Genomic DNA, 115343 nt, shown 5'->3' on the forward strand with positions numbered 1-115343 from the left:
GCGCAGCAGCAGCCAGATGCTTTCGGTGCCAAGTACCGTATTTTTCATGCGCGGTGACCAGGTCACATGACCAATTTCGACCGAACCGTGCTCCCGTTCGATCGCCATAAAGCACACCAGTCCGACGGCACATCCTGAACGCTGTTCAATGACGGCATAGGGAACCAAAGAGGTATCAGTGGATTTCCCCTGTACCCAGCACGCTGCGGCCTCAACGCTTGTGGGGCGAGAGCTTGCGAGCCAGGTCCAGTCGCGATCGTCCGGTGCCTGCGCGTAGGCATCAAACAGATCGGCGGCATGGCTGTCGGCATCCAGAGGAACCAGTCGACAATATTGACCGACAAGCGTTTCCCGTGGCAGTACGGCAGCGCCATTCCAGTCCGGCACAACATCGCCGACGGTCTGCCCATAAATATTTATTTCCGGCACGATTCCCCCCCAGTTGCGAAGTAAAAAATAGTTATAACACCGGCCATTTTGCCTTCAAAGCATCGCCAGGGAATATCTGACAACGAACAGAAAATCAGCCGCCCTTCTATACTCTAAGGATATCGATCAACGCGGAATAGAACCCTATGCCACTTCCCGATTTTCATGTATCCGACCCTTTTACGTTAGGCATTGAACTGGAAATGCAGGTGGTCAACCCCCCGGGCTACGACCTGAGCCAGGATTCTTCCCGGCTGATTGACGCTGTAAAGCCGCTGCTTACCGCCGGAGAAGTGAAGCACGATATCACGGAAAGTATGCTGGAGATGGCGACCGGGGTTTGTCGCAATATCGATCAGGCAAATGCTGAATTGTCTACCATGCAGCAGATAATTACGCGGGTTGCTGCACAGCACCATCTCGCGATTTGTGGCGGGGGGACGCATCCATTTCAAAAATGGCAACGTCAGGAAGTCTGCGATGACGAACGCTATCGGCGCAACCTGGAAAATTTTGGCTATCTCATTCAGCAGGCGACGGTATTTGGCCAGCATGTGCATATCGGCTGCGCAAACGGCGATGATGCCATTTATCTCCTGCACGGCCTGTCTCGATTTGTTCCCCATTTTATTGCGCTCTCAGCCGCCTCACCTTATATGCAAACGTCCGACACGCGGTTTGCCTGCGCGCGACTGAATATTTTCTCCGGATTTCCCGATAATGGCCCGATGCCATGGGTGAATAGCTGGCAGGAATTCGAGGGGCTATTTCGTCGACTGGCTTACACCAGCATGATTGACAGCATTAAGGATTTACACTGGGATATCCGTCCCAGCCCACACTTTGGCACAGTAGAGGTTCGGGTCATGGACACGCCGCTGACCCTGGCACACGCGGTCAATATGGCGGGGCTTATTCAGGCTACCGCCCACTGGTTACTCACCAAACGGCCGTTCAAACACCAGCTGCATGATTATCTGCTGTATAAATTTAATCGTTTTCAAGCCTGCCGCTTTGGTATGGCGGGAATCGTAACCGACGTCAATACCGGCGATGGGCACCGCCTGTCAGATGACACGCTACGGCTATTGGACAATGTCGCCGCCTCTGCGGATAAAGTGGGGGCAGCCAGCGCGATTGAAGCCTTGCATCTGCAGGTTAAGCATAGTCATGACGAGGCGCAAAATATGCGTGATTTCGTCGCCGAAGGCGGGTCACTGAGTGGTCTGGTGAAAAAACATTGTGAGATTTGGGCCGGGCTGTAAGCGTGGGGTTTGCGTTGCCCACGGAGATCCCGGACAATAGCTTTTTAACTCAAGTTTAACAATACGATGAAACACCCGCTTGAATCACTGATGACCGCCGCCGGGATCCTGCTGCTGGCATTTTTATCCTGTCTGCTCCTGCCCGCCCCCTCACTTGGACTGGTGCTGGCGCAAAAGCTCGTGGCCACCTTTCATTTGATGGATCTCAACCAGTTTTATACTTTGCTGTTTTGCCTGTGGTTTTTACTGCTGGGGGTAATTGAGTATTTTATTTTGCGCTTCATCTGGCGGCGCTGGTTCTCGCTGGCAGATTAGGCCCGCGAGAACCCTGCGTCGTTAATGCGCCCGGCTATGGTTTTCTTTGCGATAAGCGCCTGGCGGCTGGCTGAACGTCCGGGTGAAAATACGCGTAAAGGTCTGCTGCGAATCGAATCCGTACTTTAGACAAATGTCATACACTTTCTGATCGGTATCACGCAGATCGCGCGCCGCCAGCAACAGCTTACGCTCACGGATGTAACGCCCGAGGCTTTCACCTTTATACTGCATAAAAAGACGCTGCAGGTGCCATTTGGAATAGCCCGCATGGCGTGCAATATCATCAATGCGCAATGGCTGATTTAAATTATCATCAATCCATTCAACAATCGTATCAATCACCTGAGCAGAAATCGTCATCATGCTCTCCCCTGTATTCATTGAGTCGCCTGTTGCCACCAGGCCGTAAACGGTTGGTCCGGTTCGGACAGTATTACCGGTTCACCCAACATTGGCGTCAGCAGTCGGTAATCGTGACGGCGGCTGGCAAGCACCAGTCGTTTGTAGGGATCATCCCAGGAATGTTTCGCCAGAACGAAACGACCAGCATGCCCTGGCAACACGGCTTTCGCATGCAGATCGGCCGCAGCCTGTGCCGTCTCTTCCGGCATCATGTGAATAAACTTCCAGTCATGGTCATACTGGCCGTTCTCCATAATCGCCAAATCAACCGAGCCAAACTGCTCACCGATGGCTTTAAAATGTGGTCCATAGCCGGAATCGCCACTGTAGTAAACGTTCTGCTCCGGCGTTTCAAACATGAAACTCGCCCATAGCGTTTGGTTGCGCTTAATGCCTCTCCCCGAAAAATGACGGGCTGGCAACGCATGAACGATCAGCGAATCCGTTACTCTGATGGATTGATTCCAGTCCATCTCGTCGATTATCTCGCCGCGCATCCCCCAATAACGCAGATGCGACCCTACGCCAAGCGGTGTAATCACCCGCTTAATTTTCGGCATTAACGCCTTGATCGTGGCGAGATCCAGGTGGTCATAGTGATCGTGCGAGATAATGAGCAGATCGATCTCCGGCATCGTCTGTGCGGACCACGGATAATCACCGGCAAAGGCTTTGTTCAGGAATGAAAGCGGTGCGGCATAGTTGCTAAACACGGGATCAATCAGGATACGTTGACCCACCAGCTGTAAATACCATGAAGAATGGCCCAGCCAGACAAGCGTGTCCTGCTCTGGAGATAACCCGGCGAGATCGGTCGCCACCAATGGCAATGGATGTGCCGGCCGCGCATTTTCGCGCTTAGCGACCAAAAACTCCCACCAGGCAGCCAGCATACTTTTGTTACCGGTATAGCTTGGTGTCGGCACCTGGTTATGAAACTGTCCATCACGATAGTGCGGTGATTGTTCAACCTGACTCAGCTGTGCCCCTTTCGGTGGCTGACCAAACCCGGCATTGAGTAAAAACGGTAAACTTGCAGCTGCGCCAATGAGCATAATAACAACCACACAAACTGTGAGACGCTTCATATCCTGACCTTAAACACGCCCCCTTTCCGCTGGTTTGCGTGACCGACTCTTGATTATGAGTGAGTAAGCACTCATTATAGAAATCGAAAGTTCGCCGTCAAGATGATTTTCAATCTTTGACATTCACCGTTGCGGTGCTGCAAAGGCCGTGATTCAATCATGCTTTTTACAACTTAAGGGTAAAGTGTAGTGGCTCGTCCGAAGAGTGAAGACAAAAAATTAGCATTACTGCAAGCTGCAACCACAGCATTTGCACAATCAGGCATTGCGGCATCTACCGCCGTAATTGCCCGCAATGCAGGTGTTGCGGAGGGAACGTTGTTTCGCTATTTCGCGACCAAAGATGATTTGATCAACGAGCTTTACCTCTTTTTAAAGCACGATCTCTGTCAGTCGATGATGGCCGATCTGGATCGTTCAGTGACCGATGCCAAAACCATGACTCACTATATCTGGAACAGCTACATTAACTGGGGTCTGAACCATACCTGTGGGCATCGCACTATTCGACAGCTCGCCGTCAGCGAAAAGATCAGCAAAGAAACCGAACAGCAGGCTGATGATATGTTCCCGGAGCTGCGCGATCTTTGCCATCGCTCCGTGCGACCTGAGTTTATGTCTGACGAATATCGCGCCTTCGGCGATGGCCTTTTTCTCTCTTTGGCGGAAACCACCATGGAGTTCGCAGCCCGCGACTCTGCCCGGGCCAAGGAATACATATCGATGGGATTTGAAGCGATGTGGCGCGCACTAACCCGCGAGGAAAAATAATGGACGGCCAGACACTGCATACCTGTGCGAAGCGCCTTGCGCTCGAACTGCCTTTTACCGAGCACTGCTGGCCATTCGGCCCGGAATACGACGTCTTCAAAGTTGGCGGGAAAATTTTTATGCTGGTCTCAGAGCTACGCGGACGCCCACTGGTCAATCTGAAGTCGGATCCGCAAAAATCTCTGTTAAACCAGCAGATTTACCCCAGCATTGAACCCGGCTATCACATGAATAAAAAGCACTGGATCTCCGTCTACCCCGGCGATGACATTACCGAGTCATTGCTGGAAGAGCTGGTAAACGACTCATGGCACCGTGTCGTAGACGGCCTGGCGAAGCGGGATCAAAAACGTCTGCGTCCAGACTGATTTATCGTTAACCCCAATAAGTGTTTTTGCTTTTTCCTGTCTTATCTTTTTCCTGCTAACCCTGTACCCTGCTGAAACAAAACGTACCCGCAGGGTATAAAAAACCACCAGGAGTAGTTATGGATATTGTTTCTGTCGCCTTAAAACGTTACTCCACTAAGGCATTCGATCCGACTAAAAAACTGACCACTGAGCAAGCCGAAAAATTAAAAACGCTGCTGCAATATAGCCCATCCAGCACCAACTCTCAGCCATGGCATTTTATCGTTGCCAGCACTGACGAAGGTAAAGCGCGAGTAGCCAAATCCGCAGCCGGCGGTTTTGTGTTCAACGAACGCAAAATGCTGGATGCTTCTCACGTAGTGGTGTTCTGCGCCAAAACGGCGATGGACGACGCGTGGTTGGAGCGCGTGGTGGATCAAGAAGAGAGCGATGGCCGCTTCGCCACCCCTGAAGCTAAAGCCGCTAACCACAAAGGTCGTACCTTCTTTGCTGATATGCATCGCAAAGAACTGAAAGATGACAACCACTGGATGGCAAAACAGGTGTACCTGAACGTCGGTAACTTCCTGCTGGGCGTTGCAGCAATGGGTCTGGATGCAGTGCCGATCGAAGGCTTTGATGCGGCGGTGATGGATGCAGAATTTGGTCTGAAAGAAAAAGGTTTCACCAGCGTAGTGGTGGTCCCGGTGGGTCATCACAGCGTAGAAGATTTCAACGCCGCGCTGCCGAAATCCCGTCTGCCGCTGGAAACAACGCTGACGGAAGTCTAATCCCCGCATTTGCATAAGCTCCGCACAGCGGTCATCATAGACCGCTGTTTATTAAGGAGACGTTATGCAGGAATTGATATCTCAGGTAGAAGAACTCGGCATTGAAATAAATCACACCACCTCGCTGGTGATGATTTTTGGCATTATTTTTCTCACCGCCATTATTGTTCACGTTATTTTGCACTGGGTGGTATTACGCGCATTTGAAAAACGCGCCAGTACCAGTTCCCGTCTGTGGTTGCAAATTATCACACAGAACAAATTATTCCACCGCCTGGCGTTTACGCTGCAAGGTATCATCGTCAATATACAGGCTACACTCTGGCTACAAAAAGGCAGTGAAGCGGCAGATATATTAGTGACCTGCGCACAGCTGTGGATCATGATGTACGCCCTGCTGTCCCTGTTTTCCCTGCTGGACGTTATTCTCAACCTGTCGCAAAAGCTCCCTGCCGCATCCCAATTACCCTTGAAAGGTATATTTCAGGGTATCAAACTGATTGCCGCGATTCTTGTCGGGATCCTGATGATTTCCCTGCTGATTGGCCAATCGCCGGCAATACTGATAAGCGGCCTGGGTGCGATGGCAGCCGTATTAATGCTGGTGTTTAAGGACCCGATCCTCGGTCTGGTGGCCGGAATACAGCTCTCCGCTAACGACATGCTTAAGCTTGGCGATTGGCTGGAAATGCCGAAATACGGTGCAGATGGCGCGGTTATTGATATTGGCTTAACTACCGTAAAAGTGCGTAACTGGGATAATACCATCACTACTATTCCTACCTGGTCACTGGTATCAGATTCCTTTAAAAACTGGAGTGGGATGTCCGCTTCCGGTGGTCGGAGAATTAAACGCAGCATTAGCATTGATGCCACCAGCATTCATTTTCTTGATGAGGATGAACGTCAGAGGCTGCATAAAGCGCACCTGCTGAAACCGTATTTGACCACGCGCCATCAGGAAATCGACGCGTGGAATCAGCAATTAGATGCGCCTGAATCGGTATTGAATCACCGTCGGATGACCAATATTGGTACTTTCCGCGCCTATCTGAACGAGTATTTGCGTCACCACCCGCGTATTCGCAAAGATATGACGTTAATGGTGCGCCAGCTTGCGCCAGACGATCACGGTTTACCGATCGAAATTTATGCCTTTACCAATACGGTGGTCTGGCTGGAATATGAGAGTATTCAGGCTGATATTTTCGACCATATATTTGCGGTGGTCGAAGAGTTTGGTTTACGCATTCATCAGTCGCCTACCGGAAATGATATTCGCGCGCTGTCAGGCGCGTTTCAGCGTTAATCCGTAGAATAGATAAATGACCGATCTCATCACCAGGATGAGATCGGTATAAACTTAGCGAGACTTACGACGCAGCAGTTTGAAGGTAACGAACAGGAACAGGATCCACACCGGCAGCAGGATAGCTGACAAACGCATATCATCCATCGTACACATCAGCACCAGAATCATGCCGAGGAAAGCAATACACAGGTAGTTCCCCGCCGGGTAGAGCAGCGCTTTGAACTGCGTATCACGTCCCTTGCGACGCATCGCCGCCCGGAATCGCAGATGCGCCAGACAGATCATAATCCAGTTCAGCAGCAACGTCGCCACCACCAGCGCCATCAGCAGGCTAAACGCCTTTTGCGGCAGCACATAGTTGATCAGTACCACCAGCGACGTAATAGCACCGGAGAGCATCAGCGAATTCACCGGTACGCCGCGACGGCTGACACGGGTTAAGAACTTCGGCGCGTTCCCCTGAACGGAGAGACCAAACAGCATACGACTGTTGGAGTAGACGCCGCTGTTATACACCGACAGCGAAGCCACCAGAATGACAAAGTTCAGGGCAGAAGCCACCACATTGCTGTCAAGGTTATGAAAAATCATCACGAACGGGCTGCTGTTGGACTTCACTTCCCCCCATGGGTACAGCGCCAGCAGCACCACCAGAGAACCAATGTAAAACAGCAGAATACGGTACACCACCTGGTTGACCGCCTTCGGAATACTTTTCTGCGGATCCTGCGCTTCCGCGGCGGTAATTCCGATAAGCTCCAGTCCGCCAAAGGAAAACATAATCACCGCCAGTGACAGAATTAATCCGTTCCAGCCGGTGGCAAAAAAGCCGTTGTAACGCCACAGGTTATCGATGCTTGCATGTTCCCCGCCGTTGCCGGAAAACAGCATCCATACGCCAAAACCAATCATGCCGATAATGGCCAGCACTTTGATCAGCGCAAACCAGAATTCCGTTTCACCATAGAGACGCACGTTGACCAGGTTGACGGCATTGATAATCACAAAGAATGCCGCAGCCCAAATCCAGGTTGGGACATCGGGCAACCAGTACTGCATGTAGATCCCAGCCGCAGTCAGTTCCGCCATGCCGACCAGCACAAACATCACCCAGTAGTTCCAGCCGGACAGAAATCCCGCGAACGGTCCCCAGTATTTATAAGCAAAATGGGCAAACGATCCAGAAACGGGTTCTTCCACCACCATTTCGCCCAGTTGACGCATAATCAAAAAAGCGATTATCCCGGCAACGCCGTAACCCAGTAACACCGCAGGTCCCGCCATCTGAATAGCCGGGCCAATGCCCAAAAACAGGCCGGTACCAATTGCACCGCCCAGCGCAATTAACTGAATATGGCGGTTTTGCAACCCTCGCTGAAGCGTCGGCTCATTCGTCGACGCGGCATCAGACACGCTGGTGTCAGATGCAGTTGACGCGTTTTTCACGCCCTTCCCCTGTGTCGTTTTTATTGAAGGGGCTCCTTTTAACATTTCAACCTGGTTGTCGCAAGGCGCAATAAGGACCTGCCGTGCCTGTAGCATTGCGTTTGTTCATAATTACGGTGAATTATTCTGGACGAAAAGGCATGACAGGCCACAGAATGCGCTTTACTGTTTTTCTAACATTTTCAAACGGGTGAACCAGCTGTGTTTCAGGCACTCGTTTTTGAGTCAGGCCAGGCAACGACTGTCATGAATAAGATCATTAAACGACTGGAAATCGTCAAAAGTGCTATTGAACTGGAAGATGAGGAGATTATTTTCCAGCAGGTAGAACATCTGAAAAATGAGCCCTTATCCGTCGTACCAGATACTATTGTGCAGGCGATCGAAGAACGACGCTTTAGTGATGCCTTGCGTGAAATCTCAGCCTGGCTGCAATCTCAACGGGCAGTCTCTACGTGGCAAGATCCAGCTATTGCCGCCAGTAAACTGGAACTCAAAGCGCTCGAAACACAGCTGCGTGACCTGATCGATAAACGCAACACGCGCATTCAAATCCTCGATGATTTCAACGATCTGTATCACCTTCGCCTTGGGCCGCTGATGAGCCGGATCCTCGAGTTGCGTAAACAGCTCGCCGCCAGCGCCCAGCGTAAACAGGAAGCTGAGCGAAAACGCCGGGAGAAAGACTACCAATCCTGCCAGCACTATATTTCCCAGGCCGTTGATCAACTGGCCAGGCTCAAGCAGCAGTGGATGAATCTGAATTCAGATTCGCGTGAATCGGTGGAAACACGTCAACGCATTCAGCAACAAACTGAGCTTATTACTGCCCTGCTGGCAGAGATTCGTGAACTGGAAAACGATTTTTCTCGCCAGGACGACAGCGCAACCCGCCAGGCACAGGAAGAGGCCAGCCATGAATATGATGAGTATCAGGAGCAGCAGCAGGATGCACTGCACCGTTTTAGCCGTGACCAACGACTTTCCGCTGATGAACGTAATGAGTTAAAACGCCTGTGGCGTCAGGCCAGCCGTCTTTGCCATCCGGATGTGGTGGCGGACTGTCTAAAAGAGAAAGCGCATCAGATGATGGTTCAACTGAACCAGGCGCGCCAAAATGCCGATCTTGCCGCCGTTCGGGCGCTACTGACTCAATTGCAAAGTGGCCTCGAACCGATGATGGCGAGTGACCGATTGAACGATCTGCAGCATTTACGCAGCAAAATACAGCAGCTCAGAGAACAAATTAATGCGCTGCTGAAAGAGATTACCGAACTGGAAGCTGAGAACGCCTGGCGGCTTGCCACCTCCGTGACGGATAAAGAGGCCTATTTCTCCGATCAACAACGGGCGCTTACAGAAATCCGCAATACGCTGGAACAACAGGTGCACCAGGTTGAACAGGAGCTGTTGGCGGGCTAAGCGCTATCGCTAGCGCATGAAGACAAAATGATACCTGCAAGCCAGATTTCAAAATTAGGCACAAAAAGATCAAAAAAGGATAAAATTCCAATAATTGGATTTATTGCAGAAATATAATCTGTAATTATCCTATTATTAGCCAAAAGGTGCAAATTCGGCAATATTTGCCTCTTCTCCTAACCTTCCGCTTTCTCTGTCCTGGTCAGGATTAAGAATCCTCCTACACTCAATTAATACCATGAAGAAAAATGAGTATCTTCTTGAAACTTAAGCCATTGCATATAAATACCTTTCTTTAATCCCAGGAATACCCTGTCTTTATACAAACCTCCTTCTTATTATTATCTCGATCCATAAGTGAAATCTATCAATGTTGTGCTCAGAGGTGAAATAAACGATTTATCTTAAATTTTAACAAAGTGTAATATCTACCTTAAGAATAGTTAATGCTTCAAATAAATACAGAGAATATCTGTTGAGTCTGAAATAAATAAGGATGCGTTCACGCCGAAGAACGTTATACGATTTTTAATTAATATTTCATGCGTCGTCAAAAACTCTTTTTTTAGTCTAAAAAAAAAGGCGACTGCTTGCACCAAAATTTCAAGGAGATCGTTATGTCTAAGGCTATTTTTTTGGGTGACTCAATTTACCCCTGGCTAGGCATGCGAGAAATCCTACGTGGTTTATCATTATATATTGATATCACGTATTACTCCTCTCAGACGCTTTCTGCCGTCAAAATGCTTCCTTATGAAACGGATTGCATCATTATTAATCCTGACAAATCTGATTTTTTAAAATATGCCAGGATTATCCGCAATATGGCTTTACGTCCTGCTACCAGAATTATTGTTCTGGCAGATGAAGCTACCTTTACCATTTTTCAAACCGTTTGCGGCAAGAACATGCAATTTCTCGATCAAGACACCAGCCTTGATCAGCTATTACAGACCGTCACACGTATCACGCAAAACAAAAAACAGAAAAGTATCAAAGAACTACACACAAAAATCACAGCCAACGAATTCAACGTAATGATGATGCTTGCCCGGGGATGGTCGCTGGCGCAAATCGCCGGTGCGTCACAGAAAAGTGAGAAAACCATCGGGGCATACAAAAGCAACATTGCCAGAAAACTCGGCAAAAATAATACCCGGCTCAAGTACACCATTTCCTACTATAGCCAGCCGTAACTGACTTACTTAAGGACAATTATCACGGTTATTTTTTAAAAATTTTCCTTTCGGCCCATTTTTAATTCCGCACCGCACGGAAGGAAATCCCATTTCCCAAAATTTATTACCGGGTAGCACATCCGCGTGCCAGCCATAGCCAACAACTCAACGTATTAACACATACATAACAGGAATGTAGACAAGGGTTATATATGAACAAAGTTTACAGCATTATTTGGAACGCGGCGCTCGGTATCTGGGTAGTCGTTTCTGAATTAACCAAAGGCAAGAAAAAAAGCAGTTCGCGAAAAACTGTCGCCGTACTGGCAGCTGGCGCATTAAGCGGTGCGTCAATGCTGGCTTCGGCTACTCCAATTGTCGATATCGGTGAGCACAATATTTTTATCGACTACCAGACAGGTATTTCCTCTGGAATATATGAGGATGTCCACGACTATGGTTTCTTATATGAAGATAACACCACCGGTCAGGCACTTAATATCAGTGGCGCAATCCCAACATTTAGTCCAGGCCAAAGCGGCGTTGTTGAATCAACCACTATCCGGGAGTTGCTGGAAAGTGGCAAAATCACGCTGCAGGCTACCAGCCCTGACCAAAGCGTTAAAACAATCACCACTGCTGAAGATCTGGCGGAATACCTGACTTACAACCAATCGTCAACGCCGTCACAGAGCACAGAATTTGCTATCAACGACCCGGCGTTTCCCGGCGAAACAACAACCATCAAAGTCTTTGATACTAATGCGTTAAGTGGCTTTCTTACCGAAGCGCAAATCGGCGATGCGGTATTAAACACCTATGATGCACAGAAGTCAGAAATCTATAAGCAATTTGGTATCGCGCTGGCGACCAATAGATCCATTGCTAACCTGAATATTGGCAACGACACGCTCAATGTTCGCGACCAGCTCAATACCATCGAGTTACTGGCCAAAGACTCCTCCTTACTGGAGGCTCAGGATGCGGGTAGCCAGGTAAACTGGCAATCGGATAACTACATCAAATTTAACGCAGCTCCGGTTGTGCCGCCAAAAATGTTCTCCGGTTCAAAGCAAACCTCCGTGTTTGGCGATGATGTGACGCTGATGACCTACGGCTACGATGCGGAGGGTCAGGTAGTCGAAACCGGTGAACGCACGTTTAGCATTACCAACACGCAGGAGCTGGCCGATTTCAACGACTGGCTGCTGGGCAATAGCGACGACGCGGCAGAAAACCCTGAAGGCGAAAAAGTCAGCCAAATCCAGCTGTGGCTGGATGCAAAGGAGGTGACGACCGTCACCGCCGCACAAACCAAGTACGCCGGGCTGATTGATAGTCTGATCAATTCCAGTAAACCCGCTGACGTGCTCAGTTGGGATTACGAGGTCTGGACTGACGGCGAGTCGCATACCAACAACGCCACCGCCGGTCGTGGTGAGCTGCATGCTATCTACGCCAATGGTGCGGGCACCTCCGGCACTCTGAATAAAGACGCGATTATTGCCGTTGACGGCAGTATTAATGGCGTGATGAAAGCCATTGATGGTGGGGTTATCACTAACCTGGGCGAACTGAACGCATTGCGTACTTCGACCGGGCAGAGCCTGGCGATTGGTATGCTGGCTAAAGATGCGACGGCAACCAACAGCGGGATCATCAACTCCGGGCTGTTTATTGATAAAGACGGTAACCAAAACGTCAACAGCTATGGCGCATTTGGTATGCAAGGGCAAGGCACCAGTCAAGTCACCAACGAAGGTACCATCAACCAGGCGATAACCACCGATAACTTCGGCACCGCTTCTGCGGCCGATCCCTGGAGCAAGGACGACCCCGCAGGCTCGCTGACGCTGGCCATTGGTATGCAACTGTCTGACAATGCGCAAGGGGTCAACAACGGCGATATCAACGTCGTGGACGGGAGCAAAAACGGTGCATCCTATGCTAAAGGTACCGCCTATGGCGTAGAAGTCGCCGACAATGCCACCTTTACCAACAGCGCGGATGCCACTATTTATCTTGGTCGCAACGCAAGCGCTCCCTCTAAAGATGTCACCATGGCTGGCGGTTCCAGCCTGAGCGCCGGGATCATGACCAAGAGCGCCAAAGAGGTGATTAACAACGGCCTTATCACGCTGGGAACCGGCGTACGTAATGCTGCAGGTATTCTGATTGGTAACGCGGCCGGCAATGTATTCAATACCGGAAATATCGTGCTCAATGGCGATTCCAGCGCAGGCAACATTAAGAATTACGGCATCACCGTGCGTGATAGTGGCGCTGAAAATAATCAGGAAATCCGCAATGACGGCAAGATAAACGTCAATGGCACCAACAACGTCGGGATCCACGTAAGCGCAACGCACAAAAATGCCGAAGCCACCACCAGCGATGCTGGCTCTATCATCGTGGACGGTGAAGGTAGTGTCGGGAACCGTAACTATGCCGTCTGGGCTGAGGGTGGCAAAGATGGGAAGGCGGTGGTCAACGTCTATTCCAACATCACGCTAAACAAAGCCGGGAACATCGGTGTACACGTACGTGATAACGCCGTCGCTAACGTCGACAACCTGAGTAGCCCGGCATTCAACAGCACCGATCAGATTGGCTACTACCTGTATGGTAAAGGCGCGACTGCCAATATTGGTCAGGCAGTAATGAATGACAACGGACAGGATCGCACCACCATTTTCCGTATTGCCAATGGCGCAATGCTGGCCGGTAACACCACCACGCCTGATGGTCAGGCCAGCTCTAACCTTGAACTGACCTTAAACGGCGAACAGTCCGTTGGCGTATTTGCAACGGGCGTAAACAGTAAAGTTGATACCGGCGAAGCCACGTTCACCGTGCAGGGTACCGACTCCGCCGCACTGCTGATAGAAGGCGGCGCCACAGGTAACATCAGCGATAAAACAACCATCAATTTAACCGGTGAAAGGACCGTTGCCGGGGTTGTGGATGGTCAGGCACATCAGTTGAATGGCAGTGCAGAGGGTAGCGCCGTTGCGACTACTCTCACTTCAAACGCAAAAATCACTTCAGAAGCTACCGGCAACAAGGTCATTGCCTATGTGGCAAGGAACCAGGGCAGCCTGATCCTCGATACTCAGGCGAGTATCGATCTTGCCAGCACCGACAGCATTGGGGTTAACGTGCAACAAGGCGGGAGTTTAACCAATAACGCGCCTGCTGCCTTACATGTGAGTAACGGCATCGGCGTACAAGCTTCTGGTTCGAACGCACAAATTAAAAAACTGGGTCAGATTCAAGTCGATGACGGAACCGCAGGCGTTCTGCTGACCAATGGTGCCAGTTTGAGTATTACCGGTAATGCCGGTGATGCCATCACGACCGATGGTTCGGCTGATGGTATTCGCCTCGATACAGGGGCCGGTAAGCTGGCTGCAAAAGGGGTAACGATTAGCGCGAAAGGAACTGGCGCGGGCATTCAAAACGATGCCAACAATAACGACATCACGCTCAACGACGTCACGATCAACGCCAACGATGGTCCGGGGATCCGTACCAGCGTCGCGCTGAACATGAAAGATGGGTTGAACAATATTCTCAACGTTAGTGGTAAAGGTACCGGCTTCGCCTTTGAACAGCGCAATGGTGACGCGGTGACGGGCAATCTGACCATCGGTAAAGGCTATACCATTGAGGTATTGAACAGCGAAGGCAGCGGGATTCGCGCCAATACTAACGGGCGCATCACCACCAATGCCGATATTAACGTGCATGACAGCGCAGGCGGTTCGGCAATCATCGCAAAAAACGTCAGCGCATTGACCAACAGTGGCAAGATTATCTCTGCAAGCACCACCTCCCCGGTAATCGACGCCAGCGGAGACAGCAGTAAAGCCATTACCAACACCGGAACTCTGGAGGCCATCAACGACACGGCGGTGGCCATTCAGTCCGGTACAGGCAATGACACTATTGATATCAGCGGCGGTGTCACCAGCGGCGTAATCAATACCGGTGCAAGTGCAGACACCTTCAACTGGCGCAGCGGCACCTATGCCGGCGAAGTGAATTTCGCCGGTACTGGCGGCAACAATAAAGCCAACATCGGCAATGTGACGCTGGATAAAACGCGCCACATCATTACCGCTGCGGGTACGGACAACGCCCTCACCTTTACCGATACAAAAGATGCGAAAATTGGAACGCTGGTCAGCGACAACCTGACTACCGGCACGAATATTGGCACCGGCTGGGATTCGCTAACCCTCAGCGGGTCAAACGCGGATGTCCGCATCGTTGAAAACCTGAATCTGGCAAGTAAAACTATTGCCGTAAACAATGGCGCCACGCTGCGCACCGGCGACCACGTTGAGCCAACCAGTACTGCCGCCAGTATTGGCAACTACGATGTCACAACCCAAGGCGCAGGCAGCAGGGTTATCTTCGATACCCAGGGGGATACATCAGCAGCGCAGATCTATCGCGGTATCATTAGCGGTGACGGGAAATTTGAACGCGCGGCGGGCGGCACCACGGTCTTTACCGCCAACAACAGCTACACCGGCTCTACCACTATTGATCAAACCGGCACGCTGCAGTTAGGTGACGGCGGAAATGAAGGTGAAGTAAGCGCCGTGTCTGACATCACCGATAACGGCGTGCTGGCGATTAACCGCGCTAACACCGTGCTGCTCAATGGCGTGATCTCGGGCATTGGCGCGCTGAAGCAAATTGGTGACGGCATTACCCGACTGAACGGCAACAACACCTATACCGGTGATACCACCATCACCAACGGTACGCTGCTGGTAAATGGCGATCAGAGCGCCGCGCGCGGCGCGACCACCGTCAGCGGCACCTCCACTCTGGGTGGGAATGGCATTATCGGCGGCAACGTGCTGATGAACGATGCCACGACTATCAGCGCTGGCGATGGCGGTGCGGGGACGTTATCCATTAACGGCAATCTGCAGCTTGGCAGCAAAACGACCTCTGCTTTCGAACTGGGCCAGGCTTATACGCCGGGCGGTGCGCTAAACGATCTGATTAACGTCGCAGGCGATTTGCAACTGGACGGAACTCTGGATGTTACTACTTCACAGGGCGGTAGCTTCGGACCAGGCGTATACCGTATTTATAACTACGGCGGGACATTGAATAACCAGACGCTGGATCTGGGCGTTGTGCCGGACAGTCAGGATAAGAGCAACATTTTTGTCCAGACCTCTATCGACAAACAGGTCAACCTGGTGAATGCCAACGGCGTTACCCTACACTTCTGGGACGGCGCAACCATCAATCAGAACCACGGCGCGTCCGGCATTGAAGGCGACAGCAAAATTGACGGCGGCGACGGCAAATGGATGGCGATTGGCAGCCAGGGTGATAACAACTGGACCACCGCAACGGGCGACGGTAACGCGCCGTGGGCGCAGAAATCCTTTGCGATCTTCACCACCAAAGGCGGGACCGTCACCGTGGATAACGCTGCGGGCGAAGTTCACTTCTCCGGGGCGCAGTTTGATGCCGATGGCTATGTCGTGAGAGGTGACACACTTAACGCGCATGCCACAACAGAAACAGCGACCCACGCAGGCCAGACGCCGGGGACCGGTGAACTGTTGCTACGCGTTGGTGCCGGTGGCGCAGGGCAAAACTATACCGCAACCATTGAGTCCGTCATCCGCGAAGCCAGCACCAATGACAAGCTGACGCTGGTGAAAACCGACCTGGGTCGTCTGATCCTCAGCGGTGATAACGAGTATCGCGGCGGCACGCGCATTGACGGTGGTACGTTACAAATCTCTGCCGACAGCAACCTCGGCCAGAGCGGTACCGACCTGGCTATCAATAACGGCTCCACGCTGCAGATGGGCGCGGACCTGACCAGCAATCGCACCATTACGCTTGGCGCGAATGAAAACGCGGCGGTGTTTGACCTTAATTCGCACCACTTCACGCCAACCGGTGAGATTACCGGCGACGGTAAACTGAAAGTCACCAGCAGTTCAAGCGATGCGGGCAGTACTCTGTCGCTTGAGCGCGCGAACAGCTACAAAGGCGACACCGAAATTGCCGGCACCGGCAATGCCAACAATGTGGCGGTCAACGTCAGCAAAACCGGCGCGTTCGGCAGTAATGAGAGCAGCACCGTGAGCGTCAACAACGGTGCAACCCTCAACGTCAGTGGCGCGGAGACCAGTCTGCAATCTCTGACGATAAACATCGCCGACAGCCTGTTAACGTTGGCCGATACCGTGACTGCCGCCAGCGCCAAACTGCACCTGACGGGCACAGCGAAAGCGCTGTTAACCAATAACGCCACTGCGGGCAACGCGACGGTTAGCGTAGCGAAAGACAGCACGCTGGCACTGGAAGAAAACGCCAGCGGCGGCAATGCCGATGTAACTAACAGCGGACTGATGACCTTTGCTGACCAGGCAATGGCAGAGAATACCGTCGTTAAAAACCTGGCGGGTGGTATGGTTGATGTGAGCGCAGTCAACAGCGCAACGTCTATCGGTTCATTGTCCGGCGCGGGTAATGTCGAACTGGGCAATAGAGAATTGTCGCTGGGGAATCTGCATCTGGCCGACACCATTAGCGGTATTATCAGTGGCAACGATGGCAGCCTGGTGAAAATCGGCGACGGCACGTTAACGCTGACGGGCGACAACACCTGGACCGGCACCACGGACGTTAACGAAGGCGTGCTGCTGGTCAACGGTAATCAGTCTGCAGCGACCGGTCAGGTGACGGTGAAATCCGGGGCCACGCTCGGCGGTAACGGTATTATCGGCGGCGCGGTTGATGTGCTGGACGATGGTCATATTACCGCCGGGGCCGCCATCAACAGCGTGGGCAAACTGACTACCGGTTCACTGACGCTGAGCGATAACGCCCAACTGGATTACCAGTTTGGTCAGGCTTATACCCCCGGCGGCGCGTTCAACGACCTGATCGACGTGAATGGCGATCTGACGCTCGACGGTAAACTCAACATCGAGACCTCTCCGGGCGGAAGCTTTGACGTTGGCGTTTATCGCGTCATCAACTACACCGGCACATTAACCAACAACGTGATGGATATTGCTAACGCGCCGGAAGCCGCGGACAGTTTGTACGTACAAACTTCGGTCAAAAACCAGGTTAACCTGGTCAACCATGCCGGACTGACGTTGCGCTTCTGGGACGGTACCGGCGGTGAGAATGGCGAGCTGAAAAACAACGGCGTCATCAACGGCGGCGACGGTATCTGGCAATCCAGCCAGGGTAACGACAACTGGACAACGGATGAATCGACGCCAGAAGGCGCATTGAACGCACCGTTTACCGATGCCGCATTCGCCGTCTTCCAGGGCGAAGCGGGTAACGTAACCGTCGATAACAGCCAAGGCGATGTCATCATCAGCGGCGCGCAGTTCGCTACCGATGGTTATCGCGTCGGCGGGGAGGCCATCACTACCGATACCGCCAATACGCTGATTCGCGTCGGCGATGGCACGGTAGATGGCGCCAGTTACACCGCCACCATCGACAGCGTGATCCGCGGTACCGGTGGCCTGAATAAAGGCGATCTCGGTACACTGATTCTCACCGGCGACAATACTTACAGCGGTGGCACCACCATCACCTCAGGTACGTTACAGGTGGCGGGCGATGCCAACCTCGGTGCGGCAGATACGGGAATTACCTTCAACGGTGGTACGCTGAAATATGGCGAAGCGTTTGATACCGCCCGTCAGGTAACGCTGGAATCCGGCGGCGGGACATTCGACACCAACGGACATGACGTTTCTCTACTGACGGAAGTCGAAGGTAACGGTCAACTGACCAAAACGGGCAAAGGCTCCCTCACCCTGACGCTGGATAACACCTACACCGGTGGCACCACCATCGAACAAGGCGTTTTACAGCTGGGTAACGGTGGTGATATCGGCAGCATTCAGGGGGATATCGTTGATAATGGCGTACTCAACGTTAATCGTGGCGATACCCTGGCACTGACCGGAAATATCAGTGGCAAAGGCCAGCTGCATCAGACCGGTAGCGGTGTGACGGAGCTGCAAGGTGAAAACAGCTACAGCGGCGCAACGCTGATTGCCAACGGCGTGCTGCAGGCGGGGAATACCAACACTCTGAGTGCGGCATCGCACCACTACGTTGTCGCGGACAGCACGCTGAACACGCAGGGCTATAACCAGACGGTAGCGGGACTGAGCAACGGCGGCGATGTATCGCTCATCGGTCAGCAACCTGGCACAACCTTAACCGTCAAAGGGGATTATACCGGCGAAAAAAGCACCATCAACATGGCGGCTATCCAGAACGATAGCGGCGCAGGTATTGCCGACCGTCTGATTATTGATGGCGGTAAAGCCAGCGGCAGTACGCTGCTGGATGTCGATGGTTCCGGTCTTGGCGCACCGACCATCGGTGATGGTATCGAAGTCGTCACCGCACTCAACGGTGCAACCACCACAGCGCAAACCTCGCGGGACGCCTTTCATCTTGCCGCAGAGCGTATGGCTGCGGGCGCATTTGAGTACCAACTGCATGCCGGGAATGCGCAGGGTCAGGGCGAAAACTGGTATCTGAGAAGCGAATACCGTCCAGAAACCATGCTGTATTCTGGTCTCGCCAGCGTGGTTCGTCAGGGGGACATCAGCCTGTTAGGCAACATGCACCAGCGTATGGGCGACGAGGTTAAACCGGGACTTGATGAAGACAATCGCGCCTGGGCCAGAATGATTGGCTACTCCGATAAAACCAAACTGGATGATGCGGCCGGGACGCAAACCAGCACCCATACCATGGGTATTCAGGTTGGCGTCGATATGTATGCGAACGAAAGCTGGAAAGCCGGGATGTATACCAGCATCCTGGATATCGACAGCAACGTGAAAGGCACGAAAACCGACAGCGACGGCAAAGGCGGCAATATCGACGACAACGCGTTTTACGTCGGCGGTTACGCTACCTGGTTCTCGGGTGACGGCATGTATGTTGATAACGTCCTGCAGTACGGTAACCATAAATCCCGCCTGGCGACGACCGGTAATAACGGTTCGTATACCGTCAAAGGCAACACGTTGACGGCATCGACAGAGGTGGGTAAATCGTTCCGTTTAGGCGCCAGCGCATGGAGTCTGGAACCGCAGGCTCAGTTGATCTATCAATACAGCGACTTTGATAACGGTACGCTTGATGGTGTGACCCAAACGAAAGTGAAAATGGATTCCGCGGATTCCTTTACCGCGCGTCTGGGCGTGCGTCTGGTCGCTGACTATGACACCACTCATGGCAAATTCCAGCCATACGGCAGAGTCAACGTCTGGCAGGGTCTGGGTTCAAAAGACAAAACGCACTTTAGCAATACGGTAGCTACCACCACGCTTGAGTCTTCACAACAATACTCCAGCACTGAAGTTGCAGCCGGCCTGTCATGGTCTATCGACAGAAATCTGCAGGTCTACGGTGAACTGGGTACGCAATTCAGCAACGGTGGCAGTAAGTCGCAGGTCGAAGCACCGGTCAATGCATCTATCGGCTTCAAGAAATCGTTCTAAGCTGACATAAACTCGCCAGCCCCCTGTTAAGCAGGGGGCTTTTTTTTGCCTTTCAGGGCTACGGACTGGCAGCAACGAAGTGATGATTGAAGAGGTTAAAACCTGGAGGGATTAACGATTATAGTGCGTTAAGAGTAACGGGATCTCTTCTGCTAACACCGGAGGAGAAATGAAAAATCCTTGGATTTTGTCACAACCCATCTGCATCAAACGGTCCAGTTCGGATTGGGTTTCCACCCCTTCGGCAAGAACTTCAATCCCAAAATTGTGCGCCAGTGAAATGATACCCTCCACAATCTTTGTTGAGCGGGTGTCGGGTTCAATGCCGGTGACAAATTCTTTATCGATTTTTAAGGTATCAAAAGGATACTTCAACAGGTAATTAAGATTAGCGTGCCCGGTTCCAAAATCGTCAAGAGCAAGTTTGACCCCTATCGCCTTCAGCTCCTTCATATTTTTAGCCGCGACCAGACTGTCGCACAGCGGTGACGTTTCCGTGACCTCTACCTGACATCGGTTGGCCGGCAAACCACAGGTGATAAGATTTTTTCTGACGCGTTGAGGTAACAGAGGATCGCAAAATTCAAGTGCGGAAATGTTGATTGATAATACCAGGTAATCTGGCCAGCGGGTTGCAACATCCCATGGCGTGCAGCTAACCATATCTTCAATTGAAAGGATATTGCCGCTGTCCTCCAGTAACGTAATAAAAACATCGGGAGAGATCATACCCATCTGAGGACTATTCCAACGCATTAACGCTTCAAACCCGCTAATACACTGAGTACGCAAATTAAAAATGGGCTGATAAACCATATAAAGCTGACTGGTATTCAATGCTTTTTCAAGCGCGGTTAGCACCTCACTGGAATTAAACATTCACCTTCCCCTCGACAAATCATGAAAATTTAAAACCAGTCAACATCACTCCCGAATTGTATCTACTATTAGGTGTGTTACATCAGATAAGAATAGTCAGGTTACGGTAAAAAAGACGTTCGATGAGTAAATCTGACTATTAATTTATTTAAATCAGAAGTATTAGTCAGCCCCAGCTTGGCGACGACCCGCATCTTATGAGCCTGAATAGTTTTATAGTTCAGGCTCACCAACTCAGAAATTTCTTTGGCGGTATAACCATTTACCAACAAATTCAGAATCTGCTGCTCTCTCTCAGTTAGTTTCTTCTGCGAACGATATAGTCGGGGATTCCATTTCCCGACCGTTAACGACGCCAATTGACCGAAATCACGCAGTGAAGATTTCTCGGTCAAAACTATTGTTTTCTCGACATATAATAACTCCACACATAATTTTGCCACCAAACTATCAGCAATAATTACCACGACGTTATTATAAAACTTAAATCGGTTTTTATTCAGAAAATCTACGATAGCTGAGCACGGTTGTTCATTATCAATGATATTAAAAATCATAGTTTGATGCTGGCATAATGATGACTGATGCAACATATCCTCAAACTGGAATGTTTGTATCGGTACATGTTTGCTTGTCAGGTAGGCGAACAGACCGTTGCCCACAAAATTATCACTACCACACATCAACATCCTGTTCACCACTCCTATAAGCTTTTAATCTTGTTACTCATTAAAAATTTAATAATAATCTTCTCGACTTCAGTCTCTTCACGACGGTTTTTAAAATCGAACCCACACGAAATCTGATGGCAGGAATACAATTGATTATCTTCATCAAATTCGTTGATCGCGACGACATCAATAACTTTTAAATCCAACTGCAAACTGCCAAAAGTGTCAAAATCCAGTGAAGCGCTTTTAATCACCGCATCTTTGTAAAGAAAACGGGCGTTAACTTCTTCAGCGATTAACGCACAACCACCCTGAGAGATGTTTTTAATCTTCAGCGAGTAGTTTTCTCCGTTCTTGTAACGACCAAAACAGAAAAAGTCATACCCCTTCATGAAGGAAAAACGCTGGTTTTGTCTCTGCTGGGCAAAGAAAATCAAATCCGGGATGAGGTAGGATAATCCCACTTCCGCACCTGTTAATGGGGTTTGTTCGAATCTGGCACTAAATTTTACAATCCCGCTTTCACTATGCAGGATAAAGTATTGGACCTTTTCAGGTACAATGTCTTCGTGTCCGGAGATAACAAACCGCTCGAAATCAACCTTCTCTAACTGAGTGATAACGCTACTGTTTTCACATAACACTTCCAGTTTCGTTTTCTTGTGCAGCTCTTCACGAAGGGTAGCTATGATTTCAAACTTGTTGTCCTTTGCTAATCCAAAGCTCATTCTAAAACCCTTATTTCCATATTTAAGACATGTCTTGCTATTGGTTACTCACAAAACGCGAGATCAGCATCCACCCTTGGTGCTTAATTACCATAGTGGATTCCATGTCGAACAGTTGGTTAAAAATTAAGTTTTTAGCTATCTTTAGCCATTTATTGATACGTAAAAACATTTAATCAACGTTAATTTTAGCTGAAGCCATGCTTAAAACCATGCGAACGTGTTGATTAATTATAACAAAAATGAATAACAATCAATTTTGAGATGTCATTTTGAGATAACAAATAGTAAGAATTGCACAGAAAAAAATAGAGGGAAATGAGTGAGTTTTGATGAAGGAACTATGCAGTTTGCGAACTGGCGCACTATCGAAAGAAGAAATAAAATACTTACGAAACCATATTATTAATCATCAATATAACCTCCACAGGTTATTGTGATAAAGTGAATTATTTTATTTCGCATGTAAAATAATTTCCCTTAGGGCAGAAAAAAGGCCAGCGTCCTGCTGGCCCGGTAATTACCGAATCGAACTATAGAGGCTTACTATCTTACAGAGGGTACAACGCTAAAAATTCAATACTTTTGCTTAAGAATTGATCGGGATGAATCTGCGATGATCATCACCGCTCCCGCCAACATTAATGTGTCTTTCAACACCAGACGCCCGGCTCCGGACAAGTAAGGAAAACCGTGGTGCAAATCTCCCAACGGCATCACCCATGCTTCTGGTGTAGTAATTAAAAATGATAACGTAACAATCGGCGTGGCAAATGCCAGTATGCCACCCAGTAATCCCAACCAACGACTAACAGGATTAGCCAGCACCAGCAATGCGATAAGCACTTCGACTACGCCCAGGCCATTGGAGAACGTATACGTGTTATTCGCCTTCTGCCATTCACGCTCCTGCGGTTTAAACTCACCTTCGTGGGTTAAGTGCTGCTTATATTCTGTGGGATGTTCGTAGAAAAATGACATTACCGGACTATTGGCGACAAATGGCGTAATACTGTCTGCTTCGTAAGGTACAAACTTCAACAGACCAATCCACATAAATACAAGGGCAATGCTGAGACGAATCAACGTTAATCCAATTCTATCGCCCTTGCCGAGTAAACGCAGATACTTTTCCATGCAGATGCTCCTCACTTATACAAAATTGCCGTAGCGTGAGTACTGCTGTCTATACGCATTGAAGTAATTTTCCACGAAGTGGCATCCTTTTCCTGGGCTAGTTTTGCGATGGCATCCTCAACGACAGAAGGTGCCGCGGCAATTGCCGACACGCTGACGCGAGCGACTTCAACCGGCTGTTGTGCCAGAGCAGAAAATGTTACCGGCGCAGTGAGTAAAGCAGTCAACAATAATGAAGTTTTAAGCATGTTCATTTCTATTTCCATTAACAAGTGATTTCAGTCTCAATAGAATAAAACATCGCTGTTTATCTTATTTACTGCATAACGCCAGAAAAACTGTTCATGCGTATTACTTTATTTATGATAAAAAAAAGCCCCACACAGGTGGAGCAATCATGCAGCTACATTATTATTATTTTACGAGAGAGAAGAGATCGTTGAGTGATTCACTCATACTCGGATGCGTAAATATTTGATCGCGCAGTGTGGTGAAAGGCAAACCAGCATCCATAACGGTCTTAATAATATTAATCATCTCATGAGAATCCACGCACAGCAGGGATACGCCTAATATCTGTTTCGTTTCGCTATCTACCACCGCTTTAAGTACGCCACGCGTGTCATTCATCACCCGTGCTCGCGGGATAGCCGCGACAGGCAGAGTGACTACCTGTACCACCGCGCCGCTGGCGCGAGCTTGCTCTTCGGTCATCCCCACGCGGGAAAGCGGCGGGGTCATGAAGACAGAATACGGTATATTTTGACGATCGCCGGTGTGACGTAACCCCTCGCCTAACAAGTTATCACGTACAATACGGAAGTCATCCAGCGAGATATAAGTAAATTGTAATCCCCCCGTCACATCGCCCATGGCCCAGATATTGTCTGCCGAGGTACGCAAATATTTATTCACCACAATAGCGCCGTGTTCGTTGACATCCACACCCGCGTTTTGCAACTGTAGATTTTCAGTCGCCGGTTTGCGGCCAGATGCCACCAGCAGCGCATCCACAGTCTGAGCCCCTTCCGGCATTTGCACCTGCACCTCGCCGTCGTGGGATGAAACCGCCTGCACCCTTGCATTGAGGATAATCTCAACCCCTTTGTCGCGTAAAATGTTAGCGATAGCTTCGGCAATATCCCGATCTTCGCGCGCTAAAAACTGTGGCGCAGCTTCATAAATGGTGACCTTGCTGCCGAAGTTGGCAAACATTGAAGCGAATTCGACACCAATATACCCGCCGCCCAAAATCCCCAAACGTTCCGGACGGTGCGTCAAATTTAACAGCCCGGTGCTGTCAAACACGCCAGGTGTGGTCGTTAAACCGGCCACGTTCGGCATCGTTGCCTGCGCACCGGTATTAATAAAGATCTTCTCACCGCTTAGCTCAAGCTCGCCGGTTGGCTGCATGACCCGCACTGTATGGTTATCAATGAATTCTGCACGACCTTCAATCACATCCACGTTTTCCAGATCGGCAAGATTATGGAAGTTTTTATCACGCAGAAAGCTGACAACAGAGGCCTTGCGCTGCATCGCCGCGGCAAAGTCATGCTGAAGTTCAGCATCGTGTACCAGGGTTTTGGTTGGAATACAGCCGATATTGATACATGTTCCGCCATACATGGTGTTTGACTGTTCAATAATCGCCACTCGCCAGCCCGTTTTCGCCAGGGTAGCCGCCAGCGTTTTACCCGCTTTGCCAAATCCGATAACGATCGCCTGATACTGATTCATGCTGTCTCTCCGCCATGTCACTGTTCGTTTGTTGAACTGAATTATAGGTTTAGCGATGCAGGAACAATGTATCTATAACGCGCCAATTACTGTCAGATCGTCTAAAACACCTTTTTTTCGCTTCCACTCAACTCTGCGAGGAAATAAGATAATCACATAAAGATATTAATAAAATTATGAATAACATATTTTTCTCATCTTTATCAGCAACAACAAAAACTGCCCAGGAGTCTTTATGGATGCACTTAGCCGATTACTTACGCTTAACGACCCGCAGGGCTCGATAGATCAAAACTGCCTGCTGAGCAGGGACTGGCAACTACCTCATGCAGCGGGTGAACTGTCCGTTATTCGCTGGCATACGGTAACCCAGGGATTCGCTCAACTGGATATGCCTGACGGAACATCTTCCACGTTACGCCCTGGAACAATAGTCATTCTGCCGCAAAACTCCGCACATCGGCTGTGTCAGACAGGGGAAGAGCAAACGCATATTGTCTGTGGGAGCCTGCGATTACAGACATCTTCACGCTATTTTTTAACCGCGCTTCCGGAAGTATTATTACTGGCGCCTGAGGAGAACAGCCCCGTCAGCCATTGGTTGAAGGCCATGATTGCGCTATTGCAGGAGGAATACATCAACAACCTGCCTGGCTCCAGCATCGTTTGCAGCCAGCAATGCGCGACGCTGTTCGCATTAACTGTTCGCGAGTGGCTTGCCCAGTCGACCCCTGCGAAAAATGTGCTGAATTTACTGCTGCACCCCAGGCTGGGAGCCGTTGTATTCATGATGCTGGAGTCACCAGCTTTTGCCTGGACCGTCGAAGAACTGGCAAAACGTGCACACATGTCGCGGGCCAGCTTCGCACAGCTATTCCGTGAAGTATCAAACTCCACGCCGCTGGCGGTGTTAACCGCGCTACGCCTGCAGTTCGCCGCCCAGATGCTGTCACGTGGTACACAGCCGTTGATCGTGATTGCCGAGTCGGTGGGTTACGCCAGCGAATCGTCATTTCACAAAGTCTTTTTACGGGAATTTGGCTGCACGCCGGGCGAGTACCGCAAACGCGTGAAAGCGTTGGCGGCATAACGCAACGCCTGCTTCGGCAGTAAAACCGAGGCAGGCGAGTAATGCCAGTTAGTTAAACATTACAGGGAACATGTGATTCCGGCTCAGGGTTCCGTTCACCTTATGTGTGTCATTTCTCTGAGGCACTGATACCCGTGAACGAGCAAGGGAGGCTCACCTCTTACGGGGCCAGCGCAAGCGCTGTTCAAAATTGCTCCCGGCAATTTTGTCATTCGTCTTATGCCGTCTGCCTGTCGGGTTGGGGTCATCGCTGCAACGCTCTGACTTCCAGTTAAATCTGCGTTGCTGTTCAGATATATTCAAATAAAAATACAGGTGGTCAGGTGTGGGCTGGTCCGGCTGAAAATTGCCGACGTGTTTCCGTAAGGCCGGGAGAGCCAGCATGGATGCTGGCTCAGGGCGCGTTTTGCAGGGACGCTACCTCGCGCCCGGCCCGGTAGCCTGGAGGAATAAGCGGAGGGTATTGCGTAGCAACAATTTTCCCGCCGGGAGCCGGGATTGTTAAGGGTACGGCGATGGTACCCTTAACACGTTCACTGGCAGTATGGTTTCAGAGAAGTGAAAAACATAAGGTGAACGTAGCAATGCGACGGAGGCAACAGATTCATTACCTCCGGTTCATTAACTGATAAGTATTAAGGCAGGCGAGCACTTCATGGCATTACTTTTGGCCGCGATGCCTGTGCAGCCACATCAGCTTATAAGCGGCCGGAATAATGAACAGTGAGAGCAATGGTGCGGTGATCATGCCGCCAATCATCGGCGCGGCTATGCGGCTCATGACTTCTGAGCCAGCTCCCGTCCCCCACAAAATAGGCAGCAGACCCGCAATAATTACCGCCACGGTCATCGCTTTCGGACGCACACGAAGCACCGCACCGTGATATAACGCCTCATCCAGCTTATCTGCAGTAAAGGTTTGCGGATTCTCCAGCGCGGGTTCGGCTTCAATGGCGTGGCGCAAATACATCAGCATCACCACGCCAAACTCTGCAGCGACGCCGGCCAGGGCGATAAATCCGGTTCCGGTCGCAACCGACATATGGAACCCCATCCAGTAGAGGAACCAGATCCCCCCCACCAGCGCAAAGGGCACGCTGGTGATAATCAACAGCGCTTCGCCAAAGCGGCGGAAAGCCAGATACAGCAGGACAAAAATAATCATCAGCGTCATCGGCACCATCAATTTGAGCTTATGACTGGCACGTTCAAGCAGCTCGAACTGCCCGGAAAACGCCACGCTGGTCCCCGGCTTTAACTGTACGTTTTCAGCGATCGCTTTTTTCAGATCGTTCACTACCGAAACCATGTCACGATCGCGTGCGTCGATGTAAATCCAACTGGTGGGTCGCGCATCTTCGGTTTTCAACATCGATGGACCTGAAACCACCGTCACATCTGCAACATCAGCCAGCGTGATTTGCTGCTTCATGGGCGTCAGGATCGGCAGAGTACGCAGCGCTTGCGGATTATCGCGATAGCTCTGCGCATAGCGAAGGTTAATCGGATAACGTGCAATCCCTTCTACCGTTTCGCCGACCATTGCACCTCCGACCGCTGAGGTGACAAACAGTTGCACTGCGCCGACGGTCATGCCGTAGCGAGCCGCTTTCTCCCGATTAATATCCACATTGATATAGCGCCCCCCGACCAGGCGCTCAGCAAGCGCAGAAGAGACGCCCGGCACGGTTCTGGCCACCTCTTCAATTTGTTCTGCCGTGGCGTCGATATCAGCCAGAACGTTACCTGACACCTTTATCCCAATGGGGCTTTTGATGCCGGTAGAAAGCATGTCGATACGGTTACGAATAGGCGGAACCCACAGATTCGCCAGCCCCGGCAAACGCACGGTTTTGTCGAGTTCGGCGATAATTTTGTCCATCGTCATACCCGGACGCCACTGCTCCTGCGGCTTCAGTTGGATCGTCGTTTCAACCATTTCCAGCGGTGCGGAGTCCGTTGCCGTTTCAGCCTTACCGGTTTTACCAAACACGCGCGCCACTTCCGGCACGGTCATGATCAGCTTATCGGTTTTTTGCAGCATATCCGCCGCCTGCGCTGCCGAGATCCCCGGGAGGGTTGAAGGCATATACAGCAGATCGCCTTCGTTAATTTGTGGCAGGAATTCACCGCCGACTTTATTCAGCGGGTAGATAACCGTAAGTATTGAAAGCACCGCCACCAGAATGGTGGTCTTGGGCCAGTGCAATACCTTCAGCAATAGCGGGTGGTAAATACGGATCAGGAAACGGTTAAGCGGGTTGCTGCTTTCTGCAGGTATTTTTCCGCGGATCCAGAATCCCATCAGGATCGGAATAACCACGATGGCCAGAAACGCCGCACCTGCCATGGCATACGTTTTGGTGAACGCCAGCGGGCCGAACAGTCGCCCTTCCTGCCCCTCCAGCGTGAAGATGGGGATAAATGACAGGGTAATAATCAACAGGCTGATGAACAGTGCCGGACCAACCTCTACTGAAGCGTCGGTAATCACCTTCCAGCGCGTTGCATTATCCAGTTTTTCATCCGGATGCTGATGCCCCCATTCTTCCAGCCGCTTATGGGCGTTTTCAATCATCACGATGGCGGCATCAACCATCGCCCCGACGGCAATGGCAATGCCCCCCAGCGACATGATATTGGCGTTCAATCCCTGGAAATGCATCACGATAAACGCGATACACAGCCCCAACGGCAGGGAAATAATCGCCACTAATGCCGAACGCAGATGCCACAAGAACAGCGCGCACACCAACGCAACAACGATAAACTCTTCCAGCAGCTTGTAGCTCAGGTTATCAATGGCGCGATCGATGAGCTGGCTGCGATCGTATGTTGTAACTATTTCTACGCCTTCCGGCAGACTGCTTTTCAACGTGTCGAGTTTGGCTTTAACCGCGGAAATAACCTCACGCGCATTTTTACCGGACCGCAGAATAACCACCCCGCCCGCCACTTCGCCTTCGCCGTTCAGTTCGGCAATCCCACGGCGCATTTCCGGCCCAATCTGCACACGCGCCACATCACGCAGGTAAACAGGCACACCATCGGCCCCGGTTTTCAGGACGATATTATTGAAATCATCAAGCGTTTGTAGATATCCACTCGCGCGGACCATATATTCCGCCTCAGCCATCTCGACAGACGAGCCGCCCGCTTCCTGATTCGACGTGTCCAGCGCAGACTTCACCTCCGCCAGGCTAATACCATATTGCGTCAACTTCATGGGATCGATAACGACCTGGTACTGTTTAACCACGCCGCCTACCGAGGCCACCTCAGCCACGTTAGGAATCGTTTTTAACTCATATTTTAAAAACCAGTCCTGCAGAGAACGTAATTCTGCCAGGTCATGTTTCCCGCTGCGATCCACCAGCGCGTACTCAAAAATCCAGCCGACACCCGTGGCATCCGGTCCCATTTCCGCGCTAACGCCTGTCGGTAATTTTCCCTGCACCTGGTTGAGGTACTCGAGGACGCGCGAGCGTGCCCAGTAAGGATCGGTGCCATCCTCGAAAATGACATATACGTAGGAATCGCCAAACTGCGAGAACCCACGCACCGTCTTCGCGCCCGGTACCGACAGCATGGTGGTAGTCAGCGGATAAGTAACCTGATTCTCGACAATTTGCGGCGCCTGTCCCGGATAGCTGGTTTTGACGATCACCTGCACATCAGAGAGATCGGGCAGCGCATCAACCGGGGTATTGATGATGGTCCAGGTTCCCCAAATACTGAGAAACAGCGCCCCCATCATCACCAGAAAACGGTTTGCCACCGAACGGCGGATAATCCATTCAATCATTTATCATATCCTCAGTGTGAATGGGTCGCCTGGGCTGGCATTGCGGCTGCGTCTTGCGCACCACTGTTCTGCGCACGCATGCGGTCCAGTGCGCCGGAGATATTCGCCTCGGAATCAATCAGGAACAGACCGCTGGAGACCACTTTTTCACCTTCAGTCAGACCTGATCGAATAGCAGTAAGCCCTTGAGAATTATGGAATACTGTAACCTGTTTCGGCACAAATCGACCGTCGTTATCGACGGTGATCACCCGCTGCTCGGTGCCAGTATCTATCAATGCCTTAGAGGGAATTAGCAACATCGGTTCGCTTTGCGTTTTCAGTTGCAGGTAAGCATTCATCCCCGGTTTGAGCGCCTCGTCAGGATTATCGACCTGTAAACGGATCTGGAGCGTACGCGTGGTAGCATCAACGCTGGGTAAGATACTCCACTTGCTGATGGTGAAAGGCTTATCCGGCCAGGCGGGCACAGTGATGGTAAATTGCGAGGCGTCTTTAATCAGCCACGCGATGGATTCCGGAACCGACGCGCTGACCCAAACCGGATCCATCCCCTGAATTTTCGCAACCACATTGTCTTTGGAAATGTTCATTCCGGTACGTAAATCGAATGCGGTGATCACCCCATCAATGGGGGCTTTCAGGGTAAAGCGAGTCTGAATTTTACGTGTCGATATTAAGCGCTGGATATCCGCCTCAGGCATACCGGCCAGACGTAATCTCTCCAGAATCCCTTCCAACTGCGTCGCACTGCCGCCGGTCTCTCGCAGCAATAAATATTCGCTCTGTGCCTCAACCCAGTCAGGGATCGTCAGGTCGATAAGCGGCGCACCTTGCTTAACTTTGTCACCCACGGTTAGCGGGTATACCTTCTCGATAAAACCTGCAGAGCGAGCCTGAACAATAACGAACTGGTATTCGTTGTAGCTTACGTTAGCCGGGAAAGTTTGCGCATAGTGCAATGGCCCACGACGCACCGGTTCAGTTTTTAGCCCTAAATTCTGGGTCTGAGTGGGGTCGATGCGCACACCAGTCGCTGACACGCTCGCGGTCTCTTCATCGGCATATTTCGGGATCAAGTCCATATCCATAAACGGCGATTTACCCGGCTTATCAAAGCGCGTATTCGGATACATGGGGTCGTACCAGAACAACACTTTTCTGTCTTCTTTTTGCGAAGTCTGCCCGGTTTCAGCCGTTATTTTTGCTGATGAATAATAAGTATAAATACCGACAGAAATAACCCCACCGGCAATCATGCTGGCGAGAATAAGCGCGGTATTTTTAATCGTTAAAGACGCCATAGTGATTTCCATTGCGCGATAGTCTCACCCGCATTACGAAGAATCCGGGCAAGAATAAAAGAGACCTACGGGAACGTTATTTACTGATATGAATATCGCGTAGCACAGAGAGATTACCCTGCTGAATAAACGTAAACGCCACCTTATCGCCGGACTGAATATCGTCAGCTTTAGTGTCAGCAACCAGCGTGAAACGCATGGTCATGGCCGGCCAGTTCACTGCCGGAATAGGGTCATGTTTAATCGTGATTTTTTTACTTTCCATATCAACAGATTCAACCACCCCAGTGGCGCTAATGACCTGTTCCTGTTGAGCTGCTGGCTGCATACTCATCATCTCTCCATGTTGATGCTCATTGGCCTGAGCGTTAAACATGACCGCAGAGAAAAGGCTAAACAACACGGCTTTGGCAGTAGTATTCATTATTAATGCTCCTGAAAAATTAATATTAAGGATTACTCCACCCAACCGCCGCCTAAGGCAGCAAACAGCTTAATTTCATTAACCTGCTGGGCGTAATTAAGATCGAGCAGCGATTGCTGCGTGGCGAATAAAGAACGTTCGGCGTCCAGGACTTCGATATAACTAACCGCACCATGTTGATAAAGCGCTCTGGCGCGTTGCAGCGTGATTTGCAATGACTGCAGATAACGCTGCTGGCCGCTAATTTGATCGGCAATGCTTTGGCGCAACGCCAGCGCATCCGCCACCTCTTTAAATGCGTTCTGTATTTTTTGTTCATAATTCACCACCGATTGCTGTTGGCGAATTTCAGCGAGGTCGAGATTGGACTGATTACGTCCGGCGTTAAAAATGGGAATATCTATTTTGGGGACAAAATTCCACATGCCGCTGGCGGCATTAAATAGGCTGGAGAGATCGCTGCTGCTACTGGACACAGAACTGGTCAAGGTTATTGACGGGAAAAACGCTGCCCGTGCAGCGCCGATATTGGCATTCGCCGCCATTAATCCGTGCTCTGCTTCCAAAATATCCGGGCGCTGCAACAGTATTTGTGACGAGAGCGATGGTGGCAGCGTTACGGGTTTAATATCCCCGTGGCTGCGCATCTGGTCGTTGGGTAATTTCCCGTATGTGCCCAGCAACAGTTGCAGCGCGTTGTTCGCCTGCGCCAGTTCGCCTTTACGCTTCGCGATTTCGCTGCGTGTGCTTTCAATCACGCCCCGCGCCTGTTCCAGCGCCAATACGTTGGTGCTGCCGGTTAGCAGTTGTTTCTCCACAAAAGCGTAAGAACGCTGATAGTTTTGCAGCGTTTCCTCGGCAATTTTAAGCTGCGCATACGCCAGACGCTGATTGAAATAACTTTGCGATACATTGGAGATTAATGAGATGTGTACTGCCCGACGCGCCTCTTCGCTGGCAAAGAAGTTCTGTCGCTCGGCTTCACTCATATTCTTCAGCCGACCAAAGAAGTCCAGATCGAAACTGAGATTCAGCCCGGCCTCGAATTCTTTCTTTGTGCTGGTATCGCCTTTTAATTTACCGCTGTAAGTACTGCTGGAACCTGCCGTTATTTGCGGGTAGCGATCGGCGTCCGTGACCCCATATTGCGCTCTCGCCTCCTGAACTTTCAGCACAGCCATACGTAGATCGCGGTTGTTGACCAGCGCCTCGCCAATCAGCGCCTTTACCTGTGAGTCAACGAAGAAAGTCCGCCACCCCGTGTCCTGATATCCCATCGGTGCAGAAATCAGGGCATTCTGGCTCAAGGAGAATTGTTGCGGTACTGGCAACGCCGGGCGCTGATATTCTGGAGCCAATGAACAACCGGCGAGAATGAATATCGCGCTGAGGGTAAGAAGCTTAAATTTGCTCATAGTTCTTCTCGTCCTGACCGGACTGATGACCCTGAAATAAGTGGGAATTTATAGTGTTGTACTTTAACGAAACGACTCTGTTTAAGCGGTGACAGGAAAATGACAAAACTGTCATTTTCCCAATAACCGTTTGCTATCCGATCCCGCATCCCTAGAATTGAAAGTCCGCACACCCTGTGCGTGAAGGAGAATACGATGAAGGTTTTGATAGTCGAAGATGAGAAAAAAACCGGTGAATACCTGACGAAAGGCCTGACGGAGGCGGGTTTTGTCGTGGATTTAGCGGATAACGGCCTGAACGGGTACCATCTTGCGATGACCGGCGATTACGACCTGCTCATACTCGACATCATGCTGCCGGACGTAAACGGCTGGGATATCGTGCGGATGCTGCGTTCCGCCAACAAAGGGATGCCCATTCTTCTTCTCACCGCGCTGGGCACCATTGAACATCGGGTTAAAGGTCTGGAGCTCGGCGCGGATGATTACCTGGTTAAACCGTTCGCCTTCGCTGAGCTGCTGGCGCGGGTCAGAACGCTGCTGCGCCGGGGCGCGGCGGTGATCGTCGAAAGCCAGTTTCAGGTCGCAGATTTAATAGTTGATCTGGTGAGCAGAAAAGTCATCCGTAGCGGTACACGCATCACCCTGACCAGCAAAGAGTTTACCCTGCTTGAGTTTTTTCTGCGCCATCAGGGGGAAGTGTTACCCCGCTCGCTGATAGCCTCCCAGGTCTGGGACATGAATTTTGACAGTGATACCAATGCCATCGACGTCGCCGTGAAGCGTCTGCGCGCCAAAATTGATAACGACTTTGAGCCAAAACTGATTCAGACCGTGCGCGGTGTGGGCTATATGCTTGAGGTTCCCGATGCGCGGTAAACGATGGCGACGCCCTTTTTCGCTGGCAACACGACTGACCTTTTTTATCAGCCTGGCGACCATCGCTTCATTTTTCGCCTTTGCATGGATAATGATCCACTCTGTTAAGGTCCATTTCGCCGAACAGGACATTAATGATTTACAACAGATCAGCGCCACGCTGGAGCGAATTATTAACCAACCCAATGAGCCAGAATCACGTCGTCTGGAAACGCTAAAAAACGTGGTAGCAGGTTACTCGAACGTCATTATTTCGCTGGAAGATAGCAATCAGAAGGCTATTTTTCATTCGCCCAATGCCCCGGATCTCCGGCAATTTATCGCCAGCGCAAAGCCGGATAAAAATGCCCATGTCAGTGATGTTTTTATTATCTCTGGCCCAACGCTACAAACATCCCAACATCTTCATGGACAGAAAACGTCGTCGAACTGGCGAATGATTCGCCTGCCGGTAGGACAGCTTGCTGATGGAAAAGCGGCGTATACGCTGTATCTGGCGTTATCGATAGACTTTCATTTGCACTATATTAACGACCTGAAAAACAAACTGATTATGACGGCATCGCTAATTAGCATGATGATTGTTTTTATCGTGCTGTTCGCCGTGTACAAAGGTCATGAACCGATCCGTAACGTCAGTCGCCGCATCCAAAATATCACCTCGAAAGATCTCGATGTGCGTCTCGATCCGCAGGCTGTGCCTATTGAACTGGAACAACTGGTCAGTTCGTTTAATCACATGATCGAGCGTATCGAGGACGTATTTAAACGTCAGTCGAATTTCTCGGCGGATATTGCCCATGAGATCCGCACCCCCATCACCAATCTGGTCACACAAACGGAAATTGCGCTCAGCCAGACCCGCAGCCAAAAAGAGCTGGAAGACGTGCTGTATTCCAATCTCGAAGAATTTGGTCGTATGTCGAAAATGGTCAGTGACATGCTGTTTCTGGCGCAGGCGGACAATAATCAGCTAATCCCGGAGAAGACAGCGCTGAATCTGGCTGATGAGGTGGGGAAAGTGTTCGACTTTTTCGAAGCCTGGGCAGAAGAGCGCGAGGTCGGCTTACGTTTTGAAGGACGCGCATGCTGGGTTTCAGGCGACCCGTTAATGCTACGCCGGGCGGTGAGTAATCTGCTTTCAAACGCCCTGCGCTACACGCCAAAAGGCGAGTCGGTCACCGTGCGAGTGAAAGACGCGGATGGCCAGGTCCAGATAGTCGTGGAAAATCCCGGTCCCCCAATCCCCCCTCAGCATCTCCCACGACTCTTTGACCGATTTTACCGGGTAGACCCTTCACGCCAGCGTAAAGGTGAAGGCAGCGGTATTGGGCTGGCGATTGTGAAATCAATTGTCATCGCCCATCAAGGAAAAGTGGCTGTCACCTCCGATGCCCGCTCCACCCGCTTTATTCTGACGCTACCCAAGCACGCAGTATAATTCCTGGTGATGACGTTTCGGCGTCATCCTTATTCTCTGACACAACCGTCATAATCCTGTCACGTCACTGACTGTCCTCGCTCTTTATAATTTCTTCCGTAAACCCATACAGGAGAAATATGATGAACAAGATATCCTCTTTTTTCGCTATCGCGTTTTTTATCTCTGCTGGCGTTAATGCAGCAGAAACGTCACCCCACGCACAATCATTCTCACAAATGAATGAACATGAAAAAGCGATGGTAGTACATCAGTCGATGAATAATGGTCATTCCTATGCCCATGAGCAGCAGGCGGAAAAACACCGCGCACAGGCAAACTGTGTGCAGTAACAGATAACGCTAAAGAGCGCTGCGATCACAGCGCTCACAATAACCCTGAGCTAAAGTATGCCGTTTTAATACTGGAGTCAGATGTGGCTTTAACCCTCACGGTATTGCTTGAAAACCGGCGCGCGACTGGCGCAGATAAATCATTACGGGCAAAGCCTGGACTCAGTCTGTTGGTTCAGGATAAAACCACCACCATACTGTTTGATACCGGGCCGGACGACAGCTTCATACTTAACGCCGCGCAAATGGGGGTTGATTTATCGCAGCTTGACGCCGTGGTGCTTTCGCACGGCCATTACGATCATTGTGGCGGCGTGCCGTGGCTTGCGGATAACAGTCGTGTTATTTGCCATCCTCAAATCGCCTGTGAGCGTTACGCCTCAATAACTCTTGCGGGAACGCCGCGAAAAATAAAAAAACTCTCCCGCGATAACGACTACTCTCGACTTGTGATGGAATACACCCGCAAACCATTGGCTATTAGCGATCGATTTTTATGGTCCGGGGAAATTAGCGTTCCCACTCCGCAGGCCTATGGCGTTATTAGTGAGAAAACGCCTCAACCGGATTACATCAGCGATGAAGGCGTATTGATTTATAAATCTGAACGCGGATTAGTCATCATTACCGGCTGCGGGCATCGGGGAATTGAGAATATCGTACGCCATTGCCAAAACATCACCGGCGTTAACAAAATTTACGCCGTCATCGGCGGATTCCATTTACGCGCAGCCTCCCCCGCTAAACTATGGCGGACGCGAAAGTTTATTAAGCAACAGCAACCGGAAAAGCTGCTCGGCTGTCATTGCACCGGTTCGTGGGGACGCTTGTGGCTACCGGGATCTGACGCCCCGGCAACGGGAGATGTCATTGTGCTGGCAGAGTAACGACAGTAAACATTGCCAAAGCAGCAATAAAAAACGGGAACCTTTCGGTTCCCGTTTATCAACCACCATTACATAGTGACGATTGCGGGTTCATCAAAAACAGTGAGTTTTGGTGCTTCACCGGTGAATTTTTCTGCGTATACCAGACTGGTATTCCCCGCACAGCCATTCGCCAGCCTTGACGTCGGGATATCCGCCGTCAGCACGTTCGCGCCGCCGTTTTTGCAGATGCCGTTTTCGATATCCGGCCAGGCGCCTTCATGGATACAGATGATTCCCGGTTTGATGCCATCACTGACGTGGGCGCCAACCAGCACCTGGCCACGCGCATTCCATACGCGTACCAGATCGCCCTCAACAATGCCCCTGGCTTTCGCATCATCCGGGTGAATTGTTACCGGCTCCCGATCAGCAATCGCGTACTCTTTACGCAACGACGCGTAGTTCAACTGACTGTGCAGACGATGTGCCGGATGCGCCGTCAGTAGCTGCAGCTGATCCTTATCCGCCGTTCCTTTCCACTCATCCGGTTCAATCCATGACGCATGCGGCGGGCAGTCTTTGTACTGATAGCCTTCAATCGTTTTCGAGTAGATTTCTATCTTACCACTCGGCGTTCCGAGTGCATTCATCACCGGATCGCTGCGGAATTCTGCGTAGCGCACATATTTGTTGTTCTTTTCATTCTCACGCATTTCAATCAGTTTGTTCTGCTCCCAGAACGCATTGAACTGAGGCATGGCGACGCGCTGGGCACGGGCGGCTTTTTGCGCGACATCATAGAACTGCTTCAGCCACGCCATTTCGTCTTTGCCCTCGGTATAAACCGCTTTTCCTCCCGGCTTGAGCATCTCAGACAGATCGGCAAATACGTCAAAGTCGCTACGTGCTTCAAACTGCGGCGCGATGACCTGCTTCATCGGTACCAGATGCTGGTTACTATAGTCACCGGTCATGGTCAGATCGTTGCGCTCGAACGACGTGGTGATCGGCAGAACAATATCGGCGTGTTTGGCTGCTGCGGTCCAGTAGCACTCAGAGATGACAACCAGCTCAGGCTTCTGCCAGGCTTTGATTAAGCGGTTGGTATCTTGATGATGGGTAAAGTTAGCGCCGCCCGCCCACCAGATCATTTTGATATCCGGGAAAGTTTGCTCTTTACCGTTATGCTGATATTTGCCGCCAGGGTTTTCCAGCGCTTCAACAATTCGCGCTACCGGCAGGCTGGTCACCGCATCGGAAACCGCCCAGTCGTTGCCCGCTGATGACCCGCCTTCAATTTTGGCGGAGATGGCTGGCAATACCCCACCGGTGCGTGTTGGGTTACCGCCGTTGGAATAGTGATACGAGAACCCGAAGCCGCCGCCTTCGGTACCAATTTGCCCCAGCATCGCCGCCAGCGTTACCAGCATCCAGTGTTTTTGCTCACCATATTGCTGGCGCTGAATCCCCCAACCCGCCATGAGCATCGTTTTATTGCTGGAGAAAATTTCCGCCAGCTTCTCCAGTTGCTCAGCGGGTACGCCGCACACGCCGGAAGCCCACTCGGCGGTTTTCTCTATTTTGTCGCTCTTGCCGAGTAAATACTCTTCAAACTGCGGGTATCCGGTGGTGTATTTTTCCAGGAAGGCTTTGTCGTGGAGATTTTTCTTCACCAGTGTATGGGCGATCCCCAGCATCATCGCCACATCGGTCCCCATATGTGGCGCAATCCAGGTGGCATTATCACCAAAGAATTCGATGGTTTCAGAACGCATCGGGTCGATGGCAATGACACTTTTGCCTGATTTTTTCAGCAGATTAAAGTATTCAATCCCCTGTTCATCCGTGCTGCTCCAGGCAATCTTGAGGGTGTTTAGCGGGTTCATCCCCCACAGCACCACGACCTGACTGTGCTCTAGCACCATCGGCCAGGTGGTTTGCTGCTCATAAACTTCAACCGATCCCACAACGTAAGGCATGATCACCTGCGCGGCCCCGGTTGAATAATCTCCGGTATGACCGGCGTAGCCACCCGCCATGCTCATATAGCGTTGCAGTAAGGTTTGCGCTTTATGCAGAACCCCGCTGGAGCGCCAGCCATAAGAACCGGCAAATATTGAGGACGGGCCATAGCTGCTACGGATCCGGCTATGCTGCTCATGAATGAGCTTCAGCGCCTGCTCCCAGCTAACCCGCACGAAGGGATCGTTTCCACGTTTACCATCCGCTTTACCCGGGTTTTCCAGATAGCTTTTGCGCACCATCGGATATTTTACGCGGATATTGGTATGGACCTGATCCGGTGCGGTTTGCTGTAGCGAGTTCGGCACCGTCTTAGGCAATGCACCTTTTGAGGAAACCACTTTGCCGTCTTTTACTTCTACGTATACCGCGCCCCAACGGGCTGCCGTCAGGATCGCTCCGCCATTTTGACCTTCGGCCCAGGCTGGCATTGGGATCACCGAAGAAATCGCCATTGTTCCGGTTGCCGCGCCAGCCGTCTTGATAAAGTCACGTCTTGTGAGTTTCATGATTTCTCCTGATTTATCGCTTATTTATTCATGTCTTTAGCGTTGTACTGGAAGTAACGGCTCAGGATATCCAGTTCGTTTTCACTGATATTGGTACGAGCACCCATCCCTTTTGCCACTGAAGGCCAGGCGTTGAGCGTGAAATGATTCGCCGGAATTGGCGCATGACAGCCCGCGCAGTACACATTGTCGAGTTTGCGTGCGTAATCCCACATAGGCTCGCGGCTGGCGAGGGCCGAACCGCTCCATTCGCCCTGCAGCACGACATCTCGCCAGGCATTACCGTAATCATCTTTTTTCCAGTCGGAGAGAATCTTCAGCGACTGCTGACCTTTTTCACTCAGGCTGGCAAGAATCAAACGCTGTCCTGCCGCGTAGTAAATGACCTGTTCACTTCCCTGCATCTGGCTACCACGAATCTCAACCAGTCGCGTATTGTCCGTTGTTTTCAGAACCTGCATTTGTGTTGCCGGGTAAACGGTTCCCAGATCGCCCAGCGCGGTATTGCTTACGGCATAAAGCTCAGTTGCCGAAGCTGGAGTGGAGGCTGACTGCGCTTCAAGCCCTTTGAGCGCGCTGTCATCCATTTTGACTTCGGGTGGGAAGTGGGCGACCCCTTTGTGGCAATCAATACAGGTTTGCTTTTCTGTGATGCCCATTTTGTGCATTTTCTGGGCATCCGCACTCTGTGCGGCAAGGTCCATCGCGTCCATGCTGTGACAGCTCCGGCAGGTCGCAGAATCACTTGCCTTAAGCTGGGCCCAGACGGTTTGCGCCATCTCCAGACGGTGTTCTTCATATTTTTCCGGAGTATCGATCTTTTTGGTTATGAACTGATGGTAAACATCTTTTGAGGCCCGCAGCTTAGCCACCAGGTAGTCCAGTCCCCCTTGCGGGATATGACAATCCGCGCACTCTGCGCGAATGCCTTTCTGATTCTGGAAGTGAACCGAGCCGGTATATTCCTCATAGGGGGCCTGCATCGTATGGCAAGACAAACAGAATTCCGTGCTCGAAGTTTTGTGTAATGTCCATTGCCCAGCCAATACAATAATGCCCCCCAGAACAACGCACAGCAGCATCGTCCAGAGGATTGTTTTATTTATTTTTCTCATCTTTTATTCCCACAAGACGAATACCCTTTTATAGGTAGACAATAATTATCCAAAAGCAGCTGCTTATTGATATTCATCAACTGAAGAGAGAAATGAGAATTAGCATGCGGTTAAGTTTGAAGGGACTCGCATATTTAATGAGAACGAAATGCAAATACCAAATTTAGTTTAAAATCAGAATTTTAATCTACACTTAAGGTTTATTAATCTATTGATAATTAAAAAATCAGAATAAAAGATGGATGGCTGTGTAGCGTCGATAAAATTCTCCCCTTAACAATACTCGTTATATAATTAAATATATAATGAAGGGAAGTAAAAAACGCCCCCCTTTACTATTTAGCAATCGTGAGTGTTAAAGAAAATATTCATCTTGCGGTTTTGATCAGACATACATCGCGCCAGGATTTGCGGCACATATCTTTCATTGAAACACATTTATGCACCTAACCTTGATCTGGTCACTTATTATACAGAAACAACTTTCGCTACACTCAGGGGAGAGGTAAACAAACAGGAGGTAGTGAATATGTATCGCTCAATTCTGGTGCCCATTGATATCTCTGAAACCGATTTAACCCGCCATGTTGTTCCACAGGTCCAGGCGCATGCCAAAACCGCGAAGGTCCACTTTTTAGCCGTTATTCCTACCGTTCCGTTTTATGCCTCGCTGGGGCTGGCCTATTCAACTGAATTCCCGGATAGAAGTGGTCTGCAGGCCAAGGCAAGCGAAAAACTTGAAGAGATTGTTAAGCAGTTCAATATTCCTGCAGGCAGGAGTCAAACTCATGTCGTTTACGGCCCGCCAAAGGATCAGATCCTCAAACTGGCGGAATCAGTAGACGCCGAGCTTATTATCATCGCCTCACATAAACCCGGTTTTAGCACTTATCTGCTGGGTTCAACGGCAGCAGCCGTGGTACGCCATGCGAAATGTCCGGTGCTGGTTGTGCGGTGAGATGAGTAAAATGGGAGCGAATGTGCTAATGCCATTCAGTTCACGAAGATGAATGACCCTGGAAATAACTGAGAGTGGAACAGACGTAACGAGGTCATCGCTTCAACGCCCTGATTTCCAGTTAAATTTGTTTTGCTGTTCAGCGATTTTCAAATAAAAGCGTAGGAGGTCAGGTGTGGACTGGTCCGGCTGAAAATTGCCGACGTGTTTCCGTAAGCCCGGGATTGTTAAGGGTACGGCGATAGTACCCTTAACACGTTCACAGGCAATTTCGTTTCAGAGAAGTGAAAAACATAAGGTGAACGTAGCAATACGACGGAGGCAACAAATTCATTACCTCCGGATATGCTGCTCTCAGCTCTGATTATCCAGCCTGACCAAAGCCAGCAACAGCTGACTTAGCGCGCCGTAAAAACCAAAGGCATCATACCGACAGCATTTGGCGGTGAAGTCCGGTAACCAGCGTAACAACCCCGTCAGCGTCTCTCTGCGTAACGCATCAACACGCTGAGGGTTTAGCTCCGACTCTCCCAGAGAAAAGTGCAAATGGCTCAGCAATTCAATAAAAATAGCCACATGATCGGCTGACTCACTAAACGCATCGCTTACCTGCATGCCCGCATCGGATAACAGTTGTTTAATGACTCCGTAGTTCGGCCCGCCTTCAAGATGAGCCGACGCATAGGGTAACGCCGCGTGTTTATCCGACATCAGGAACAGGCTGCAAAAATCAGCCGCCAGTTCCAGAGTGGCGTCTTCACGCGCCTTCAGCACAGCAATTTTTTCCTCCAGTAAAAGGACCTGTGCCTCAAGCAACGGTTCAACTTTTAACACCGCGAACCAATCCGCCATTTCGCTGGACTGTAAAAGCGCCAGGCTTTCATCGTCACGCTCCCGGGAAAACAGCTGCGCCAGCCAGGCGTACACGCAGGCCATTTGTTCTGTTGTCAGGGAAGAGTGTTTCGTCATGACGTCACCTTCTCTGCCGGAACATATTCGCACTGCGCCACCATTTTGATCGGGCCGCTGAACGCCGTCACGTTATCCACTTTGCCGGTGTATTTCTCAATTTCCACCAGCGTAGTATGGGCGCTGGTCGCCTGCGCCAGCTGAGACGTGCCGATATCGATCGTTAACACGTTCGGATTGCCGTATTTACACAGCGCTCCGGTTTCCCCGCCGTTATCAGGATCGTACCACGCACCTTCATGAATACGCGCCACACCCGGCGAGTAGAGGTCGGAGACAACCGCCCCGGCCAGTACTTGTCCACGTGCGTTAAACACACGGACAATATCGCCATTGTGAATTCCTCTGACGCTGGCATCCTGCGGGTTGATAAACACCGGCTCTTTACCACTTACCGCATAATGCTTACGCAGCGCTTCAGACTCACAAAGCTGCGAGTGCAGACGGAAATCCGGGTGCACGGATTGCAAATGCAGCGGCCAACGCTGCGAACCGGGTCCACCGTGTGAGCGTTCGATTTTCTCGAACCACATCGGATGCCCCTGGCAGTCGTCATACTGCATATCGGCAATGGTTTTGGAGAAAATCTCGATTAAACCGCTCGGCGTGCCGAGCGGCTCAAGGTCGGGATCTTCGCGGAAGGCCTGATGACGTACAAACATCTGCGGATGTTCGAATTCAACGTACTCTTGCTGATTCCAGAAAACATCAAAAGCCGGAAGATGAACACCACGCCCTTTCCCCTGCTGGCTTCCTTCCTGCCAGATCCGTTTCAACCAGCCCATCTCATCCAGCCCTTCGGTGAACGCTTCTTCACGATTAAAACGGCGGCAGAGATCGCGGAAAATATCGAAATCATTACGCGCTTCAAATTGTGGCTGCACCAGCTGTTTCATGGCGATAATGCCACGGTTGGAGTGGTTGCCATACTGGTCGAGATCGTTACGCTCAAACTGGGTCGTCGCGGGCAATACGATGTCAGCGAATCGACAAGTCGAGGTCCATTGATTATCAATGGCGATAACCGTTTCCAGCTTACGCCAGCCCTCAATAATACGATTGATCTGCTGGTGACGATGGAAAGGGTTGGTCCCGGCAAAAACGCACATCTTCAACGGCGGCAACTTGACGGTTTTGCCGTTCCAGTTAATGTTTTTGCCCGGCTCCAGAATCGCATCGATAAAACGCGCGATCGGGATGGTGCTGCTATAGCCCTTATAATCGGTGCTGTCATGCACAGGAGGCACGGTGGTGGAGCCAGAAAAACCGCTCAGGATAATCCCTTTACGCCCCGGCGTTCCCGCACCGTTATAGTGCCAGCCAAAGCCAAAGCCGCCGCCGGGTAAACCGATTTGTCCGAGCATCGAGGCCAGCACCACGATCATCCACGCCCACTGTTCCCCATGCTGCATACGCTGGACGCACCAGCCGGCGATAATCTGCGTTCTTCCGCTCGCCATCTGCCGCGCCAGTTCACGGATTGTGTCGGCATCGATACCACATAGTTTTTCCGCCCACTGGGCATCTTTAGGCTGTCCGTCACTGTCACCCAGCAGATAAGGCAGAAACTGCTCAAACCCAACACAGTAGGTATCAAGGAAATGTTGGTCGTAGAGCTTCTCGGTATAGAGCGTATGTGCGAGCGCCAGCTGTAGCGGCACATCGGCCTGCGGGTTCACGGCAATGTGCTTAACCTTGTCGCGGCCCAGATAGTCATGCGTTGAGGTGACGACCGGGTCAACGCTGATGACCGAAATCTCACCACGCGCTACCTTATCCTTCAGTTGCTCGTAGTATTCATAGACATCATGATCCGGACACCACCAGTTCGCCTGCTGGTTTTTAATCAGATCGGAGCCCCACAGCACAATCGTTTTGCTGTTTTGCAGCACCAGCGGCCAGGAAGTCTGCTGCTCATATACCTCCATTGACCCTACCACGCGCGGCAGAATGACCTGAGCCGCACCGGTAGAATAGTCGCCCCCAGTGCTCACGCTGTTACCATGCAGCGCAATGGCACGTGCCAGCATCCCGGAAGCATTGTGGAACATGCCGGTAGATTGCCAGCCGCTGGCTGTTAGCAGCGCGCTTGGGCCATAGGTCTTCTGAATGCGTTCCAGCTCCTGGTAGAAGAAATCCAGCGCTTCATCCCACGAAACGCGCACAAAGCGATTATCTCCACGCTGCGTGGTATCGCTCTGATGACGTTTACGCAACCAATCAACGCGGACCATTGGATAGCGAATACGCGCGTTACCATGCACGTGATCCGGCAGTCCAGCGATCATTTTTGACGGATACTTATCGCGTTCAAACGGTTTGGCCTCAATAAACCGACCATCAACTACGGTGGCGCGGATTGCCCCCCAGTGAGATCCGGTCAGGATCCCCTCTTTTACGCCAGCGCCCTGCACCTCTGCGGCGTTGGCGCTACGCGGTGTGAGCAGAGAAGGTCCTAACATACCGGCTACAGTCAAACCGCCCAACTGCAGCAGAAAACGTCGGCGAGAAGCCTGAAAGAGATCGTTATTTTTCATTGCTTTCTCCTTTATCGCCATGCGGCTTTTCCGAGGTGTCAGAGGCATTCATCTGCAAGTATTTCAGCAAGGTACGTTCTTCACGTTTGTCCAGACTGGTAAAGCCAATCATGCCGTTCAACGTGCCAATCCAGCCGTTGGCGTCAAAATGCTCTTTCTCAGGCGCGCCGTGGCACTGATTACAGGTTCCGTTATAGAGCGAATCGGCATAAGCCCAGATAGGCTTAATGTCGTTGACCATATCGCCCTTCTGCATCCAGGCAGTGGCCTGCAGCTTGCTCCATTGCGTGTTCGTTTCTGCAACGGTGGTTTGCTCCAGCGTTTTCACGTGCTGTTGGATGTCGCCGCGAATAGAGGCCACAAAAATGCGCTTGCCCGGCAATTGCGCCAGCACGCGCTGACGTCCGTCACTCTCAGTCCAGCCCACAATTTCAATTTGCAGCCAGTCGCCGTCACGCTTTAACACTTTCACTTCCGAAGCGGGCAGCAGTGAACCTGCAGGTTCTTTATCACCCTTGGCGGCATAGATAGGTTTGATGTCCAGAGAGTAGAGCGTATCGCCGTCGTCGTTTGCATTGGCGCGTAACTGGTCAAACTGCTTGCGGAAACCGCTGCTCATATCGGGAAGCTGATGCGCAATACCTTTATGGCAGTCGATACAAGATTGATTATCCTTAGCCGCAATCTTCATCTGGCGCGCGGCTTCAGGATGCTGTTTCGCATGATCCATCGCGTCATAGTTATGACAGGAACGACAAGTTGCGGAGTTGTTCTCCTTCATTCGCGCCCATTCACGCTCCGCCAGCTCGGCGCGCTTGGCCTCGAATTTTTCAGGAGTATCAATAGAGTGGGCAACAAAGGTCTGGTAAATATCGTTACTCGCTTCCAGCTTACGTTTCACCATGCCTGGGATATCTGATGGAATGTGGCAATCATGACACTCTGCGCGCACCCCGGAGGCATTCTGAAAATGCGCTGACTGTTTATATTCTTCGTAAACCGGCTGCATGCTGTGGCAACTCACGCAAAATTCGGTTGAACTGGTTAATTTAATACCCACGTGCGGCAAGACGATCAGCGCGATACCGACCACAATCCCGATGACCACCAGCGCTAACACTGACCAACGTGCGCTCGGTCTGAGCAGCGCCCTCCATAGTTTCCGCATAATAGCCCCTGTATTTTTATGGTTTAGTTACAGAGGATCTTATTTCGCAAATATGAACGGCAACACTGGTCATGATGAATGGCTTACGGCACAATGTGAACAGATATGAACAGAAAGAGACAGCAAACAGGATGTCGCATCACATTGTCATTGTTGAGGATGAGCCCGTTACACAGGCACGGTTACAGGCCTATTTTGAACAGGAAGGTTATCAGGTCTCGGTCGCAGCCAGCGGTGCTGGCCTACGTAAAATCATGTCGCAGCACGCAGTCGATCTCATTCTGTTAGATATCAACCTCCCGGATGAAAATGGCTTAATGCTAACCCGCGCTCTGCGTGAACGCTCGACGGTGGGGATCATTCTGGTGACGGGTCGCTGTGACCAAATTGACCGTATCGTTGGCCTGGAAATGGGGGCCGATGATTATGTCACTAAGCCGTTGGAGCTACGTGAACTGGTGGTACGGGTGAAAAATTTGCTTTGGCGTATCGACCTTGCCCGCCAGGCGCAACCGGAGACCAAAGACAACTGCTATCAGTTTGCCGGATATTGTCTGAACGTTTCCCGCCATACCCTGGAACTGGGCGATGAGGCAATCAAACTCACCCGCGCCGAGTATGAAATGCTGGTCGCTTTTGTTACCAATCCAGGGGAAATTCTCAGTCGCGAACGTTTACTGCGCATGCTGTCAGCACGACGGGTAGACAATCCTGACTTACGCACCGTGGACGTACTGATCCGCCGTTTACGCCACAAGCTGCGGGCTGATTTACTGGTAACGCAGCACGGGGAAGGCTACTTTTTAGCAGCTGACGTGTACTGATACACAGGACGGAATCCGCCGGGTGACAGCGAGTGCTTAATATGCTGGCTGTCGGCATTTTTCGGGGTGAGTATCAGGATCGGTGGGCTGATATTTTCCGGCACCGGCTGCCCTTGTAACACCCTGATGGCCTGTTGAATCGCCAGTTCACCTTGCCAGACCATTTGATCGCTGGCAGCCATAATGATTCTTGCGCGTTTAAGCCCGCGATACACCTGATGCGAAAGATAAAATGAGACAACGGTTAACGGCGCGCCCTGATTGCGCCTCTCCCCCATCGCCGCTTCCGCAGCAATAGCCGTACCCGCAACCACGTCGACATCCGGGTGACGCTCCAGCATCTCCTGCAACAGGTTGCGCTGAACTTCAATATCATTGTCTCCCAACGCCACATCCACAATCTGCACCTGACTGCCAGCAATCGCCTGGCGGAATCCATCCACCATCTCACGACTGCCTCCGGCATCATCAGGCCCAGGCAATAATAAGACCTTTAACGGTTTGCCCGCGCTCCACTTAACCAGATAGCGGCCTGGCTTGTAACCCATCTGGAACCATGGAACCCCAACCCGGGCTTTTACCGCCGCGTCGTGGAGAGCATTAACCACCTCAATAACCGGCAGCGTACCAACCTGCGCCTGCAAATCCGGAAAAGTCGTTGTGCTGCTGCCCAATAAAATGGCATCCGCGCCCCATTGCTGGCACTGGGCGATTTGTGTTTTTTGTGTGTCGAACTGGCGATACCCTCCCGCCTCGAACACCTTCAGGCTTACTCCATATTTTTTTGCCGCCTCAAGCATGCCGTAATTCACGGAAAGCCAGTAGGAATCCTTCAGGCTGGGATATAACGCGCACAGTTTCCAGACTTTGCTTGCAGTAAGGTCCGTCTGCGTCGCCGAGACTGCCTGCCGGGTGTCCTGCCAGCGCAGCAGTGCGGACCCGGCCGCATGACTTAAGCCGGGAAAAAGTGTGATCAGCAGGAAAACCAATACGCGCATGATAGCCTCAACATTGATAAGGCTTTATCCTAGTTGCATTCCTCTTTCGGACTCAACCTTTTTAATCTGTGGCGACCAGACCGTGAATTTATCTCTGACCAAACGACTGTGGATAGGCTTCGCGCTGATGGCGACACTGACCCTCATGAGTACGCTGGTAGGCTGGTATAACCTGCGTTTTGTCAGTCAGGTTGAGCAGGCCAATACCCAGGCCCTGATCCCGACTATGGACATGGCGCGCCAGCTCAGCGAAGCCAGCGCCTGGGAACTGTTTTCCGCGCAGAATCTGACCACCGCAGATAATGAAAATATGTGGCTGGCGCAGGGGCGCATGTTAACCGCCCAAAGCCTGAAAATAACCGCATTATTAAAAACCCTTCGCGAACAGGGTTTTGACACCTCAGCTATTGAACAGCAGGAAAAAGAGATCGCCCAGTCGTTAAGCCATCAGGGAGAAATGGTTGGTGAACGTCTGAGACTACGCGATCAACAGCAACAGCTCAGCCAAAAACTGGTTGAGGCTACCGCCGACGTTGCCGAAATGGCGCGCGGTCAGGCCAGCAATGCCGCCACCTCGGCAGGTGCCACGCAGGCAAGCATTTATGATTTAATTGAGAGTCATCAGGGTAAAGCGGCAGAAAACGCTCTCGACAGGCTTATCGATATCGATCTGGAATATTATAACCAGATGAATGAACTGCGGCTGAGCGCGCTTCGCGTGCAGCAAATGGTGATGAATCTGGGGAATAACCAGGCGCAGAATAACCTGGCGGCGCTGGAAACTCAGTTGAATGCTGCAGTCAGAGTGCTGCACCGCCGACAAATACGCATTGAAGATCCGGTGGTACGCACTCAGGTTGCCGATGCCGTGAATACAATTGGCCGTTATGTCGAGCTGCTGGCCCTGTATCGTCAGGATAATGACATCACCACCCGCTTACAGATTTTATCGCAGAACAATATTGAGCAATTTACCCGCTTTAGCAGCGAAGTCAGTCAATTGGTGGAAACCATTGGCCAACGCAATCAGACCGGGCTGGCGCATCTCAAACAGGCCAGCCAGCGCGGGCAAACGCTGCTGCTGCTGTTAGGCGCGGTATCATTGTGCCTGTTGATTATTATTCTTTGGCGCGTGGTTTATCGCTCAGTCACGCGCCCGTTGGCGCAGCAAACCCAGGCGTTACAGCGTTTGCTTGAAGGCGATATTGATTCCCCATTTCCGGAAACCGCAGGCGTTCGCGAACTGGATACCATTGGGAGGTTGATGGATGCATTTCGTGGCAGCGTGCACGCCCTCAATAGCCATCGCGAACATCTGGCCGCTCAGGTTAAAGCTCGTACAGCCGAGCTGCGTTCTATGGTGTCGGAACACCGACACGCGCGTGCTGAAGCCGAGAAAGCCAACCAGGCAAAATCGGCGTTTCTTGCCGCGATGAGCCATGAAATACGCACCCCGCTGTATGGGATCCTCGGGACTGCGCAATTGCTCTCAGAGAATCCTGCACTGGCGCAGCACCAGGAGAATCTGCACGCAATCACCGACTCTGGCGAGTCGCTGCTGACCATACTCAACGATATCCTCGACTATTCCGCCATCGAAGCGGGCGGAAAAAATGTGGCGATCGGCGATGAACCCTTTGAGCCCAAACCGTTGCTGGAAAGTACGCTTCAGCTCATGCACGGCCGCGTTGCCGATCGCCCGGTCAAACTGGTTGCGGATTTTGCCGACGATATACCCGATTCCCTGCGCGGCGATCCGCGCCGCATCCGGCAAATCATTACTAACTTATTAAACAACGCACTACGCTTTACCGATCGAGGGCACATCATCCTGCGTAGTCGGCGTGAAGAACAGGACTGGTATATTGAGGTTGAAGATACGGGATGCGGAATTGATCCTGCTCGCCAGCACGATATTTTTCAGCCGTTTGTTCAGGTAAGCGGTAAACGTGGAGGAACCGGGCTTGGGCTCACTATCAGCGCCAGCCTCGCGCAGGCGATGCAAGGTGAATTAAGTGTCACCAGCACACCAGGAGTCGGAAGCTGCTTTCGTTTACGTCTGCCACTTCGGCCTGGTGCGATGCCGGTAGCGAAATCCGTTCCACGTTCTCTGTCGTTGCAGGGTTTGCGCTTACTGCTTATTGAGGATAATCCTCTCACGCAACGCATCAGCGCGGAAATGCTCACTCTCAATGGTGCTCAAGTCACCGCTGTCGACAATGCCGCTGCCGCGCTAACGCAACTGCAGCAAGACGCCCAGTATAATGCCGCCCTGGTTGATTTCGATCTTCCTGATATCGACGGCATCACGCTGGCGCAGCAGTTAACCCGCGAGTACCCGACGCTAAACCTGATCGGTTTTAGCGCACATGTCATTGACGAAACGCTAAGTCAAAGAACCAGCACCCTGTTTCTCGGCATCATTCAAAAACCGGTTCCCCGGGATGAACTCAGTCGGCTAATTATGCTTTATCTTCACGGGAATGCCTCTCTCCCGAAGGTATCAGTCCATAGCAACGAGCGATTAGATACCCAGCAATTAGCCGGGGATATCCAGATAATGGGGTGGCAAAAGGTGCAGGAATGGTTAGCGCTCTTTAAGCAACATACCCTTCCTTTATTGGATGACATTGACACTACGCGCGCAGCCCAAGAGTACGAGCAGATAAAACGTCTGGCACATCAGTTAAAAAGCAGTTGCGCCAGCATGGGGATGCGCTCTGCCAGTAGAATGTGTGCAGAGCTCGAGCAGCAGCCGTCAGGCGATTTTTCACTCAGAGAAGAGATACAACAAAGCCTTTATGAATTAGAACGCTGGCTGGAAAAGGAAAAGCTGTCGCGGTTCGCTGCAGCAGAACATCTGAAGTGAGGTTGAAATGGTACGCCCTGTAGGATTCGAACCTACGACCTACGGCTTAGAAGGCCGTTGCTCTATCCAACTGAGCTAAGGGCGCATTGCGAAGTGATTACTTCATGCAGATGAAACGCGTGAATTATACGGTCAGCGCCTGCTGAGTCAATGCCTTTTGATTTCGGTTGCTGACGAAGTGTACGAATGTTGATTTTTTCTGCTTGTTCAAAGGTATCCAGGAAATCACCTGGTAACAACTCAGCTCACAAAACGTCAGATTTAGGGATACATGTATTTAGAATATTTATGATTTTGCTTAACATTCCTTTATCCCTCTCCAGCGGTTCAGGAACTCTTTAATGTTAAGTATTGCCATCAAGGAAGAAAACAGTCACTTCGAACATGGACTGAAAATCATCATCTCCCACCTGGCGAATCAGTGGCATCAGGAGATTTGCTTTTTGCCTGTCGAGGATATCGATCGCGCTGAAATCGCGTTTATCTCACTGGATGAAGATTGGCTCAGCGCCGATTGCTACCAGGTTCCGGTCCACACCAGGCGCCAACACAGGGTGGTTATCTGTAGCAAAAACGATAAAGATAAGCTGATGTTCAGACCCTGCCTGTACATGTTGCCGCTAATCTATCGGGAAGATGACGTAGATGAGATAACCAAAAAACTGGTCCTCATCCTGCAAAAACGCGCGCTGCGCCACAGCGTACCTGCGACTATCTGCCATTACTGCACTACCCGCAACTTTTCTGTCGCAGAACGCCAGTTCTTAATGTTTCTCGCCAGCGGATACACCTTAGCCGAAACGGCTCACCTGCTCTCAATTAGCGATCTTCAGGCCAAAGCGACTCGACGCGGCATAATGAAAAAGCTGCATGTGAAAAACGATCAGCAATTCTTAAGATACATCCGCGCCCATCTGAATTTTCTACAAAATTAGACGGGATATCTCTGCCTAATTTTTATTGAGAAATATCTCATCCTCAATTAAGTATCGGCTCCTACTGTACCTATCCTCAGACTGCCAGAATAATCCAGAAATACTATTTCCGGAGTAACAGAAAGACACACCCGGTAATATTTTATCTAATATCAGAGAGAGGTTGAACTGGATAAAACGATCTTTTGGGCATTGAGTAAGACACCAGAAAATTTCCGGCAGATTATTCTGATGAGATACGCAATTGCCAGTCTGATGATTGTTGAAGTACTGAAACCCAACGGCACAAGGACATAACCCTTACGCTGGAAAAAATTTGGGTCAGGGATGTTTATAGTCAGCAATTTATCCAGACCTGCCGCAACAGAAATGGAATGAAAAAGGATGCACAGCGCAAAACGCCGGGATCGCTATCGCCGCATACGAAACCCTAACTGTACCTGGCAATATCCCCACTGTACCTCACAAGTATTTGACCGGCTCGAGTATCTGGCGCAAAAACTCGAACATAATTTACCGGACGACACTATATCTCAGGCGATAATCACAACAGACTACTACCTGGCCTATGCACTAAGTCGACATTTATTCTCAGGTACTCGTACGGCGATCTTCCAGAGCGTTGAGTCGGCCTTACTCAGCATCCAGGAGTCGGTAATTAGCCAGTTTGTGATTGACATAGAAAGCTTAACAACTCCTTATTTCGATATACTTGAATGTTTGCGCCAGCTAATTAAGCAGCGTAGTGACATTCAGATCTTCATAATGCTTCCCAGTCGTGATGACGATCTGACTACCTTTATTTCACTGTCCGGTCCATTCTATATCTTGTCACGCAATTTACACCTCCCTGAGATACGTATAGCCTTATTATCTCCGGTTCCAAATTATTTTCACTCAAGGTGCATTAATCAGCTCGATTGGGAGATGATTACCTTACTTTTACAAGGTAACTCATTAAAAAATATTGCATTATTACAAGCACAACCCTACCACCGTATCATCTATCGCCTGAACCAGTTGATTACGCGCCTGGGATTGCCCAACAGACAGCGCTTTTTGCATCTGATACACCGCCTCAGTGTTACCTCTCTTCATTTAATTTAACATCATAACCCTATGTGCCATAAGATTTTTTAGGAAATTACTTATTCTCGAATAAGAATAAAGATCTAATTTTTACAAATATTTAATATTTACAACTATTCCTGGTATTATATCTGGTACCACTTTCACAGTTAACCTTACTGATTCTGTGCATTTCGATATAAAAAAGCATAATTTCAGTCTTAACAAAACCTAAACAATTAGTCTATTGTATTGTTTTTACCATTTAAAAAAAATTTTCAATCTGCCATAATTCGAACCACAGATCAATAATACCAATAGCCATTAACACATCTGGAACTTTCAGAATATCCTAACTGACATTAACATCCGGGATGTCGTAAGTCTTTTCCGAAAGAACAGAGCAGGTATAATCCTCTTAGTTTCCTGATTAATTGTTAGTTTCCCGGTGTGAAATGGATTTTCCACAAATTCATTGTTCTGCAGAAGAACAACCGAATAAACAAGGATGAAATAATATTTATTCGATTCTCCTCAGAACAATTCTTGGCTATTTGACAATATTATAACGCCTGATGTTTTATCAAATTCGCAAGATACGCAAACAGTTTGAGGCATACAAAAATGAAACCAGCATCCGTTATCATTATGGACGAACACCCTATTGTCAGAATGTCGATAGAAGTACTACTCGAGAAAAACAGTAATATTCAGGTAGTATTGAAAACCGACGACAGCCGTACGGCAATAGAACATCTGCGCACGTACCCCGTCGATCTTGTCATCCTGGATATTGAACTACCTGGCTCTGATGGGTTTACATTGCTCAAAAGAATAAAATCATTGCAGGAGAAAACTCGGGTACTGTTTCTATCTTCAAAATCTGAGTCTTTTTATGCCGGGCGGGCTATCCGGGCCGGTGCAAATGGTTTTGTCAGTAAACGAAAGGATCTCAATGATATCTATAATGCGGTAAAAATGATTTTATCGGGATATTCTTTTTTTCCGTCGGATACCCTTAACTTCATTAACAATATAAATGCACAAAAAGGTGTGCTGAATGACATGCCGCTCTCTAATCGCGAGGTTACGGTTTTGCGTTATCTGGCAAACGGTCTGTCCAATAAGGAAATTGCTGAACAGTTGTTACTCAGCAATAAAACGATTAGTGCTCACAAGGCTAATATCTACTCCAAGCTCGGGTTGCACACCATCGTTGAGCTGATCGATTATGCAAAAATGCATGAGTTAATGTAATAACACTCCCGGCGAGATGTCGTTCGGGAGCGTCTTGTCAGCGCATTGATTAGTTATAGTTAATCATAAACGTGGCATCAGCCCTGGCAACACCTGGCTGAACCCCATCAGCTAAAGCGATGTAGTTAGCGAAAAAGGTTAGTGTGGCATTGCCGTTCTCATCAATACTCACTGACTCGCTGGCCTGCTCAAGAGGCAGTCGCGTACGGTCGCTGTCGTGCAGTTCAATCGCCACCTTTTGCGCCATGACCACATCATCGAGCGCCAGCAGCGTCGTGCCCGGAGCCGGAGTACCGGAAAACGTTATCGAAGCGGATCCCGGCGGGCAACCTTCAAGCTTCAGCGTAAACGCGACCGGTTGAGTGGTATCTCCGCTGGTCTGAAGCTGCTTTGTCGGCCAGGTCCCTAACTCCACCGACTTATTGCTGTCGCTGGCAATCACTGCGCAGGTAAAGTCCACCACATTACCACGCAGTTCAATATTGATTTCACCCAGCGACGAGGAGGCATGGCACAACAAACTAAATGTCAGCAGGGACACCATCGTCAGAAGCCCCCATGTGGATGGCATTGGCTTATTAGTCATAATCCACTCGCAGATAGCCACGAGCCGTAAAAGGCCCTTCGGTAGGTTTATTCCCCGTCACGCTGACCGGCCATGCCCGAATACCGACCCTGGCTGCGGCGTTATCATCCAATTGAAAGGGGATATTGCTGGACAAATTGTTAGGCGTCAGCGGGTTACCACTGCTATCGGCGACGATAAAACCTAAATCCGGGTTGTCAGATACCATCATTTTTCCGGTGGCTTTCTCAGCCTCTACACGCATGGTTAAGTAGGCCTGTGCCGCGACGTTGGTACATTTTATCGCCACCGTTTTGGTCTGCGGATTGATGCCTTCGGGCCGGTTTCCCGCTCCCGCCTTGCTGAATAGCGATGCGCCAATATCACCAAAATCAAACTCGACAATCTGCCCGGCATTCACTTCACAGTTTTGTGGAACCTCCACCTTGCCGCTGTAGCTGATGGTATACACCGGCGTACTTAGCGCATCCCCGGTACTGGTCGTGACATAAACACTGAACATCGTCTGCCGCGGAATCGGAACCATATTAATAAACGGACGGATAACTTTGAGTTTAAACACCAGCTTTGAATCCATTACGCCAAAAGGCTGCTGTTTAGGTACGTTGGGGTGAGTCCCCATACGGATATAGCTACGCGGGGGATAAAATAGTCCGGCATAGCTGTCGGTGATGCTCATGGCTCCCAGCAGGTAGTCATTGAGCTTCAGATACTGAAAACCGCCCTCGGTACTTTGCACCGGAAGTTCAGTAACATAGCTTCGGTAAGTGTAATTCACCGTCGTTCCGGCCGGACAGGTGGCATTCACGCCAATCCAGCCCGATTTTTCCGGTAACGTTACCACCTGTCCCGGCTGGTTGTTGCTGCTGTTAAAGACATTCGACAAATCGTAAAAAACATCCGTTGGCGTGCCATTCGAGTTCTGGCAGACCGTCGCCCATGATGAATGGGAAATCAACAATAAAGCGCTTCCCAGTAATAAACCCGTTTGTCTTTTCATCGTATTATTCCTGTCGTGCCGTTGGAGATTCGCACATCACGTTCGTGAGCGTCACCGCCTGTTTCAGGCTATCCTCAGGCAAGGCATAGCGCGCCACGCAGCGAGCGTTTGCGCCTTCTCCCCACTGGATCAGCAACTCGCCTTTGAGCGGCAGACCACTGAGATAAATTTGCCCGTCTTCGCCCACCATACTGGTCACACCGCTGGTGTTTTCCCGCACAATAGAGCCAAACGGCACGGGTTTACCGGCATGTCTGGCGGTAATCAGCGCCCGCACGCCGATTCGCGTATCAAACGCCGCTCGCACCAGTGCCCCTTGCGTTGGCACGACGCTGCTGACGTTATTTTCCACATCGGTATTGTTATTCATGGAATTGGTGTCTAACGCGACGCGGTTATAGCGATAGACGGTGGCATACGGCATCACCGCGTATCCACGCCAGTCGGTTTGAACGCCGGTCTGGTTTTCTATCCGCACCCCCTGTGCGCCAGGCGCTTTAATCAACACGTTGGTATCGCCCAGAGGCTGACTGAGCGTAATGCCGTCCGCATGCCCAACCACGCCGCCGGAGAGCTGCCAGTTGTAGTCATGCTGATCGCGATCGTAGTTGTATCCCACGCCCAGCGTGCCATAGGCCGCCTGCCAGTTGGCACTGGCGTTTCCACTGTAGCCATTGGTGCTGCTGTGCCCCTGATTCACGCTGTAGCTCAGGTTGCGTCCATCCAGCAACGTACCGCCGATCCCGCTCTGCCAGCTATTTTGTCCATTGCTATTACGGTTGGCATTAAAGGTGGCGTAGGTGCTATCGAAAGCGCTATCTCGCGAGTAGCGCCGTCCGCTCAGCAGGCTGAACGGTATTGACATATTGAACGCGACAATACGGTCGGTGTCGGAGATGCCAACCGATTCATTCCACGACCAGGATAGTGAATAGCTAATCCCCTGCCAGCCGCTGGCATAGCCCAGTTGATACCAGGTATTGGTGTCTGAAGTGTTCCAGTATGTCTGCTGGCTACCCGAGATATACAGCGATCCGTAATCCCCCAGATTTTGCGAAATGTTGATCTGGAAACGGCCTTTTTTGCTGTAGTTCAGGTTGTGGTAACTCTTCACATCGGGCACATCGTGGCGATTGCCTTCGCTGTCGTATTCGTACTCATAACCTTCCATACTGCGATACGCCACATCGTCGAGGGTGTAGAAACCACGCGTAGAGTAGCGATATCCCAACAACTGAAAGTTGGTGCCAAAATTGTTCAGCGATTTCGCATACAGAAAACGCAATGACTGCCCCTGATGCGTACTGTCATCCGCCAGTTGGCTGCGAGCATGGGTTAGATCGACTGAAACCGCCCCCCAGTCCCCCAGGTTTCGGCCTGTGCCTAAAACTAACGCGGTGTAGCGTGAGGCCAACTGCGTCCCACCATACGCGGTGTAGCCTTCTGGTAACCCGGCAATTAATGTTCCCTGGAAAAAGAACGGAGAAGACTGTTGGCTATTGCCGCTGCGAAAATCCCCGGCGACCACGTCATATTTGAAACGCCCTTCCCGCTGTAATAAAGGAACCGTGGAGTAAGGCACCGTATAGCGTTGTTGGCTGCCGTCCTTCTCATCCACCGTGACCTCAAGATCGCCGCTGGACGATGTCGGGTTAAGATCGGTTATCGAGAAAGCGCCGGGTGAAACATAGCTTTGATAAATCACATAGCCATTCTGGCGAATGGTCAGTTTCGCGGCGGTACGCGCAATGCCACGAACGGTTGGCGCATAGCCCTGTAAGCTGTCGGGATACATACTGTCAGAGGAGTAAAGGCGCGCACCGCGAAAACCGACGCTGTCAAAAACGTCGTTGCCGGTGTTGCTGTCGCCCATCACCAGTTCCCCCTTCAGCGGGATAATCGCGCGCTGAAGCCATGTGCCGATGTTTTTCCAGCTTTGTGAGCGGTACCCGTCGCCCTTGGAATAGCTCCAGGCACCGTTGTTTCTCAACCGCCAGGGGCCATAGTTCAGACCACTGAGCATACTCAGAAAATAGCTGTCCGTATCACTACCACGGCTGCCGGTGAAACTGTAGTTAACCAGCGCGGCCGGAATGCCTTCATCCCACTCTTCCGGTGGAATATAGCCGCGCGCGCTGTTTAACATCGAGGCCTGTGGCAGGCTGATGTTTAGTCGCAGGGTAGAAAAATCAAACGCAATCTCGCTGCCTGGAATCGCTTCAGGTAGATTGATACAGGTATCGTTAGGATCCTTACTGAGTGCCGGAAACGCGGCGATATTGACGCCAAGACGCTTCACCCAGTCGAGCCCAAAGCACGGCATCAACCCGCCAGACTTCTCGCCTGCTTTTGCCGCACTGGTGACAAAACGAATATCCTGAGTGGCAACAAACTCATCATTGCGCCAGATATCCACACGATAGACACCTTCAGGCTGGTGATTGCCTTTTTCAAAACGTGATAAATCCGCCACGGTTGCCGTATCCGCAGATAAAAAGGCCGGATTAAAATAGCTTTCCCCGTAGCTGAGAGAGGGAAAAAGCGCCGCCAGCGTGGACAACGCCACCCCCGCCAGCGGTGGCGTAACCCCCGGAAACAGGCCAGGAAAATACGTTGTCTTATTCATCGTTATCTCAACGCACACTAACCGTTTTGGCCGGGGTCACAGCGCCATAATCATTGACCGTCTGGAACGTAACGTTGCCCTGCACGCCCGTTGGTAACAGAACCTGTGCATCGCTTTTCGGTGCAACCATCACGTTATCTACCTTCGTTTTCCCCACGTTGAGATTGACCAACGTGACGTAATACGCTGACGGATTGTTAATTTTCAGGTGATTGCCGGAACGGGCAAACGTCAACATCCCCGGCGCATCTTCCGGGATTTGCGGCAAATTATTCGGACGCACGAAAAGTTTGATACGTGACAGGATCGCCAGTTGCAAAACGTTTTTGCCCTCAAGGCTGTTTTTATTGACTGACGGAATGGCTTTTACGTTCATCCAGAACAGCGACTCACGGTCTTTGGGTAGCGGAACACCTGCATAGATGATACGCAGCGTGTTTTCGCTTTTGGGTTCGCTAACAAACAGTGGAGGTGTAACCACAAACGATTTTTCTTTAACACCTGCGCTATTCTCAATCCATGAATTTACCAGGTAACGTTCTTTGGTATCGCTATTGCCAATAGACAGGGACGTTTGTTTGGCATCAGCCGGATAAATAACGCGAGTGGCGCCTAATGCAATACCGCCAGCAGCATGAACACTGGCAGCAGAAAATAAGGCCAGAAAAAGGATAAAACCTGATTTCAGATAATTAGACATAAGCTACAAATACCTTTGATGCGATTATCGTTGGGAAATAAATCAGGGATAAACCAACGTAAACCACACGTCTGAACGAAGCGTTCCCGGGGTTATATTTTCCGATACAGCCCGATAGCGAGCAGTGAAATGAAACGTCATTTCTTGCGTTATAATTGGCGCATAATGAAGCGGCAGCGCATTCGGAATAATTTGCCGTTGACGCTCATCAAATAATGCCAGACCGATCCCCGAAGCCGCAGACGCATCACCGCTTGCAAGAAAAACCTGGGGATCTTCGGCTGGCGTCACGCCTGCAAACGCAATCCCAACATGGTCATAAACATCGGCGCTGCACGACGTTAAGCGCAGTGAAAACGGAACATTGGTAGAGGCGAAGCTTCCCGTCCCGGAGAAAGCACTCGTACGATACTGCCCCATTTGCACCCGCATATTCTGACTGTCAGTGGCGACCGTACAAGCACCATTGACGAGCTGTCCACGTAAGTGGAGGCGACCACTTTCCAGTATCACCGTATGTGCAAACACAGGCATTACGCACAGCATTCCTGCCAGCGCTACGCCTTTCCCTATCATCTGCCGCATCCTTCATCATCCCCGGATATTGCCTCATCCATTGAGGCGAACGTCATCCTTGCGCAACTCAAAACGGCTTATTCGTACTTCATGATGAACGTTGCGTCGGCATTTGCCTGACCCGGCGTAGCGCTTGCGGCAGTCGCTTTATAACGTGCAGAGAAACGCAGGGTGTTGGTTCCTTCTACCAGCGCCTGAGCGGTAGAGAAGGTCGCGCCATCAGGTTTCAGCGCAGTAGAGGCGTTGTCCAGAATCTCGATACCTACACCGCCAGCGGTGGTAGTGTTATTCCCTGAAGAAACAGCCAGCAGAGCCGAGTTGGTGGCATCCGCCTGACCAGAGAAAGCCACGGCCGCCGTCGCAGCAACGGCAGGATCGCAGTCATTCAGCACGATGGAGAACGGAATTTGTGCTGTTGTATCACCCACTGCGGCAAAACTGGCAGTACGATACTGGCCTAAAGTGACAACCTGATCGGATGACTGAGTACTGACTGCACAGGCTGCATTGACCAGTTCACCTTCAAAATGCACAGTACCGCCGCTCACGCTTACCGGATCGGCTGCAACCGCAGCACCTGCGACTAACATCAGGCTGGCAATAACAGAAGAGGTCATTAATTTACGTTTCATGGATTTCCCTTGAATTACACACATCCGGCTCCAGCATCCTGCGGGATCCGTTTTCATTATCGACATTAAATGTCAGGCTAATTATCTCTGCATCCTGTAAAGATATATATCGTAAGAGAATTAGCTAACCTTTTACCCTGACTCTCCTGAGTATTTGATTTACTAATTATCCTTCGCGAATATGACTATTCGTCACAGCGATAAATTAAACATTTCAATTAATGAAAAATACCTGCAAATCCTTTTAATAGCCCTGGCTAATTCTTAATGGGATCTAAGAAAAGTCTTGGTTAATATTACCTAAATGCCGCCTTAATAGTACGTAACAGTCTGGTTTATGAAGCATTACCCATAGAAAACCCAGGGTGATGAGATGTTTCATTCACGTTAATTTTAATTAGCGTGCTCATCATTTATTCGTTAGACTTTAGTCTCTGTACTGACACCATTTCCAGCCCGTGACAGCCCTGGCGCACATAAAAACGCAAACGAAAACTGACAGCACGTCCCGCTTCTGACAAAATAGTGGCATCCCCTTCGATTTAACGTAACAGACGGAATCCTCTCTCTGATGGCAGCAAAGATTATTGACGGTAAAACGATTGCGCAGCAGGTGCGCTCTGAGGTTGCTCAAAAAGTTCAGGCGCGTTTAGCGGCTGGATTACGCGCTCCGGGCCTGGCTGTTGTGCTGGTAGGTAGCAACCCGGCTTCGCAAATTTACGTCGCGAGTAAACGCAAAGCCTGCGACGAAGTGGGGTTCGTCTCCCGCTCCTATGACCTGCCCGAAACCACCAGCGAGGCGGAGCTTCTTGAGCTGATCGATACGCTCAATGCAGATACCACCATCGACGGTATTCTGGTACAACTGCCGTTACCTGCCGGTATCGACAACGTTAAAGTGCTGGAGCGTATTGCACCGGATAAAGACGTTGACGGTTTCCACCCGTATAACGTCGGTCGTCTGTGCCAGCGTGCGCCGCGCCTGCGTCCATGTACCCCGCGCGGTATTGTGACCCTGCTTGAGCGTTACAACATCGACACCTACGGCCTGAATGCGGTCGTCATTGGCGCTTCAAACATTGTCGGTCGCCCGATGAGCATGGAACTGCTGCTGGCTGGCTGCACCACCACCGTTACCCATCGCTTCACCAAAGATCTGCGTCGCCACGTTGAGCATGCCGATCTGCTAATTGTTGCCGTCGGTAAACCGGGCTTTATTCCCGGTGAGTGGATCAAAGAAGGCGCAATTGTGATTGATGTCGGCATCAACCGTCTGGAGAATGGTAAGGTTGTTGGCGATGTGGTCTTTGAAGATGCTGCCGCACGCGCGTCATATATCACGCCTGTCCCAGGCGGCGTAGGCCCAATGACCGTCGCCACACTTATCGAAAACACGCTCCAGGCGTGTGTTGAATATCATGATGTAAAGGACGTTTAAGATGGCCACATTTTCACTGGGGAAACACCCACATGTTGAACTCTGCGATCTGCTGAAGCTGGAAGGCTGGAGTGAAAGCGGCGCCCAGGCAAAAATCGCCATTGGCGAAGGGTTGGTGAAGGTCGATGGTGTAGTAGAAACGCGTAAGCGCTGCAAAATCGTTGCCGGACAGACCGTAAGCTTTGAAGGCCAAAGCATTACCGTCGTGGCATGATCCCTGGTGCCGGATGAGGTTAACCCCCTGTCCGGCTACTTCCTCTCTCATTTTCAGATAATAACTTCATCACCACTTCACAGCGAATTGTTAGCATGTCGTTTTTCCACACGAAGCGATCATCATGCCAACAATTGTTACCCACGCAGCCGTGCCACTCTGCTTAGGGTTAGGTCTCGGACTTAAAGTCATCCCCCCGCGCTTACTGTTTACTGGCGTCGTTCTGGCTATGCTGCCAGATGCCGATGTGTTGTCATTTAAGTTCGGTGTCGCCTATGGCAATGTGTTTGGCCACCGTGGATTTACCCACTCACTGCTGTTCGCCTTCGTGGTACCGCTGCTGTGCGTAATCATTGGCCGACGATGGTTTAAAGCCGGACTGATTCGCTGCTGGTTATTCCTGACGGTTTCACTGTTGTCGCATAGCCTGCTGGATTCTGTCACCACCGGCGGTAAAGGCGTCGGCTGGCTGTGGCTGTGGTCGGATGAACGGTTCTTCGCACCGTGGCAGGTGATTAAAGTCGCCCCGTTCGCGCTATCACGCTACGCCACACCATATGGGCATCAGGTAATAATTTCGGAGCTGATGTGGGTTTGGCTGCCGGGCGTTATGATGATGGGTGTGCTGTGGTGGTACAAACGTCATTAATAGTGCCTGATGGCGCTACGCTTATCAGGCCTACCGATCATTCCATCGTAGGCCGGATAAGGCGTAAGCCGCCATCCGGCAATATAGAGCGTTACTTACGACGCCAGGTGGTGCCCTGCGGACCGTCTTCCAGCACGATGCCCATCTCGTTGAGGCGATCACGCGCGGCGTCGGCTGCCGCCCAGTCCTTCGCTTTACGGGCATCCAGACGCTGTTGGATTAACGCTTCAATTTCAGCAACTTCACCGTCATCCGCCTGCGCACCGCTTTGCAGGAAGGCTTCTGGCTCCTGTTCCAGCAGGCCCAGCACGCTGGAGAGCTTACGCAGATGCGCAGCCATACCGTTAGCCGCCGCCATATCTTCACCCTTCAGGCGGTTAACCTCACGGGCCATATCAAACAGTACGGAGTAGGCTTCCGGCGTGTTGAAGTCGTCATCCATCGCTTCAATGAAGCGCGCTTCAAGGGCTTCGCCACCGGCTGGAGCAACGGACTTGTCAGTGCCGCGCAGCGCAGTATACAGACGCTCCAGCGCAGAGCGTGCCTGTTTCAGGTTCTCTTCGCTGTAGTTCAACTGGCTGCGATAATGGCCGGACATCAGGAAGTAGCGAATGGTTTCGGCGTCGTAGTATTTCAGCACGTCGCGCACGGTAAAGAAGTTGCCCAGCGATTTGGACATTTTCTCACGGTCAACCATCACCATTCCGGAGTGCATCCAGTAATTGACGTATTCACCGTCGTGCGCACAGGTAGACTGCGCAATTTCGTTTTCATGGTGCGGGAACATCAGGTCTGAACCGCCGCCGTGAATATCAAAATGATTGCCCAACTGTTTGCAGTTCATCGCAGAACATTCAATGTGCCAGCCCGGACGGCCCGCGCCCCACGGTGACGGCCAGCTCGGCTCGCCCTCTTTGGACATTTTCCACAGCACGAAGTCCATCGGGTTGCGCTTCACGTCAACCACGTCAACGCGAGCGCCCGCCTGCAGTTGTTCCAGATCCTGGCGTGACAACTGACCGTAGTTCGGATCAGTCGGGACGTCGAACATCACGTCGCCATTATCGGCAACATAGGCGTGACCTTTGGCGATCAGCTGTTCGGTGATCTCAATAATCTCGGCGATATGGTGCGTCGCGCGCGGTTCCAGATCCGGGCGCAAAATATTCAGCGCATCGAAATCGCGATGCATTTCTGCGATCATTCTGTCGACCAGCGCCACAAAGCTTTCACCGTTTTCATTCGCGCGCTTGATGATTTTGTCATCGATATCGGTAATGTTGCGCACATACTTCAGCTTATAGCCGAGGAAGCGCAGATAGCGTGCAACGACGTCGAAAGAAACGAAGGTACGTCCGTGGCCAATATGACAGAGATCGTAAACGGTAATACCACACACGTACATGCCGACTTCCCCGGCATGAATAGGTTTGAATTCCTCTTTTTGGCGCGTCAGTGTATTAAAGATTTTTAACATCGAAGATTCCGTGTAGACGTGTGTGGATAGTAAAGTCTGTATAATACCCATAATTGAGACCGGAAGCAGCACACTTTGCGAGGTGATCGCAGCTTGCGGTTATGCTATAACACACCCCTAACTCTGACCCTTGACGGGGTCGAAGCACCAATCTATCGGAACAGGATGCAAAAATGGTTACTTTCCACACTAATCACGGCGATATCGTAATCAAAACGTTTGATGATAAAGCGCCTGAAACAGTTAAAAACTTCCTGGACTACTGCCGCGAAGGTTTTTATAACAACACCATTTTCCACCGTGTTATTAACGGTTTCATGATCCAGGGCGGCGGTTTCGAGCCGGGCATGAAGCAAAAAGCCACGAAAGAAGCGATCAAAAACGAAGCGAACAACGGTCTGAAAAATACCCGTGGTACGCTGGCAATGGCGCGTACTCAGGCTCCGCACTCCGCAACCGCACAGTTCTTTATCAACGTTGCAGACAACGACTTCCTGAACTTCTCCGGCGAAAGCATGCAGGGTTGGGGTTACTGCGTGTTCGCTGAAGTGGTTGAAGGCATGGACGTGGTTGATAAAATCAAAGGCGTTTCCACCGGTCGCAGCGGCATGCACCAGGATGTGCCAAAAGAAGACGTCATCATTGAAAACGTGACCGTCAGCGAGTAATCGTGGCGACACTGTTTATTGCAGACCTTCACCTCTGCACAGAAGAACCGGCGATCACCGCCGGTTTTCTGCGTTTTTTAGCCGGCGATGCGCGCAAGGCCGATGCGCTATACATTCTCGGCGATCTGTTTGAAGCCTGGATTGGCGATGACGATCCTAATCCGCTGCATCATGAAATGGCCGAGGCGATAAAAGCGTTGGCTGACACCGGCGTCCCCTGCTTTTTTATTCACGGCAACCGTGACTTTCTGCTCGGCAAGCGTTTTGCCCGTGAAAGCGGCATGACTCTGCTGCCCGAAGAAAAAGTGCTCGACCTGTATGGCCGCAAGGTACTGATCATGCATGGCGACACCTTGTGTACCGACGACGCGGGCTATCAGGCGTTTCGCGCCAAAGTGCATCAACCCTGGCTACAGAAGCTGTTTCTCGCCCTGCCCCTGTTCGTTCGCCAGCGCATTGCCGCAAAAATGCGCGCCGGAAGTCTTGCCGCCAACAGCAGTAAATCGCTGGAAATCATGGATGTGAATCCGCAGGCCGTGATTAACGAGATGGAAAAACATCAGGTCCAGTGGTTAATTCACGGTCATACACACCGTCCGGCTGTCCACGAACTCACGGCCAATGAACAACCCGCTTTCCGCGTGGTATTAGGCGCATGGCATACCGAAGGCTCAATGGTAAAAGTCACGTCCAGCGACGTTGAGCTAATCGCTTTTCCGTTTTAATTCTGCAGGCACCCAGTTCCTCTTTACACAAAACTATTCGAGTTGCATCGAGGCGGCAAATCTGTGAGTCCCCTGGAGCTTACAAAAGTAAGTGACTGGGGTGAGCAGATGCAGCCAACAAAGAGGCAGCTTGAAGAGTGAAGTGTAAAGCGCGCAATCGTTTTCCTTGAGATTGAATTATGCTATTCTCGGTGGCCTCAAAAGTCGAGTGTAGTGCACCACAGGAGTTTTCAGACGCATGTCTTCCCGCAATAATCCGGCGCGTGTCGCCATCGTGATGGGGTCCAAAAGCGACTGGGCTACCATGCAGTTCGCCGCCGAAATCTTCGAAATCCTGAACGTTCCGCATCATGTTGAAGTCGTCTCCGCCCACCGCACCCCAGACAAGCTATTCAGCTTCGCCGAAAATGCTGAAGAGAACGGCTATCAGGTGATAATTGCCGGTGCCGGCGGCGCTGCACATCTGCCAGGTATGATTGCGGCGAAAACGCTGGTGCCTGTTCTCGGCGTTCCGGTGCAAAGCGCGGCGTTGAGCGGCGTAGATAGCCTCTACTCCATTGTTCAAATGCCGCGCGGAATTCCCGTTGGAACGCTGGCGATCGGCAAAGCGGGTGCGGCCAATGCGGCTCTGCTGGCAGCACAGATTCTTGCTACACACGACAAAACATTACACCAGCGTCTGGACGACTGGCGCAAAGCGCAAACCGATGAGGTGCTGGAAAACCCGGACCCGCGAGGTGCGGCATGAAGCAGGTTTGCGTACTCGGTAACGGTCAGTTAGGGCGCATGCTGCGCCAGGCCGGTGAGCCTCTGGGTATTGCGGTCTGGCCCGTCGGGCTGGATGCTGAGCCTGCTGCAGTACCTTTTCAGCAAAGCGTGATCACCGCAGAGATTGAACGCTGGCCGGAAACAGCGCTCACTCGCGAACTGGCGCGCCACCCAGCGTTTGTTAACCGCGACGTTTTCCCGATTATTGCCGACCGCCTGACGCAAAAGCAGCTTTTCGACAAGCTCGACCTGGCGACTGCGCCGTGGCAACTGTTGGCGGATAAAAGCGAATGGCCTGCGGTATTCGACAAACTGGGTGAACTGGCTATCGTCAAGCGCCGCATCGGTGGCTACGACGGTCGTGGGCAGTGGCGTTTACGCGCCAGTGAAACCGAACAACTGCCAGACGACTGCTACGGCGAGTGCATCGTCGAGCGGGGAATCAACTTCTCTGGTGAAGTGTCGCTGGTGGGGGCTCGTGCGCACGACGGCAGCACCGTCTTCTATCCGCTGACCCATAACCTGCACCAGGACGGTATTCTGCGCACCAGCGTAGTCTTCCCGCAGGCTAACGCCAGACAGCAGGCGCAGGCCGAAGCGATGCTCTCTGCCATCATGCAGGAACTGGGCTATGTCGGTGTGATGGCGATGGAGTGTTTCATCACCCCGGAAGGTCTGCTGATCAACGAACTGGCTCCGCGCGTACACAACAGCGGACACTGGACGCAAAACGGCGCCAGCATCAGCCAGTTTGAGCTACACCTGCGCGCCATTACCAATCTGCCGTTACCGACGCCGGTGGTGAACAATCCTTCGGTGATGGTAAACCTGATTGGTAGCGACCTGAACTACGACTGGCTGAAGCTGCCGCTGGTACACCTGCACTGGTATGACAAAGAAGTGCGTGAAGGTCGTAAGGTGGGTCATCTGAATCTGAGCGACAGCGATACAGCACGTCTTAGCGCGACGCTGGAAGCGCTTATCCCTCTGCTGCCGCCGGAATACGCCAGCGGCATTATCTGGGCGCAGTCAAAGCTGAAATAAAAAGACACGGGGCGGGTATACACACGCCCCGTTTTTTTACAGGCGGATACAGGTTCCAGCGTTGCCCGCCAGCGTATCTTCAATGCGTGACAGCGCGCCAATCCATGCTGGTTTCCCACGGCGTTTCACATATCCACTGACAGCGGTGACCTTTGGTCCCATCGAACCATCTGCTTTTGCAAACGGTGCCAGTTCATCTGGAGAGGCCTGACGGATCGCGCGCTGTTCCGGCGTCCCCCAGTTTTCATAGACCGCATCAGCATCGGTCAGAATAACCAGACCATCTGCATCAATCTGTTCAGCCAGCAACGCCGCCGCCAGGTCCTTATCAATGACCGCTTCAGACCCCAATCCTTCGCCAGTAACGGGGACACCGCCGCCCCCGCTGCAAATCACCACATGTCCTTCCTTGAGTAAGAGCTTAATGGCGTCACTTTCAACGATCTGGCGAGGTTCTGGCGAAGCGACAACGCGCCGCAGGTATTTGCCGTCACGCTTCATATGCCAGCCGTAGGTAGCTTCCAACTGCGTTTGCTCTTCGGGCGAATAGACCGGACCAATAAATTTTTCCGGTGCCATAAACGCAGGATCGTCTTCTGAGACAACAATTCGTGTCAACACCGTGGTCACCGGCGGCATTTCCGGTTCAGCGGTCAGACTCTGGGCCAACATATAACCAATCATGCCCTGCGTCTCGGCCACCAGCACATCTAATGGATAAGGCTCGACCTCCTTCCAGGCGAGATTCTGTAACGAAAGCAAGCCTACCTGCGGCCCGTTGCCATGGACGATAGCCAAGCGATATGTGCGCGCCAGACGCGCCAGGGCGGGTACGGCGCTGGCAATATTACGGTATTGATTTTCTGCAGTCAGCGCCTCGCCGCGCTGCAATAATGCGTTGCCACCGAGAGCAACAACCAGCGTTTTCATTCCCTATCCTTCTATGATTTGTTGTCCAATCCAGAACCCCAGCAGAGTATCTGCGCCGGAGGTATGCCCAAGCGCCAGCAGCGAATCAATCGCCGCATCCAGTCTTTCCTGACGACGCAACGCATGGGTGAAGTGGAGTAAAGGTGAAGCGAAGTAACCTGCTGCCGCGTAGCGCAAGTAGCTCACGCTAACCACAGTCGTCGCCTGTTCAAGGTTGCCGGAAGCAGCAAAGAAATGTTGGCCGGAAACCTTATTCAGCGCACCGAAATACCAGGCCGCCAGCAGCATGCCGGTCAACGTATCATCATGGCTGGGCGTTAACCCGGGCCCTTTGCCTAACCACTGTCGCCAGTCTGTCGACACCCCCGCAAGCGCCGAGAAGAAGCAGTGGCGGAACTGACGTAGTTCTGAGCACAAAGGCAGGTTTGCCGCCAACATTAACGGTCCGAACAACCCCGTTTCCTCGCCGCGATTCATCCAGGCGGGTGAAAGCCGCGGAGAATGTGGCCGGGAAGTGATTCTCAACGAACAGCAGCGCTGCGGCTGGTACAGCAAAAATGGCCCCAGTTGGATCCCACCAGGGACAGTCAGAGGAGTTTCGTTTCCACGTAACACCGCACGCAGCGCATCAAAATCATGCGTACGGATCACCCATCCTGCCGGGCTAAAGCCACTCCCTTGGCGGTGCAAGGTCAACAGTGCGCCCCCTTCGGCCACGAGATTAATCGCGCGTCGCCAGACGCCAGACAATTGCCAGGACTGGCGGAAATCCGGGGACTGCTGGCTAGCCAGCAGAGGATGGATGATCATCATGCGTGCTCCTTTTAACTGATGCCCATGCTTTCAGCCAGCGCCTCCAGAGCCAGCTCAAAACATGCCAACGGCGCACGGACAGTCCCCGCGCCAATCTGGCCAATACCGGCCTCTTTATGCGCAATACCGGTATTGATCAGCGGCGTAATCCCCGTTTCGACCACGCGACGAATATCGAGTCCCAGACAAGCCCCCTGGAAATCCCAGCCAGGGATCTGCAACTGCATATTGCGCTCCAGATAGATTTCCGCCATCTCCTCGGACACAGATTTCGCCGCCTCCATTCCACCCGCACCGACAAAACGCGTGACCCCTGGTGCGGCGATCATCGCTGCTCCGCCAATGCCAAACGTTTCGGTGATGGCGCTATCACCCATATCCGGGTTAGCCTGTTCCTGCGAAAAACCAGTAAAGAACAGTCCCTGCGGGGTGTTAACAGGTGCGGTAAACCAGCGATCGCCAAGTCCACTCACCCTAATTCCGAACATGTCGCCATTACGGGTCATCGCCGTCACAATACTGCCAGAACGCACCATCGCTCCGGCGTCCATCGCTGCTTTACAGTAAGCCATAGCCAGATTGAGGAAAAACTGGTCGGTTACACTGAGGAAATCCATCACTTCAGCAATCTGCTGCTTATCATGTTGCAGACGGGCAATTTGCGGTGCCAGCGTACGCATCAGCAGGGCTGAAGAGGCAATGTTGCGCTGATGGAACTCGTCGCCCATCGTAATGCCCTGTGCCATCATGGCGGTCAGATCAATACCCTGTTCCAGAGTCCCCAATGCAGCGCTTAAGACCGGCATCAGAACATCGCGCATCCAGCGTAAGCGCTGCTGAACATCCTCGCCGTACGCACCGAAGCGCATCACCTTGCCAATGCCTTCGTTGAGATTGCAGTAAGCACGGTTCCCTTCAGTAATGTTTTCCACCACCAACATCGGCATGCTGGCAGAGGTGATCCCGCCCATTGGCCCCACGGCATTAACGTGATGGCAAGGTACAAAATTGACTTTCCCCTGCTCCAGTAATGCCAGTGCGCTCATTTCGTCATTGGCCCACCCTTCAAACAGGCATGCACCAATGCAGGCCCCTTTCATTGGACCGGTCATTTCTTGCCAACGCATTGGCGGTCCCGCATGAAGCAGTGTTTTTCCTTCATTAAGCTCCCTGATTAACGAGGACGCGGGTTGCACGTCCAGCCAGTGCGGGCGCGCACGACGAATTTGTTCGATTACTGCAGTATTGGCTTGTGCCACTGATGTAAACATTGGAACCCCTTATTGCAAACGTTCTAATAAACGAGCCAGTTTTTTGTTACCGCCAGCGACAGGCGCCCACTGGTAATGCACCACAGGCTTTTCTGCCGCCTGTAAATCCAGTGCAAAACTGCGTAACCCGGCATTAATGACCGCGACTTTTTCCAGTAACGAAGGTGCGGATTGATGAGATAAAGGTTGAGATGGCCGAATCAGCTCAGCGGCAAGCAAGGTAGCCTCAGGCAATGAACTCACCACAGCGATACCGGCATCCTCCAGCGTGGCGATTTGCAGTGAACGACACTGCGGATCGCGTTCTGTACCGGTCACCGTTGCAATCGCAAACAGCGGTTGGTCGATGTCTCGCACAGCACATGCTTTTTGCCAGGCCTCAACCAGTGATGCAGCTGGATCTGCCGTCGCCCCGTAACCAATCACGACGTCGACCAATAACACCCGCACCTGCGGCTGAGAGCCGAGGTCCGTAATAAGCTGATTACGTAACGCAGGATCGATCATCGGATGCGGTCGGCCGACGGTGTAGAAATCATCCCCGAGGTCGATAATCTGATGCCCGGCGGCATCCAACATCATGCCGTGATGATGTTGTGCATCCGCTGCAACATTAAGGTTTGCGGCCAGCAGACCTGCCGCTTCGGCAGCCAGCGTTCCTCCGGTATAGAGCCCCCGAATAAGGCCGTCCCCCGTAGCTAAAAGCGCGCTACGTCGCGCCGTGACGCGCGCCAGCAAACAGGCGAGACGAGCCGCATCATCCAGCGTCGATGCAAACCAGACGTTCTCATCGCGGGCCGCTGCGCTGGTGTAACCTAGAAACAGTGCCACAACGGGTTTACCCGTGGCTTTCATCGCCGTGACAATACGCTGGCGAACAGCTTCCGCCGGTGGTTTAGACACAAAAGCCAACACCTGACTTTTATCATCTGCACCGAGCATATCCAGCGCGGTAAGTGCGCTAATTCCTCCCACCTCAGCGCTCAGGTCGCGTCCACCCAGACCAATGGCGTGAGTGATGCCTTCCCCGGCCAGTGCTATCTGTGAACACAGCTCCTGGATCCCTGTGCCGGAGGCGCCTATGACGCCAATGTTGCCTTCCGGCATCACGTTGGCAAATGCCAGCGGCGTACCAGCAATCATGGCGGTTCCACAATCGGGTCCCATCACCAGCAGGCCTTTATCTTGCGCACGCCGCTTCAGATTGATTTCATCTTCCAGCGTGACGTTGTCGGAGAACATCATGACGTTCAGGTTGCGATCCAGCGCCTGGTTCGCCAGTTCAGCCGCGTATTCGCCCGCAACAGAAATTAACGTCATATTCGCTTCAGGCAATTTCTGACACGCGCTTTCCCAGCGCCTGACCTGCAATAGCGTTTGGCTCCCCCCGGTTGCCTGCGCCAACTGCTGCAACGACTCATCCAGTTGCTGCAAAATAGCCTGGGTAATACTTTCATCCGCCGCTTCAGTACGAATCGCCACGCAAATATCATTCGGCGTCGCCTGATTAAAATCGTCATGCCAGAATCCAGTTGTTTCCAGCAATGATTTATTCGCTGGCGTTCCCATCATGACCGATACATCGTCTACATTTTCGGACTCACTCAGCTTGCGTGAAATAATCATTAAACTGACAGAGTCCTGAAAACACCCTTTTTTAATAAAGGCGTGGATCATAACAACCCCTTAATAATTGCACCCATGGCAATTGCACGAGTAGTGTTAATGTGGAACTCAAGGTATATATCTGACATAGCAAATAGAGTGACTGATATCACATACAATTTATTAGCAAAAGAATTTTAATAACCCCCCAAGGATTACATGTTATTTTCTAATGGCATTATTTATTTAAAAAGAAAAGGCAAACCAACGCTGATTATCAAATAAATTCTAACTATATTTTTTTGCCTATCTGGATCACATATTAGATTTATTTTCCCGGTATGTTAACGGCAGTCATGCTTCACACCGTCGTTAAAAAGGAAGACAGATGAAAATCAGTCGGGAAACACTCCACCAGCTTATCGAGAATAAGCTTTGCAAGGCCGGACTAAAACGTGAGCACGCCACAACGGTTGCCGAGGTATTGGTTTATGCCGATGCCAGAGGCATTCATTCTCATGGCGCCGTACGCGTTGAATACTATGCCGAACGCATTTCAAAAGGCGGCACCAACCGCGAACCCACATTTCGTTTTGAAGATACCGGTCCCTGCACAGCGATTTTGCATGCCGATAATGCCGCAGGGCAAGTCGCAGCAAAGATGGGTATGGAGCATGCAATTGAAATTGCTAAAAAAAATGGCGTCGCTGTTGTCGGCATTAGCCGAATGGGACACAGCGGAGCCATTTCTTACTTTGTACAGCAAGCCGCCCGCGCAGGCCTGATTGGACTCTCTGTCTGCCAGTCCGATCCGATGGTCGTACCGTTCGGCGGCGCGGAAATTTACTACGGAACCAATCCGTTAGCCTTCGCAGCGCCGGGGGCTGGCGACGATATCATGACCTTCGATATGGCGACGACGGTGCAGGCCTGGGGCAAAGTTCTGGATGCCCGCTCACGCAACGAACTAATCCCGGATACCTGGGCTGTCGATAAAAATGGCGCGCCGACCACCGATCCTTTTACGGTTAATGCGTTGCTTCCCGCCGCCGGGCCGAAAGGCTATGGTCTGATGATGATGATCGATGTGTTATCCGGGATTCTGCTGGGATTACCGTTTGGTCGTCAGGTCAGTTCTATGTATGAAGATCTCCATGCTGGACGTAATTTAGGCCAACTGCATTTAGTGATTAACCCCGAGTTTTTCTCCTCCAGCCAATTATTTCGTCAGCATCTCAGTCAAACCATGCAAGAGTTGAATGCCGTTAACCCTGCGCCTGGTTTTAAACAGGTTTATTACCCCGGACAGGATCAAGATATTAATCAACGCAATGCCACCGTTCATGGCATCGACATTGTTGATGATATTTATCAATACCTGATTTCCGATGCTCTCTATATCAAGTCATACGAAACAAAGAATCCCTTTGCACAATAATTATTGAAACAGGAATTTCATATGATTAATCATTTTCGTCACGCAATAGAAGAAACCCTTCCCTGGCTCTCTTCCTTTGGCGCCGATCCATCCGGTGGGATGACGCGCCTGCTGTATTCACCAGAATGGCTTGAAACACAACAGCAATTTAAAAAACGTATGGATGCCAGCGGTCTGGAAACACGCTTTGATGAAGTGGGTAATTTATACGGTCGCCTGCGCGGGAGTGAATCTCCGGAACAGGTCATTTTAAGCGGCTCGCATATTGATACCGTCGTCAACGGCGGCAATCTTGACGGCCAGTTTGGCGCGCTGGCGGCGTGGTTAGCGATTGACTGGCTTAAAACCACCTACGGCGCACCGCTGAAAACGGTCGAAATGGTCTCGATGGCGGAAGAAGAAGGCAGCCGTTTCCCGTATGTCTTCTGGGGCAGCAAGAACATTTTCGGGCTGGCAAATCCCGATGATGTCCGCAACATTCAGGACGCCAAAGGTACACGATTTGTTGATGCAATGAACGCCTGCGGCTTTACTCTCCCCGCAGAGCCGCTTCACGCGCGCACTGACATCAAAGCTTTTGTTGAATTACACATCGAGCAAGGGTGCGTGCTTGAAAGCAATGGTCAGTCCATCGGGGTCGTCAGCGCGATTGTCGGCCAGCGTCGCTATACGGTGACGCTGAACGGCGAGTCCAACCATGCAGGTACAACGCCGCTAAGCTATCGTCGCGACACTGTTTACGCCTTCAGCCGCATCTGTAGCCAGTCGATTGAGAAAGCCAAGACACAAGGTGATCCTCTGGTACTGACCTTTGGCAAAGTCGAGCCGCAGCCAAACACCGTCAACGTGGTGCCAGGAAAAACGACCTTCACCATCGATTGCCGTCATACCGACGCCGAAGTACTGCGCGATTTTACACAGCAACTGGAAAATGACATGCGCGCTATCTGCGACGAAATGGATATCGGCATTGATATCGATTTGTGGATGGACGAAACGCCGGTTCCGATGGACAGCAAACTGGTCGCAACCCTCACCGAACTGTGTGAAAAGGAACAGCTGAACTACCGTGTAATGCACAGCGGTGCCGGCCATGATGCGCAGATTTTTGCTCCCCGTGTGCCTACCTGCATGATTTTCATGCCCAGCATTAACGGTATCAGCCACAATCCTGCTGAACGCACAAATATTAACGACCTTGCCGAAGGGGTCAAAACTCTGGCATTAATGCTTCACCAACTTGCCTGGCAGAAATAAGGAGTCAACAATGGGATATCTGAATAACGTCACGGGTTACCGCGATGATTTACTGGCTAACCGCGCAATTGTAAAACACGGTAACTTCGCCCTCTTAACCCCCGATGGACTGGTTAAAAATATCATTCCGGGTTTTGAAAACTGTGACGTCACCATCCTCTCAACGCCGAAACTGGGCGCATCGTTTGTTGATTATCTGGTGACAGTTCACCAAAGTGGTGGTAACAAGAGCGGTTTCGGCGGCGAAGGCGTTGAAACGTTCGTCTATGTTATCTCCGGTAAAATTGAGGCGAAAGCGGAAGGTAAAACATTTGCTTTATCGCAGGGGGGATATCTGTATTGCCCGCCAGGCGAGCTGCTCACTTTTAGTAATGCCCAGGCTGAAGACAGCCACCTGTTTTTATACAAACGTCGTTACACGCCTGTAGCGGGCCATTCGCCGTGGCTGGTCTCCGGTAACGCCAATCAGTTAGAACGTATCCATTACGAAGGCATGGATGACGTGATCCTGCTGGATTTTCTGCCTAAAGAATTGGGCTTCGATATGAATATGCACATATTGTCATTCGAACCGGGCGCCAGCCACGGTTATATCGAAACTCACGTCCAGGAGCACGGGGCTTATATTCTTTCAGGCCAGGGCGTTTATAACCTCGACAATCAGTGGATCCCGGTGAAAAAAGGTGACTACATCTTTATGGGCGCTTATTCACTGCAGGCCGGGTACGGCGTGGGTCGCGGTGAAGCATTCAGCTACATCTACTCCAAAGATTGCAACCGGGATGTTGAGATCTAACGTCGTACTATCCTCCTGATACTTTTTTTATTTAGCTATGTTGGGTTTTGCCACGGTATATACCGTGGCTTTTTTTATGCTTAACGCAGAGCCACCGCCTGCCCCAGTTTCATCGCACAAGCGATATTACGCGCGCAGTGATAGAGATTGGTTTCGCCGTTCGTCAACACTTCTGCTAGCGGTGCGAGACGCGGTAGAATACTGAATACCGCATCGATACCATGATCGTGAACCACCTCTACGCCTTCACCCAACACCCCGGCGATGCCGATAACGGGAACGTGATGCCGCATGGCTACCGACGCTACGCCTATTGGCGCTTTGCCACCGACCGTTTGCGAATCAATACGCCCTTCGCCGGTGATAACCAGCGCCGCGCCCTGGATTGCCTGCTCTAACTTTACAGCCTGCAACACAATCTCGATCCCAGGTTTCATGCTGGCCTGCAGGAAGATAACCGCAGCAATCCCCATTCCTCCAGCCGCTCCGCCGCCTGCCACCTGAGCAACATCCTCACCGGTCAGCGTTTGAAGCACACGGGCATAGTTGATTAATCCTTCTTCCAGCCTCTCAACCATCTCAGGCGTCGCCCCTTTCTGTGGGCCGAATACCCTTGCCGCCCCACGTGGGCCAACCAACGGATTATCAACGTCACAGGCGACGTCAATGCGACACGCTTTCAGCCGCGGATCGCAATGCTGCAGGTCGATACACGCAAGGCGAGACAAACTCCCTCCCCCTGCACTTAATGACGCACCTTGATCATCCAGAAAACGAACACCAAGCGCCTGTGCCATCCCCATTCCGCCATCAACTGTCGCACTCCCGCCGATACCAAGAATAATATGTCGAATACCGGCATCCAGCGCATGGCGAATCAGTTCACCAGTGCCGTAGCTTGAGGCCTGCAGTGGATTGCGCGCATGCGGTTCGATCAGCATCAGCCCACTCGCCGCCGCCATTTCAATAATTGCGGTTTTACCATCCCCGGTCAGGCCATAAAATCCCATAACTTTTTCTTCCATCGGCCCGCTGACTTCCACAGAGATAACTTTCCCGCCTGTCGCCGCAACCATCGCATCTACAGTTCCCTCACCGCCATCAGCAACCGGCAAACAAATATATTCTGCATCCGGGAATATAGCTGAAAATCCGGCTTTAATTGCCTGGCAGCATTGGTCAGCGCTTAAGCTCTCTTTAAATGAATCTGGCGCAATTACAATTTTCATCATCAATCCTTTTTCATCATGTTATTTAATGCGTTCCCATGGAATGAGATTTTCCATAAGCACCGCCAGTAAAATTCCCACCAACAAGCCATTACTCAGTAATGGCCGAATCGTCAGCGGAAGATCTTGTAAATAAACCGGAGGAAGCCCCATCAAAAAAATGCCGACAAATAGCGGGAGCGCCAGTCGATAAATATTGCGTGCGGTAAATGTGATTTGTTGGCTAAAAACCAGACCGGAATAGAGCAGTGGAAGATAAGAAACCAACATCACGGCACTGCTGATGGCCAGCGGAATGGCACAAAATAAGCGGGTTAGCGGCGTAACTATCGCTACGAATAAGCATAATACGCTGCCACAAATAAATGATTTTCGCGAGCTGTCGCCGGTCTGTGTTAACAAGCCAATAGAAGAGACAAAGGGCGAAAATGGAATAACAGCAAAAGGGACTGTCACCAACGTCATAAAACCGGAAATGATAAAACTGCGGCGATAACGTGAACTGCTGGAGCCTTGCTGCGCATAAAAGACATCCGTGCCACGCACTGCGCCATAGGTATTACTGACATTCACCAGGCCGGTGATAACGGCCGTCAGAATAATTCCCGGTAAAAGTTTGCCGTGGCTGCCTAACGGAAACCATTGCCAGCTTGATTCACCAGCCGGCAAGGTCATTGATGGAAAACACAATCGCCAAAGCCCCCATCCCACTATCGCCCCCACCAACAGGGCATAGCGCGAGATCCGCTGTGGTAAAAAGATGATCATCGCAAGAATGAAGCACATCACGGCAACGGCCAGGCTAAAGGGCACCAGTTGAATTTTGACGCTGGTATCCGCAATACCAAAGGGTAATCCCAACATGCCCTTAAAAAAGATGGTGGTCAGTTGCGCACCGAGCAGCAGCATAAAGAAGACCATCACCGTTGGGGTAAAAAGTCGGGCTAATCGGTGCCCTAAGCCGCTAAAGCCGATAATCATTGTCAGTACAGCAGAAATAACAATGCCAACAGACAGACTGGTAGCAATATCATTGAGTGGCGTCCCACGTGATGCTTCAGCCAGGGTAATCGTCAGAATGGTTCCCCACCATAAACCGGTGGGGCCTTCCATAATAGCTCGGCGATGGCCACAAATTACCTGCGCCAGACAGGCCAGCGACGTCGTTAAAAAAGCGTACTGTGTGAGCATTAGCAGATTGCTCACAGGAAGATGAAAAGCAGAAACCAGCGTTGGCGGGACCACGACCGTATTACAAAAAATAAAGAAAAACCACTGAAAGCCGGACAACAAACTTTCGCGATTAATAACAGGAAGCATATTCATTCCTTAAAATAGAGAATGCCCGCCAACATGACGGGCATTAATTCACATCACATTATTGTTGATGTTTAAGGATAAATTGACCTTTTGGCGAAACAGGAAAACCCTGCTCAATGTCATAAATAACATCACCACGCAGAATAGTTTTCGTAATGCGCGCGCCAATTGTACGGCCTACATACGGGCTAACTTTATGGCGATATTCCAGGTCTTCGCTCTTCAGAACGTATTTGCTGTCCGGTTGAATAAAGACGAAGTCGGCATCTTTACCCGGGGCAATACGTCCTTTCTGCTTCAGACCAAAAATATCGGCGGCATTGGTTGCCATCAATTTCGCGAACAGTGGCAACGACATACCGCGTTTTTGCACCGCTTCATCAAACATAACGTCCATGCAACTTTGCAGTCCGGCAATGCCGCCCCACGCCTGCATAATATTGCCGGCCTTCATTTCCGGCGGGCATGGAGAGTGGTCGGAAACCAGGCAGTCAATTTCACCGTTAAACAGCTTTTCCCACATACCTTGCTGATTTTGCATATCGCGGATCGGCGGAGAACATTTCGCCAGGGTACCAATCTCTTCAAACTGATCGGTATCCAGTACGAAATAATGCGGGCACGATTCGCAGGTCACATCCTGACCTTCCTGACGGGCACGGGTCACTTCTTCCACGCCTTCCGGGCTGCTTATATGACAGACGTGCAAGCGACAACCAGCAACTTTAGCCAGATACAGTACGCGACGAATCGCCTCCACTTCGGTAAAAACCGGGCGTGAGGCCACATAATCATGCGCCGTCACGCGACCTTCACGTTTTGCTTCCGCGCCAAGCTCGTCACAGATGAGCGCATTTTCGCAATGCACCAATACCGTCTGATTCATTTCCGCCAGCTTCTGCGCGCCTTTGTAGAACTGCCAGTCGTTCACGTCGCGGAAATCATTATCGATACCGCGGTCACCACAGGTGGCAACAAAGCATTTAAAGCCAACGACACCGACTTCATCCAGTTCGTGCAAACGATCGAGGTTATAAGAAACCAGACCGCCAAGCTGCGCGGCATCAATGGTCAACTTACCTTTGGCCGCATCAAATTTCAGTTCGATGGTTTCACGATCCACCGTTGCAGGCAGCTGGTTGAGGGGCATTTCGATCATCGTGGTGATACCGCCTTTTGCAGCGGCACGCGTCCCCGTCTCATACCCTTCCCAATGAGTACGACCTGGCTCAGAGATATGGGTATGTGCATCCACCATGCCTGGTGAAACCACCAGACCCGTCGCATCCATAACCTGCTTCGCCTCACCCAGATTCTCGCCAATGGCGGCGATTTTTCCAGCCTGGACGCCAATATCAATAATGCGAGCTTCATTCTCTAAAATAACAGTACCGTTCTTAATAATTAAATCAAAAGACATAACGAACTCCTTGTATGGATACAGATAATTTTTATAAATAACTCACGTTTAAATCAGCGCTTACTGATTTCATCACATCTGCCCTGTGGCTTTTTGTGCTTCGGCTGACTCAGCAACCGATCTTTTCTTCAGCAAGGCATAGGCGACAAATGCGACAATAACACCAACAAACCACGACACTCGCGATAACGGTTCGAGGAGAGGAATAAATTTCCCGCCCAGTGAAAGAATGACTGCCACTAACGTTACGGAGAAAGCTGTCAGATTAAATCCGTTTTCATAATATTGGTAATCACCGCTGGCGGTATATAATTCATCAAGATTAATTTTACCGCGCATCACGACAAAATAATGCGCTAACATAACGCCAATAACGGGACCAAGCATTCCACCAATGATATCCAGAAACAGATAAATACTGCTCTGATTTTCCATTAACTTCCACGGACAAATCAGCACACTAATAATACTGGCAATCAATACACCGTTTTTATACGTTAATTTAGTAGGTACAATGGCGGCAATCTGATAACCAGCCGGAATAATATTACCGGTAGCGTTCGTAGAGATTGTCGTCATCAATATAACCAGCACCGCAAAAAACGAAGCAAATAAGCTGTCCCAACGTTGAACGATATCCAGAACATTCCACGTATCCATTCCGTAATGAATACTGGCTCCGGCGATAATACACACGCTGGCAATGGCAAATAGCACGTATGCGACAATGAGACCCAGCGTCTGACCCAACGCTTGTTCACGAAATGAGTGGGCATTTTGCGTGAAGTCGGATGCGCTTACCGCCGGAGCGGCCCATACTGCAACGACTGCGTTAATCACTACCAGGAACAGAAATCCGCTGTTACCCGCCTTTTGCACACCACTGGGAATGTAGTCCAGAATCGGGCCAATTCCTACCAGAGATATCGCCCAGATAGCCATCCCACCAAATACAATGTAAATGCAGGGGTTGAGAATTGCAGTAAATTTATTTAATACCTTACCACCACCAAAACCAATGCCGACATTAATGAGCCAAAACATAAGAAATGTAATCAGTCCCGGCAGAGAAAGTCCAAATAAGGTAAAGTCACCACCCAAAGTTAAAAAACCAGGCCATATCTTGCCAATCAGAATAAGAAAGGCCAACGATCCGGCATAACACTGTAGACCGAACCACATAATTGCGGCAATCCCCCCTCTTAATAACCCGGGGAACAGCGATCCACGTACACCATACGAGCCACGCAAAATCATGGCAAAAGGTACACCGTATTTACTTCCGGCTGCACCGTTCATTACCATAACTAACGCAATAAATAATGCACTAATAACAATAGCCAGCATGATGCTGAATGTTGAAAGTCCAAGAATAAAGAATCCGCCAACCATAACGTAATTAGGTACGTTATGCACAGAACCCATCCATAATGTAAAATAGTTGAATGTTTTCCAATTTCGTTGCTCGGCCGTTTTTGGTAATAAATCTTCACTATAACCACGTTGTTGGTATAGATCTCTTTGATGTTCCATAAATCCCTCTTGTCACGTATCGGATAACGTTGTAATGGGTTTAGCTATGCGGAACAAAAACAATCAAGAATTAAGTTAAATAGTTTTAATTATGTTTTTATGCTGAAGCAATGACTGTCGTTGCTTTCTTTTTATATAACGTGACGGCCGCAAAAATAAACGTTCCGGTAACAACCAGACAAGCAGAGATAACAAAGCTTATTTCTTTAGATCCAGTCAAATCAGAAATAAATCCGGTTAATGTTGGCGCAATAACCGCTGAGCTCATACCAAAGAAGTTAAACAAGCTAAATGCTCTGCCCAGCGTTTTGGATGACGCTTGTTCAGAAACAAAGGAGATCAGAATCGGATCCACCGCCATTTTGCCCAGTAAACCGTACAGAGTCAGGCTGACCATCAGCATAGTGGTATTTGGCGATAGCACCGTAAATACCAGCATTGCGGCGGCCATAATTTCCAGACCAAGAATGACTTTAACTTTGCTGTTGCGAAACTTATCGGACAGATGGCTAAAGAACAATGCGCCCGGGACACCCACCACGGCGACAAGCGCCGAGGCCACCCCAATCGCGCCACCGTCAAATCCCCTTTCAGTCTGCAGATAAGACGGAAGCCAAGTCACGATCAGGTAATAGCCATAGCAGGTACAGAAGTAGAGGAAGTACACGCTACATAACAGACCCGAAAACAGCGGCGGGCTCTTTTCTTCTGACGCCGTTACCGTTTGAATTTTCTGGTTTGCAGCAGATACTTCAGTTTTTGCCTTACCACGAATAACCAGAGTGAATACGCACAGCATCACCACCAGAATGGCTGCAACCAGAAACAACACATTTTGCCAGGCCATGCTCATGCTTTTTACCAACACGCTGGAACCGATTAACCCGATCCCCATCCCAATTGCTGAGCCACTATTAATAATGGCGTTAGCCAGTGCCCGACGAGCCTGTGGGACATTTGCTGAAGAGAGTGAATACGCAGAACTAAAGAACGAGGCGCAGCCCGCACCCGCCATTAGCGAACCCGCATAAATCATCACCAGCCCAGTGGCTTTTGCAATACTCAGCGTACCAATAATAAACAGCGTAAACCCACACATCAGCATAATTTTCTGGCCAAACTTATCTACCAGAATTCCACAGGGAATTTGCATACTGCAATAGGCGAAGAAATAGAAACTGGCGATAGCACCTATTTCAGCATTGCTGACATTACCCAGCGATGCCTGGATCTCAGGATAAATAGGCGTGAGCACGGTGCGATATATCCATATTGCCACCCAGCCCAGACTCATTACGACGACAATCTTCTTCCAGTATTCAATACCGGATGTTTTCTTTTCACTCATGACATGCACCTTTCCAAAGTGTGTCTGATTAAAATGTATCGCTGCAGTAATTGCAGCGATACCAATGATCATGACAATTTATGATTTGCCATTAATTCCAACGCCTGAACCATAGCCGAGTGATCCAACTGGCTCCCTCCATTCGCGGCACAGGTATTAAATAATTCCTGACAGGTTGCCGTATTAGGCAAATTCAATGACAGTGCCTTGGCGCTTTGTAATGCAAGATTGAGATCTTTTTGATGCAATGCAATTTTGAAACCAGGATCAAATGTACGCTTGATCATCCGCTCGCCATGAACCTCTAGAATACGGGAAGAAGCAAATCCGCCCATTAATGCCTGACGCACACGAACGGGATCCGCGCCAGCTTTCGAAGCAAAGACTAATGCCTCTGAAACCGCTTCAATATTTAAGGCAACGATAATTTGGTTAGCCACCTTACATGTTTGCCCATCACCATTACCGCCGACCAGCGTGATATTTTTACCCAAAATATCAAACAGCGGTTTGACCCGTGCAAATACATCTGGCTCACCGCCAACCATAATGGATAAGGTACCTTCGCGAGCCCCAATTTCCCCGCCAGAGACGGGCGCATCGAGATAATCTCCGCCCAACTCACTAACCTGTTTCGCAAAACGTTTTGTTTCAATAGGAGAGATAGAACTCATATCGACAATGGTTTTTCCCTGCAATACGGTTTTGGCACAACCCTGTTCGCCAAAAAGCACTTCTTCTACCTGCGGCGTGTCAGGAACCATTATAAAGATGATGTCTGCGAAATCAGTTACCTGACGCGCAGTTTCAACATTAACAGCCCCCAATGACAGCAATTCGTCCGCAACCGGACCAATGGTCGTGACATGTAATTGATGTCCGGCGCGAGCCAGATTGACAGCCATTGGCGACCCCATAATACCCAGGCCAATAAATCCCAGTTTCATTTTTAACCTCTTATATCTCTGTCGGTTTTGCTGAATTCAGGCAACACGATCCCCTTCCAGCAAGGTGGAAAAAAATAGCGATGCCTGAAATCCCTTACAAATTATCGATATTGATTAATCCACGATAATCCCGCTTCGGTGGTGGTCAGTGGTTTATATTCACAACCAACCCATCCGTCATAACCTGATTTATCGATAAACTTAAAAATAAAGTCATAATTAATTTCACCAGTCCCCGGTTCTCCACGACGAGGGTTATCGGCAATTTGCAAATGACCTATTTTATTTGCCCATGTGGTCATGGTCTGGGTTAATTCCCCTTCCATACGCTGCATATGGTAAATATCGTACTGTATCTTGATATTATTGCTACCGACGCTATCGATTAAAGCCAGCGCCTGCTGAGTCCCGGTGAGATGGAATCCAGGAATATCAAAATGGTTGATCGGTTCAATCACCAATAAAATATCTTCTTTCGCTAACGTATTTGCCGCATAGCGCAGGTTTTCCACCAGCGTCTGCTGGATCTGTTCGGCAGAAAAACCCGCAGGTGTTTTACCCACCAGGCAATTGATCTTCTTATTACCGAGCCCTTTCGCATAGCGAACAGCTGACGCGACACCATCGCGAAATTCTTCTTCGCGACCCGGAATACAGGCGATGCCCCGCTCACCCGCTGCCCAGTCTCCTGCCGGGAGATTGTGCAGCGTATGCTCCAGCTTATTGGTCTGCAGTTTTTCCTTTAATACATCAATATCGTAATCGTAGGGAAACATAAACTCTACGCCACGAAACCCCGATTGTGCCGCTTTATCGAAGCGTTCAAGAAAACTGTATTCCAGAAACAACATGGAAAGATTGGCTGAGAAACGTAACATCTGTCACCCCTTCTATTCGTATTTCATAAAACAGGTTTCGGTTGGCGCATCCATCGCACCGTCTGCAATCTCTTCAAACTCGGTAACATTATCCAACTCGCTGCCCATAGAGATGTTGGTCACACGCTCAAGGATCACTTCGACCACAACCGGAACGCGGTACTGCGCCATCAGTGCCTTGGCTTGTTCAAACGCCGGAGCCAGATCTTCAGGTTTAAATACGCGGATGGCTTTACATCCTAATCCCTCTGCCACTTTGACGTGATCAACGCCATAGCCGTTTACTTCGCTGGAGTTGATGTTTTCGAACGCCAGTTGGACGCAGTAATCCATATCAAAAGCGCGCTGCGACTGACGAATCAGGCCGAGATACGCGTTGTTGACCAGTACATGTATATAAGGAATGTTGAACTGCGCGCCCACCGCCAGCTCTTCGATCAGGAACTGGAAGTCGAAATCACCGGAAATCCCAACGACATTACGCGTTGGATCGGCCACACAAACCCCTAATGCCGCGGGCAGCGTCCAGCCAAGGGGGCCTGCTTGACCGCAGTTGATCCAGTGACGGTCTTTAAATACGTGCAGCATTTGCGCGGCAGCAATTTGCGATAAGCCAATAGTCGTGACGTAACAGACATCACGGCCAAAGGCTTTATTCATCTCTTCATACACACGCTGCGGTTTAACCGGGACATTGTCGAAGTGGGTTTTACGCAGGAGCGTCCGCTTACGCTGCTGGCATTCATCAACCCAGGTATTCCGGCAAGGTAAACGGCCTGCTTTCTGCATCTCCTGAGCAACGTCAATCAACAAAGTCAGCGCGGCTTTGGCATCCGAAACGATACCTAAATCCGGACACAGGACGCGGCCGATTTGCGTCGGCTCAATATCGATGTGAATGATCTTGCGACCTTCGGTATATTTCGCGACAGAGCCGGTGTGTCGGTTAGCAAAACGGTTACCAATACCGAACACCATATCGGAGGCCAGCAGCGTGGCGTTGCCGTAACGATGTGCCGTTTGCAGCCCCACCATTCCGGCCATTAACTCATGATCGTCCGGGATGCATCCCCAGCCCATCAGCGTAGGAATTACCGGTACGTGGGTTAATTCAGCAAAGCGTTGCAGCAGTTCGCTGGCATCAGCATTAATCACCCCGCCTCCAGCCACGATGACCGGGCGCTCAGCCTGAATCAGCATCTCCAGCGCTTTCTCAATCTGTTTGCGACTGGCTGCGGGCTTGTAGACTGGCAGCGGTTCATACATGTCTGGATCGAATTCGATTTCTTCAACCTGAATATCAAAAGGCAAATCGATCAATACTGGACCAGGACGACCAGAGCGCATTAAATGGAATGCCTGCTGCAAAACCCTAGGAAGCAGCGCAGCTTCACGCACCGTTACCGCCATTTTGCTGACCGGCTTGGCAATAGATTCAATATCAACAGCCTGAAAATCTTCCTTATGCAGGCGAGCGCGAGGTGCCTGGCCAGTAATGCATAAAATAGGAATAGAATCGGCAGAAGCGGAATACAGCGCAGTGATCATGTCAGTGCCTGCCGGACCGGAAGTGCCAAGGCAGACGCCAATGTTTCCTGCCGTCGCACGCGTATAGCCTTCCGCCATATGGGAAGCGCCTTCAACGTGACGAGCCAGAATGTGACGGATGCCTCCGTGCTTACGCATTGCGGAATAGAACGGGTTAATTGCCGCCCCCGGAACTCCAAATGCGGTGGTGATGCCTTCTTTTTCCAGCACATACATTGCCGCGTCAACGGCTCTCATTTTTGCCATTTTCTTTCTACCTCTATTTATTGGAAAAATTTTCCAACTTTGAAAAAATCCAAAAAAGTCCCGCTCCTCTGAGCGGGTTGCGACTTAAGCTACGGGGGCTTTTAAACCCAGCGCCGTACTGATATCTCGTGCAGTATCCCGTACCAGCTCCCCCTGACTGATAAAACGATCTTCTGTCAGTCTGGATGCGGGCCCCGAAATAGAGATGGCAGCAACGACACTGCCTGCATCGTCATAGATAGCTGATGCGATGCAATTCAAACCAATAACATGCTCTTCGTGATCGACGATATAACCATTGTCACGCGCCAGTTCCAGATTGCGCAGCAGAGTAGGAAAATCCACCAACGTGTTCGGCGTAAACTGCTGTAACCCCTTTTTCACGACGATGTCCATTAACTCTTCTTCCATCAACGGATAAAGCAGCGCTTTTCCCGCACCGGAAGCATGTAACGGCATACGACTGCCTAAAGGTGCGCACATTCTGACCATCGATTTGCACTCCTTCTGACCAATCAACACCGCTTCGGTGCCATTGCGAATCGCGACATTAACCGTTTCGCCTGACAGCAGCATTAATCGGTGCATAAACGGTCCGGCTACCGACAGGACGTCGCGATTATGAATATACGCGGAGCCCACGTTAAATACGCCTAAACCGATGTGCCACCAGCCTAACTGGCTGTCCTGATAGACAAAATCAGCACCCTGTAAAACCTTCAACAAGCGAAAGGTCGTAGAGAGCGGCAAATCCAGACTGGCGGAAATATCGCTCACTGACGAACTGCCTCCACTTCTTTCGAGGTACTGCAAAATCGCAATGCCTCTCTCAAGCGCCTGAGCGCCTTTCTGCGCAACCGGCTCCGCCTGCCCTGGCCTGCCGCGCCGTCTTACTTCCGTCTCCACTACGTTTACTCCGGCCCAAAATATGAGCATAAACAATGAACAATATGCGCATATTAAGCAAGAAGGCCGAAAGCGTCACGCAAAACAGAGCTCATGTGTCGGGATACTTTCAACATCGCAATTATCGCTGCCGCCGCGATCGACCGTAAGAAAATCGGTTACGGTTTGCCAAGCAAACAGCGGGTGATGCCAGACATTTCGATGATAATTCACGCCCTGTTGGCCATTGGTAATAAAGGCTTTTAAGGTGGAAAGGTCAGGTTTGTCCTCACCGAGTGCGACAATCACCACAAACGCTTCGCCATTCATTGGCATAAATGCCTGGGTGCCTAATGGGTGGCGCTCCAGCTCATGCACAACAATCGGCATTGCTGCCGGTTGCGCGCGATTGATACTGATGAGGGTGCGATCCTGATTAAGGATCTCCACATTGGCCAGATCGTGATAACGCTCAACAAGCCCATCATTGATATGAAAAAAATCACGTTTATGCGTCTCGATGACATCGCCATAGGCGCTGAACGTGTGCTGATTTAACGGTAAGACCTCAAGTTTCATCATTATTTCCTTGTAACTGAATTCCGCTGAACCGCGACCAGAACACATAGCGGCTTCAATACCATGCAATCTAAAACCTTCGTGATTTAACATCAACACAAAATTGGAAAAATTTTCCAAAACTAGATTTAGACCACAATTTAAACAAGGCCATTATGCAAAAATACTTATAAATCAGAGAACAAGAAATCAGGTTTGTAGAAGAACATTAAGGGAGTAGCTGACGATGTTTGACCCGGAAACACTGCGTACCTTTATCGGCGTTGCCGAAACGGGGAGTTTCTCCAGGGCGGCGGAGCGCTTATGTAAAACCACAGCCACCATCAGCTATCGTATTAAGCTTCTGGAAGAAAATACCGGCGTCGCGCTGTTTTTTCGTACAACCCGAAGCGTGACATTAACTGCCGCAGGATCTCACCTTCTTTCACAGGCAAAAGACTGGCTCGCCTGGCTGGACAGCATGCCCAGCGAATTGCAGCAAGTGAACGACGGCGTGGAGCGCCAGGTGAATATTGTAGTTAACAACCTGCTGTACAGCCCTGAAGCCGTCGCACGCTTGTTATCCTGGCTTAACGCACGCTATCCCTTTACTCAGTTTCACTTTTCCCGGCAAATTTATATGGGCGTGTGGGATTCACTCCTGTATGAAGGGTTCTCGCTGGCCATCGGCGTTACTGGCACGGAACCGATGGCCAACACCTTTACCCTCGATCCTTTGGGTTCTGTTCAGTGGCGATTTGTTATGTCAGCGGACCATCCACTGGCAGACGCCAGCGGTCCATTGACAGAAGCCCAACTTCGTCGTTTTCCGGCGATTAACATTGAGGACAGCGCGCGGACTCTGAGCAAACGGGTCGCGTGGCGCCTTCCCGGTCAAAAAGAGATCATCGTTCCGGACATGGAAACCAAGCTTGCAGCGCATCTTGCAGGAGTCGGTATTGGATTCGTACCGCAACCGATATGCCAGCCGTTATTGGATAGCGGGCACTTGGTCAGCTGCATCATCCCCACTATGCGTCCCCCTTCCCCCTTAAGCCTTGCCTGGCATAAGTTCGGTGCGGGTAAGGCCGTTGAAGATATTGTGACACTGTTTACCCAGCGAAAACCCGAAATCGCCGGGTTTTTAGCAATTTTCAACAACGCACGCAATTGAAAATCAAGTCATCCTCTCATTTGGCGCGTAAAATGGTACGCAGGATGATTTGAGGTTTCGTTTTTTACTATGCAATACACACAAGCAATACAGGACTATCGCGCAATTCTGCTCGCCGGTACGCCTTTAATCGATGTACGCGCCCCCGTCGAATTTCAGCAGGGCGCAATGCCGGGTGCAATAAACCTTCCCTTAATGAACGATGACGAACGTGCAGCCGTGGGTACCTGTTATAAACGTCAGGGGCCTGAGGCCGCCCTCGCGCTTGGCCATCAACTGGTCTGTGGCGAGACTCGCCAGCGACGCATGAAGGCCTGGCTGGATGCCTGTCGTCAAAATCCTGCGGGCTACTTATGCTGCGCGCGCGGCGGCCAGCGGTCGCACATTGTGCAGCAGTGGCTACACGAGTCCGGCACTGACTACCCGCTAATACAAGGCGGTTATAAAGCGTTGCGTCAGGCGGTGATTCAACTGACTGAAGAACTGGTGCAAAAACCGATCGTCTTAATTGGCGGCTGTACCGGGAACGGTAAAACGCAGTTAGTGCAACAACAGCCGAACGGCATTGACCTCGAAGGTCTGGCACACCATCGTGGATCTTCTTTTGGCCGCACCGTTGAACCGCAGCTGAGCCAGGCAAGCTTTGAAAACCTGCTGGCGGTCGAGATGCTGAAAACCGACAGCCGTCAGGCGCTGCATCGCTGGGTGCTGGAAGATGAAGGCCGCATGATTGGCGCCAATCATTTGCCCGAATGCCTGCGCGAGCGCATGAGTCAGGCATCTATTGCGGTGGTCGACGATCCTTTTGAGCTACGCCTTGAGCGACTACGTGAAGAATATTTTGTGCGCATGCACCACGATTTTACCCACGCTTATGGCGATAGTCAGGGCTGGCAGGAGTACTGTGAATATTTGCATCACGGCCTGTTTGCTATCCGCCGCCGTTTGGGTTTACAGCGCTTTGCCGAACTGAACGCCCTGCTCGACGTCGCCCTGCAAGAGCAACAAGCCAACGGCAGTACCGACGCCCATATGGGATGGCTGGTACCGTTACTCAACGAATACTACGACCCAATGTATCGCTACCAGCTAGAGAAAAAAGCCGCGAAAATCGTGTTTCGCGGCTCATGGCAGGACGTAAATGACTGGCTCCAGGCGCATTAATGCCGGTCACGCTTATCCGCGCGTTTTGCCAGCCAGTCGCCCAGCACCTGTACGACCTGCACCAGAATAATCAGCGCCACCACGGTGACGATCATGACCTGGGTTTCGTAGCGGTAATAACCAAAGCGAATCGCCAGGTCGCCGACTCCACCGCCGCCAACGATACCGGCCATTGCGGAGTAACCGATCAGACTCACCAGCGTTATCGTCAGCCCACGCAGCAGTCCCGCGCTCGCCTCAGGTAACAGAACGGTGCAAATGATGCGCATCGGGCTGGCACCAAAAGCTTCCGCCGCCTCAATAATGCCTTTATCGACTTCGCGCAGCGCGCTGTCGACCAGACGGGCATAGAAGGCGATAGCCGCCACCGACAGCGGAACCGATGCCGCAATCGGCCCGATGGTATTCCCGAGCAAAAACTGGGTGAGCGGTAGCAGCAGCACCAGCAGGATCACAAACGGCACCGAGCGGATAATATTCACCAGCACGGAACTGAGCAGATACACAAAACGGTTCTGCCAGAATAAATGCCGATCGGTGACGAAAATAAGAAAACCGAGCGGCAAACCGCCAATAATAGCCAGCACCGTTGAGATGCTCAGCATCTGGAAGGTTTCATTAAACGCCAGCGTCAAATCAGGCAATAAATCATCCACGAATCACCTCCACTTGAGCAGTACGTTGACGAATATGTTCCACGGCAACTTCAACCGCAGAAGGGTTATGCGGCGCGGTCAGTTGCACCACCAGAATCCCCAGCGCACGTTCGCCGATATATTCAATTTTGCCGTGCAGAATGTTCACCGCCACGCCAAATTTAACCGCGACTTCTGATAAAACCGGCTGTTCCACCGAATCACCGATGAACAGAATTTTTAACAGCTGACCCGGCAGGTGCTGGCGCAGACGTTCAGGTAGCGTCAGGTTGAGGGTATGCGACACCAGTTGTTGAGTGAAAGCGTGCTGCGGGTGAGCAAAAACATCAAACACCTCACCAGACTCCACCACCTTGCCACCGGACATCACCGCTACGCGATCGCAAATGGATTTGATCACGTTCATCTCATGGGTGATCAGCACGATCGTGATCCCCAACTGTTGGTTGATCTGCTTGAGCAATGTCAGAATTGTTGCTGACGTTTCCAGATCCAGCGCGGAAGTAGGTTCATCACACAACAGCACATCCGGGTGATTAGCAATCGCACGGGCAATACCCACGCGCTGCTTTTGCCCGCCGCTGAGCTGAACCGGAAAACGGTTTGCTTTATCCGCCAGCCCGACCAACGCCAGAATCTCCGCAACGCGTGGAGCGATTTTGCTGCGCTCCCATCCGGCAGCCTTCAGGCTGAAAGCAACGTTTTGCGCCACGGTGCGGGTATGCATCAGGTTAAAATGTTGAAAAATCATACCGATACGCTGACGCGCTTTGCGTAAATGCCCCCCCTCGAGCGCAGAGATCTCCACGCCATTCACTTTTACGCTTCCCTGGCTCGGGCGCGTTAAGGCGTTGAGGGTGCGCAGCAGCGTACTTTTCCCCGCGCCACTGGTCCCGACAATACCGAATATTTCACCTGCGCCAATGTGCAAGCTGACGTCATCAACCGCCCGGGTTGATGTTCCACGGCCTGCGGCGAAGTCCACGCAAACCTTTTCTATCTCAATCATACCCACCTCAGAAATGCGAAAAGGGCAGTCGCCGCTGCCCCTGTTAACCCTTGTGCGCAGCGATTATTGGGCTGACGACATCCATTCCGGTTTCTGGAAGGCGCTGTAGATATTTTTCGGGTCGTCGATCACGGCGCGATACGCCGGGGATTTCACCGCCTCCACAATATCTTTCGCGAACGGTTTATCCGCATCTTCGCTGCGTACCGCGATGATATTTTTCAGATTTTCATCCAGGTGCTCTTGCTTGATGGCGCTGGCGAGATCCAGTTTTGCCGCCACGGCAAAGTTACCGTTGACCAGCGCGCCGGTCACGCCGTCCAGCGTACGCGGCAACTGCGCGGCTTCCAGCGGTTTAAACACCAGGCCTTTCGGATTGCTGGCGATATCGCGCTCGGAGGCTTTAGTCGGGTCGATGTTATCTTTGATGGTGATAAGGCCAATAGACTGCAGGAAACGCAGACCGCGAGCCAGGTTAGTGGGATCGTTGGAAAGCGTGATCACATCCCCTTTTTTCAACTCATCCAGGCTTTTGATTTTATGCGAGTAAAAGCCCATCCCGGCCGTTGGGACCACAATCAGCTTGCTCAGCTTCAGGCCTTTATCGGCGGTGAATTTGTCAAAGTAGAGCGAGTGCTGGAACAGATTGGCATCAATGCTGCCGTTGGAGAGCGCCATGTTCGGCTGCACGTAGTCGCTGAATTCGCGCACCACAACCTTATAGCCTTTCTCTTTCAACGTAGGGGCAATGGCTTGTTTTACCATATCGCCGTACGGCCCAGGTGCGACGCCAAATACGATGGTGTGTGGATCACTGTTCGCATGAGCAAATTGTAATCCGCAGGCCAGTAACAGCGCTCCGGTCGCGACGCGTAAACTCTGACGCAATCCCATAATCTCTCCATTTTAACGTTGTGGTGTCATGTCTCACGCCGTTCTTGCGGCGTTGTTCTTGTTGGCCTGTCAACAGGCTGATTGTTAACATGACACAGATCACAACCTGCTGTCCTTGAAATTATTTCATGATGTTGCGAGATATGTCGTTGAATGTACGCGGAAGGCACTTATGGTTTTTTAACAAAGGAGAGTAAAAAACCGGATAACCTTTTGGTTACCCGGTTTTGGCAGGGAAATTGACTTAGAAGTCGTAACGCAGACGGACCAGATTCATGTCGCCCAGATTATCGGTGCTGGAAGTGAAGACGTGTTCGTAATCCACACGGAAACCGTAATCCAGCTGGAAGCTGATACCCACACCGTTGTCGGTGCGCAGGTAGTTACGACCATTCACGTATTCAATACGATCGCCCATAAAGTATGGCTGCACGGATTTCAGCGCATACTGACCAACCGGGAAGGTGTAACCCGCGAAGTATTCCAGACCCCAGGCATCACCGGCAAAATAGTCGTTAACCGAGACTTTTTTGGTGGTCATGAAGTTCTGATACCAGCCGCCGCCCATGGAGAACGTCCAGTTGTCCGGTTTCCAACTCAGCGCAGTACCGACAATGTTTTGATCGTAGGTTTTGCTGGTGTTACCACGCATTTCCGCGCGAGTATAGTTCCACGCCGTACCCCAGGTCAGGTCATCAGTGATGTGGTAATCCACACCCAGCGAGCCACCACCTTTACGCTTGTAGCGCAACCCGTTGTTCGGGTTGTAGTCATCGCTGAACAGATAAGACGCGTAAAGATCGACATCACCTACCGTATTTTTATATTTCAGTGATTTACGTGTACGATAAGAACCATCATAGTCGCCATTGATACCGTTACCCGGTGCCTGGCCGATCATGTCGTAGTCCCAGATATCCGTTTTTGCCCCCACCACATCATAGTAAATGCTGTTCTGTTGACCGAAGGTCAGTGTCCCCCAGGTCGCGCTCTTCAGACCGGTGTACAGCATACGACGCGTGGTATCATTGGCACCGTTAGCATAGTGATTGTCCCAGTTGAACATCGCCGGGAAGTTAACGCCCAGCTCGTAGTAGCTCACCCAACTGATGTCATCAAACAGATAGTAGTCAGCGGCGAAGCGGAAACGCGTTCCACCGTCGAAGCCATTACGCTTGTAGCCATTCTTACCATCGTCACCGGCCATATTCTGGAACTGCGGACGAATACTCCCACCGACGGTGAAGTTAAGACGGCTCAGCGGGTTGCCCGCCTGCGGATCTTGTTTCAGGATCGTGATTTCCGCCTGGGAGGCGAAGGTCGTTAATGCCACTGCTGCGCCAATCGATACCGCCAGCGCCGTTTTTTTTATAGTCATTATTTGTACCTTGATAGATAGCCTGCCAATTATTCAGCATACAAATATTAACGTTTATTAATACACTCGTGTTGTCGGGTTTTTATTGTTCTGTGCTGTTAAATATCAATGAGTTATCAATTTGTGCTACATAAATAAAAAACGCACCGATTTAAAAAAACCGGTGCGTAATCATCACAATTATGAATTAACTGCTGAACTGACGGAACAGCGCTTTGCCTTTTAACAGACGTGAACCTAACCATCCGCCACAGAGAGAGAGCAGCAATGCCCCACAAAGCGGCAACACGACCCACAGTCGCCAGTCTGGCTCCCACGGGAAATCAAACACGCGGGTTTGCAACACCGCCAGTGCGGTTTCCGCCCCAATGGCCGCCACCAGTCCGGCAACCATCCCGAGCATCGCGAACTCGCACCACAGCGAGGTACGCAGCAGCTTCTTGCCCGCGCCCAGCGTACGCCAGACCACCAGTTCCTGATGACGCTGACGCAACCCGACCTGCACCTGCGCCAACAGGAGCAACATACCGCAGGCGGTGACCAGCACCACCATCACCTCCAGCGCGCGGCTCACCTGCTCCAGTACCTGGCTCACCTGTTTGAGGATAGCGCCAATATCCAGCAGGCTGACGGTCGGAAACTCACGGTTAAGCTGCGTCAGCATGCCGTTGCCGTTCTCCCAACGAAAACTGGTTAACCAACTTTGCGGCTGTCCGTCCAGCGCGCCGGAGGGGAAGATAAAGAAAAAGTTAGGTCGCAGACTTTCCCAGTCCACTTTGCGCAGACTGCTGACCGTGGCGCTGAAATCCTGAGTATCACCCATAAAGGTGACCCGATCGCCAAGCCTGACGTTCAGCCGTTTTGCCAACCCCTCTTCCATCGACACTCCACCCGCTTTTGGCGGCCAGCTCCCGGCAACGATCGGGTTATGATCCGGTCGGGTATCCTGCCAGGTCAGATTAAGCTCGCGGTTCAGCGCTTCATCCTGATTGCCTTCGGTCGGCTGCTCATTGATAGCGGTCAGACGCGCCCGCACTATCGGGTAGAACGACTCCGGGATCACCTGATGCTCAGCCAGGAAAGCCTTCAGCGGAGCCACCTGCTCGGTGGCAATGTTGATCAGAAAATAGTTTGGGCTTTCCGGCGGCATTTGCTGCTGCCAGCGATCGAGGAGATCGCCGCGCAGCACCAGTAACAGCGCCAGCAGCATAAAGGACAGCGAGAATGCCGATAGTTGGCTGAGCGTTGACCATGGCTGGCGCAATAGCCGGCTGACCGCCAAACGCAGTGGCAGCGATGTCAGCGTCAGACCACGCAGCAGGTTAAGCAGCATCCAGCCCAGCACGCCGCACAGCAGCGCCAGCACTACCGCCCCGGCCAGTACTGCCCACAACAGCATACTTCCGCCCATCAATCCGGCCAGCAGCGCAACTACAACTATCGTTGCTACGGGCAAATAGACCTTGAGCGGCCAGACGTTAGCCACCACGTCGCGACGCAGTACCCGCAGCGGCTGCGTCGCCAGCAGCAGGCGATAAGGGCGTAATCCCACCAGCAGAGAAATGACGGTCATCGTACCGAATGCCCACAGCCACGGCCACAGGCTGGCGGGCGGCAGTTCACCGGGCAGAACCGGCTTAAGTAAGACCACCAGCACCCGCTCAAATAACAGCCCGAACAGCCCGCCGGTCACGCCGGACAGCACCAGCACCATCAGCCACTGGCCGATAATCAGCTTGCGTAGCTGCGCTCTGCCTGCACCGAGCGTTTTTAATATCGCCACCAAGTCGTAACGGCTGCGGCAGTAATGATTCATCGCCACGGCAACGGCAGCAACCGCCAACAGTAGCGTTAACAGTGCCGACAGCAGCAGGAACTGTTGTGAACGCTCCAGTGATTTCCCCAGCGCCCCTTCATCCTGCTCCAGACCATACCAGCGCTGCTCCAGCTTTAACTGCGGCAGCAGCCATTTTTCATAAGCTTCCAGTTGCTGTGGCGTCCCACCAAATTTATAGCGCCAGGTCACACGGCTTCCCGGCTGGACCGCCGCCGTTTTTTCGACATCCGCCATGTTCATCATCAGGCGCGGCGCTATCTGGAAAGGATTAAAACCAGAATCTGGTTCCTGCACCACTTCCCCGGCGATGCGCAGGGTGGCATCGCCAACGTCGATGGAATCACCGATTTTTAAGTTGAGCAGCGCCATCAGACGCGGGGCCAGCAGCACCAAGCCTGGCTGCGGTTTCAACCCCGGCGGATTGGTTTGCAACAAGCCATACATCGGATACACATCATCCACCGCTTTGACGTTCGCCAGCTGCGGCATATCCCGGGCAAAGGTCATGGTGGCAAAGGTCAGTTGCTCACCTACTTTCAGACCACGCTGTCGCGCCTCGTCAATCCACGCTTTCGGTACGGCGCGCGAACTTTGCAGCGACCGATCGCCCGCCATAAACTCACGGCTTTGCTGGCTCAGCCCTTTTTCCATGCGATCGCTGATATTGCCCAGCGCCAGCACGCAGGCCACAGCCAGACTTAGCGCCAGCCAGACAATCAGTAATGAAGGCGAGCGCCACTCGCGCCAGAACCAGCGTGCAATCATGCCTCCTCCTGCAACTGTCCGTTCACCAGGCGTAAACGCCGATCGCAACGCGCCGCCAGCTGCGGGTCATGGGTCACCAGAATCAGGGTTGTGCCATGTTCCAGGTTCAGAGAAAACAGCAGGTCGGCGATTTTGTCTCCGGTCTGCCTGTCCAGATTGCCCGTCGGTTCATCGGCAAACAGCACGTCAGGGCGTCCATTAAACGCCCGCGCCAGCGCCACGCGCTGCTGCTCCCCGCCGGAAAGCTGGGCCGGAAGATGATCAAGGCGCTTACCCAGTCCCAGTTGCTCCAGCAGCACTTTTGCTCCGTCGCGGCTTTTTCCACTGTTTTCGCCACGCAACAACGCGGGCAGCTCAACGTTCTCCAGTGCATTCAGGGTTGGAATTAACATGAACGACTGGAAGACAAAGCCCACGTGTCGCGCCCGCAGTTGCGCCCTTGCTTCTTCGTCCATGGCGTGCAGCGCCTGTCCAACCAGGCTGACTTCACCGCTGGAGCCATCGTCAAGCCCGGCGAGGATCGCCAGCAGCGTGGATTTCCCCGATCCCGACTCGCCAATCAACGCAATGGTCTCGGCGCGTTTGACAACCAGTTCAACTCCGGTAAGGATGGATAGCTCTTGATCACCCTGACCGACGGATTTCTTAAGATGATGAACTTCAACAATGTTTTCCGCTGGCATTGGCCTTTCCTGTTCCTGGTTCTGTTAACTTTCCGCGCCGCCGCTGCGGACACGTTATTAATTCTGGGTGACAGCCTGAGCGCCGGATACCGTATGTCCGCCAGCGCCGCGTGGCCTGCGCTACTTAATGATAAATGGAAAACTAAAACGCCGGTGGTGAATGCCAGCATTAGCGGCGACACCTCGCAGCAGGGTCTGGCCCGTCTGCCCGCATTACTCAAGCAGCACCAGCCTCGCTGGGTGCTGGTCGAACTTGGCGGCAACGATGGTCTGCGCGGCTTTGCGCCTGCGCAAACCGAACAAACCCTGCGCACAATCCTGCAGGACGTGAAAGCGGCAAATGCCGAACCGCTATTAATGCAAATTCGTCTGCCGGCAAACTACGGTCGCCGTTATAATGAAACCTTTAGCGCGATTTATCCAAAGCTCGCCAAAGAGTTTGATATCCCTCTGCTGCCCTTTTTTATGGAAGAGGTTTATCTGAAACCCCAGTGGATGCAGGATGATGGTATTCATCCTAACCGTGACGCCCAGCCGTTTATTGCCGACTGGATGGCGCAACATCTCACTCCTCTAGTTAATCACGACTCGTAATTCAACGGAGATCCTGACAGGTAAAGTTATGCAAAAATCGGTCTTAATAACAGGATGTTCCAGCGGAATCGGTCTGGAAAGCGCGCTTGAACTAAAGCGCCAGGGTTTTCAAATTCTGGCAGGCTGTCGCAAACCTGACGATGTTGCGCGTATGAACAGTATGGGATTCACCGGCGTATTGCTGGATCTGGACTCACCCGAAAGCGTGGATCACGCCGCCGATGAGGTGATCGCCCTGACCGATAATCGTTTGTATGGGATCTTTAACAATGCCGGATACGGCGTCTATGGCCCACTGCCGACCATTAGCCGCGAGCAAATGGAGCAGCAGTTTTCGGCCAACTTCTTTGGTGCACATCAGCTGACCATGCGCCTGTTGCCCGCCATGCTCCCTCACGGAGAAGGACGTATTGTGATGACCTCGTCGGTGATGGGATTGATCTCAACACCGGGACGCGGAGCCTATGCCGCCAGCAAATACGCACTGGAAGCCTGGTCCGACGCGCTGCGCATGGAACTGCGCCACAGCGGGATCAAGGTCAGCCTGATTGAGCCCGGCCCTATTCGCACCCGTTTTACCGAAAATGTCAATCAGACTCAACGTGATGCTCCCGTTGAAAACCCTGGTATTGCCGCACGTTTTACGCTGGGACCAGAAGCGGTTGTCGCCAAAGTGCGTCATGCGTTTGAGAGCGACAAACCGAAGCTTCGTTATCCGGTTACGTTGGTGACCTGGGCAGTGATGCTACTTAAACGCCTGTTGCCAGGCCGCATAATGGACAAAATTTTACAGGGTTGAGTTGAAGCACGCGCGTCAGCCCCCATGTAACAAGAAATCGACAAAAGAGAGTAACTCCATGTCCACACAGAATATTGTTAACATTAACGAATCGAACCTGCAGCAGACCCTTGAACAGTCGATGACCACGCCGGTCCTGTTCTATTTCTGGTCTGAGCGCAGTCAGCACTGCCTGCAATTGACGCCGGTACTGGAGAGCCTTGCCGCCCAGTACAACGGCCAGTTTATTCTTGCCAAGCTCGACTGCGACGCCGAGCAGATGATCGCTTCTCAGTTTGGCCTGCGCGCCATCCCTACGGTTTATCTGTTCCAGAACGGTCAGCCAGTGGACGGATTCCAGGGCCCGCAGCCGGAAGAGGTTATCCGCGCGCTGCTGGAAAAAGTGTTGCCGAGCGAAGAAGAGCTGAAAGCGCGTCAGGCTATCGAGTTCATTGAGGCAGGTAATCACGCCGACGCGCTGCCGCTCCTGAAAGAAGCGTGGCAGATCTCCAACCAGAGTAGCGAAATTGGCCTGCTGCTGGCGGAAACGCAAATCGCCCTGAACCGCTCTGACGAAGCCGAAGCGGTGCTGAAAACCATTCCGTTGCAGGATCAGGACACCCGCTATCAGGGACTGGTCGCGCAAATTGAACTGCTGAAGCAGGCGGCCGATACGCCGGAAATCCAACAGCTGCAACAGCAGGTTGCCAGCAATCCGCAGGATGCGGCGCTGGCAACACAGTTGGCCATTCAGTTACATCAGGTCGGACGCAACGAAGAATCGCTGGAACTGCTGTTCAGCCACTTGAAGAAAGATCTCACTGCTGCCGACGGCCTGGCGCGTAAGACCTTCCAGGAGATCCTTGCCGCACTCGGAACCGGCGATGCACTGGCCTCAAAATACCGCCGACAGCTGTACGCGCTGTTGTACTAATCTGCTGCATTTGCCGGATGGCGTTAGCCGTCATCCGGCCATCACATCACGTCTTCTTCAAATGCGTTACGACTAATTGGTGACGCGAATTATAGAATTTCCGATAGGTCAGGTAGCAGGCGATAATGGTTGACAGGCTGGCGGTCGAAAGCAGCATAAACGTCACCATAATCTGATATTTAATCGCTTTTACCGGATCAATACCCGCGAAGATCAACCCGGACATCATCCCCGGTAAACTCACCAGCCCTACCGTTTTCGCAGAGTCGATCGTTGGGATCAGCGAGGCGCGAATGCTGTCGCGAATCAGCGGCGCGGAGGCCACTTTCGGCGTCGCGCCAAGGCTGAGTTTTTCCTGAATCTGCTGCTGTTGGCTGCTAAACCGCTGACCCAGATTGTTGTAACACAACCCCACCGCCACCATCGCATTGCCTGCAATCATGCCTGAGATCGGGATGACCTGCATCGGCGCGAACTCGATAGAGCCAGACAAAACCAGCACCGCCAGCGTTAATCCCGCCCCCACCGTGATGGCGATGAACGACGAGAGGAAAGCTTTATCAATATATTTACTGCGCTTTTGCGCGTTATAAGCCGCGTTAAAGCAGATAAACAGCACCATCAGTAAAGTCAGAATACTGTGGTTAACGCCAAAAATATATTTCAGCACATAGCCGACGATAATAAGCTGAACCACCGCCCGGCAAACGCTCCAGAGAATATCTTTTTCCAGCGCCAGTTTTTCTTTGTGGCTAATCAGGATCGCCACCACCACCAGCATCATCGCTAATGCCAGGGACTCATTGGTAATATTATGCTCGTTCATTGCGTGCTTCCTGCATTTCTCCGGCATGCGGTTGAAGGGTTATGACATTATCCGCATGCGTAATTTCATCTTTGTCGTGCGTCACCCACAGCACCGCAATATTCTTATCGCGAACATAATGGTGAACTAATTCGTTCACATTACGTTTATTGGCTTCATCCAGCGCGCTGGTGATTTCATCAAGCAGCAGGATTTTGGGCAGAAACTGCAAATTACGAATTAGCGAGATGCGCTGCTTTTCGCCACCGGACAGCTCATTTATGTTTTTTTTGAGGATCGTCTCGGGGAGATCAAAACGGGCCAGGACGGTCAGAAACGCATCCGGCTCCGGACGTTTGTTACGGATTTGCCAGGGGAAAATGAGGTTGTCGTAGACGGTCTCACCAAACAAGGCAGGCGTTTGCGCACAATAGGAGACCTGCTGGCGATACGCTTCCGGCTTGAGGGTACTTATCTCCTTGCCTTCAAAGAGGATTTCACCGGCAGTCGGACTCATTAATGACGCCACAATCTTGAGTAACGTACTTTTCCCGCAGCCGGACTGGCCGGTAATCAGCTTAAATTCTCCGGCACGGAGATCAAAACTGATGTTATTGAGAACCTGCGTCTCCCCTGCCTGCCATGCGACATTTTTTAACTGAAGCAGAATGCTGCTTTCTTCCATTACCCATCCCTTTTTTACATCTTTCGTGCAGACAGTCTATGCCTGTAATTTATTATAAGGGAGCCCCCCTTGATTAATCGGGTATAATTTGATTAATGAGGCAGTAAAGGACAGCACAACAGGAGGTTTCATCAATGCTCATTTTTATTCCTATTCTCATCTTTGTCGCACTGGTCATCGTCGGCGCTGGCGTCAAAATCGTCCCGCAGGGATATCAGTGGACGGTAGAGCGTTTTGGCCGTTACACCAAAACCCTGCAACCAGGTTTAAACCTTGTCGTGCCGTTCATGGATCGCATTGGTCGTAAGATCAACATGATGGAACAGGTGCTTGATATCCCTTCTCAGGAAGTCATCTCCAAAGATAACGCCAACGTCGCGATTGATGCCGTGTGCTTTATTCAGGTGATCGACGCGCCGAAAGCCGCCTATGAAGTCAGTAATCTGGAACTGGCGATTATCAATCTGACCATGACCAACATTCGTACCGTTCTCGGCTCGATGGAGCTCGATGAAATGCTCTCCCAGCGCGACAACATCAACACGCGCCTGCTGCATATTGTTGATGAAGCCACGAATCCCTGGGGCATTAAAATCACCCGTATCGAGATCCGCGACGTGCGTCCTCCTGCAGAACTTATCGACGCGATGAACGCGCAGATGAAAGCCGAACGTACCAAACGCGCCTACATTCTTGAAGCCGAAGGGATCCGTCAGGCAGAAATCGTCAAGGCCGAAGGTGAGAAGCAGTCGAAGATCCTTAAAGCGGAAGGTGAACGCCAGTCTGCGTTTTTACAGGCTGAAGCGCGTGAACGTTCGGCAGAAGCCGAGGCTCGCGCAACGCAGATGGTTTCTGAAGCCATTGCCGCCGGGGATATTCAGGCCGTGAACTACTTCGTGGCGCAGAAATACACCGAAGCGCTGCAGCATATCGGTTCATCGAATAACAGCAAAGTGGTAATGATGCCGCTGGATGCCAGCAGCCTGATGGGCTCCATTGCCGGGATCGCAGAACTGGTTAAGGACAGCGCCAGCGAGCGGAAAAAATCATGATAGCGATGATTCTGGTACACCCGCACATCTTTTGGCTCAGCCTCGGCGGTTTGCTACTCGCTGCCGAGATGCTGGGCGGTAACGGCTATCTGCTGTGGAGCGGCGTGGCGGCGGTGATTACCGGCCTGGTGGTGTGGCTCGTTCCGCTTGACTGGGCCTGGCAAGGAGCAATGTTCGCCGTCCTCACCCTGCTGGCGGCCTGGCTCTGGTGGAAGTGGCTGGCAAGGCGTGTTCAGGAGCAGAAACCCGCCGACAGCCATCTGAACCAGCGCGGGCAGCAGTTGGTTGGTCGTCGATTTATTCTGGAAACTGGCCTGGTCAATGGCCGTGGACATATGCGCGTCGGCGATAGCTCATGGCCCGTCAGCGCCCGCGACGATTTGAGCGCCGGAACGCAGGTTGAAGTTATTGCCGTTGAAGGGATAACCCTGATTATTAAAGCGGTATCACACTAAAAAGACAGGAAATAAGACTATGGTCAGGAAGACACCCCTTGCCTTTGCCCTTTGCACATTACTGACCGCCGCCCCGCAGGCATTCGCCTCTTTCGATATGGAAGACTGCAAATGGAGCGACGACAGCTGCCTGTTGAAAGGCACGCCAACCTTTAACCCTGAAAACGACAGCCGCGACAACCTGCTGCGGCTGCTGAGCCAGGAAAAATCATTTGCTCTGCCGGTGCAATCAATGCCAGCGGATATCACCCGCTCCCGGGATTTCTATTTTGCCTATCACCCGCAATGGGATGAGGCAGCCCCGCAGCCAGCCGCTGCGCCGGCATCCGCCGCAGACAGCCCACTCTCCCGACAGATGGCCGAACTGAACATTAGCGCAGACGAAATAAACGTCAACGACGCTGAGCTTGAGAACCGTCATGTTTCAAATAACACCGAGAGCGTCAGCGCATTTTTTGCCGCACTGCTGGCCGACCCGACGTTAGCGGCGGAACAGCGTCAGGCCTTAGCCCAGGCGCGTACGGGGCTGCTATCCGGGGCAACCCGCGAACAAATTGAGTCTTCACTTGCCACCCTCCCGGCTGATTCACCGGCTCAGTCCTATAAAAATTATCTGGCCGCAGCTGCCAGTTTCTATGCCGGTGATTATGCCAGCGCCGAACGCGATTTCACTCAGCTTGCCAAAAGTGAGCGCCCGTGGCTGGCAGAGACCGCGCAATACATGTTGATGCGTGCGGCCTTGAACAAGAGCAGCCAGAACAGCGTGGGCGAGTACGGCGATTTTGATATTGCAAAAATTAACCGCGAGGATGCGACTCAGGCTCAGACGCAGGCACAAGTCTATTTGCAACGCTTCCCGCAAGGCCTGTATGCCGAATCCGCGCGCGGTATGCTGCGTCGCATCAACTGGTATTTACAGGCGTGGCCACAGCTGGCCGGGTTGTATGAGCAAACGCTCCAGCAGTCGGCTGACGCACGGCAACTGCGTGACATTGTCATCGAATACGATAATGTCTACGGTATGGCGTTCTACGAACAGTCCGTGGTAGAAGCCTTCCCCGATGCGCCGCATGTCAGCTATATCGAACTGCTGCGCGCGCTGCGTCTGGATAACAACAGTAAACCCACACTGACCCAGGCGCAGCTCGATGCCAGCAAACCGGTGTTTGAACAGAGCCAAAAATTGCCGCTATGGCGCGATCTGCAACTGAATCTGTGGCTGGCGACGGAGAACTACGCGGCGATTATTCAGGCAGTTACGCCAGCGCAGAAACTTGCCGCTCACGATACCCTCGCCTTCAGCGAACAAGTGCTGTATGGCGAAGCGCTGATGGGCCAGAAGAACTGGCCCGCGGCGCGTGATTTCTGGCTGCAGTTGCTAAAACTCAGCCAGGACAACGAACAGCAGCAGTATGTACAGGCTAAGCTCGCCGCCACGCTGGTTTATAGCGGCGATGTGGCGGCGGTTTTTGCCCCAGAAAGCGCAGTGACCAACCTGCGTTTTCGCTCGCAGATACTGAAAACACAGGCCTCGCCGGAACTGCTGCGCCAGCAGGCCGTCCATGGACCCAACAATGAAGAGCGTACCATCGCCCTGCATACGCTGCTGGTACGCGATCTTACTGAAAACCGCTTTGGCGACTGGTTGAATGACAGAAAACTGACCAGCGCCATTACTCCACCGGTTATTGGCGACGCGTTTGATGACGTTAATCTGAGTATTTTCGACTGGAATGGCGATGCCGCTCAAGCCGGTTATACCTGTCGCAGCCTCAATGAAACGGTAACGGTATTGAGCAAAAAAGCAGATGATGCCCACGCGCTGAACTGCTTAGGCGAATTCTTCCGCACCACGCAAACCCACGTTGATTTGTGGAAAAACAGTGCCGGCAACGACGTACTTGAATCAGCAATATCGCGCAAAGAACCGTTCGGCCAGTTCGACAGGCAAAGCTACTATCAGCAGGTAATCACTTCACCGAAAGCAGAGGTTGAAGACAAGAGCTTCGCGCTGTATCGCGCCATCATGTGCTATGCGCCGTCAGGCTCTAACGAATGCGGCGGTGAGGAAGTGGATAAACTGCAGCGTAAAGGCTGGTTCACCCAACTGAAAACGCAGTATCCGGGAAGTCCGTGGGCGCAAAAACTCAAATACTACTGGTAACCGCGCTGCTGACAGGCCAGCCGCAGGCGGCGGATATCGTCGCCGCCCGTGAGCATCCGGCCTTCTGGCTGTGGTCCGGCGTGAAGGCCAGTGATGAGCTGAAAGACGCGCAAACGGTCTATCTGCATCAGGGTGAGGTGCTGATTCGTTCGGGTAACGTGGTTTTCCAGCGTCTCGGGCTGCCGGTCAGCCGCCTGTCTTTTCCCTCGATCTGGCTGACCGTGCGCTTTACCACGCTCGACGTACCGGAGGCGATCCCGGCGCGTATCATACGGTTGATGCAACGCTGGCAGACGGCCGGGAATCACGTGGTCGGCCTACAGGTTGATTTTGACGCGGCGACTCATCAGCTTGCCGATTACGCCCGCTTTTTGCAGCAATTACGTCAACAGTTACCAGCCGAGTTTGCACTTGGCGTGACTGGACTTCTGGATTGGGCAAAAACGGGCGACGTCGCCACGCTGAACGCGCTGGCGGTCGATGAACTGGTGGTCCAGAGCTATCAGGGCCGTCATACGGTAACGAATTATCAGGCGTATCTGCCCGCACTCAGCCGTCTGCGCATTCCGTTTAAGCTGGGGCTGGTGCAAAACGGTAGCCGGGATCCGCTGGCTGAAGCACAGCTTGAGAAATCCCCATGGTACCGCGGCACGGTGGTGTTTATGCTTAATCCCCCTCGCCGTTAAGCCTTCGCTTTATGGTGGCAGCAGCCGGAGAGGTTATCAATAATCGGGCATTCGGCACTGTCATCGCCTGGGCAACTCTCCGCCAGCGCCAGCAAATGCAAGCGCATGGCCTGCAACTCGCTGATATGCCGCTCAATGTCCGCTACCTTTTCTAAGGTACGCTTTTTCACATCTGCACTATGACGCGCCGGATCGTTAAACAGGTTCACCAGTTCGCCACACTCTTCGAGATTAAAACCCACCTGGCGTGCCTGGCGCAGCAGCGTAAGTTCATTCAGATGCTGTTGGTTGTATGTACGATAGCCATTTTCGCTACGTAGCGGCGGCGTCACTAAGCCTTTTTCTTCATAAAAGCGTATGGCTTTGCTGGTTAAACCGGTTTTTTTAGCAACATCGGATATATTCATCTTTTCTCCCTTGACCTTCCCCCAGATGGAAGGTTTAACCTTTATAACAGTTAGTCAAAACGATTGCCAAGGTCAATAAGTAACCGACCACTCATAGAGGAAATTTGTTATGTCTCAAACAATCGATCTAACCCTGGACGGTTTGTCCTGTGGTCACTGCGTAAAACGCGTTAAAGAAAGTCTGGAACAACGTCCAGACGTTGAGCAAGCGGATGTCACCGTGACAGAGGCGCATGTTACCGGGAGCGCCAGCGCAGAAGCGCTGATTGAAACCATCAAACAAGCCGGTTACGGCGCGGAGTTAAGCCACCCAAAGGCTAAACCGCTGACGGAGTCATCAATCCCGTCGGAAGCACTGGCAGCGGTCCCTTCCGAGCTTCCGGCAGCTACGGCTGATGATGACAGCCAACAGTTGCTGTTAAACGGCATGAGCTGCGCCAGTTGTGTGACCCGTGTACAAAATGCATTGCAAAGTGTACCGGGCGTCACTCAGGCACGGGTAAACCTGGCGGAACGCACTGCGCTGGTAATGGGCAGTGCCTCCGCCGCAGATTTAGTCCAGGCAGTTGAAAAAGCGGGTTACGGCGCAGAAGCGATTGAAGATGACGTCAAGCGCCGCGAACGTCAGCAAGAAACCGCCGTGGCAACCATGAAGCGTTTTCGCTGGCAGGCAGCTGTTGCGCTGCTGCTGGGTATCCCTGTCATGGTATGGGGTATGATCGGCGACAACATGATGGTGAGCGATGACAACCGCAGCCTGTGGCTGACGATTGGCCTGGCAACGCTTGCCGTGATGGTTTTCGCAGGCGGTCACTTTTATCGCAATGCGTGGAAAAGCCTGATGAACGGCACCGCGACTATGGATACCCTGGTCGCGCTGGGTACAGGGGTGGCATGGCTCTATTCCATGAGCGTCAACCTCTGGCCGCAATGGTTCCCAATGGAAGCGCGACACCTCTATTATGAAGCCAGCGCCATGATTATTGGTCTGATTAACCTCGGACACATGCTGGAAGCGCGGGCTCGCCAACGCTCGTCCAAAGCGCTGGAAAAACTGCTCGATTTGACGCCGCCGACCGCGCGCGTCGTTACTGACGAAGGTGAAAAGAACGTACCGCTGGCAGACGTTCAGGCCGGAATGTTACTGCGTCTGACTACCGGTGACCGCGTGCCGGTCGATGGAGAAATTACACAAGGTGAAGCCTGGCTGGATGAAGCGATGCTGACCGGCGAGCCGATTCCGCAGCAAAAAGGTGAAGGCGATAGCGTCCACGCCGGTACGGTCGTCCAGGACGGCAGCGTGCTATTCCGCGCCAGCGCCGTTGGCAGCCACACCACGCTGTCGCGCATTATTCGTATGGTGCGTCAGGCGCAAAGCAGTAAACCGGAAATTGGCAAACTGGCCGACCGTATCTCCTCGGTGTTCGTTCCGGTCGTGGTCGCCATTGCGCTGGTCAGTGCGGCTATCTGGTATTTCTTTGGACCAGCGCCGCAGATTGTCTATACGCTGGTGATTGCCACCACCGTTCTGATTATCGCCTGCCCTTGTGCGCTGGGTCTGGCAACGCCGATGTCGATTATTTCCGGCGTGGGGCGTGCCGCTGAGTTTGGGGTACTGGTACGCGATGCCGATGCGCTGCAGCGCGCCAGCACGCTCGATACTCTCGTCTTTGATAAGACCGGGACGCTGACCGAAGGCAAACCGCAGGTTGTCGCCATCAAAACGTTTGGTAATACCGAGGAAGCGCTGGCAATTCGTCTGGCAGCGGCCCTTGAACAGGGTTCCAGCCACCCGCTGGCCAGAGCGATTCTCGACAAAGCGGGTGATATCACGCTGCCGCAGATCAACGGTTTCCGTACGCTGCGTGGTTTAGGCGTCAGTGGCGAAACGGAAGGTCATACGCTACTGCTGGGCAACCAGGCGCTGCTCAATGAGCAGCAGGTCGATACCACAGAAATGGAAGATGAAATCACCGCTCAGGCTTCCCGGGGTTCAACCCCCGTGCTGTTGGCAATTGATGGTAAAGCCGCGGCGCTGTTAGCGGTACGTGATCCACTGCGTAGCGACAGTGTGGCAGCGCTCCAGCGCCTGCACCGCGCTGGGTATCGTCTGGTGATGCTCACCGGCGACAACCCAACGACTGCCAACGCCATTGCCAAAGAAGCGGGTATTGATGAGGTGATTGCGGGCGTTCTGCCGGACGGTAAGGCCGAGGCGATTAAGCGTCTGCAGAGCCAGGGGCGTCAGGTTGCCATGGTCGGTGACGGTATCAACGATGCGCCAGCGCTGGCTCAGGCCGATGTAGGGATCGCCATGGGTGGCGGCAGCGATGTGGCGATTGAAACAGCCGCAATTACGCTGATGCGTCATAGCCTGATGGGCGTTGCAGATGCGCTGTCTATCTCCCGGGCAACACTGCGCAATATGAAGCAGAACCTGCTTGGCGCGTTTATCTATAACAGCATCGGTATCCCCGTTGCCGCCGGGATCTTGTGGCCGTTCACCGGCACGCTGCTCAACCCGGTCGTCGCCGGGGCGGCGATGGCGCTTTCTTCCATCACAGTGGTGAGCAACGCGAACCGACTGCTGCGCTTCAAACCTAAAGAGTAAGCCTTTGCCGGATGGCGCTATCAACTGTGCCATCCGGCAATTCACGCATTGCACCTTCTAGGACCACGCGCTAGCATGGAAGTCCACTTAGGGAGGTCGTATGGATTTGTTATACCGGGTAAAAGCATTTTGGTCTGCACTGCGCGGCAACCACTATACCTGGCCTGCCATCGACATCTCTTTGCCCGGCAACCGCCATTTTCATCTGATTGGCAGTATTCATATGGGCAGCCGCGATATGGCGCCTCTGCCTGCCAAATTACTCAAAAAGCTCAAGCATGCCGATGCGTTGATTGTCGAAGCTGATGTTTCCGGCGACGATGCGCCGTTTGCCAACCTTCCGACCTTTGCCGCACTGGAAGAACGCATCAGCCCGGAGCAGTTAGATAATCTGCATAAGGTCACCGACGAACTGGGCATTTCCCCTTCCCTGCTGTCCACGCAGCCGTTATGGCAAATCGCCATGGTATTACAGGCAACGCAGGCGCAGAAGCTGGGGCTGCGGGCTGAATACGGGATTGATTACCAACTGCTGAATGCGGCTAAAAAAGTGCATAAACCGATAATCGAACTGGAAGGCGCATCCAGCCAAATCGCACTGTTATGTCAGTTGCCCGATAACGGCCTGGCTCTGTTGGACGATACCCTGACACACTGGCATACCAATGCCAGACTGCTACAACAGATGATGAGCTGGTGGCTTGAAACGCCGCCGCACAATAGCGAACTCACACTACCCAATACATTTAGTCAGTCGTTGTATGACGTTTTGATGCATCAACGTAATGCGGCCTGGTGCGATCGACTCAGAGCGATGCCTGCCGGTCACTATGTGGTGGCCGTTGGCGCGCTGCATTTATACGGAGAAGGAAATTTGCCGGAGATGTTACGGTAAAAAAATGGCCAATATCTCTATTGGCCCGTCAAAGAGGAATTTCATCATTATTATGATCCCGGCGCTTAAAGCGTCGGTGCAGTTCGATTGTCGCTCAAAGTCATCATCCTGCCAATACTATTGCGCAAGATGGTACTATTTTTTAGACAGACATCAGGCGTATGCTTGTGTCGTATTTTGTCTGGGCCAGGAAAATTGCTATGACACCCGCCGTTAAATTACTCGAAAAAAACAAAATTTCTTTCCAGATCCACACCTACGATCACGATCCGTCCGAGACGAACTTTGGTGACGAAGTGGTGCGCAAGTTAGGTCTGAATGCGGACCAGGTTTACAAAACGCTGCTGGTTGCCGTGAATGGCGACATGAAGCATCTGGCGGTCGCCGTCACACCGGTAGCCGGTCAACTGGATCTCAAAAAGGTCGCCAAAGCGTTGGGCGCCAAAAAGGTCGATATGGCCGATCCCATGGTCGCGCAACGCACTACCGGCTATCTGGTAGGTGGTATCAGCCCGCTGGGACAGAAAAAAAGATTGCCGACGCTTATCGACGCGCCAGCCCAAACGTTTGACACCATTTATGTGTCCGGCGGCAAACGCGGGCTGGATATCGAACTGGCAGCGAGCGATCTGGCGAAAATTCTGGATGCAAAATTCGCTGACATCGCCCGCCGGGACTAAGCGGTTATAGAATGAATGCCTGATGGCGCGCAGCTTTAAGGCCTACACATCGCACTGACCTGTAGGCCGGATAAGGTGCCAGCATCGCCATCCGGCACTCCGCCCTGTTACTGCCAGCTCACCTCCCCCTTCGGCTCATACGCACTGGCATCCAGCGGTGAGTTCTTCTGCACGTATTCTTTCAGCACTTCCGCATCAATAAATCCGGTATTCACATAGCCTGGTTTGTTATCAATACGCGGATAGCCATCACCGCCGGTGGCGTTGAAGCTCAGCGTTGCCATACGATAGGTTTTGGCTGGATCAACAGGTTCGTCTTTGATTTTCACATCGTTAAGTTTGCCGTCTTTCGCTACAAAGCTGACGTTGGCAAACTGCGGATAGGCCCCGGAGTCCGGCTTCATTTGCGCCACCGCGGTCAGATAGTCAATCACCTCTTTCCCGCTCATGTCGGCATACACCACGATGTTGCCAAACGGCTGTACCTTCAGCACGCTCTTATAGGTGATATCGCCGCCTTCAATGGAGTCACGGATACCGCCGCCGCTCATCACGCCAAAATCAGCGCTGGTCCGCGCCATTTGCGCAGCCAGCAACAAATGCCCCATATTGGTTTGCACGAAACGGACTTTGCTACGATCGCCTTCGAGACGCGTATTGACGCTGCCAATTTTCACGTCGAGCTGCGCTTTACCTTTATTCTGGAACGGTGTCAGCAGCGAAAGCATTTGCTGATTTTCAGCAATCTCCGGGGTGTAGAGTACCCGCTCACTTTTACCGTTGTCCCAGGTCACTTTTTTCTTCAGGTTAACGGGGATAAGCTGGTAATTAACCATTTTCATTTCGCCGTTGCGGAACTCAAAGTCCGCCCGTCCCACGTATTTCCCCCACTCATGCGCCTGAACAATCCAGATCCCGTTCTGCTTGTCTGACGCACACGGCGTCCCCGGGACGTAATCCACCTGTTTTTTATTTTCCGCAGCCATACACACAGGGTCCTGTGAGTGACCACCCACAATCATTGCCAGCGACCCTGCTGGCAGGCTGCGCGCCATCTCCACATCACCAGGGGCGTTAGATCCATGATTGCCATTGTCATAATGTCCCATATGGGTGGTGGCAATAATGATGTCTGGCTTTTCCCCCATATTCAGTTCCTGGATAACCAGTTTGGCTTCATCGGCAGGTTTACGGAATTCGATATCGGTAAAGAACTCGGGGTTGCCAATTTTCGCCGTATCATCAGTGGTTAAACCAAGTACGGCAATTTTTAAGTCCTGGCGCTTAAAGATGGCCCACGGCTTAAATAAACGCTCGCCGGTGCTTTTCTGATAAATATTGGCCGAGAGAAACGGAAATTTCGACCATTTTTCCTGCTGGCGCAATACGCTAAGCGGATTATCAAACTCGTGGTTTCCGACCGCCATCGCGTCGTAGCCAATCAGGTTCATGCCGCGAAAATCAGGTTCCGCATCCTGCAGATCGGATTCTGGTACGCCGGTGTTAATATCGCCGCCGGAAAGCAGCAGTACGCTGCCCCCTTCTTCGGCCACCTCTTTACGAATACCGTCCACCAGCGTTTTTTGCGCCGCCAGTCCATATTCCCCATATTCGCTACGCCAGAAATGACCGTGATGATCGTTAGTATGCAGAATGGTGATTTTATAAGTTTTATCTTTTTCGTACGCCTGTGCAGGCTGACCTGCCAGCGCAAATGCGGCTAATAACGCCAGCGCCACGCCCCGTTTTAAAAATTTCATGTACTCTCCCTGAGCCAAAATCAACGACTGAAATTACAATGATATGAAATAATAGTCGAAAATGTTTTCAGAAATGAGACTTCCTTCAAACACCTTCCGCAGGTATGTTAGTCAGGTAATAATAACAAATTAGATTACCCTCATAATCGCAACCAAACAGAAGTGACTTTCTATGGCAATAAGTGAACCAACCCAGCCAGCGGCTGGCGCGTCAGCGTCGGTTGCTAAAGCGCGCACCTCATTTGGCATTTTAGGGGCAATCAGCCTCTCCCATCTGCTCAACGATATGATCCAGTCGCTGATCCTCGCAATTTATCCGCTTTTACAGTCAGAGTTCTCGCTGACGTTTATGCAGATAGGGATGATTACCCTGACCTTCCAGCTTGCTTCCTCGCTGCTACAACCGGTCGTGGGTTACTGGACGGACAAATACCCGATGCCGTGGTCGCTGCCCATTGGGATGTGCTTCACGCTGAGCGGGCTTGTTTTGCTGGCCATGGCCGGCAGCTTCCATATGGTGTTGCTCGCCGCGGCGCTGGTCGGTACCGGTTCATCGGTATTCCACCCGGAATCGTCCCGTGTGGCGCGTATGGCCTCCGGTGGTCGCCACGGCCTTGCCCAGTCGATTTTCCAGGTTGGCGGTAACTTCGGTAGCTCTCTGGGACCGTTGCTGGCGGCTGTCATCATTGCGCCATACGGTAAAGGTAATGTAGCCTGGTTTGTGCTGGCCGCGTTATTAGCGATTGTCGTCCTGGCGCAAATCAGCCGTTGGTATGCAGCACAGCATCGGATGAGTAAAGGAAAGCCGAAGGTCGCCATCGTTAATCCGTTGCCGCGTAATAAAGTGGTTTTGGCGGTAAGCATTCTGCTGGTGCTGATTTTCTCCAAATACTTCTATATGGCGAGCATTAGCAGCTATTACACCTTTTATCTGATGCAAAAATTCGGATTATCGGTACAAAATGCCCAGTTTCACCTGTTTGCCTTCTTATTTGCCGTCGCCGCCGGAACGGTAATTGGTGGACCATTGGGCGATAAAATTGGCAGAAAATATGTTATTTGGGGCTCTATCCTCGGCGTAGCGCCATTTACCCTCGTTTTACCCTATGCAACGCTGGAATGGACCGGGATTTTAACCGTAATCATTGGTTTTATCCTCGCATCAGCGTTTTCTGCCATTCTGGTCTATGCACAGGAGCTGCTTCCTGGGCGTATCGGCATGGTTTCTGGGCTATTTTTCGGTTTTGCCTTCGGCATGGGTGGCTTGGGAGCCGCGGTGTTAGGGCTGATTGCCGACCATACCAGTATCGATTTGGTCTACAAAATATGTGCTTTCCTGCCACTTTTGGGGATACTGACCATATTCTTACCTGATAACCGACATAAAGCCTGATTTTTTGACGACCAAAGCTAGACTTTGGTCGTCATCACTTACAGTGACCATCAGCGTTTGCCTCAGACATCCCCCCCTGGTTTTCCGATCCGTGCTTTTTTTCCTTTAAAATCCTGTTTTCATCAAAATTCAATAATTATTCATCAACATAAACATCAAATTTGTCATAAACTATTACTCGGAATTTGGGTTTTCAGGATCAACACAGCAACCAAAGGAGACGGAATGCATCACGCCACCCCGCTTATCACCACCATTGTCGGCGGCCTTGTGCTCGCTTTTATATTAGGCATGATTGCCAATAAACTACGTATTTCTCCTCTGGTGGGATATCTGTTAGCGGGCGTTCTGGCCGGTCCATTTACACCTGGTTTTGTTGCTGATACCAAACTCGCGCCTGAACTGGCTGAGCTTGGCGTAATCCTGTTGATGTTCGGCGTCGGGCTGCACTTTTCCCTGAAGGATTTGATGGCGGTAAAGTCAATCGCCATTCCCGGCGCGATTGCCCAGATAGCGGTGGCAACGCTACTGGGTATGGCGCTTTCAGCGGTAATGGGCTGGTCGCTGATGGTGGGTATCGTCTTTGGACTGTGTCTTTCGACCGCCAGTACCGTAGTACTACTGCGTGCTCTTGAGGAACGACAACTTATTGACAGCCAGCGCGGGCAAATCGCTATAGGCTGGCTGATTGTTGAAGACCTGATGATGGTGCTGACGCTGGTGCTCCTACCCGCCGTCGCCGGAATGCTGGAAAAAGAAGATGTTGGGTTTGCATCGCTGGCCGTCGATATGGGCATTACCATCGGTAAAGTGGTGGCGTTTATCGCCATTATGATGCTGGTTGGCCGTCGCCTGGTGCCCTGGATCATGGCGCGTAGCGCCGCAACCGGCTCACGAGAACTGTTTACTCTGTCAGTCCTTGCCCTGGCATTAGGTATCGCCTTTGGCGCAGTGGAATTGTTCGATGTCTCTTTTGCACTGGGCGCGTTCTTCGCCGGTATGGTGCTGAATGAATCGGAACTGAGTCACCGTGCAGCGCATGATACTCTGCCGCTGCGCGATGCGTTCGCCGTATTGTTCTTTGTATCCGTCGGGATGCTGTTTGATCCGTTAATCTTGATCCAGCAGCCGCTGGCGGTACTTGGCACGCTGGCGATTATTGTCTTTGGTAAATCCGTTGCCGCCTATTTCCTGGTGCGCCTGTTTGGTCACTCCCAACGCACAGCACTCACCATTGCCACCAGTCTGGCGCAGATTGGTGAGTTTGCCTTTATCCTGGCGGGTCTGGGAATGGCGTTAAACCTGCTGCCACAGGCCGGACAGAATCTGGTACTGGCAGGGGCTATCCTGTCCATTATGCTCAACCCGGTGCTGTTCGCAGTGTTAGAAAAATATCTCGCCAAAACCGAAACGCTGGAAGAGCAGACGCTGGAAGAAGCCATCGAAGAAGAGAAGCAAATTCCGGTGGATATCTGTAATCACGCCTTGCTGGTGGGCTTTGGCCGCGTCGGCAGCCTGCTGGGTGAGAAACTGATGGCAGCAGGGATCCCGTTGGTGGTTATCGAAACCTCGCGTACCCGGGTGGATGAACTGCGCGAGCGTGGGATCCGGGCGGTGCTGGGCAACGCTGCTAATGAGGAAATTATGGGTCTGGCGCACCTGGATTGCGCACGCTGGCTGCTGCTGACCATTCCGAATGGCTATGAAGCGGGTGAAATTGTCGCTTCAGCTCGTGAAAAGTGCCCGTCGATTGAGATTATCGCCCGCGCGCATTATGACGATGAAGTGGAATACATTACCGAGCGGGGCGCCAATCAGGTGGTCATGGGTGAGCGTGAAATCGCCCGCACCATGCTGGAGCTGATTGAAACGCCGCCTGCTGGTGAAGTTGCTACTGCCAGTTAATGTTACGTGCCGGATAGCGTTATCGCTTATCCGGCCTACGCAAGATTTAACGATCCCAGTACGACTCTTCCAGGCTGTCCTCACGTTCCGGCAAGCCGCGCGTCAGACGCGGGGAATGCTGGTTCAGCACCTGGTAACTCACGCGGTTAGCATATTTACACACCTGCGCTAATGACGAATAGGTCAGCCAAGTAAACTTGTGCTTGCTGGAGTTAGGCACGTTGCTACGGTGATAGCTGTTGGCAGTAATATCATGCAGCAATGCCGCCAGCGCGCCGTCACCAGCACCGTTGGTGTTCATGATCTTTTCTGGCCCGCCCATATACGGCGCGATGTGCGAATACACACGTAGCGGATTCGTACAGTCTTTATGACGCATGGCGCGGCTAAATTCGTATTGGTTAAATTCGGCAATCGCCCCAGGCAGCAGCGGATGCTGGGTTTTACGTTTGACTTCTTCTTCCGTAAAGCCCGCCATATACAGACCCGCCGGACCCGCAGTGCACAGCACCAGATCCACCCAGTCCAGCGCCTTGTCGGACGCCAGTAGCGGATCGTTCTCGCCGGTCAGCGCTTCGGCCTCTTCTTCATTCA

At 51.6% G+C, this 115343-nt stretch carries 96 protein-coding genes and 1 tRNA gene (2 of these 97 cut by a window edge); 44 read left to right on the forward strand and 53 right to left on the reverse strand.

From position 1 onward, the window contains the following. Positions 1-429, reverse strand: partial view of a GNAT family N-acetyltransferase gene (locus tag ACU8YC_RS10545; RefSeq protein ID WP_446895313.1) — the 5' portion only. 276 nt of this gene lie to the left of the window's left edge; 429 of the gene's 705 nt are visible here — the first part of the coding sequence; it begins with the start codon at positions 427-429; the stop codon falls past the left edge of the window. A 146-nt stretch (positions 430-575) separates the two neighbouring features. Between ACU8YC_RS10545 and ACU8YC_RS10550 the strand changes: the two genes are divergently transcribed. Further along, a complete protein-coding gene (locus ACU8YC_RS10550; RefSeq protein ID WP_446895314.1) occupies positions 576-1694 on the forward strand; it encodes a YbdK family carboxylate-amine ligase in 1119 nt (372 codons plus the stop codon). Positions 1695-1760: 66 nt separating this feature from the next. Beyond that, positions 1761-2009, forward strand: coding sequence for a DUF1158 domain-containing protein (locus tag ACU8YC_RS10555; protein WP_151218708.1), 249 nt, complete (start codon positions 1761-1763; stop codon positions 2007-2009). Positions 2010-2030: 21 nt separating this feature from the next. Here ACU8YC_RS10555 and ACU8YC_RS10560 read toward each other — a convergent pair whose 3' ends face one another. Further along, the gene (locus ACU8YC_RS10560; protein WP_151218777.1) at positions 2031-2372 is read right to left on the reverse strand and encodes a RamA family antibiotic efflux transcriptional regulator; all 342 of its coding nucleotides are present in this window, start codon (positions 2370-2372) and stop codon (positions 2031-2033) included. 17 nt (positions 2373-2389) lie between these two features. Then, complete coding sequence (locus tag ACU8YC_RS10565; RefSeq protein ID WP_446895315.1) at positions 2390-3502, reverse strand: MBL fold metallo-hydrolase; 1113 nt, start codon at positions 3500-3502, stop codon at positions 2390-2392. A gap of 189 nt (positions 3503-3691) precedes the next feature. Here ACU8YC_RS10565 and ACU8YC_RS10570 point away from each other — a divergent pair, with 189 nt between their 5' ends. The 4 genes from ACU8YC_RS10570 to ACU8YC_RS10585 all read left to right on the forward strand — a co-directional run bounded on the left by ACU8YC_RS10570 (position 3692) and on the right by ACU8YC_RS10585 (position 6723). After that, complete coding sequence (locus tag ACU8YC_RS10570; protein ID WP_278238638.1) at positions 3692-4273, forward strand: TetR/AcrR family transcriptional regulator; 582 nt, start codon at positions 3692-3694, stop codon at positions 4271-4273. Then, complete coding sequence (locus ACU8YC_RS10575; RefSeq protein ID WP_151218706.1) at positions 4273-4641, forward strand: MmcQ/YjbR family DNA-binding protein; 369 nt, start codon at positions 4273-4275, stop codon at positions 4639-4641. Before ACU8YC_RS10570 ends, ACU8YC_RS10575 begins: the two co-directional genes overlap by 1 nt. 119 nt (positions 4642-4760) lie before the next feature. Further along, positions 4761-5414, forward strand: coding sequence for an oxygen-insensitive NAD(P)H nitroreductase (gene nfsB / locus ACU8YC_RS10580; RefSeq protein WP_151224899.1), 654 nt, complete (start codon positions 4761-4763; stop codon positions 5412-5414). A 64-nt stretch (positions 5415-5478) separates the two neighbouring features. Then, complete coding sequence (locus ACU8YC_RS10585) at positions 5479-6723, forward strand: mechanosensitive ion channel family protein (RefSeq protein WP_187259404.1); 1245 nt, start codon at positions 5479-5481, stop codon at positions 6721-6723. A gap of 54 nt (positions 6724-6777) precedes the next feature. Here ACU8YC_RS10585 and pheP read toward each other — a convergent pair whose 3' ends face one another. After that, positions 6778-8172: a phenylalanine transporter gene (gene pheP, locus ACU8YC_RS10590; RefSeq protein ID WP_210904798.1), complete on the reverse strand. Its 1395-nt coding sequence runs from the start codon at positions 8170-8172 to the stop codon at positions 6778-6780. A gap of 246 nt (positions 8173-8418) precedes the next feature. Here pheP and ACU8YC_RS10595 point away from each other — a divergent pair, with 246 nt between their 5' ends. From ACU8YC_RS10595 to ACU8YC_RS10605, 3 genes are all read left to right on the forward strand, one after another. Further along, positions 8419-9594 carry a DnaJ family molecular chaperone gene (locus ACU8YC_RS10595; RefSeq protein ID WP_187252854.1) on the forward strand — a complete coding sequence of 392 codons (1176 nt, stop codon included), beginning with the start codon at positions 8419-8421 and terminating at the stop codon, positions 9592-9594. Positions 9595-10211: 617 nt separating this feature from the next. After that, the gene (locus ACU8YC_RS10600; protein WP_446895316.1) at positions 10212-10790 is read left to right on the forward strand and encodes a LuxR C-terminal-related transcriptional regulator; all 579 of its coding nucleotides are present in this window, start codon (positions 10212-10214) and stop codon (positions 10788-10790) included. A gap of 194 nt (positions 10791-10984) precedes the next feature. Beyond that, complete coding sequence (locus ACU8YC_RS10605; RefSeq protein WP_446895317.1) at positions 10985-20317, forward strand: autotransporter outer membrane beta-barrel domain-containing protein; 9333 nt, start codon at positions 10985-10987, stop codon at positions 20315-20317. A 111-nt stretch (positions 20318-20428) separates the two neighbouring features. Here the strand turns inward: ACU8YC_RS10605 and ACU8YC_RS10610 are convergent, their stop codons facing one another. From ACU8YC_RS10610 to rclA, 6 genes are all read right to left on the reverse strand, one after another. Next, the gene (locus tag ACU8YC_RS10610; protein ID WP_151218703.1) at positions 20429-21196 is read right to left on the reverse strand and encodes an EAL domain-containing protein; all 768 of its coding nucleotides are present in this window, start codon (positions 21194-21196) and stop codon (positions 20429-20431) included. 101 nt (positions 21197-21297) lie between these two features. Further along, positions 21298-21879: a helix-turn-helix domain-containing protein gene (locus ACU8YC_RS10615; protein ID WP_446895318.1), complete on the reverse strand. Its 582-nt coding sequence runs from the start codon at positions 21877-21879 to the stop codon at positions 21298-21300. A 20-nt stretch (positions 21880-21899) separates the two neighbouring features. Further along, entirely contained in the window at positions 21900-22595 is a 696-nt protein-coding gene (locus tag ACU8YC_RS10620) for a pilus assembly protein PilZ (RefSeq protein WP_151218701.1), read from the reverse strand. Between the two features lie 576 nt (positions 22596-23171). After that, a complete protein-coding gene (gene rclC, locus ACU8YC_RS10625; protein WP_151218700.1) occupies positions 23172-23732 on the reverse strand; it encodes a reactive chlorine resistance membrane protein RclC in 561 nt (186 codons plus the stop codon). 11 nt (positions 23733-23743) lie between these two features. After that, positions 23744-23980 carry a reactive chlorine resistance periplasmic protein RclB gene (gene rclB, locus ACU8YC_RS10630; RefSeq protein WP_219608504.1) on the reverse strand — a complete coding sequence of 79 codons (237 nt, stop codon included), beginning with the start codon at positions 23978-23980 and terminating at the stop codon, positions 23744-23746. A 166-nt stretch (positions 23981-24146) separates the two neighbouring features. Further along, positions 24147-25472, reverse strand: a complete 1326-nt coding sequence (rclA, locus tag ACU8YC_RS10635; RefSeq protein WP_151218698.1) for a reactive chlorine resistance oxidoreductase RclA — start codon at positions 25470-25472, stop codon at positions 24147-24149. 235 nt (positions 25473-25707) lie between these two features. Here rclA and rclR point away from each other — a divergent pair, with 235 nt between their 5' ends. Then, positions 25708-26562, forward strand: a complete 855-nt coding sequence (gene rclR, locus ACU8YC_RS10640) for a reactive chlorine-specific transcriptional regulator RclR (protein WP_151218697.1) — start codon at positions 25708-25710, stop codon at positions 26560-26562. Between the two features lie 661 nt (positions 26563-27223). Here rclR and ACU8YC_RS10645 read toward each other — a convergent pair. From ACU8YC_RS10645 to ACU8YC_RS10660, 4 genes are all read right to left on the reverse strand, one after another. Further along, positions 27224-30367 (reverse strand): CusA/CzcA family heavy metal efflux RND transporter, encoded by a 3144-nt coding sequence (locus ACU8YC_RS10645; protein ID WP_151218696.1) that lies wholly within the window; start codon positions 30365-30367, stop codon positions 27224-27226. An 11-nt stretch (positions 30368-30378) separates the two neighbouring features. Beyond that, entirely contained in the window at positions 30379-31671 is a 1293-nt protein-coding gene (locus ACU8YC_RS10650) for an efflux RND transporter periplasmic adaptor subunit (protein WP_446895319.1), read from the reverse strand. Between the two features lie 76 nt (positions 31672-31747). Continuing rightward, positions 31748-32095, reverse strand: a complete 348-nt coding sequence (gene cusF, locus ACU8YC_RS10655; protein WP_151218694.1) for a cation efflux system protein CusF — start codon at positions 32093-32095, stop codon at positions 31748-31750. A gap of 32 nt (positions 32096-32127) precedes the next feature. Then, positions 32128-33510, reverse strand: coding sequence for an efflux transporter outer membrane subunit (locus ACU8YC_RS10660; protein ID WP_187252858.1), 1383 nt, complete (start codon positions 33508-33510; stop codon positions 32128-32130). 195 nt (positions 33511-33705) lie between these two features. On the opposite strand from ACU8YC_RS10660, the gene cusR reads away from it, so the two are divergent. From cusR to ACU8YC_RS10680, 4 genes are all read left to right on the forward strand, one after another. Further along, on the forward strand, positions 33706-34389 hold the full coding sequence (gene cusR / locus ACU8YC_RS10665; protein ID WP_151218692.1) for a copper response regulator transcription factor CusR: 684 nt from the start codon (positions 33706-33708) through the stop codon (positions 34387-34389). Beyond that, complete coding sequence (locus ACU8YC_RS10670; protein WP_187259397.1) at positions 34379-35830, forward strand: Cu(+)/Ag(+) sensor histidine kinase; 1452 nt, start codon at positions 34379-34381, stop codon at positions 35828-35830. Before cusR ends, ACU8YC_RS10670 begins: the two co-directional genes overlap by 11 nt. Positions 35831-35952: 122 nt before the next feature. Beyond that, positions 35953-36162 (forward strand): hypothetical protein, encoded by a 210-nt coding sequence (locus ACU8YC_RS10675; RefSeq protein ID WP_187253028.1) that lies wholly within the window; start codon positions 35953-35955, stop codon positions 36160-36162. An 83-nt stretch (positions 36163-36245) separates the two neighbouring features. Further along, entirely contained in the window at positions 36246-37049 is an 804-nt protein-coding gene (locus ACU8YC_RS10680) for an MBL fold metallo-hydrolase (RefSeq protein WP_187252860.1), read from the forward strand. 68 nt (positions 37050-37117) lie between these two features. Here ACU8YC_RS10680 and ACU8YC_RS10685 read toward each other — a convergent pair whose 3' ends face one another. Both ACU8YC_RS10685 and ACU8YC_RS10690 read right to left on the reverse strand, forming a co-directional pair. After that, the gene (locus tag ACU8YC_RS10685; protein WP_187252861.1) at positions 37118-39562 is read right to left on the reverse strand and encodes a trimethylamine-N-oxide reductase 2; all 2445 of its coding nucleotides are present in this window, start codon (positions 39560-39562) and stop codon (positions 37118-37120) included. Positions 39563-39582: 20 nt separating this feature from the next. Then, entirely contained in the window at positions 39583-40677 is a 1095-nt protein-coding gene (locus ACU8YC_RS10690; RefSeq protein WP_151218688.1) for a NapC/NirT family cytochrome c, read from the reverse strand. 529 nt (positions 40678-41206) lie between these two features. Between ACU8YC_RS10690 and uspF the strand changes: the two genes are divergently transcribed. After that, entirely contained in the window at positions 41207-41635 is a 429-nt protein-coding gene (gene uspF / locus ACU8YC_RS10695; protein WP_187252863.1) for a universal stress protein UspF, read from the forward strand. Positions 41636-41989: 354 nt separating this feature from the next. Here the strand turns inward: uspF and torD are convergent, their stop codons facing one another. The 3 genes from torD to torC are packed head-to-tail and all read right to left on the reverse strand — an operon-like array spanning position 41990 to position 46309. Further along, entirely contained in the window at positions 41990-42604 is a 615-nt protein-coding gene (torD, locus tag ACU8YC_RS10700) for a molecular chaperone TorD (RefSeq protein ID WP_151218687.1), read from the reverse strand. Continuing rightward, on the reverse strand, positions 42601-45141 hold the full coding sequence (gene torA, locus ACU8YC_RS10705; protein WP_252837977.1) for a trimethylamine-N-oxide reductase TorA: 2541 nt from the start codon (positions 45139-45141) through the stop codon (positions 42601-42603). Before torA ends, torD begins: the two co-directional genes overlap by 4 nt. After that, a complete protein-coding gene (gene torC, locus ACU8YC_RS10710; protein ID WP_151218685.1) occupies positions 45131-46309 on the reverse strand; it encodes a pentaheme c-type cytochrome TorC in 1179 nt (392 codons plus the stop codon). The genes torA and torC overlap by 11 nt, the downstream gene beginning before the upstream one ends. A gap of 131 nt (positions 46310-46440) precedes the next feature. Between torC and torR the strand changes: the two genes are divergently transcribed. Beyond that, complete coding sequence (gene torR / locus ACU8YC_RS10715; protein ID WP_446895320.1) at positions 46441-47133, forward strand: two-component system response regulator TorR; 693 nt, start codon at positions 46441-46443, stop codon at positions 47131-47133. On the opposite strand, the gene torT is transcribed toward torR, so the two are convergent. After that, positions 47106-48131 carry a TMAO reductase system periplasmic protein TorT gene (gene torT, locus ACU8YC_RS10720; RefSeq protein ID WP_446895321.1) on the reverse strand — a complete coding sequence of 342 codons (1026 nt, stop codon included), beginning with the start codon at positions 48129-48131 and terminating at the stop codon, positions 47106-47108. The two genes, torR and torT, sit on opposite strands and share 28 nt — an antisense overlap. A gap of 82 nt (positions 48132-48213) precedes the next feature. Here torT and torS point away from each other — a divergent pair, with 82 nt between their 5' ends. Continuing rightward, positions 48214-51000: a TMAO reductase system sensor histidine kinase/response regulator TorS gene (gene torS, locus ACU8YC_RS10725; protein WP_446895322.1), complete on the forward strand. Its 2787-nt coding sequence runs from the start codon at positions 48214-48216 to the stop codon at positions 50998-51000. A gap of 8 nt (positions 51001-51008) precedes the next feature. Here torS and ACU8YC_RS10730 read toward each other — a convergent pair. After that, positions 51009-51085, reverse strand: a tRNA-Arg gene (locus ACU8YC_RS10730). Positions 51086-51341: 256 nt separating this feature from the next. Here ACU8YC_RS10730 and fimW point away from each other — a divergent pair. From fimW to fimZ, 3 genes are all read left to right on the forward strand, one after another. Further along, on the forward strand, positions 51342-51935 hold the full coding sequence (fimW, locus tag ACU8YC_RS10735) for a fimbria biosynthesis transcriptional regulator FimW (RefSeq protein WP_151218681.1): 594 nt from the start codon (positions 51342-51344) through the stop codon (positions 51933-51935). Positions 51936-52319: 384 nt separating this feature from the next. After that, entirely contained in the window at positions 52320-53042 is a 723-nt protein-coding gene (gene fimY / locus ACU8YC_RS10740) for a fimbria biosynthesis regulator FimY (RefSeq protein WP_151218680.1), read from the forward strand. 585 nt (positions 53043-53627) lie between these two features. After that, positions 53628-54260, forward strand: a complete 633-nt coding sequence (gene fimZ / locus ACU8YC_RS10745) for a fimbria biosynthesis transcriptional regulator FimZ (protein WP_003021902.1) — start codon at positions 53628-53630, stop codon at positions 54258-54260. A gap of 49 nt (positions 54261-54309) precedes the next feature. Here fimZ and sfmF read toward each other — a convergent pair whose 3' ends face one another. From sfmF to fimA, 6 genes are all read right to left on the reverse strand, one after another. Further along, positions 54310-54804, reverse strand: coding sequence for a fimbria assembly protein (gene sfmF, locus ACU8YC_RS10750; protein WP_151225080.1), 495 nt, complete (start codon positions 54802-54804; stop codon positions 54310-54312). A 34-nt stretch (positions 54805-54838) separates the two neighbouring features. Next, positions 54839-55846: a type 1 fimbria D-mannose specific adhesin FimH gene (fimH, locus tag ACU8YC_RS10755; protein ID WP_187259392.1), complete on the reverse strand. Its 1008-nt coding sequence runs from the start codon at positions 55844-55846 to the stop codon at positions 54839-54841. A 4-nt stretch (positions 55847-55850) separates the two neighbouring features. Beyond that, positions 55851-58472: a fimbrial biogenesis usher protein gene (locus ACU8YC_RS10760; protein WP_446895323.1), complete on the reverse strand. Its 2622-nt coding sequence runs from the start codon at positions 58470-58472 to the stop codon at positions 55851-55853. A gap of 7 nt (positions 58473-58479) precedes the next feature. Continuing rightward, positions 58480-59172 carry a type 1 fimbria chaperone FimC gene (fimC, locus tag ACU8YC_RS10765; RefSeq protein ID WP_151218677.1) on the reverse strand — a complete coding sequence of 231 codons (693 nt, stop codon included), beginning with the start codon at positions 59170-59172 and terminating at the stop codon, positions 58480-58482. Positions 59173-59214: 42 nt separating this feature from the next. Further along, positions 59215-59748, reverse strand: coding sequence for a type 1 fimbrial protein subunit FimI (fimI, locus tag ACU8YC_RS10770; RefSeq protein ID WP_446895324.1), 534 nt, complete (start codon positions 59746-59748; stop codon positions 59215-59217). 77 nt (positions 59749-59825) lie between these two features. Then, positions 59826-60380, reverse strand: coding sequence for a type 1 fimbrial major subunit FimA (gene fimA, locus ACU8YC_RS10775; RefSeq protein ID WP_151218675.1), 555 nt, complete (start codon positions 60378-60380; stop codon positions 59826-59828). Between the two features lie 571 nt (positions 60381-60951). Here fimA and folD point away from each other — a divergent pair. The 3 genes from folD (at position 60952) to ACU8YC_RS10790 (ending at position 62681) form a co-directional block, all read left to right on the forward strand. Beyond that, a complete protein-coding gene (gene folD / locus ACU8YC_RS10780) occupies positions 60952-61818 on the forward strand; it encodes a bifunctional methylenetetrahydrofolate dehydrogenase/methenyltetrahydrofolate cyclohydrolase FolD (protein ID WP_003021887.1) in 867 nt (288 codons plus the stop codon). Between the two features lies 1 nt (position 61819). Continuing rightward, the gene (gene ybcJ / locus ACU8YC_RS10785) at positions 61820-62032 is read left to right on the forward strand and encodes a ribosome-associated protein YbcJ (protein ID WP_048212377.1); all 213 of its coding nucleotides are present in this window, start codon (positions 61820-61822) and stop codon (positions 62030-62032) included. 124 nt (positions 62033-62156) lie between these two features. Beyond that, a complete protein-coding gene (locus tag ACU8YC_RS10790) occupies positions 62157-62681 on the forward strand; it encodes a metal-dependent hydrolase (RefSeq protein WP_446895325.1) in 525 nt (174 codons plus the stop codon). A 91-nt stretch (positions 62682-62772) separates the two neighbouring features. Here the strand turns inward: ACU8YC_RS10790 and cysS are convergent, their stop codons facing one another. Continuing rightward, positions 62773-64158 carry a cysteine--tRNA ligase gene (cysS, locus tag ACU8YC_RS10795; RefSeq protein WP_252837970.1) on the reverse strand — a complete coding sequence of 462 codons (1386 nt, stop codon included), beginning with the start codon at positions 64156-64158 and terminating at the stop codon, positions 62773-62775. A 173-nt stretch (positions 64159-64331) separates the two neighbouring features. On the opposite strand from cysS, the gene ppiB reads away from it, so the two are divergent. The 4 genes from ppiB (at position 64332) to purK (ending at position 67363) form a co-directional block, all read left to right on the forward strand. Further along, complete coding sequence (gene ppiB, locus ACU8YC_RS10800; protein WP_003021875.1) at positions 64332-64826, forward strand: peptidylprolyl isomerase B; 495 nt, start codon at positions 64332-64334, stop codon at positions 64824-64826. Between the two features lie 2 nt (positions 64827-64828). Then, complete coding sequence (gene lpxH, locus ACU8YC_RS10805; protein WP_187252870.1) at positions 64829-65551, forward strand: UDP-2,3-diacylglucosamine diphosphatase; 723 nt, start codon at positions 64829-64831, stop codon at positions 65549-65551. 238 nt (positions 65552-65789) lie between these two features. Next, positions 65790-66299, forward strand: a complete 510-nt coding sequence (gene purE, locus ACU8YC_RS10810) for a 5-(carboxyamino)imidazole ribonucleotide mutase (RefSeq protein WP_151218672.1) — start codon at positions 65790-65792, stop codon at positions 66297-66299. Next, positions 66296-67363 (forward strand): 5-(carboxyamino)imidazole ribonucleotide synthase, encoded by a 1068-nt coding sequence (purK, locus tag ACU8YC_RS10815; protein ID WP_187252871.1) that lies wholly within the window; start codon positions 66296-66298, stop codon positions 67361-67363. The genes purE and purK overlap by 4 nt, the downstream gene beginning before the upstream one ends. Before the next feature lie 36 nt (positions 67364-67399). Here the strand turns inward: purK and ACU8YC_RS10820 are convergent, their stop codons facing one another. The 4 genes from ACU8YC_RS10820 to ACU8YC_RS10835 are packed head-to-tail and all read right to left on the reverse strand — an operon-like array spanning position 67400 to position 72054. Beyond that, positions 67400-68293 carry a carbamate kinase gene (locus ACU8YC_RS10820; protein WP_003835758.1) on the reverse strand — a complete coding sequence of 298 codons (894 nt, stop codon included), beginning with the start codon at positions 68291-68293 and terminating at the stop codon, positions 67400-67402. 3 nt (positions 68294-68296) lie between these two features. Continuing rightward, positions 68297-69106 carry a DUF2877 domain-containing protein gene (locus ACU8YC_RS10825; RefSeq protein ID WP_187252872.1) on the reverse strand — a complete coding sequence of 270 codons (810 nt, stop codon included), beginning with the start codon at positions 69104-69106 and terminating at the stop codon, positions 68297-68299. A gap of 11 nt (positions 69107-69117) precedes the next feature. Next, on the reverse strand, positions 69118-70377 hold the full coding sequence (locus ACU8YC_RS10830; RefSeq protein WP_252837967.1) for a YlbE family protein: 1260 nt from the start codon (positions 70375-70377) through the stop codon (positions 69118-69120). Positions 70378-70386: 9 nt separating this feature from the next. Further along, on the reverse strand, positions 70387-72054 hold the full coding sequence (locus tag ACU8YC_RS10835) for an acyl-CoA synthetase FdrA (RefSeq protein WP_252837966.1): 1668 nt from the start codon (positions 72052-72054) through the stop codon (positions 70387-70389). A 316-nt stretch (positions 72055-72370) separates the two neighbouring features. On the opposite strand from ACU8YC_RS10835, the gene allD reads away from it, so the two are divergent. Genes allD through allE form a run of 3 tightly spaced genes read left to right on the forward strand, consistent with a single transcriptional unit; the run spans position 72371 to position 75473 of the window. Next, positions 72371-73420 (forward strand): ureidoglycolate dehydrogenase, encoded by a 1050-nt coding sequence (gene allD / locus ACU8YC_RS10840; RefSeq protein ID WP_446895326.1) that lies wholly within the window; start codon positions 72371-72373, stop codon positions 73418-73420. A 21-nt stretch (positions 73421-73441) separates the two neighbouring features. After that, positions 73442-74677, forward strand: coding sequence for an allantoate deiminase (allC, locus tag ACU8YC_RS10845; RefSeq protein ID WP_252837965.1), 1236 nt, complete (start codon positions 73442-73444; stop codon positions 74675-74677). 10 nt (positions 74678-74687) lie between these two features. Beyond that, positions 74688-75473: a (S)-ureidoglycine aminohydrolase gene (gene allE / locus ACU8YC_RS10850; protein WP_370618800.1), complete on the forward strand. Its 786-nt coding sequence runs from the start codon at positions 74688-74690 to the stop codon at positions 75471-75473. 80 nt (positions 75474-75553) lie between these two features. Here allE and glxK read toward each other — a convergent pair whose 3' ends face one another. The 10 genes from glxK to allA form a co-directional block, all read right to left on the reverse strand. Next, positions 75554-76702 carry a glycerate 3-kinase gene (glxK, locus tag ACU8YC_RS10855; protein ID WP_252838138.1) on the reverse strand — a complete coding sequence of 383 codons (1149 nt, stop codon included), beginning with the start codon at positions 76700-76702 and terminating at the stop codon, positions 75554-75556. Positions 76703-76723: 21 nt separating this feature from the next. Further along, a complete protein-coding gene (locus ACU8YC_RS10860) occupies positions 76724-78022 on the reverse strand; it encodes a uracil/xanthine transporter (protein ID WP_446895327.1) in 1299 nt (432 codons plus the stop codon). A 58-nt stretch (positions 78023-78080) separates the two neighbouring features. Beyond that, a complete protein-coding gene (gene allB / locus ACU8YC_RS10865) occupies positions 78081-79442 on the reverse strand; it encodes an allantoinase AllB (RefSeq protein ID WP_446895328.1) in 1362 nt (453 codons plus the stop codon). Between the two features lie 72 nt (positions 79443-79514). Further along, positions 79515-80975: an allantoin transporter gene (locus ACU8YC_RS10870; RefSeq protein WP_446895329.1), complete on the reverse strand. Its 1461-nt coding sequence runs from the start codon at positions 80973-80975 to the stop codon at positions 79515-79517. Between the two features lie 97 nt (positions 80976-81072). Beyond that, positions 81073-82323, reverse strand: a complete 1251-nt coding sequence (locus tag ACU8YC_RS10875; protein WP_252837961.1) for an MFS transporter — start codon at positions 82321-82323, stop codon at positions 81073-81075. Between the two features lie 68 nt (positions 82324-82391). Beyond that, positions 82392-83270 (reverse strand): 2-hydroxy-3-oxopropionate reductase, encoded by an 879-nt coding sequence (gene glxR, locus ACU8YC_RS10880; protein WP_252837960.1) that lies wholly within the window; start codon positions 83268-83270, stop codon positions 82392-82394. A 101-nt stretch (positions 83271-83371) separates the two neighbouring features. After that, the gene (hyi, locus tag ACU8YC_RS10885) at positions 83372-84148 is read right to left on the reverse strand and encodes a hydroxypyruvate isomerase (protein WP_187252882.1); all 777 of its coding nucleotides are present in this window, start codon (positions 84146-84148) and stop codon (positions 83372-83374) included. Between the two features lie 12 nt (positions 84149-84160). Continuing rightward, positions 84161-85942 (reverse strand): glyoxylate carboligase, encoded by a 1782-nt coding sequence (gcl, locus tag ACU8YC_RS10890; RefSeq protein ID WP_187252883.1) that lies wholly within the window; start codon positions 85940-85942, stop codon positions 84161-84163. Positions 85943-86026: 84 nt separating this feature from the next. Continuing rightward, the gene (gene allR, locus ACU8YC_RS10895) at positions 86027-86848 is read right to left on the reverse strand and encodes an HTH-type transcriptional repressor AllR (RefSeq protein ID WP_370618804.1); all 822 of its coding nucleotides are present in this window, start codon (positions 86846-86848) and stop codon (positions 86027-86029) included. 75 nt (positions 86849-86923) lie between these two features. Then, entirely contained in the window at positions 86924-87406 is a 483-nt protein-coding gene (gene allA / locus ACU8YC_RS10900) for an ureidoglycolate lyase (RefSeq protein WP_003835778.1), read from the reverse strand. A 226-nt stretch (positions 87407-87632) separates the two neighbouring features. On the opposite strand from allA, the gene allS reads away from it, so the two are divergent. Both allS and mnmH read left to right on the forward strand, forming a co-directional pair. Continuing rightward, entirely contained in the window at positions 87633-88559 is a 927-nt protein-coding gene (allS, locus tag ACU8YC_RS10905) for an HTH-type transcriptional activator AllS (RefSeq protein WP_187252884.1), read from the forward strand. Positions 88560-88628: 69 nt separating this feature from the next. Continuing rightward, positions 88629-89723 (forward strand): tRNA 2-selenouridine(34) synthase MnmH, encoded by a 1095-nt coding sequence (mnmH, locus tag ACU8YC_RS10910; RefSeq protein WP_370618806.1) that lies wholly within the window; start codon positions 88629-88631, stop codon positions 89721-89723. On the opposite strand, the gene ACU8YC_RS10915 is transcribed toward mnmH, so the two are convergent. The 6 genes from ACU8YC_RS10915 to ybbA all read right to left on the reverse strand — a co-directional run bounded on the left by ACU8YC_RS10915 (position 89720) and on the right by ybbA (position 96945). Next, complete coding sequence (locus ACU8YC_RS10915) at positions 89720-90379, reverse strand: methionine ABC transporter permease (protein WP_003831085.1); 660 nt, start codon at positions 90377-90379, stop codon at positions 89720-89722. The two genes, mnmH and ACU8YC_RS10915, sit on opposite strands and share 4 nt — an antisense overlap. Continuing rightward, positions 90372-91388 carry a virulence-associated ABC transporter ATP-binding protein SfbB gene (gene sfbB, locus ACU8YC_RS10920; RefSeq protein ID WP_446895330.1) on the reverse strand — a complete coding sequence of 339 codons (1017 nt, stop codon included), beginning with the start codon at positions 91386-91388 and terminating at the stop codon, positions 90372-90374. The genes ACU8YC_RS10915 and sfbB overlap by 8 nt, the downstream gene beginning before the upstream one ends. A 63-nt stretch (positions 91389-91451) precedes the next feature. Next, complete coding sequence (locus ACU8YC_RS10925; RefSeq protein ID WP_151224881.1) at positions 91452-92282, reverse strand: MetQ/NlpA family ABC transporter substrate-binding protein; 831 nt, start codon at positions 92280-92282, stop codon at positions 91452-91454. A gap of 244 nt (positions 92283-92526) precedes the next feature. Next, the gene (locus ACU8YC_RS10930) at positions 92527-93660 is read right to left on the reverse strand and encodes a porin (protein WP_187252888.1); all 1134 of its coding nucleotides are present in this window, start codon (positions 93658-93660) and stop codon (positions 92527-92529) included. 187 nt (positions 93661-93847) lie between these two features. Beyond that, positions 93848-96262, reverse strand: a complete 2415-nt coding sequence (gene ybbP / locus ACU8YC_RS10935; RefSeq protein WP_446895331.1) for a putative ABC transporter permease subunit YbbP — start codon at positions 96260-96262, stop codon at positions 93848-93850. Then, a complete protein-coding gene (ybbA, locus tag ACU8YC_RS10940) occupies positions 96259-96945 on the reverse strand; it encodes a putative ABC transporter ATP-binding protein YbbA (protein WP_151218665.1) in 687 nt (228 codons plus the stop codon). Before ybbA ends, ybbP begins: the two co-directional genes overlap by 4 nt. Between ybbA and tesA the strand changes: the two genes are divergently transcribed. The 3 genes from tesA to ACU8YC_RS10955 are packed head-to-tail and all read left to right on the forward strand — an operon-like array spanning position 96913 to position 99251. After that, entirely contained in the window at positions 96913-97539 is a 627-nt protein-coding gene (tesA, locus tag ACU8YC_RS10945; RefSeq protein WP_187252890.1) for a multifunctional acyl-CoA thioesterase I/protease I/lysophospholipase L1, read from the forward strand. The genes ybbA and tesA overlap by 33 nt on opposite strands. A 28-nt stretch (positions 97540-97567) precedes the next feature. Beyond that, complete coding sequence (locus tag ACU8YC_RS10950) at positions 97568-98338, forward strand: SDR family oxidoreductase (protein ID WP_151218664.1); 771 nt, start codon at positions 97568-97570, stop codon at positions 98336-98338. 58 nt (positions 98339-98396) lie between these two features. Continuing rightward, on the forward strand, positions 98397-99251 hold the full coding sequence (locus ACU8YC_RS10955) for a co-chaperone YbbN (protein ID WP_187252892.1): 855 nt from the start codon (positions 98397-98399) through the stop codon (positions 99249-99251). 46 nt (positions 99252-99297) lie between these two features. Here ACU8YC_RS10955 and fetB read toward each other — a convergent pair whose 3' ends face one another. Both fetB and fetA read right to left on the reverse strand, forming a co-directional pair. Beyond that, positions 99298-100077 (reverse strand): iron efflux ABC transporter permease subunit FetB, encoded by a 780-nt coding sequence (gene fetB, locus ACU8YC_RS10960; RefSeq protein ID WP_151218662.1) that lies wholly within the window; start codon positions 100075-100077, stop codon positions 99298-99300. Continuing rightward, the gene (fetA, locus tag ACU8YC_RS10965; RefSeq protein WP_187252893.1) at positions 100064-100741 is read right to left on the reverse strand and encodes an iron efflux ABC transporter ATP-binding subunit FetA; all 678 of its coding nucleotides are present in this window, start codon (positions 100739-100741) and stop codon (positions 100064-100066) included. Before fetA ends, fetB begins: the two co-directional genes overlap by 14 nt. A gap of 134 nt (positions 100742-100875) precedes the next feature. Between fetA and ACU8YC_RS10970 the strand changes: the two genes are divergently transcribed. From ACU8YC_RS10970 to ACU8YC_RS10985, 4 genes are read left to right on the forward strand one after another with little or no spacing between them, the layout of a single operon-like run. Beyond that, positions 100876-101793 carry an SPFH domain-containing protein gene (locus tag ACU8YC_RS10970; protein ID WP_016152106.1) on the forward strand — a complete coding sequence of 306 codons (918 nt, stop codon included), beginning with the start codon at positions 100876-100878 and terminating at the stop codon, positions 101791-101793. Next, positions 101790-102248, forward strand: a complete 459-nt coding sequence (locus ACU8YC_RS10975) for an NfeD family protein (RefSeq protein WP_151218661.1) — start codon at positions 101790-101792, stop codon at positions 102246-102248. The genes ACU8YC_RS10970 and ACU8YC_RS10975 overlap by 4 nt, the downstream gene beginning before the upstream one ends. Before the next feature lie 19 nt (positions 102249-102267). Continuing rightward, complete coding sequence (locus ACU8YC_RS10980; protein WP_187252895.1) at positions 102268-104412, forward strand: hypothetical protein; 2145 nt, start codon at positions 102268-102270, stop codon at positions 104410-104412. Next, a complete protein-coding gene (locus ACU8YC_RS10985; protein WP_151218660.1) occupies positions 104382-105098 on the forward strand; it encodes a DUF3142 domain-containing protein in 717 nt (238 codons plus the stop codon). The genes ACU8YC_RS10980 and ACU8YC_RS10985 overlap by 31 nt, the downstream gene beginning before the upstream one ends. Here ACU8YC_RS10985 and cueR read toward each other — a convergent pair. Continuing rightward, positions 105095-105505 carry a Cu(I)-responsive transcriptional regulator gene (cueR, locus tag ACU8YC_RS10990; RefSeq protein ID WP_029139441.1) on the reverse strand — a complete coding sequence of 137 codons (411 nt, stop codon included), beginning with the start codon at positions 105503-105505 and terminating at the stop codon, positions 105095-105097. The two genes, ACU8YC_RS10985 and cueR, sit on opposite strands and share 4 nt — an antisense overlap. 109 nt (positions 105506-105614) lie before the next feature. Between cueR and copA the strand changes: the two genes are divergently transcribed. From copA to ybaK, 3 genes are all read left to right on the forward strand, one after another. Beyond that, positions 105615-108116 (forward strand): copper-exporting P-type ATPase CopA, encoded by a 2502-nt coding sequence (gene copA / locus ACU8YC_RS10995; protein WP_370618811.1) that lies wholly within the window; start codon positions 105615-105617, stop codon positions 108114-108116. Positions 108117-108216: 100 nt separating this feature from the next. Further along, complete coding sequence (locus ACU8YC_RS11000) at positions 108217-109011, forward strand: TraB/GumN family protein (RefSeq protein WP_210904731.1); 795 nt, start codon at positions 108217-108219, stop codon at positions 109009-109011. A gap of 200 nt (positions 109012-109211) precedes the next feature. After that, a complete protein-coding gene (ybaK, locus tag ACU8YC_RS11005; RefSeq protein ID WP_003021794.1) occupies positions 109212-109691 on the forward strand; it encodes a Cys-tRNA(Pro)/Cys-tRNA(Cys) deacylase YbaK in 480 nt (159 codons plus the stop codon). A gap of 107 nt (positions 109692-109798) precedes the next feature. Here ybaK and ushA read toward each other — a convergent pair whose 3' ends face one another. Further along, on the reverse strand, positions 109799-111451 hold the full coding sequence (ushA, locus tag ACU8YC_RS11010) for a bifunctional UDP-sugar hydrolase/5'-nucleotidase UshA (protein WP_446895332.1): 1653 nt from the start codon (positions 111449-111451) through the stop codon (positions 109799-109801). 172 nt (positions 111452-111623) lie between these two features. Here ushA and ACU8YC_RS11015 point away from each other — a divergent pair, with 172 nt between their 5' ends. Both ACU8YC_RS11015 and ybaL read left to right on the forward strand, forming a co-directional pair. Beyond that, positions 111624-112844, forward strand: coding sequence for an MFS transporter (locus tag ACU8YC_RS11015; RefSeq protein ID WP_149691418.1), 1221 nt, complete (start codon positions 111624-111626; stop codon positions 112842-112844). Between the two features lie 225 nt (positions 112845-113069). Then, positions 113070-114749: a YbaL family putative K(+) efflux transporter gene (gene ybaL / locus ACU8YC_RS11020; protein WP_151218657.1), complete on the forward strand. Its 1680-nt coding sequence runs from the start codon at positions 113070-113072 to the stop codon at positions 114747-114749. 46 nt (positions 114750-114795) lie between these two features. On the opposite strand, the gene gsk is transcribed toward ybaL, so the two are convergent. After that, a protein-coding gene (gsk, locus tag ACU8YC_RS11025) for an inosine/guanosine kinase (protein ID WP_151218776.1) crosses the window boundary here: on the reverse strand, positions 114796-115343 show its end. It continues 757 nt past the right edge of the window; only the last 548 of its 1305 coding nucleotides appear in the window; the start codon falls outside the window, past its right edge; it ends in the stop codon at positions 114796-114798.

The organism is Citrobacter sp. VF227 (genome assembly GCF_052950715.1).

What these genes read in the sequence shown, in the direction of transcription:
- ACU8YC_RS10550 (WP_446895314.1), top strand. Translation starts at nt 576, where the DNA reads ATGCCACTTCCCGATTTTCATGTATCCGACCCTTTTACGTTAGGCATT.
- ACU8YC_RS10555 (WP_151218708.1), top strand. Translation starts at nt 1,761, where the DNA reads ATGAAACACCCGCTTGAATCACTGATGACCGCCGCCGGGATCCTGCTG.
- ACU8YC_RS10560 (WP_151218777.1), bottom strand. Translation starts at nt 2,372, where the DNA reads ATGACGATTTCTGCTCAGGTGATTGATACGATTGTTGAATGGATTGAT.
- ACU8YC_RS10565 (WP_446895315.1), bottom strand. Translation starts at nt 3,502, where the DNA reads ATGAAGCGTCTCACAGTTTGTGTGGTTGTTATTATGCTCATTGGCGCA.
- ACU8YC_RS10575 (WP_151218706.1), top strand. Translation starts at nt 4,273, where the DNA reads ATGGACGGCCAGACACTGCATACCTGTGCGAAGCGCCTTGCGCTCGAA.
- nfsB (WP_151224899.1), top strand. Translation starts at nt 4,761, where the DNA reads ATGGATATTGTTTCTGTCGCCTTAAAACGTTACTCCACTAAGGCATTC.
- ACU8YC_RS10585 (WP_187259404.1), top strand. Translation starts at nt 5,479, where the DNA reads ATGCAGGAATTGATATCTCAGGTAGAAGAACTCGGCATTGAAATAAAT.
- ACU8YC_RS10595 (WP_187252854.1), top strand. Translation starts at nt 8,419, where the DNA reads ATGAATAAGATCATTAAACGACTGGAAATCGTCAAAAGTGCTATTGAA.
- ACU8YC_RS10600 (WP_446895316.1), top strand. Translation starts at nt 10,212, where the DNA reads ATGTCTAAGGCTATTTTTTTGGGTGACTCAATTTACCCCTGGCTAGGC.
- ACU8YC_RS10605 (WP_446895317.1), top strand. Translation starts at nt 10,985, where the DNA reads ATGAACAAAGTTTACAGCATTATTTGGAACGCGGCGCTCGGTATCTGG.
- ACU8YC_RS10610 (WP_151218703.1), bottom strand. Translation starts at nt 21,196, where the DNA reads ATGTTTAATTCCAGTGAGGTGCTAACCGCGCTTGAAAAAGCATTGAAT.
- ACU8YC_RS10615 (WP_446895318.1), bottom strand. Translation starts at nt 21,879, where the DNA reads ATGTGTGGTAGTGATAATTTTGTGGGCAACGGTCTGTTCGCCTACCTG.
- ACU8YC_RS10620 (WP_151218701.1), bottom strand. Translation starts at nt 22,595, where the DNA reads ATGAGCTTTGGATTAGCAAAGGACAACAAGTTTGAAATCATAGCTACC.
- rclC (WP_151218700.1), bottom strand. Translation starts at nt 23,732, where the DNA reads ATGGAAAAGTATCTGCGTTTACTCGGCAAGGGCGATAGAATTGGATTA.
- rclB (WP_219608504.1), bottom strand. Translation starts at nt 23,980, where the DNA reads ATGCTTAAAACTTCATTATTGTTGACTGCTTTACTCACTGCGCCGGTA.
- rclA (WP_151218698.1), bottom strand. Translation starts at nt 25,472, where the DNA reads ATGAATCAGTATCAGGCGATCGTTATCGGATTTGGCAAAGCGGGTAAA.
- rclR (WP_151218697.1), top strand. Translation starts at nt 25,708, where the DNA reads ATGGATGCACTTAGCCGATTACTTACGCTTAACGACCCGCAGGGCTCG.
- ACU8YC_RS10645 (WP_151218696.1), bottom strand. Translation starts at nt 30,367, where the DNA reads ATGATTGAATGGATTATCCGCCGTTCGGTGGCAAACCGTTTTCTGGTG.
- ACU8YC_RS10650 (WP_446895319.1), bottom strand. Translation starts at nt 31,671, where the DNA reads ATGGCGTCTTTAACGATTAAAAATACCGCGCTTATTCTCGCCAGCATG.
- cusF (WP_151218694.1), bottom strand. Translation starts at nt 32,095, where the DNA reads ATGAATACTACTGCCAAAGCCGTGTTGTTTAGCCTTTTCTCTGCGGTC.
- ACU8YC_RS10660 (WP_187252858.1), bottom strand. Translation starts at nt 33,510, where the DNA reads ATGAGCAAATTTAAGCTTCTTACCCTCAGCGCGATATTCATTCTCGCC.
- cusR (WP_151218692.1), top strand. Translation starts at nt 33,706, where the DNA reads ATGAAGGTTTTGATAGTCGAAGATGAGAAAAAAACCGGTGAATACCTG.
- ACU8YC_RS10670 (WP_187259397.1), top strand. Translation starts at nt 34,379, where the DNA reads ATGCGCGGTAAACGATGGCGACGCCCTTTTTCGCTGGCAACACGACTG.
- ACU8YC_RS10675 (WP_187253028.1), top strand. Translation starts at nt 35,953, where the DNA reads ATGAACAAGATATCCTCTTTTTTCGCTATCGCGTTTTTTATCTCTGCT.
- ACU8YC_RS10685 (WP_187252861.1), bottom strand. Translation starts at nt 39,562, where the DNA reads ATGAAACTCACAAGACGTGACTTTATCAAGACGGCTGGCGCGGCAACC.
- ACU8YC_RS10690 (WP_151218688.1), bottom strand. Translation starts at nt 40,677, where the DNA reads ATGAGAAAAATAAATAAAACAATCCTCTGGACGATGCTGCTGTGCGTT.
- uspF (WP_187252863.1), top strand. Translation starts at nt 41,207, where the DNA reads ATGTATCGCTCAATTCTGGTGCCCATTGATATCTCTGAAACCGATTTA.
- torD (WP_151218687.1), bottom strand. Translation starts at nt 42,604, where the DNA reads ATGACGAAACACTCTTCCCTGACAACAGAACAAATGGCCTGCGTGTAC.
- torA (WP_252837977.1), bottom strand. Translation starts at nt 45,141, where the DNA reads ATGAAAAATAACGATCTCTTTCAGGCTTCTCGCCGACGTTTTCTGCTG.
- torC (WP_151218685.1), bottom strand. Translation starts at nt 46,309, where the DNA reads ATGCGGAAACTATGGAGGGCGCTGCTCAGACCGAGCGCACGTTGGTCA.
- torR (WP_446895320.1), top strand. Translation starts at nt 46,441, where the DNA reads ATGTCGCATCACATTGTCATTGTTGAGGATGAGCCCGTTACACAGGCA.
- torT (WP_446895321.1), bottom strand. Translation starts at nt 48,131, where the DNA reads ATGCGCGTATTGGTTTTCCTGCTGATCACACTTTTTCCCGGCTTAAGT.
- fimW (WP_151218681.1), top strand. Translation starts at nt 51,342, where the DNA reads ATGTTAAGTATTGCCATCAAGGAAGAAAACAGTCACTTCGAACATGGA.
- fimY (WP_151218680.1), top strand. Translation starts at nt 52,320, where the DNA reads ATGCACAGCGCAAAACGCCGGGATCGCTATCGCCGCATACGAAACCCT.
- fimZ (WP_003021902.1), top strand. Translation starts at nt 53,628, where the DNA reads ATGAAACCAGCATCCGTTATCATTATGGACGAACACCCTATTGTCAGA.
- sfmF (WP_151225080.1), bottom strand. Translation starts at nt 54,804, where the DNA reads ATGGTGTCCCTGCTGACATTTAGTTTGTTGTGCCATGCCTCCTCGTCG.
- fimH (WP_187259392.1), bottom strand. Translation starts at nt 55,846, where the DNA reads ATGAAAAGACAAACGGGTTTATTACTGGGAAGCGCTTTATTGTTGATT.
- ACU8YC_RS10760 (WP_446895323.1), bottom strand. Translation starts at nt 58,472, where the DNA reads ATGAATAAGACAACGTATTTTCCTGGCCTGTTTCCGGGGGTTACGCCA.
- fimC (WP_151218677.1), bottom strand. Translation starts at nt 59,172, where the DNA reads ATGTCTAATTATCTGAAATCAGGTTTTATCCTTTTTCTGGCCTTATTT.
- fimI (WP_446895324.1), bottom strand. Translation starts at nt 59,748, where the DNA reads ATGATAGGGAAAGGCGTAGCGCTGGCAGGAATGCTGTGCGTAATGCCT.
- fimA (WP_151218675.1), bottom strand. Translation starts at nt 60,380, where the DNA reads ATGAAACGTAAATTAATGACCTCTTCTGTTATTGCCAGCCTGATGTTA.
- folD (WP_003021887.1), top strand. Translation starts at nt 60,952, where the DNA reads ATGGCAGCAAAGATTATTGACGGTAAAACGATTGCGCAGCAGGTGCGC.
- ybcJ (WP_048212377.1), top strand. Translation starts at nt 61,820, where the DNA reads ATGGCCACATTTTCACTGGGGAAACACCCACATGTTGAACTCTGCGAT.
- ACU8YC_RS10790 (WP_446895325.1), top strand. Translation starts at nt 62,157, where the DNA reads ATGCCAACAATTGTTACCCACGCAGCCGTGCCACTCTGCTTAGGGTTA.
- cysS (WP_252837970.1), bottom strand. Translation starts at nt 64,158, where the DNA reads ATGTTAAAAATCTTTAATACACTGACGCGCCAAAAAGAGGAATTCAAA.
- ppiB (WP_003021875.1), top strand. Translation starts at nt 64,332, where the DNA reads ATGGTTACTTTCCACACTAATCACGGCGATATCGTAATCAAAACGTTT.
- purE (WP_151218672.1), top strand. Translation starts at nt 65,790, where the DNA reads ATGTCTTCCCGCAATAATCCGGCGCGTGTCGCCATCGTGATGGGGTCC.
- purK (WP_187252871.1), top strand. Translation starts at nt 66,296, where the DNA reads ATGAAGCAGGTTTGCGTACTCGGTAACGGTCAGTTAGGGCGCATGCTG.
- ACU8YC_RS10820 (WP_003835758.1), bottom strand. Translation starts at nt 68,293, where the DNA reads ATGAAAACGCTGGTTGTTGCTCTCGGTGGCAACGCATTATTGCAGCGC.
- ACU8YC_RS10825 (WP_187252872.1), bottom strand. Translation starts at nt 69,106, where the DNA reads ATGATGATCATCCATCCTCTGCTGGCTAGCCAGCAGTCCCCGGATTTC.
- ACU8YC_RS10830 (WP_252837967.1), bottom strand. Translation starts at nt 70,377, where the DNA reads ATGTTTACATCAGTGGCACAAGCCAATACTGCAGTAATCGAACAAATT.
- ACU8YC_RS10835 (WP_252837966.1), bottom strand. Translation starts at nt 72,054, where the DNA reads ATGATCCACGCCTTTATTAAAAAAGGGTGTTTTCAGGACTCTGTCAGT.
- allD (WP_446895326.1), top strand. Translation starts at nt 72,371, where the DNA reads ATGAAAATCAGTCGGGAAACACTCCACCAGCTTATCGAGAATAAGCTT.
- allC (WP_252837965.1), top strand. Translation starts at nt 73,442, where the DNA reads ATGATTAATCATTTTCGTCACGCAATAGAAGAAACCCTTCCCTGGCTC.
- allE (WP_370618800.1), top strand. Translation starts at nt 74,688, where the DNA reads ATGGGATATCTGAATAACGTCACGGGTTACCGCGATGATTTACTGGCT.
- glxK (WP_252838138.1), bottom strand. Translation starts at nt 76,702, where the DNA reads ATGAAAATTGTAATTGCGCCAGATTCATTTAAAGAGAGCTTAAGCGCT.
- ACU8YC_RS10860 (WP_446895327.1), bottom strand. Translation starts at nt 78,022, where the DNA reads ATGCTTCCTGTTATTAATCGCGAAAGTTTGTTGTCCGGCTTTCAGTGG.
- allB (WP_446895328.1), bottom strand. Translation starts at nt 79,442, where the DNA reads ATGTCTTTTGATTTAATTATTAAGAACGGTACTGTTATTTTAGAGAAT.
- ACU8YC_RS10870 (WP_446895329.1), bottom strand. Translation starts at nt 80,975, where the DNA reads ATGGAACATCAAAGAGATCTATACCAACAACGTGGTTATAGTGAAGAT.
- ACU8YC_RS10875 (WP_252837961.1), bottom strand. Translation starts at nt 82,323, where the DNA reads ATGAGTGAAAAGAAAACATCCGGTATTGAATACTGGAAGAAGATTGTC.
- glxR (WP_252837960.1), bottom strand. Translation starts at nt 83,270, where the DNA reads ATGAAACTGGGATTTATTGGCCTGGGTATTATGGGGTCGCCAATGGCT.
- hyi (WP_187252882.1), bottom strand. Translation starts at nt 84,148, where the DNA reads ATGTTACGTTTCTCAGCCAATCTTTCCATGTTGTTTCTGGAATACAGT.
- gcl (WP_187252883.1), bottom strand. Translation starts at nt 85,942, where the DNA reads ATGGCAAAAATGAGAGCCGTTGACGCGGCAATGTATGTGCTGGAAAAA.
- allA (WP_003835778.1), bottom strand. Translation starts at nt 87,406, where the DNA reads ATGAAACTTGAGGTCTTACCGTTAAATCAGCACACGTTCAGCGCCTAT.
- allS (WP_187252884.1), top strand. Translation starts at nt 87,633, where the DNA reads ATGTTTGACCCGGAAACACTGCGTACCTTTATCGGCGTTGCCGAAACG.
- mnmH (WP_370618806.1), top strand. Translation starts at nt 88,629, where the DNA reads ATGCAATACACACAAGCAATACAGGACTATCGCGCAATTCTGCTCGCC.
- sfbB (WP_446895330.1), bottom strand. Translation starts at nt 91,388, where the DNA reads ATGATTGAGATAGAAAAGGTTTGCGTGGACTTCGCCGCAGGCCGTGGA.
- ACU8YC_RS10925 (WP_151224881.1), bottom strand. Translation starts at nt 92,282, where the DNA reads ATGGGATTGCGTCAGAGTTTACGCGTCGCGACCGGAGCGCTGTTACTG.
- ACU8YC_RS10930 (WP_187252888.1), bottom strand. Translation starts at nt 93,660, where the DNA reads ATGACTATAAAAAAAACGGCGCTGGCGGTATCGATTGGCGCAGCAGTG.
- ybbP (WP_446895331.1), bottom strand. Translation starts at nt 96,262, where the DNA reads ATGATTGCACGCTGGTTCTGGCGCGAGTGGCGCTCGCCTTCATTACTG.
- tesA (WP_187252890.1), top strand. Translation starts at nt 96,913, where the DNA reads ATGATGAACTTCAACAATGTTTTCCGCTGGCATTGGCCTTTCCTGTTC.
- ybbA (WP_151218665.1), bottom strand. Translation starts at nt 96,945, where the DNA reads ATGCCAGCGGAAAACATTGTTGAAGTTCATCATCTTAAGAAATCCGTC.
- ACU8YC_RS10950 (WP_151218664.1), top strand. Translation starts at nt 97,568, where the DNA reads ATGCAAAAATCGGTCTTAATAACAGGATGTTCCAGCGGAATCGGTCTG.
- ACU8YC_RS10955 (WP_187252892.1), top strand. Translation starts at nt 98,397, where the DNA reads ATGTCCACACAGAATATTGTTAACATTAACGAATCGAACCTGCAGCAG.
- fetB (WP_151218662.1), bottom strand. Translation starts at nt 100,077, where the DNA reads ATGAACGAGCATAATATTACCAATGAGTCCCTGGCATTAGCGATGATG.
- fetA (WP_187252893.1), bottom strand. Translation starts at nt 100,741, where the DNA reads ATGGAAGAAAGCAGCATTCTGCTTCAGTTAAAAAATGTCGCATGGCAG.
- ACU8YC_RS10970 (WP_016152106.1), top strand. Translation starts at nt 100,876, where the DNA reads ATGCTCATTTTTATTCCTATTCTCATCTTTGTCGCACTGGTCATCGTC.
- ACU8YC_RS10975 (WP_151218661.1), top strand. Translation starts at nt 101,790, where the DNA reads ATGATAGCGATGATTCTGGTACACCCGCACATCTTTTGGCTCAGCCTC.
- ACU8YC_RS10980 (WP_187252895.1), top strand. Translation starts at nt 102,268, where the DNA reads ATGGTCAGGAAGACACCCCTTGCCTTTGCCCTTTGCACATTACTGACC.
- cueR (WP_029139441.1), bottom strand. Translation starts at nt 105,505, where the DNA reads ATGAATATATCCGATGTTGCTAAAAAAACCGGTTTAACCAGCAAAGCC.
- copA (WP_370618811.1), top strand. Translation starts at nt 105,615, where the DNA reads ATGTCTCAAACAATCGATCTAACCCTGGACGGTTTGTCCTGTGGTCAC.
- ACU8YC_RS11000 (WP_210904731.1), top strand. Translation starts at nt 108,217, where the DNA reads ATGGATTTGTTATACCGGGTAAAAGCATTTTGGTCTGCACTGCGCGGC.
- ybaK (WP_003021794.1), top strand. Translation starts at nt 109,212, where the DNA reads ATGACACCCGCCGTTAAATTACTCGAAAAAAACAAAATTTCTTTCCAG.
- ushA (WP_446895332.1), bottom strand. Translation starts at nt 111,451, where the DNA reads ATGAAATTTTTAAAACGGGGCGTGGCGCTGGCGTTATTAGCCGCATTT.
- ACU8YC_RS11015 (WP_149691418.1), top strand. Translation starts at nt 111,624, where the DNA reads ATGGCAATAAGTGAACCAACCCAGCCAGCGGCTGGCGCGTCAGCGTCG.
- ybaL (WP_151218657.1), top strand. Translation starts at nt 113,070, where the DNA reads ATGCATCACGCCACCCCGCTTATCACCACCATTGTCGGCGGCCTTGTG.